The sequence below is a fragment of the Polymorphum gilvum SL003B-26A1 genome (assembly GCF_000192745.1).
Classification (GTDB): Bacteria; Pseudomonadota; Alphaproteobacteria; order Rhizobiales; family Stappiaceae; genus Polymorphum; species Polymorphum gilvum.
In genome coordinates this window covers 55,940-168,200 of the sequence record NC_015259.1, presented here as the reverse complement: position 1 = coordinate 168,200, position 112,261 = coordinate 55,940, and the positions used below count along the sequence as shown (strand labels likewise).

At 67.7% G+C, this 112,261-nt stretch carries 109 protein-coding genes and 1 pseudogene (2 of these 110 cut by a window edge); 53 read left to right on the top strand and 57 right to left on the bottom strand.

Features of this window, described 5'->3' with window-relative positions:
* From mtaB to SL003B_RS00800, 3 genes are all read right to left on the bottom strand, one after another.
* Positions 1-74 carry the 5' end (the start) of a tRNA (N(6)-L-threonylcarbamoyladenosine(37)-C(2))-methylthiotransferase MtaB gene (gene mtaB / locus SL003B_RS00810; RefSeq protein ID WP_013650922.1) on the bottom strand. 1,195 nt of this gene lie to the left of the window's left edge, so only the first 74 of its 1,269 coding nucleotides appear in the window; it begins with the start codon at positions 72-74; its stop codon lies off the left edge, out of view.
* Positions 71-985 carry a diaminopimelate epimerase gene (gene dapF, locus SL003B_RS00805; RefSeq protein ID WP_013650921.1) on the bottom strand — a complete coding sequence of 305 codons (915 nt, stop codon included), beginning with the start codon at positions 983-985 and terminating at the stop codon, positions 71-73. Before dapF ends, mtaB begins: the two co-directional genes overlap by 4 nt.
* 114 nt (positions 986-1,099) lie before the next feature.
* On the bottom strand, positions 1,100-1,651 hold the full coding sequence (locus SL003B_RS00800; protein ID WP_013650920.1) for a L,D-transpeptidase family protein: 552 nt from the start codon (positions 1,649-1,651) through the stop codon (positions 1,100-1,102).
* Between the two features lie 170 nt (positions 1,652-1,821).
* On the opposite strand from SL003B_RS00800, the gene SL003B_RS00795 reads away from it, so the two are divergent.
* Both SL003B_RS00795 and SL003B_RS00790 read left to right on the top strand, forming a co-directional pair.
* The gene (locus SL003B_RS00795) at positions 1,822-2,505 is read left to right on the top strand and encodes a response regulator transcription factor (RefSeq protein WP_013650919.1); all 684 of its coding nucleotides are present in this window, start codon (positions 1,822-1,824) and stop codon (positions 2,503-2,505) included.
* Between the two features lie 26 nt (positions 2,506-2,531).
* Positions 2,532-3,035, top strand: a complete 504-nt coding sequence (locus SL003B_RS00790; RefSeq protein ID WP_013650918.1) for a Crp/Fnr family transcriptional regulator — start codon at positions 2,532-2,534, stop codon at positions 3,033-3,035.
* Between the two features lie 29 nt (positions 3,036-3,064).
* Here the strand turns inward: SL003B_RS00790 and SL003B_RS00785 are convergent, their stop codons facing one another.
* The 4 genes from SL003B_RS00785 to SL003B_RS00770 form a co-directional block, all read right to left on the bottom strand.
* Entirely contained in the window at positions 3,065-3,931 is an 867-nt protein-coding gene (locus SL003B_RS00785; RefSeq protein WP_013650917.1) for a protein-methionine-sulfoxide reductase heme-binding subunit MsrQ, read from the bottom strand.
* Positions 3,932-4,136: 205 nt separating this feature from the next.
* A complete protein-coding gene (gene leuD, locus SL003B_RS00780) occupies positions 4,137-4,742 on the bottom strand; it encodes a 3-isopropylmalate dehydratase small subunit (protein WP_013650916.1) in 606 nt (201 codons plus the stop codon).
* A 43-nt stretch (positions 4,743-4,785) separates the two neighbouring features.
* Positions 4,786-5,736: an N-acetyl-gamma-glutamyl-phosphate reductase gene (gene argC, locus SL003B_RS00775; RefSeq protein ID WP_013650915.1), complete on the bottom strand. Its 951-nt coding sequence runs from the start codon at positions 5,734-5,736 to the stop codon at positions 4,786-4,788.
* A 101-nt stretch (positions 5,737-5,837) separates the two neighbouring features.
* Positions 5,838-6,404, bottom strand: coding sequence for a peroxidase-related enzyme (locus SL003B_RS00770; RefSeq protein ID WP_013650914.1), 567 nt, complete (start codon positions 6,402-6,404; stop codon positions 5,838-5,840).
* Positions 6,405-6,496: 92 nt separating this feature from the next.
* On the opposite strand from SL003B_RS00770, the gene SL003B_RS00765 reads away from it, so the two are divergent.
* Positions 6,497-11,302, top strand: a complete 4,806-nt coding sequence (locus SL003B_RS00765; RefSeq protein ID WP_013650913.1) for an NAD-glutamate dehydrogenase — start codon at positions 6,497-6,499, stop codon at positions 11,300-11,302.
* A complete protein-coding gene (locus tag SL003B_RS00760; RefSeq protein WP_339325437.1) occupies positions 11,299-12,693 on the top strand; it encodes an MFS transporter in 1,395 nt (464 codons plus the stop codon). The genes SL003B_RS00765 and SL003B_RS00760 overlap by 4 nt, the downstream gene beginning before the upstream one ends.
* Positions 12,694-12,721: 28 nt before the next feature.
* On the opposite strand, the gene purH is transcribed toward SL003B_RS00760, so the two are convergent.
* The 4 genes from purH to htpX form a co-directional block, all read right to left on the bottom strand.
* Positions 12,722-14,338, bottom strand: a complete 1,617-nt coding sequence (gene purH, locus SL003B_RS00755; RefSeq protein WP_013650911.1) for a bifunctional phosphoribosylaminoimidazolecarboxamide formyltransferase/IMP cyclohydrolase — start codon at positions 14,336-14,338, stop codon at positions 12,722-12,724.
* Between the two features lie 86 nt (positions 14,339-14,424).
* Positions 14,425-16,179, bottom strand: coding sequence for a heparinase II/III family protein (locus SL003B_RS00750; RefSeq protein WP_013650910.1), 1,755 nt, complete (start codon positions 16,177-16,179; stop codon positions 14,425-14,427).
* A gap of 130 nt (positions 16,180-16,309) precedes the next feature.
* Positions 16,310-17,629 (bottom strand): 16S rRNA (cytosine(967)-C(5))-methyltransferase RsmB, encoded by a 1,320-nt coding sequence (gene rsmB, locus SL003B_RS00745; protein ID WP_013650909.1) that lies wholly within the window; start codon positions 17,627-17,629, stop codon positions 16,310-16,312.
* Between the two features lie 184 nt (positions 17,630-17,813).
* Positions 17,814-18,740 (bottom strand): zinc metalloprotease HtpX, encoded by a 927-nt coding sequence (gene htpX / locus SL003B_RS00740; protein WP_013650908.1) that lies wholly within the window; start codon positions 18,738-18,740, stop codon positions 17,814-17,816.
* Positions 18,741-18,921: 181 nt separating this feature from the next.
* Between htpX and SL003B_RS00735 the strand changes: the two genes are divergently transcribed.
* From SL003B_RS00735 to SL003B_RS00715, 5 genes are all read left to right on the top strand, one after another.
* Complete coding sequence (locus SL003B_RS00735; RefSeq protein ID WP_013650907.1) at positions 18,922-19,170, top strand: DUF1674 domain-containing protein; 249 nt, start codon at positions 18,922-18,924, stop codon at positions 19,168-19,170.
* Between the two features lie 89 nt (positions 19,171-19,259).
* A complete protein-coding gene (locus SL003B_RS00730; protein WP_049792529.1) occupies positions 19,260-20,483 on the top strand; it encodes an aminotransferase class I/II-fold pyridoxal phosphate-dependent enzyme in 1,224 nt (407 codons plus the stop codon).
* A complete protein-coding gene (locus SL003B_RS00725) occupies positions 20,480-23,185 on the top strand; it encodes an FtsK/SpoIIIE family DNA translocase (protein ID WP_013650905.1) in 2,706 nt (901 codons plus the stop codon). Before SL003B_RS00730 ends, SL003B_RS00725 begins: the two co-directional genes overlap by 4 nt.
* Positions 23,186-23,290: 105 nt before the next feature.
* Positions 23,291-23,953 carry an outer membrane lipoprotein carrier protein LolA gene (locus tag SL003B_RS00720; RefSeq protein ID WP_013650904.1) on the top strand — a complete coding sequence of 221 codons (663 nt, stop codon included), beginning with the start codon at positions 23,291-23,293 and terminating at the stop codon, positions 23,951-23,953.
* Between the two features lie 19 nt (positions 23,954-23,972).
* A complete protein-coding gene (locus SL003B_RS00715) occupies positions 23,973-25,031 on the top strand; it encodes a RimK-like ATP-grasp domain superfamily (protein ID WP_013650903.1) in 1,059 nt (352 codons plus the stop codon).
* Between the two features lie 9 nt (positions 25,032-25,040).
* Here the strand turns inward: SL003B_RS00715 and SL003B_RS00710 are convergent, their stop codons facing one another.
* The 3 genes from SL003B_RS00710 to yddG form a co-directional block, all read right to left on the bottom strand.
* Positions 25,041-25,244, bottom strand: a complete 204-nt coding sequence (locus SL003B_RS00710) for a DUF1737 domain-containing protein (RefSeq protein WP_013650902.1) — start codon at positions 25,242-25,244, stop codon at positions 25,041-25,043.
* 35 nt (positions 25,245-25,279) lie between these two features.
* Positions 25,280-26,164: an HpcH/HpaI aldolase/citrate lyase family protein gene (locus tag SL003B_RS00705; protein WP_013650901.1), complete on the bottom strand. Its 885-nt coding sequence runs from the start codon at positions 26,162-26,164 to the stop codon at positions 25,280-25,282.
* Between the two features lie 87 nt (positions 26,165-26,251).
* Positions 26,252-27,163, bottom strand: coding sequence for an aromatic amino acid exporter YddG (gene yddG, locus SL003B_RS00700; RefSeq protein ID WP_013650900.1), 912 nt, complete (start codon positions 27,161-27,163; stop codon positions 26,252-26,254).
* A 205-nt stretch (positions 27,164-27,368) separates the two neighbouring features.
* Between yddG and SL003B_RS00695 the strand changes: the two genes are divergently transcribed.
* A complete protein-coding gene (locus SL003B_RS00695) occupies positions 27,369-27,827 on the top strand; it encodes a GNAT family N-acetyltransferase (RefSeq protein WP_013650899.1) in 459 nt (152 codons plus the stop codon).
* A gap of 8 nt (positions 27,828-27,835) precedes the next feature.
* Here SL003B_RS00695 and SL003B_RS22180 read toward each other — a convergent pair whose 3' ends face one another.
* The gene (locus tag SL003B_RS22180) at positions 27,836-28,861 is read right to left on the bottom strand and encodes a DUF2125 domain-containing protein (protein WP_013650898.1); all 1,026 of its coding nucleotides are present in this window, start codon (positions 28,859-28,861) and stop codon (positions 27,836-27,838) included.
* Between the two features lie 101 nt (positions 28,862-28,962).
* Here SL003B_RS22180 and SL003B_RS00685 point away from each other — a divergent pair, with 101 nt between their 5' ends.
* A complete protein-coding gene (locus SL003B_RS00685; protein ID WP_013650897.1) occupies positions 28,963-29,481 on the top strand; it encodes a gamma-glutamylcyclotransferase in 519 nt (172 codons plus the stop codon).
* On the opposite strand, the gene SL003B_RS00680 is transcribed toward SL003B_RS00685, so the two are convergent.
* The 4 genes from SL003B_RS00680 to ftsE form a co-directional block, all read right to left on the bottom strand.
* Positions 29,478-30,287: a lysophospholipid acyltransferase family protein gene (locus tag SL003B_RS00680; RefSeq protein WP_013650896.1), complete on the bottom strand. Its 810-nt coding sequence runs from the start codon at positions 30,285-30,287 to the stop codon at positions 29,478-29,480. The two genes, SL003B_RS00685 and SL003B_RS00680, sit on opposite strands and share 4 nt — an antisense overlap.
* 55 nt (positions 30,288-30,342) lie before the next feature.
* A complete protein-coding gene (locus SL003B_RS00675; RefSeq protein ID WP_013650895.1) occupies positions 30,343-30,933 on the bottom strand; it encodes a YdcF family protein in 591 nt (196 codons plus the stop codon).
* Between the two features lie 204 nt (positions 30,934-31,137).
* Complete coding sequence (locus tag SL003B_RS00670) at positions 31,138-32,160, bottom strand: cell division protein FtsX (RefSeq protein WP_013650894.1); 1,023 nt, start codon at positions 32,158-32,160, stop codon at positions 31,138-31,140.
* Positions 32,161-32,170: 10 nt separating this feature from the next.
* A complete protein-coding gene (gene ftsE / locus SL003B_RS00665) occupies positions 32,171-32,830 on the bottom strand; it encodes a cell division ATP-binding protein FtsE (RefSeq protein ID WP_013650893.1) in 660 nt (219 codons plus the stop codon).
* A gap of 190 nt (positions 32,831-33,020) precedes the next feature.
* Here ftsE and SL003B_RS00660 point away from each other — a divergent pair, with 190 nt between their 5' ends.
* The 3 genes from SL003B_RS00660 to SL003B_RS00650 are packed head-to-tail and all read left to right on the top strand — an operon-like array spanning position 33,021 to position 34,888.
* Positions 33,021-33,929, top strand: a complete 909-nt coding sequence (locus tag SL003B_RS00660) for a zinc-ribbon domain-containing protein (protein ID WP_013650892.1) — start codon at positions 33,021-33,023, stop codon at positions 33,927-33,929.
* Positions 33,926-34,489: a hypoxanthine phosphoribosyltransferase gene (hpt, locus tag SL003B_RS00655; protein WP_013650891.1), complete on the top strand. Its 564-nt coding sequence runs from the start codon at positions 33,926-33,928 to the stop codon at positions 34,487-34,489. The genes SL003B_RS00660 and hpt overlap by 4 nt, the downstream gene beginning before the upstream one ends.
* A gap of 3 nt (positions 34,490-34,492) precedes the next feature.
* Complete coding sequence (locus tag SL003B_RS00650) at positions 34,493-34,888, top strand: response regulator (protein WP_013650890.1); 396 nt, start codon at positions 34,493-34,495, stop codon at positions 34,886-34,888.
* A 97-nt stretch (positions 34,889-34,985) separates the two neighbouring features.
* Here the strand turns inward: SL003B_RS00650 and SL003B_RS00645 are convergent, their stop codons facing one another.
* The 4 genes from SL003B_RS00645 to argH all read right to left on the bottom strand — a co-directional run bounded on the left by SL003B_RS00645 (position 34,986) and on the right by argH (position 40,661).
* Positions 34,986-37,556, bottom strand: coding sequence for a TIGR02302 family protein (locus SL003B_RS00645; RefSeq protein WP_013650889.1), 2,571 nt, complete (start codon positions 37,554-37,556; stop codon positions 34,986-34,988).
* 99 nt (positions 37,557-37,655) lie between these two features.
* Complete coding sequence (gene lysA / locus SL003B_RS00640) at positions 37,656-38,930, bottom strand: diaminopimelate decarboxylase (RefSeq protein ID WP_013650888.1); 1,275 nt, start codon at positions 38,928-38,930, stop codon at positions 37,656-37,658.
* Between the two features lie 50 nt (positions 38,931-38,980).
* Entirely contained in the window at positions 38,981-39,169 is a 189-nt protein-coding gene (gene lptM, locus SL003B_RS24075; RefSeq protein ID WP_148259218.1) for an LPS translocon maturation chaperone LptM, read from the bottom strand.
* A gap of 106 nt (positions 39,170-39,275) precedes the next feature.
* On the bottom strand, positions 39,276-40,661 hold the full coding sequence (gene argH / locus SL003B_RS00635; RefSeq protein WP_041375302.1) for an argininosuccinate lyase: 1,386 nt from the start codon (positions 40,659-40,661) through the stop codon (positions 39,276-39,278).
* A 42-nt stretch (positions 40,662-40,703) separates the two neighbouring features.
* Between argH and tlpA the strand changes: the two genes are divergently transcribed.
* The gene (gene tlpA / locus SL003B_RS00630; RefSeq protein ID WP_013650886.1) at positions 40,704-41,369 is read left to right on the top strand and encodes a thiol:disulfide interchange protein TlpA; all 666 of its coding nucleotides are present in this window, start codon (positions 40,704-40,706) and stop codon (positions 41,367-41,369) included.
* Between the two features lie 15 nt (positions 41,370-41,384).
* On the opposite strand, the gene SL003B_RS00625 is transcribed toward tlpA, so the two are convergent.
* The 12 genes from SL003B_RS00625 to SL003B_RS00570 all read right to left on the bottom strand — a co-directional run bounded on the left by SL003B_RS00625 (position 41,385) and on the right by SL003B_RS00570 (position 50,684).
* On the bottom strand, positions 41,385-41,594 hold the full coding sequence (locus SL003B_RS00625; protein ID WP_148259217.1) for a hypothetical protein: 210 nt from the start codon (positions 41,592-41,594) through the stop codon (positions 41,385-41,387).
* 29 nt (positions 41,595-41,623) lie between these two features.
* Positions 41,624-41,884 carry a hypothetical protein gene (locus SL003B_RS00620; RefSeq protein WP_013650884.1) on the bottom strand — a complete coding sequence of 87 codons (261 nt, stop codon included), beginning with the start codon at positions 41,882-41,884 and terminating at the stop codon, positions 41,624-41,626.
* A gap of 296 nt (positions 41,885-42,180) precedes the next feature.
* Positions 42,181-42,393: a hypothetical protein gene (locus tag SL003B_RS00615; RefSeq protein ID WP_148259216.1), complete on the bottom strand. Its 213-nt coding sequence runs from the start codon at positions 42,391-42,393 to the stop codon at positions 42,181-42,183.
* 64 nt (positions 42,394-42,457) lie between these two features.
* On the bottom strand, positions 42,458-43,951 hold the full coding sequence (locus tag SL003B_RS00610) for a class I adenylate-forming enzyme family protein (protein ID WP_013650882.1): 1,494 nt from the start codon (positions 43,949-43,951) through the stop codon (positions 42,458-42,460).
* A gap of 16 nt (positions 43,952-43,967) precedes the next feature.
* On the bottom strand, positions 43,968-44,849 hold the full coding sequence (locus tag SL003B_RS00605) for a 3-hydroxybutyryl-CoA dehydrogenase (RefSeq protein ID WP_013650881.1): 882 nt from the start codon (positions 44,847-44,849) through the stop codon (positions 43,968-43,970).
* Between the two features lie 150 nt (positions 44,850-44,999).
* Positions 45,000-45,938, bottom strand: coding sequence for an electron transfer flavoprotein subunit alpha/FixB family protein (locus tag SL003B_RS00600; protein ID WP_013650880.1), 939 nt, complete (start codon positions 45,936-45,938; stop codon positions 45,000-45,002).
* Positions 45,939-45,966: 28 nt separating this feature from the next.
* Positions 45,967-46,716: an electron transfer flavoprotein subunit beta/FixA family protein gene (locus tag SL003B_RS00595; RefSeq protein WP_013650879.1), complete on the bottom strand. Its 750-nt coding sequence runs from the start codon at positions 46,714-46,716 to the stop codon at positions 45,967-45,969.
* Between the two features lie 213 nt (positions 46,717-46,929).
* A complete protein-coding gene (locus SL003B_RS00590) occupies positions 46,930-47,625 on the bottom strand; it encodes a rhomboid family intramembrane serine protease (RefSeq protein ID WP_013650878.1) in 696 nt (231 codons plus the stop codon).
* A 30-nt stretch (positions 47,626-47,655) separates the two neighbouring features.
* Positions 47,656-48,231: a cob(I)yrinic acid a,c-diamide adenosyltransferase gene (locus SL003B_RS00585; RefSeq protein WP_013650877.1), complete on the bottom strand. Its 576-nt coding sequence runs from the start codon at positions 48,229-48,231 to the stop codon at positions 47,656-47,658.
* A 16-nt stretch (positions 48,232-48,247) separates the two neighbouring features.
* Positions 48,248-48,445, bottom strand: a complete 198-nt coding sequence (locus SL003B_RS00580; RefSeq protein ID WP_013650876.1) for a twin transmembrane helix small protein — start codon at positions 48,443-48,445, stop codon at positions 48,248-48,250.
* Between the two features lie 105 nt (positions 48,446-48,550).
* On the bottom strand, positions 48,551-49,435 hold the full coding sequence (locus tag SL003B_RS00575; protein ID WP_013650875.1) for an SDR family oxidoreductase: 885 nt from the start codon (positions 49,433-49,435) through the stop codon (positions 48,551-48,553).
* A 10-nt stretch (positions 49,436-49,445) separates the two neighbouring features.
* On the bottom strand, positions 49,446-50,684 hold the full coding sequence (locus tag SL003B_RS00570; RefSeq protein WP_013650874.1) for a ubiquinone biosynthesis hydroxylase: 1,239 nt from the start codon (positions 50,682-50,684) through the stop codon (positions 49,446-49,448).
* Between the two features lie 123 nt (positions 50,685-50,807).
* Here SL003B_RS00570 and tesB point away from each other — a divergent pair, with 123 nt between their 5' ends.
* The gene (gene tesB / locus SL003B_RS00565) at positions 50,808-51,671 is read left to right on the top strand and encodes an acyl-CoA thioesterase II (protein ID WP_013650873.1); all 864 of its coding nucleotides are present in this window, start codon (positions 50,808-50,810) and stop codon (positions 51,669-51,671) included.
* A 3-nt stretch (positions 51,672-51,674) separates the two neighbouring features.
* On the opposite strand, the gene SL003B_RS00560 is transcribed toward tesB, so the two are convergent.
* Both SL003B_RS00560 and SL003B_RS00555 read right to left on the bottom strand, forming a co-directional pair.
* Complete coding sequence (locus SL003B_RS00560; protein WP_013650872.1) at positions 51,675-52,859, bottom strand: CobW family GTP-binding protein; 1,185 nt, start codon at positions 52,857-52,859, stop codon at positions 51,675-51,677.
* Between the two features lie 29 nt (positions 52,860-52,888).
* Positions 52,889-54,265: a D-alanyl-D-alanine carboxypeptidase family protein gene (locus SL003B_RS00555; protein ID WP_013650871.1), complete on the bottom strand. Its 1,377-nt coding sequence runs from the start codon at positions 54,263-54,265 to the stop codon at positions 52,889-52,891.
* Between the two features lie 293 nt (positions 54,266-54,558).
* Between SL003B_RS00555 and SL003B_RS00550 the strand changes: the two genes are divergently transcribed.
* From SL003B_RS00550 to ureG, 10 genes are all read left to right on the top strand, one after another.
* Complete coding sequence (locus SL003B_RS00550; protein WP_013650870.1) at positions 54,559-55,404, top strand: urease accessory protein UreD; 846 nt, start codon at positions 54,559-54,561, stop codon at positions 55,402-55,404.
* 46 nt (positions 55,405-55,450) lie between these two features.
* Entirely contained in the window at positions 55,451-55,753 is a 303-nt protein-coding gene (locus SL003B_RS00545) for an urease subunit gamma (RefSeq protein WP_013650869.1), read from the top strand.
* Positions 55,754-55,799: 46 nt separating this feature from the next.
* The gene (locus tag SL003B_RS00540; protein ID WP_013650868.1) at positions 55,800-56,105 is read left to right on the top strand and encodes an urease subunit beta; all 306 of its coding nucleotides are present in this window, start codon (positions 55,800-55,802) and stop codon (positions 56,103-56,105) included.
* Positions 56,106-56,128: 23 nt separating this feature from the next.
* Positions 56,129-56,548 (top strand): lysozyme inhibitor LprI family protein, encoded by a 420-nt coding sequence (locus SL003B_RS00535; RefSeq protein ID WP_013650867.1) that lies wholly within the window; start codon positions 56,129-56,131, stop codon positions 56,546-56,548.
* A 50-nt stretch (positions 56,549-56,598) separates the two neighbouring features.
* Positions 56,599-58,311: an urease subunit alpha gene (gene ureC, locus SL003B_RS00530; RefSeq protein WP_013650866.1), complete on the top strand. Its 1,713-nt coding sequence runs from the start codon at positions 56,599-56,601 to the stop codon at positions 58,309-58,311.
* Between the two features lie 37 nt (positions 58,312-58,348).
* Positions 58,349-58,837, top strand: a complete 489-nt coding sequence (locus SL003B_RS00525; RefSeq protein WP_013650865.1) for a hypothetical protein — start codon at positions 58,349-58,351, stop codon at positions 58,835-58,837.
* A gap of 16 nt (positions 58,838-58,853) precedes the next feature.
* Positions 58,854-59,459, top strand: a complete 606-nt coding sequence (locus SL003B_RS00520) for a glutathione S-transferase family protein (RefSeq protein WP_013650864.1) — start codon at positions 58,854-58,856, stop codon at positions 59,457-59,459.
* Positions 59,456-59,959, top strand: coding sequence for an urease accessory protein UreE (locus SL003B_RS00515; RefSeq protein WP_013650863.1), 504 nt, complete (start codon positions 59,456-59,458; stop codon positions 59,957-59,959). Before SL003B_RS00520 ends, SL003B_RS00515 begins: the two co-directional genes overlap by 4 nt.
* Positions 59,960-60,042: 83 nt before the next feature.
* On the top strand, positions 60,043-60,804 hold the full coding sequence (locus SL003B_RS00510; RefSeq protein ID WP_013650862.1) for an urease accessory protein UreF: 762 nt from the start codon (positions 60,043-60,045) through the stop codon (positions 60,802-60,804).
* Positions 60,801-61,424, top strand: coding sequence for an urease accessory protein UreG (gene ureG / locus SL003B_RS00505; protein WP_013650861.1), 624 nt, complete (start codon positions 60,801-60,803; stop codon positions 61,422-61,424). Before SL003B_RS00510 ends, ureG begins: the two co-directional genes overlap by 4 nt.
* Positions 61,425-61,428: 4 nt before the next feature.
* Here ureG and SL003B_RS00500 read toward each other — a convergent pair whose 3' ends face one another.
* Complete coding sequence (locus tag SL003B_RS00500; RefSeq protein ID WP_013650860.1) at positions 61,429-62,871, bottom strand: TrkH family potassium uptake protein; 1,443 nt, start codon at positions 62,869-62,871, stop codon at positions 61,429-61,431.
* Between the two features lie 420 nt (positions 62,872-63,291).
* Here SL003B_RS00500 and ffh point away from each other — a divergent pair, with 420 nt between their 5' ends.
* The 4 genes from ffh to rimM are packed head-to-tail and all read left to right on the top strand — an operon-like array spanning position 63,292 to position 66,187.
* A complete protein-coding gene (ffh, locus tag SL003B_RS00495; protein WP_013650859.1) occupies positions 63,292-64,854 on the top strand; it encodes a signal recognition particle protein in 1,563 nt (520 codons plus the stop codon).
* 56 nt (positions 64,855-64,910) lie between these two features.
* Positions 64,911-65,195 (top strand): chorismate mutase, encoded by a 285-nt coding sequence (locus SL003B_RS00490; protein ID WP_206771969.1) that lies wholly within the window; start codon positions 64,911-64,913, stop codon positions 65,193-65,195.
* A gap of 20 nt (positions 65,196-65,215) precedes the next feature.
* Positions 65,216-65,587, top strand: a complete 372-nt coding sequence (rpsP, locus tag SL003B_RS00485) for a 30S ribosomal protein S16 (protein ID WP_013650857.1) — start codon at positions 65,216-65,218, stop codon at positions 65,585-65,587.
* 48 nt (positions 65,588-65,635) lie between these two features.
* On the top strand, positions 65,636-66,187 hold the full coding sequence (rimM, locus tag SL003B_RS00480; RefSeq protein WP_013650856.1) for a ribosome maturation factor RimM: 552 nt from the start codon (positions 65,636-65,638) through the stop codon (positions 66,185-66,187).
* On the opposite strand, the gene SL003B_RS00475 is transcribed toward rimM, so the two are convergent.
* Positions 66,136-66,633 (bottom strand): VanZ family protein, encoded by a 498-nt coding sequence (locus SL003B_RS00475; protein ID WP_041375301.1) that lies wholly within the window; start codon positions 66,631-66,633, stop codon positions 66,136-66,138. The genes rimM and SL003B_RS00475 overlap by 52 nt on opposite strands.
* A 171-nt stretch (positions 66,634-66,804) precedes the next feature.
* Between SL003B_RS00475 and trmD the strand changes: the two genes are divergently transcribed.
* The 5 genes and pseudogenes from trmD to SL003B_RS00450 all read left to right on the top strand — a co-directional run bounded on the left by trmD (position 66,805) and on the right by SL003B_RS00450 (position 72,330).
* Positions 66,805-67,563, top strand: a complete 759-nt coding sequence (trmD, locus tag SL003B_RS00470) for a tRNA (guanosine(37)-N1)-methyltransferase TrmD (protein ID WP_013650855.1) — start codon at positions 66,805-66,807, stop codon at positions 67,561-67,563.
* Between the two features lie 232 nt (positions 67,564-67,795).
* A pseudogene (gene rplS, locus SL003B_RS00465) lies at positions 67,796-68,164 on the top strand (50S ribosomal protein L19); the annotation flags it as partial.
* Positions 68,165-68,546: 382 nt separating this feature from the next.
* Positions 68,547-69,974 carry a 3-isopropylmalate dehydratase large subunit gene (gene leuC / locus SL003B_RS00460; protein WP_013650853.1) on the top strand — a complete coding sequence of 476 codons (1,428 nt, stop codon included), beginning with the start codon at positions 68,547-68,549 and terminating at the stop codon, positions 69,972-69,974.
* Positions 69,975-70,264: 290 nt separating this feature from the next.
* Positions 70,265-70,822, top strand: coding sequence for an HNH endonuclease (locus SL003B_RS00455; RefSeq protein ID WP_013650852.1), 558 nt, complete (start codon positions 70,265-70,267; stop codon positions 70,820-70,822).
* A 143-nt stretch (positions 70,823-70,965) separates the two neighbouring features.
* Complete coding sequence (locus tag SL003B_RS00450; protein WP_013650851.1) at positions 70,966-72,330, top strand: pilus assembly protein TadG-related protein; 1,365 nt, start codon at positions 70,966-70,968, stop codon at positions 72,328-72,330.
* Between the two features lie 286 nt (positions 72,331-72,616).
* Here the strand turns inward: SL003B_RS00450 and acs are convergent, their stop codons facing one another.
* Positions 72,617-74,554: an acetate--CoA ligase gene (acs, locus tag SL003B_RS00445; RefSeq protein WP_013650850.1), complete on the bottom strand. Its 1,938-nt coding sequence runs from the start codon at positions 74,552-74,554 to the stop codon at positions 72,617-72,619.
* Positions 74,555-74,803: 249 nt separating this feature from the next.
* On the opposite strand from acs, the gene SL003B_RS00440 reads away from it, so the two are divergent.
* Entirely contained in the window at positions 74,804-75,358 is a 555-nt protein-coding gene (locus tag SL003B_RS00440; protein WP_041375702.1) for a GNAT family N-acetyltransferase, read from the top strand.
* A gap of 45 nt (positions 75,359-75,403) precedes the next feature.
* Here the strand turns inward: SL003B_RS00440 and SL003B_RS00435 are convergent, their stop codons facing one another.
* Together SL003B_RS00435 and SL003B_RS00430 are read right to left on the bottom strand one after the other, a co-directional pair.
* Positions 75,404-75,733, bottom strand: a complete 330-nt coding sequence (locus SL003B_RS00435) for a hypothetical protein (protein WP_013650848.1) — start codon at positions 75,731-75,733, stop codon at positions 75,404-75,406.
* A 140-nt stretch (positions 75,734-75,873) separates the two neighbouring features.
* Positions 75,874-76,548 carry a YggS family pyridoxal phosphate-dependent enzyme gene (locus SL003B_RS00430; RefSeq protein ID WP_041375300.1) on the bottom strand — a complete coding sequence of 225 codons (675 nt, stop codon included), beginning with the start codon at positions 76,546-76,548 and terminating at the stop codon, positions 75,874-75,876.
* 215 nt (positions 76,549-76,763) lie between these two features.
* Between SL003B_RS00430 and leuS the strand changes: the two genes are divergently transcribed.
* The 3 genes from leuS to holA are packed head-to-tail and all read left to right on the top strand — an operon-like array spanning position 76,764 to position 80,978.
* Positions 76,764-79,376 (top strand): leucine--tRNA ligase, encoded by a 2,613-nt coding sequence (gene leuS / locus SL003B_RS00425; RefSeq protein ID WP_013650846.1) that lies wholly within the window; start codon positions 76,764-76,766, stop codon positions 79,374-79,376.
* Positions 79,363-79,923: an LPS assembly lipoprotein LptE gene (gene lptE, locus SL003B_RS00420; RefSeq protein ID WP_013650845.1), complete on the top strand. Its 561-nt coding sequence runs from the start codon at positions 79,363-79,365 to the stop codon at positions 79,921-79,923. Before leuS ends, lptE begins: the two co-directional genes overlap by 14 nt.
* 11 nt (positions 79,924-79,934) lie before the next feature.
* Complete coding sequence (holA, locus tag SL003B_RS00415) at positions 79,935-80,978, top strand: DNA polymerase III subunit delta (RefSeq protein WP_013650844.1); 1,044 nt, start codon at positions 79,935-79,937, stop codon at positions 80,976-80,978.
* Positions 80,979-80,991: 13 nt separating this feature from the next.
* Here the strand turns inward: holA and SL003B_RS00410 are convergent, their stop codons facing one another.
* From SL003B_RS00410 to mnmE, 5 genes are all read right to left on the bottom strand, one after another.
* Positions 80,992-81,909, bottom strand: a complete 918-nt coding sequence (locus SL003B_RS00410; RefSeq protein ID WP_013650843.1) for a ParB/RepB/Spo0J family partition protein — start codon at positions 81,907-81,909, stop codon at positions 80,992-80,994.
* 121 nt (positions 81,910-82,030) lie between these two features.
* The gene (locus SL003B_RS00405) at positions 82,031-82,855 is read right to left on the bottom strand and encodes a ParA family protein (protein WP_041375299.1); all 825 of its coding nucleotides are present in this window, start codon (positions 82,853-82,855) and stop codon (positions 82,031-82,033) included.
* Positions 82,852-83,562, bottom strand: a complete 711-nt coding sequence (rsmG, locus tag SL003B_RS00400) for a 16S rRNA (guanine(527)-N(7))-methyltransferase RsmG (RefSeq protein ID WP_013650841.1) — start codon at positions 83,560-83,562, stop codon at positions 82,852-82,854. Before rsmG ends, SL003B_RS00405 begins: the two co-directional genes overlap by 4 nt.
* Positions 83,563-83,575: 13 nt before the next feature.
* Complete coding sequence (mnmG, locus tag SL003B_RS00395; RefSeq protein WP_013650840.1) at positions 83,576-85,447, bottom strand: tRNA uridine-5-carboxymethylaminomethyl(34) synthesis enzyme MnmG; 1,872 nt, start codon at positions 85,445-85,447, stop codon at positions 83,576-83,578.
* A 439-nt stretch (positions 85,448-85,886) separates the two neighbouring features.
* On the bottom strand, positions 85,887-87,239 hold the full coding sequence (mnmE, locus tag SL003B_RS00390) for a tRNA uridine-5-carboxymethylaminomethyl(34) synthesis GTPase MnmE (protein ID WP_013650839.1): 1,353 nt from the start codon (positions 87,237-87,239) through the stop codon (positions 85,887-85,889).
* A gap of 128 nt (positions 87,240-87,367) precedes the next feature.
* On the opposite strand from mnmE, the gene SL003B_RS00385 reads away from it, so the two are divergent.
* Positions 87,368-89,380 (top strand): thioredoxin domain-containing protein, encoded by a 2,013-nt coding sequence (locus tag SL003B_RS00385; protein ID WP_013650838.1) that lies wholly within the window; start codon positions 87,368-87,370, stop codon positions 89,378-89,380.
* Between the two features lie 166 nt (positions 89,381-89,546).
* Here SL003B_RS00385 and rho read toward each other — a convergent pair whose 3' ends face one another.
* The 3 genes from rho to hemE form a co-directional block, all read right to left on the bottom strand.
* Positions 89,547-90,812 (bottom strand): transcription termination factor Rho, encoded by a 1,266-nt coding sequence (gene rho, locus SL003B_RS00380; RefSeq protein ID WP_013650837.1) that lies wholly within the window; start codon positions 90,810-90,812, stop codon positions 89,547-89,549.
* A gap of 264 nt (positions 90,813-91,076) precedes the next feature.
* Positions 91,077-91,505: a protoporphyrinogen oxidase HemJ gene (gene hemJ, locus SL003B_RS00375; RefSeq protein WP_013650836.1), complete on the bottom strand. Its 429-nt coding sequence runs from the start codon at positions 91,503-91,505 to the stop codon at positions 91,077-91,079.
* A gap of 12 nt (positions 91,506-91,517) precedes the next feature.
* Positions 91,518-92,546, bottom strand: a complete 1,029-nt coding sequence (hemE, locus tag SL003B_RS00370; protein WP_041375298.1) for a uroporphyrinogen decarboxylase — start codon at positions 92,544-92,546, stop codon at positions 91,518-91,520.
* 431 nt (positions 92,547-92,977) lie between these two features.
* On the opposite strand from hemE, the gene SL003B_RS00365 reads away from it, so the two are divergent.
* The 5 genes from SL003B_RS00365 (at position 92,978) to dnaQ (ending at position 96,684) form a co-directional block, all read left to right on the top strand.
* A complete protein-coding gene (locus SL003B_RS00365) occupies positions 92,978-93,826 on the top strand; it encodes a pyruvate, water dikinase regulatory protein (RefSeq protein ID WP_083812010.1) in 849 nt (282 codons plus the stop codon).
* A 17-nt stretch (positions 93,827-93,843) separates the two neighbouring features.
* Positions 93,844-94,437, top strand: a complete 594-nt coding sequence (locus SL003B_RS00360; protein WP_013650833.1) for a Maf-like protein — start codon at positions 93,844-93,846, stop codon at positions 94,435-94,437.
* On the top strand, positions 94,434-95,279 hold the full coding sequence (locus SL003B_RS00355; RefSeq protein WP_013650832.1) for a shikimate dehydrogenase: 846 nt from the start codon (positions 94,434-94,436) through the stop codon (positions 95,277-95,279). The genes SL003B_RS00360 and SL003B_RS00355 overlap by 4 nt, the downstream gene beginning before the upstream one ends.
* A complete protein-coding gene (gene coaE, locus SL003B_RS00350) occupies positions 95,276-95,863 on the top strand; it encodes a dephospho-CoA kinase (protein WP_013650831.1) in 588 nt (195 codons plus the stop codon). Before SL003B_RS00355 ends, coaE begins: the two co-directional genes overlap by 4 nt.
* Positions 95,864-95,961: 98 nt before the next feature.
* Positions 95,962-96,684 carry a DNA polymerase III subunit epsilon gene (gene dnaQ / locus SL003B_RS00345; RefSeq protein ID WP_013650830.1) on the top strand — a complete coding sequence of 241 codons (723 nt, stop codon included), beginning with the start codon at positions 95,962-95,964 and terminating at the stop codon, positions 96,682-96,684.
* 41 nt (positions 96,685-96,725) lie between these two features.
* On the opposite strand, the gene SL003B_RS00340 is transcribed toward dnaQ, so the two are convergent.
* Positions 96,726-97,712: a 2-hydroxyacid dehydrogenase gene (locus SL003B_RS00340; RefSeq protein ID WP_013650829.1), complete on the bottom strand. Its 987-nt coding sequence runs from the start codon at positions 97,710-97,712 to the stop codon at positions 96,726-96,728.
* Between the two features lie 279 nt (positions 97,713-97,991).
* On the opposite strand from SL003B_RS00340, the gene SL003B_RS00335 reads away from it, so the two are divergent.
* Complete coding sequence (locus SL003B_RS00335) at positions 97,992-98,507, top strand: SH3 domain-containing protein (protein WP_013650828.1); 516 nt, start codon at positions 97,992-97,994, stop codon at positions 98,505-98,507.
* A 57-nt stretch (positions 98,508-98,564) separates the two neighbouring features.
* On the opposite strand, the gene fabI is transcribed toward SL003B_RS00335, so the two are convergent.
* From fabI to fabA, 3 genes are all read right to left on the bottom strand, one after another.
* Entirely contained in the window at positions 98,565-99,377 is an 813-nt protein-coding gene (gene fabI, locus SL003B_RS00330) for an enoyl-ACP reductase FabI (protein WP_013650827.1), read from the bottom strand.
* Positions 99,378-99,435: 58 nt separating this feature from the next.
* Positions 99,436-100,653, bottom strand: coding sequence for a beta-ketoacyl-ACP synthase I (fabB, locus tag SL003B_RS00325; RefSeq protein ID WP_013650826.1), 1,218 nt, complete (start codon positions 100,651-100,653; stop codon positions 99,436-99,438).
* A gap of 116 nt (positions 100,654-100,769) precedes the next feature.
* Positions 100,770-101,276, bottom strand: coding sequence for a 3-hydroxyacyl-[acyl-carrier-protein] dehydratase FabA (gene fabA, locus SL003B_RS00320; protein WP_013650825.1), 507 nt, complete (start codon positions 101,274-101,276; stop codon positions 100,770-100,772).
* 348 nt (positions 101,277-101,624) lie between these two features.
* On the opposite strand from fabA, the gene irrA reads away from it, so the two are divergent.
* Positions 101,625-102,059, top strand: coding sequence for an iron response transcriptional regulator IrrA (gene irrA, locus SL003B_RS00315; protein WP_041375297.1), 435 nt, complete (start codon positions 101,625-101,627; stop codon positions 102,057-102,059).
* Between the two features lie 23 nt (positions 102,060-102,082).
* On the opposite strand, the gene nth is transcribed toward irrA, so the two are convergent.
* Positions 102,083-102,913, bottom strand: a complete 831-nt coding sequence (gene nth, locus SL003B_RS00310) for an endonuclease III (protein WP_049792527.1) — start codon at positions 102,911-102,913, stop codon at positions 102,083-102,085.
* A 22-nt stretch (positions 102,914-102,935) separates the two neighbouring features.
* Between nth and SL003B_RS00305 the strand changes: the two genes are divergently transcribed.
* The 3 genes from SL003B_RS00305 to SL003B_RS00295 all read left to right on the top strand — a co-directional run bounded on the left by SL003B_RS00305 (position 102,936) and on the right by SL003B_RS00295 (position 104,736).
* Entirely contained in the window at positions 102,936-103,469 is a 534-nt protein-coding gene (locus SL003B_RS00305; protein WP_013650822.1) for a DUF2244 domain-containing protein, read from the top strand.
* Between the two features lie 147 nt (positions 103,470-103,616).
* Positions 103,617-104,264 carry a DUF2799 domain-containing protein gene (locus tag SL003B_RS00300; RefSeq protein ID WP_148259214.1) on the top strand — a complete coding sequence of 216 codons (648 nt, stop codon included), beginning with the start codon at positions 103,617-103,619 and terminating at the stop codon, positions 104,262-104,264.
* A 118-nt stretch (positions 104,265-104,382) separates the two neighbouring features.
* Positions 104,383-104,736 (top strand): hypothetical protein, encoded by a 354-nt coding sequence (locus SL003B_RS00295; RefSeq protein WP_013650820.1) that lies wholly within the window; start codon positions 104,383-104,385, stop codon positions 104,734-104,736.
* On the opposite strand, the gene SL003B_RS00290 is transcribed toward SL003B_RS00295, so the two are convergent.
* The gene (locus SL003B_RS00290) at positions 104,733-105,152 is read right to left on the bottom strand and encodes a hypothetical protein (protein ID WP_013650819.1); all 420 of its coding nucleotides are present in this window, start codon (positions 105,150-105,152) and stop codon (positions 104,733-104,735) included. The genes SL003B_RS00295 and SL003B_RS00290 overlap by 4 nt on opposite strands.
* A 99-nt stretch (positions 105,153-105,251) precedes the next feature.
* Complete coding sequence (mutS, locus tag SL003B_RS00285; RefSeq protein ID WP_013650818.1) at positions 105,252-107,969, bottom strand: DNA mismatch repair protein MutS; 2,718 nt, start codon at positions 107,967-107,969, stop codon at positions 105,252-105,254.
* A 144-nt stretch (positions 107,970-108,113) separates the two neighbouring features.
* On the opposite strand from mutS, the gene SL003B_RS00280 reads away from it, so the two are divergent.
* The 3 genes from SL003B_RS00280 to trpB all read left to right on the top strand — a co-directional run.
* Positions 108,114-110,396 carry an NADP-dependent malic enzyme gene (locus tag SL003B_RS00280; protein WP_013650817.1) on the top strand — a complete coding sequence of 761 codons (2,283 nt, stop codon included), beginning with the start codon at positions 108,114-108,116 and terminating at the stop codon, positions 110,394-110,396.
* A 71-nt stretch (positions 110,397-110,467) separates the two neighbouring features.
* Entirely contained in the window at positions 110,468-111,148 is a 681-nt protein-coding gene (locus SL003B_RS00275) for a phosphoribosylanthranilate isomerase (protein WP_013650816.1), read from the top strand.
* Positions 111,145-112,261, top strand: partial view of a tryptophan synthase subunit beta gene (gene trpB, locus SL003B_RS00270; protein ID WP_013650815.1) — the 5' portion only. The gene runs 128 nt beyond the window's last position; only the first 1,117 of its 1,245 coding nucleotides appear in the window; it begins with the start codon at positions 111,145-111,147; the stop codon falls past the right edge of the window. The genes SL003B_RS00275 and trpB overlap by 4 nt, the downstream gene beginning before the upstream one ends.

Here is a 112,261-nt window from a genome sequence, read left to right as displayed (position 1 = left end):
TCGGCCTCGCGCTTCATGACTTCCGATTCGTAGGAGTTCAGCCGGCAGCCGAAGGTGACGACGTCGATGCTCACGAAGCGGCCTCCGCCGCGGCCGCATCCGCGTCGCCCGGCCCGGTGCGCTCCCAGGCCAGCGTGTCTAGGTCGATCTCGCCCTCGAATTCCACTTCCGTCGCCCCGGTCATCAGCACGTGGCCGTCGCCCTCGCGCCACTCGATGGTCAGCGGCCCTCCCGGCAGGTGCACGGTCGAGCGCCGCCCGGCCCGGCCGTCGCGCGCGGCGGCGACGGCGACCGCGCAGGCGGCGGTGCCGCAGGCGCGCGTCAGTCCGGCGCCGCGCTCCCACACCTTCACTCGGATCTGGTCCGGCGCGAAGACATGGGCGAGCGAGATGTTGGCGCCCTCGGGAAAGATCGGATGACGTTCCAGCAGCGGACCGATGCGGCCGAGGTCGTAGGCCTCGACGTCGCCGACCCAGAAGATCGCGTGCGGATTGCCCATATTGACGACCGCCGGCGTGTGCAAGATCGGCGCGTCGATCGGACCGATCTGCAGCTCGATCGCGCGCGTGTCGGCAAATTCCTCGGCGAGCGGGATCTCGTCCCACCTGAGCCGCGGCACGCCCATGTCGACGGTGACGACGCGCGGATCCCCGGTCGCGCGCGCGACCAGCAGGCCGGCACGGGTCTCGATGTTGGCATCCGGCCGGCCGCTTTCCTCCATCAGCAGACGGCCGACGCAGCGCGTGGCGTTGCCGCAGGCGGAGACCTGGCTGCCGTCGCAGTTGTGAATGCGCATGAAGGCGTCGGCGCCGGCCGGCGAGCACTCCACCGTGATCATCTGGTCGAAGCCGATGCCGGTCGAGCGGTTTCCGAGCGCGGCGATGGTCTCGGGCGACAGCGACAGGGCCTCGGCACGCGCATCCCAGACGACGAAATCGTTGCCGAGGCCGTTCATCTTGAGAAAGGGTCTGCGCGCTGACGCCATGCCGGATCGCTTCGAGCCTGAGGTGAAACCATCGGCCCGCACGGGCCGTTACCCGCCTATATGGCGGAAAAGGCGCCGGATTACCAGTATCGCCGCGCCACCGGGCCGGCCGGCCTAGCCGACGATCTCCATCACCGCGCCCGGCCGCACGCGGGCGAGGATCAACCGCATGTCGCGCGGCGTGACGGCGACGCAACCCTCCGTCGGCGTGTAACCAGGCCGGGCGATGTGGAAGAAGAGGGCGCTGCCGCGCCCGCGCACGGCCGGGAACAGGTTGTAGTCGAGCACCACGACGATGTCGTAGAGCGGGTCGTCGCGCCACATTCGCTCGTGGCTCGCCGCGAAGGGCAGTTCGACCGGACGGTTATAGCGCGGGTGGGCGGGATCGTCGCACCAGCCGTCCGCCGGAGCGATCGGCTCGACCGGCAGGCCAGTGACCGGGCGCCGGCCGCGGTCGGCCCGATAGTAGACGCTGACGAGTTCGAAACGGCCGGCGGGCGTCGCCCCATCGCCCTCGCGCTTGCGGCGGGCGATGCCGGAGCGGCCGAGCGCGCAGGCGACCGCGAGCGGTCCGAACCAAAGCGTACCGCGGCTCCTGGCACCCGGCGAAGCGCGCACCACGAGCCGCTGGCCCTGCGCTGCCGCCACGCCGTCCCGATCTGCCATGCGCTTCTCCCTGCTGGTCGCAACACCTTGATAAACCGCCGGTAAAGCGCCCGTGAAGAAGAATTGACGAACCGCGCCCGTTTTCGCGATGATTTTCCTCGCACCCGCGCACGGGAACTCCCATGTTGCGGGAACGATTTGTGGGACACTTTCTGGCGAGGACACCGACGATGACCGCCCGCACGATACTGATCGTCGACGACGATACCGACCTGCGCGAGGCGCTGGTCGAGCAGCTGTCGCTCTACGACGAGTTCGCGACCCTCGAGGCGGACACGGCCAGCACCGGCATCGCCGTCGCCAGGAAGGAGCACGTCGACCTGATGCTGATGGACGTCGGACTGCCCGACATCGACGGCCGCGAGGCCGTCAAGCTGTTGCGCAAGAACGGCTTCAAGGCACCGGTGCTGATGCTGACCGGCCACGACACCGACAGCGACACCATCCTCGGCCTGGAGGCGGGCGCCAACGACTACATCGCCAAGCCGTTCAAGTTCGCCGTGCTGCTCGCCCGCATCCGCGCGCACCTGCGCCAGCACGAGCAGAGCGAGGACGCCACGTTCACCATCGGGCGCTACTCGTTCCGCCCGGCGGCCAAGCTGATGCTCGACGAACGCGGCGGCAAGGTCCGGCTGACCGAGAAGGAAACCTCGATCCTCAAGTTCCTCTACCGCGCCGGCGAGAAGCCGGTGACCCGCGACATCCTGCTGCACGAGGTCTGGGGCTACAATTCCGGCGTCACCACGCACACGCTGGAGACCCACATCTACCGCTTGCGCCAGAAAATCGAGCGCGACCCGTCCAACGCGGAGCTTCTGGTTACCGAAGCCGGCGGATATAAGCTTGTGCCCTGAGCGGTTTGGGGCTTAACACTTGAGGCATGAGCCTCGTTCAGGACATCGCGATTCTGCGCCGGATCCCCATGCTGTCGGATTTTTCCGATGACCAGTTGCGCCTGCTCGCGTTCAGCGCGGAAAGCCTGGACTATCGCGACGGAACGGTGCTGTTCGACGCGGGCGAGCGGGCCGACGGCGGCATCGTGGTCGCCGAAGGTCTGGTCAGCCTGCAGAAGGCCGGACCGGCCGGCTTCGTCGAGATCGACCAGGCCGGGCCGGGCGCGCTGCTCGGCGAGACCGCCATGCTGGTCGAGACGCGACGGCCGGCGCGTGCCGTCTGCGTCGGCCGGGTGCGGGCGATCCGCATCCGCCGCGCCCTGTTCAAGCGCATGATCCAGGAATTCCCAGAACTGGCCCAGCGCCTGTTCGAGGCCCATGCCGCGCGCTACCAGGCGACCGCGCAGGCGCTCAAGCCGATCGGCGAGCGGCTCGGCGACCTGGACAGGTTCGCCGTCATGGCCGGCCTGAGGGGACGCAGCGACGGCTGAACGCAGGAGACGCGGGCTCAAGCCGGGCATCATCCGGCGGGGACGAACCGGCGCACGGCGCCGCGCGCCACGGGAAGCGCGGCGAGCGCTAGCCCGGCAAGCAGCACCAGCGCCGCCGGCCGCGGCACGGCAGCCGGATCGGCATTGGCCAGCAGCACCCGCTCGGCCGGAATGCCGGTCGCAAGCGCATACCAGGCATATTCGAGGCCGGCCGTCGCGACGGCCGCGACCGCGGCCAGTCCGACGAGCTGCGGCGGGCGGCTCAGGCCGAGGCCGAGGGCTCGTCCGGCGCGCCAAAGCAGCAGCAGCAAAAACAGCCCGGCCATGACCGTCGGCTCGAACACGTCCGCCTTGGCCTGCAGGAAGAAATGCAGGCTGGCCAGCACGGCGATCAGATAGGCCAGCCGATGCAGGCGATGCCAGGCCGGGCCGAGCCGGCGGACGGCGCCGTCGGTCGAGGTCGCGCCGAGCACGGCAAGCACGGCAAGTGCGGCAAATCCGATGGCCAGATAGGGGCGCTGGACGATCTCCGCGGCGACCTTGGCCAGCGCCCAGCGCTCGCTCGCGACATAGAGCAGCACATGGGCGGACGCATAGGCGAGCGCGACAAGGCCGAGCATGCGGCGCACCGCGACCAGTCTCGGCAGCGCCGCGATGCGCATCAGCGGCGTCACCGCGAGCGTGGCGAACAGGAAGCGGACGGCCCAGTCACCGCAGCCGTGCAGCGCCGCCTTGAGCGGCTCGGGCCCGAGGCCGCCGGTGCCGAAGCGCCCCGCGAGCCAGAGGCCGGGCGCCAGCGCGGCGACGAACACCGCAAGCCGCAGCGGCGACAGCCGTCCGGACCGGTCGGTCCAGGGCAGACAGGGGCGGAGGGAGCGGACGGGAACGGCGGTCATCGGCAAGACGGAAGGCCCTGTGCAGCGAGGGTCGTGTCCTTGCAGATACAGCCTCGGCGGCGGATCCGGATCAAACGCCTGTTCAAGCCTGCGTGAAGGGCGGACGACGCCAGAGCAGGCCGCTCAGGAAAAAGGTCGGCGCGGGGCCGACCTTGCTCGCGGTGTTGCCCTGCCCGGCCGGTCAGGTCCAGGATCGGGTCCCAAGTCAGGCCCAGGGATGGACTTCGGCGTTCCTGGTCTCGAAGGCGTCGATCCGCGGTGCCTTCTCCATGGTCAGACCGATGTCGTCGAGGCCGTTGAGCAGGCAGTGCTTGCGGAACGGGTCGATCTCGAAGCCGATCACGCCGCCGTCCGGGCCGCGGATCTCCTGGGCGACCAGGTCGACGGTAAGCGTCGAGTTGGCGCCGCGCGAGGCGTCGTCCATCAGCTTGTCGAGTTCGTCCTTGGCGACAACGATCGGCAGGATGCCGTTCTTGAAGCAGTTGTTGTAGAAGATGTCGGCAAAGGACGTGGAGATCACGCAGCGGATGCCGAAGTCGAGCAGCGCCCAGGGCGCGTGCTCGCGCGACGAGCCGCAGCCGAAGTTGTCGCCGGCGACCAGGATCTTGGCGCCGCGGTAGGCCGGCTTATTGAGCACGAAGTCCGGGTTTTCCGAGCCGTCCTCGTTGTAGCGCATCTCGCTGAACAGGCCGGTGCCCAGCCCGGTGCGCTTAATCGTCTTCAGGTACTGCTTGGGGATGATCATGTCGGTGTCGATGTTGATGATCGGCAGCGGCGCCGCGACACCGGTCAGCGTGGTGAACTTGTCCAAGGCGTTGTCTCCGAGGGTCTCTGGTTCGGGTCTTGTCGTTGGCTCACGCGGCCAGGCTGGTCGCCTGGTCGACGCCGAGCATCAGATTGAGGTTCTGCACGGCTGCGCCCGAGGCGCCCTTGCCGAGATTGTCGTAGACGGCGATGACCACCGCCTGGGCACGCGCGTCGTTGGCGAAGACATAAAGCTTGAGCGCATTGGTGTCGTTGAGCGCCTGCGGGTCGAGCTCGGCCGCGCGTTCGAGCGCGCCGAGCGGCGCGACCTCGACGAAGCCGCCGGGTACGGCGGCGAAATGGTCGGCGATCGCCGCATGCAGTTCGGCACCGCTCGGCACCTTCGGCAGCGTCGAAAGCTGCAGCGGCACCAGCGTCATCATGCCCTTGTAGTAGCTGCCGACCGAAGGCACGAACAGCGGGTCGCGGGCGAGCCCGCCGTAGCGCTTCATCTCCGGCAGATGCTTGTGGGCGAAGGTCAGCCCGTAGGGCTGGAACACGTTGGCCGCGCTCCCCTTCGCCTCGTAGTCCTCGATCATCGACTTGCCGCCGCCCGAATAGCCGGAGATGCCGGTCACGGTCACCGCATGGTCGGCGGGCAGCAGGCCGGCCTCGACCAGCGGCCGCACGGCGGCGATCAGGCCCTGCGGCCAGCAGCCCGGATTGGCGACCCGCTTCGCCGCGGCGATCGCCGCGCCCTGGCCGCGGTCCATCTCGGCGAAGCCGTAGGCCCAGCCCTCGGCGACCCGATGCGCGGTCGAGGCGTCGATGACGCGGGTCGTGTCGCTGGCGATCAGCGCCACGCTTTCCCTGGCCGCGTCGTCCGGCAGGCACAGGATGGCGACGTCGGCGGCGTTGAGCAGCTCGGCGCGGGCGGACAGGTCCTTGCGCCGCTCCGGGGCGATGGACAGGAGCTCGATGTCGCGGCGCGCGGCCAAGCGCTCGCGGATCTGCAGACCCGTCGTGCCGGCTTCGCCATCGATGAACACGCGCGCGACCATCGTCCCGTCTCCCTTGCCGCTGACTTCGGGGAAGTCCCCGGAACCGTCGGGGTTCTACACCCAATCGGCAAGGCTGTCACCGCCCCCGCCGCGCCGAGATCTCAACGCGCCATTGAGTGATACTCATGATTCGGGCGCATGTCGGTGGCCGCGGCAACCCGGTTGGACATGTTGTAGAAGCCGGTCACCGAGGCGATATCCCAGATGTCGCGGTCGGAAAAGCCGGCCCGGCGCAGCGCCTCGCGGTCGGCCTCCAGGATCTCGTGCGGGCGCTCGGTCAGCTTGACGGCGAAGTCGAGCATGGCGCGCTGGCGCTCCGACAGGTCGGCGACCCGATAGTTCATCACCATCAGCTCGCCGAGCACCGGATCGCCGGACAGCTGGCGCACCGCCGCGCCATGGGCGGTCAGGCAATAGAAGCAGCGGTTCACCGCCGACACGGCGACGGCGATCATCTCGCGCTCCAGCTTCGACAGGCCGGAGTCGCCGAGCATCAGGTCGTTGTACATGTCGGTGAAGGCGCGCAGCTTCTTGTCGTCGAAGGCATAGGCCCTGAGCACGTTCGGCACCAGGCCGAGCTTCTCCTCGCACTTGGCGAAATAGCCCTGGGTCTGCTCGCTCGGTGCGCCGTCCCCCAGATCCAGCGCCATTACGTCTTTGTTGGTCATTTTCCTCCACCCTCCCGAATCGTCGCTTTTTATTTTGGCTGCAGACCTTAGCATGCTCGCGATCCGCCACGGAACGCAGCGGGAGAAAGACGATGCCGCAGGCCAGGGAAATCCGAAAAACCGCGCTGATCGAGGAAACGTTGTCGAGGCTGCGGGCCACGGACGAGGCGCTCGCCGGATTCGCCGCCGACCTGTACGGACAGGGCGCGGCGGAGGATCTGGTGCTCTACACGCCCGAGGACCTGATCGCCTTCGCCGCCCTCGCCTGGGAGGATTTCGCCAGCCATACGCACGGCACGCATCGCATCAGCGTGTTCAATCCCGCCTTCCGCAGCGCCGGAACCCGCGCCGCCGAGGTTTCGGTGGTCGAGATCGTCAACGACAACATGCCGTTCCTGGTCGATTCGGTGCTCGATGAGTTGCAGGACAGCGGCCTCGACGTGCACCTGGTGCTGCACCCGATCTACGAGGTCGAGCGCGACGGCGACGGCCGGCTGCGCTCCAGCCGCACGGCGCGCGGCACGGCCGCTGCCGGCGCCCGGCGCGAGAGCCTGATCCACATCCATGTCGCGCGCATCGACACCGAGGAGGCGATGGACGCGCTGCGCGGGCGCCTCGACCAGGTGCTCAAGGACGTGCGCGCCGCCGTTTCCGACTGGCACCCGATGCGCGCGCGCTTCGAGGCCGCGATCCAGACCTACCGCAATTCGCCGCCGCCGCTGGCAGTCGACGAACTCGGAGAGGCGATCCAGTTCCTCGACTGGATGGCCGACAACAACTTCATCTTCCTCGGCATGCGCGAATACACCTTCGACGGCGGCGTCGAGGAAGGTGACCTGTCGCATCTGCAGGGCACCGGTCTCGGGCTACTGGCGGATCCCTCGGTACGCGTGCTGCGGCGCGGTTCGGAATTCGTGCTGGTGACGCCGGAGATCCGCGACTTCCTGAAGAAGCCGGAACCGCTGATCATCGCCAAGGCCAACGTCAAGAGCCGGGTGCACCGGCGTGTCCACATGGACTATGTCGGCGTCAAGCTGTTCGACGAGGAAGGCACGCTGACCGGCGAGCTGCGGATCGTCGGTCTGTTCACCGCCGTCGCCTACACCGAGACGACCGGCTCCATCCCCTACCTGCGCCGCAAGGTCGCCACCGTGCTCGCCAAGGCAGGCTACGATCCCGACAGCCATTCGGGCCGCGCGCTGATGAACGTGATGGAGAGCTATCCGCGCGACGAGCTGTTCCAGGTCGACGTCGACACGCTGTATCATTTCGCCCTCGCCATCCTGCAGCTCGACGAGCGGCCACGCATCCGCGTGCTGGCGCGGCGCGACAAGTTCGACCGTTACGTCTCGATCCTGTGCTTCGTGCCGCGCGACCGCTACACCACCGACGTGCGGCTGAGGATCGGCGCCCATTTCGCCGAGGCGTTCGACGGGCGCGTGTCGGCCTGGTACGTCAGCTATCCCGAAGGACCGCTGGCGCGCGTGCATTTCATCATCGGCCGCGACAGGGGCGAGACGCCGGACCCGGCCCAGGAAGACCTGGAGAAGGCCGTCGCCGACGTCGTGCGCACCTGGGGCGACGGCCTGCGCGAGGCCCTGCGCGCCACCTACGATCCGGCAACGGCGCGCCACCTGTCGGACCGCTACGCCGGAGCCTTCCACGGCGGCTACAAGGACGTCTATTCCGCCGACGCGGCGTTGTCCGACATCCGCACCATCGAGACGCTGTCCGACACCCGCCAGACCGCGATCCGCTTCTACCGGCGCGACGAGGTGTCCGACCGGCGGCTGTCGCTGAAGGCATTCCACCGCGAGGCGCCGCTGCCGCTTACGGCGCGCGTGCCGCTGCTGGAGAACATGGGCTTCCGGGTCATCAACGAGCGCACCTACCGCATCACGCCCACCAGCCTGCCGCTCGCCTATCTGCACGAGATGACGCTGGAGACCAGCCGCGACGGCGACGTCGCCTTCGACGACGCGGTCAAGGAACGGCTCGAGGCGCTCTATATGGCGGTCTGGCTCGGCCAGGCGGAAAGCGACGGCTACAACGCCCTGGTGCTGACCGCCGGCCTGCCCTGGCGCGACATCGCCATGCTGCGCGCACTGTCCCGCTACCTGCGTCAGGCCGGTATCCGCTATTCCGAAGACTACATGTGGACGACGCTGAACAATTATCCGCCGATCGCGCAGAGGCTGGTCGAGCTGTTCCACATCCGCTTCAACCCGGCGATGAGCGAGAACGACCGCACGCTCGGCGCCGCGCGGCTGGAGAACGAGCTTGCCGCGGCCTTCGACGAGGTCGTCAGCCTGGACGACGACCGCATCCTGCGCCGGTTCCAGAACGTCATCGACTCGGTCCTGCGCACCAACTTCTTCCAGCTCGACAGCCACGGCCAGCCGAAGCCGACCTTCGCCTTCAAGATCGATTCGCGCCGCATCGACGAGTTGCCGCAGCCGCGCCCGTTCCGCGAGATCTTCGTCTACAGCCCGCGCGTGGAGGGCGTGCACCTGCGCTTCGGCAAGGTGGCGCGCGGCGGTTTGCGCTGGTCCGACCGGCCGCAGGACTTCCGCACCGAGGTGCTCGGCCTCGTCAAGGCGCAGCAGGTCAAGAACGCGGTCATCGTGCCGGTCGGCGCCAAGGGCGGCTTCGTGCCCAAGCGCCTGCCCGCCGGGGGAGACCGCGAGGCGGTGTTCCGCGAGGGCACAGAAGCCTACAAGATCTTCGTTAGCTCGCTGCTCGACGTCACCGACAACCTGAAGGACGACCGCATCGTGCCGCCCGCCGACGTGGTGCGCCACGACGGCGACGACCCCTATCTGGTGGTCGCCGCCGACAAGGGCACCGCGACCTTCTCCGACACCGCCAACGGCCTCTCCGAGAGCCGCGACTTCTGGCTCGGCGACGCTTTCGCTTCCGGCGGATCGGCCGGCTACGACCACAAGAAGATGGGCATCACCGCCCGCGGCGCCTGGGAGGCGGTCAAGCGCCACTTCCGCGAGATGAACCGCGACATCCAGAAGGAGCCGTTCACCGTCGCCGGCGTCGGAGACATGTCCGGCGACGTGTTCGGCAACGGCATGCTGCTGTCGCGCGCGATCCGGCTGGTCGCCGCCTTCGACCACCGCGACATCTTCCTCGATCCGGATCCCGACGCCGCGCGGTCCTTCGCCGAGCGCAAGCGGCTGTTCGAACTCGGCCGCTCGTCCTGGCAGGACTACGATGCCGCGCTCATTTCCGAGGGCGGCGGCGTGTTCTCGCGCCAGCTCAAGTCGATCCCGCTATCGCCGCAGATGCAGGCGCTGCTGCGCATCGACCGCAACAAGGCGACGCCGCAGGAGGTCATGGCCGCGATCCTCAAGATGCCCGTCGACCTGCTGTGGTTCGGCGGCATCGGCACCTATGTCCGCGCCCGCTCGGAAACGGACGCCGACGTCGGCGACCGCGCCAACGACGCCATCCGCGTCACCGCCGCGCAGCTGCGCGCCAAGGTGGTCGGCGAGGGCGCCAACCTGGGCATGACCCAGTTGGCGCGCATCGAATACGGCCGGGCGGGAGGGCGCTGCAACTCCGACGCGATCGACAACTCCGCCGGCGTCAACTCCTCCGACATGGAGGTAAACATCAAGATCGCCCTCGGCGCCGCGGTCCAGTCCGGCCGCCTCGACGTCGCCAGCCGCAACCGGTTGCTGGCGGACATGACCGACGAAGTGGCGGACCTGGTGCTGCGCAACAACTACCTGCAGACGCTGGCGATCTCGATGACCGAACGCCGCGGCGCAGAGGATTTCGGCTACCAGGTGCGCATGATGCGCCAGCTCGAGCAGGCCGGCCACCTCGACCGTCAGGTCGAACACCTGCCCGACGACGCCGCCCTGGCCGAGCTGGAGAAGGCCGGCCAGACGCTGATCCGGGCCGAGCTCGGCGTGCTGCTGGCCTATGCCAAGATCACCCTGTTCGACGCCCTGCTCGACAGTCCCGTGCCGGACGACGCCTATCTCGGCCGCGAACTGTTCCGCTATTTCCCCGACCGCATGGCCGAGGACTACCAAAACGAGATCTCCGGCCATCGGCTGCGGCGCGAGATCATCTCGACCATGCTGGCCAACTCGATGATCAATCGCGGCGGGCCGTCCTTCCTGACCCGGATCATGGACCAGACCGGCGCGACCGCGGCGGAGATCGCCCAGGGCTTCGTCGCCGTGCGCAACAGCTTCGCCCTGACCGAACTCAACAACGACATCGACGCGCTGGACACCCGTGTCGACGGCGCGCTGCAGCTCGAACTCTACGGCGCCGTCCAGGAGTTGTTCCTCGACCAGATCGTCTGGTTCAAGCGCCACGTGTCGTTCCAGGACGGCATCGCCGCGGTGGTCGAGCGGTTCCGCACCGGCATCGAGGCGCTGGCACCGAAGCTGGAAGCGGCGGTGACGCCGGCCGAGGCCGGGGCGCTGAATGCGGTCGCAGCACGCCACGAGGCCGAAGGCGTGCCCAAGGCGCTCGCCCGCCGCCTCGCCTGGCTGCCGGTCGAGGCGACCGTGCCCGACATCGTGCTGGTCGCCGAGGATACCGGGGCGGAGCTGGAGACCGCCGCGCGCAGCTTCTTCGAGGTCGCGGCGCACTTCCGCATCGGCGCCATGGATGCGCTGGCGCGCGACCTGGTCATCGCCGACTACTACGACGGACTGGCGCTCGACCGCGCCCGCGCGATGCTGGCCGCCGCGCATCGCCAGCTCACCGGCCAGGCGATCCGCGCCGGCGGTTTCGCCCGCTGGCTGGCCAGCCGCGAGGGCGAGGTCGCCCGCACCACCCGCACCGTCGGCGAGATCCTGGAAGGCGCGCTCAGCGTGTCCAAGTTCGCCGTCGCCGCGGGCCTGCTTGCGGAGGTCGCCCGATAGGCACGTCCGTTCCCCGCCCCGACCCGTCCATCGGCCCCCTGAGGGAGGGCGCCGGGCGCCTCGCCGTGTGGTCGTGGCTGTTCTTCGACTGGGCGGCGCAGCCCTTCTTCACGCTGGTGACGACCTTCGTCTTCGCGCCCTATTTTGCCTCGGCGCTGGCGGCGACGCCGGCGCAGGGCCAGGCGCTGTGGGGCTATGCAAGCGCGGCCGCAGGCCTCGCCATCGCCGTGCTGGCACCGGTGCTCGGCGCCATTGCCGACGCGACCGGCCGGCGCAAGCCCTGGATCCTGGCGTTCTCCGTGCCCTTCGTTCTGGCCTGCGCCGCGCTCTGGTTCGCCGCGCCGGGGAGCGACGGCGCCATTGTCCTGGCGCTCGCCGCCTTCGCCGTGGCGACGCTGTCGGTCGAGTTCGCCACCGTGTTCACCAACGCCATGATGCCGGACCTGGTGCCGCGCAACCGGCTCGGCCGGCTGTCGGGCAGCGGCTGGGCGCTCGGCTATCTCGGCGGCCTGGTCAGCCTCGTCGCCGTGCTCGGCTTCCTGGCCGCCAACCCGGCGACCGGCAGGACGCTGATCGGCCTCGCCCCGGCCTTCGGCCTCGATGCGGCGCTGCGCGAGGGCGACCGGGCGTCCGGGCCGCTGTCGGCGGTTTGGTACGTCGTCTTCGTGCTGCCGCTGTTCCTATTCGTGCCCGACGTGCCGCGCCGCTCCGCCCTGCTGCCGGCCGTTCGCGCCGGCCTGACGCGCCTCGCGCGCACCGCCGCCGAGGCGCGCCGGCACCGCCCTGTTCTGCTCTTCCTGCTCGCCAACATGATCTACAAGGACGGCCTCGTGGCGCTGTTCGCCTTCGGCGGCATCTACGCCGCCGGACAGCTCGGCTGGGGCACGATCGAGATCGGCAGCTTCGGCGTGCTGCTGACCATCACCGGCACTGCCGGCGCCTTCCTCGGCGGCCGGCTGGACGACGCGCTCGGACCACGGCCGGTGGTGATCGGCGCGCTGGCGCTGCTGATCCTGTGCGGCCTGGGCCTCGTCTCGATCGATCGCGACACGGTCCTGTTCGTCGTCGACGTGGCGCCATCGGCGGCGCCGGGGCTCACCGGCTCGACGGCCGAGATCCTGTTCCTACTACTCGGCGGCCTGATCGGCGCGGTCGCCGGGCCGCTGCAGTCGGCGTCGCGCACGCTGCTGATCCATCTGGCCCCGGAGGGCCAGACCACGCAGTTCTTCGGCCTGTTCGCGCTGTCGGGCAAGCTGACCAGCTTCCTCGCGCCGCTCACCGTCGGCCTGGTCACGGCGGCGACGGCAAGCCAGGCCGCCGGCATGTCGGTGATCCTGGCCTTCTTCCTCGCCGGCGGCGCGTTGCTGCTGCGCGTGCCGCGCCAGGCCTGAGTCCGCCCCGATCCGCTCCCGATCCGCCTCAGTGGCGGAAGTGGCGCATGCCGGTCAGCACCATGGCGAGGCCGGCCTCGTCGGCGGCCTTGATCACCTCGTCGTCGCGCATCGAGCCGCCCGGCTGGATCACCGCCGTCGCGCCGGCTTCCGCCGCCGACAGCAGCCCGTCGGCGAACGGGAAGAAGGCATCGGAAGCGACCACGCAGCCCTTCGTCAGCGGTTCGCCGAGGCCGGCCGCCTCGGTGGCGTCGAGCGCCTTGCGCGCGGCGATGCGCGCCGAATCGACGCGGCTCATCTGGCCCGCGCCGATGCCGACCGTGGCGCCGTCGCGGGCGTAGACGATGGCGTTGGACTTGACGTGCTTGGCGACGCGGAAGGCGAAGGTCAGGTCGGCCAGTTCCTGCGCGGTGGGCGCGCGCTTCGTCACGACCTTGAGGTCGAGGTCGTCGACGACGCCGTTGTCGCGCGACTGCACCAGCAGGCCGCCGGCGACCGACTTGACGAACAGCCCCGGCGCGCGCGGATCGGCGAGGCCGCCGGTGACGAGCAGGCGCAGGTTCTTCTTGCGTGCCACGATCTCGACCGCCTCGTCGTCGGCCTCCGGGGTGATGATCACCTCGGTGAAGATCTTGACGATCTCCTCGGCGGCCGCCGCGTCGAGGCGGCAGTTGAGCGCGACGATGCCGCCGAAGGCGGACACCGGGTCGCAGCGCAGGGCGCGTTCGTAGGCCTGCTTCAGCGTCGCCCCTTCCGCCACGCCGCAGGGGTTGGCGTGCTTGATGATGGCAACCGCACGGGTGCGCGCCGGGTCGAACTCGCTGACCAGTTCGAAGGCCGCGTCGGTGTCGTTGATGTTGTTGTAGGACAGCGTCTTGCCCTGCAGCTGGCGTGCCGTGGCGACCCCCGGCCGGCGCTCGCCGGTGCGGTAGAAGCCGGCGCTCTGATGCGGGTTCTCGCCGTAGCGCATCACCTCGGCGAGCCGGCCGCCGACGGCGCGGTAGTCCGGCGTCGGCTCGCCGACCTGGTCGGCCAGCCAGTTGGACACGGCCGCGTCATAGGCGGCGGTGCGCGCGAAGGCCTTCTGGGCGAGACGCTTGCGCAGGGCGATCGACGACTTGCCGTCGTTGGCGGCCAGATCGTCGAGCACGGCCCCGTAATCGGCCGGATCGACCACGACGGTGACATAGGCGTGGTTCTTGGCCGCCGCGCGGGTCATCGCCGGCCCGCCGATGTCGATGTTCTCCACGCCGGTGGCGTAGTCCGCGCCCGACGCGACGGTCTCCTCGAACGGATAGAGGTTCACGCACAGCAGGTCGATGCCGATGATGCCGTGGTCGGTCATGGCGATGGCGTGGTCGGCGTCGTCGCGGATCGCCAGCAGGCCGCCATGGACCCTGGGATGCAGCGTCTTGACCCGGCCGTCCATGATCTCCGGGAAGCCGGTCACCTCGGCGATATCCTTCACCGCAAGGCCCGCGTCCTCCAACGCCTTGCGCGTGCCGCCGGTCGAGACCAGGTCGATGCCGCGGGCGGCCAGCGCCTGCGCGAACTCGACCAGTCCCGACTTGTCGGACACCGACAGAAGCGCACGCTTGACGGAAACGAGTGGGGGTACCGGCACCCCCTTGGACACCACGGCCATGCTGATTGCCTCGCGATCTGGTGAGGATTTCGATCTGCGCGAGCCCCTAGCATGAAAGGGGGAGGAACGGAAGGCGAGCGTTCGGCTCAGCCGTCGAACGGCAGTTCCTCGCCGTCGAAGCCGGACGGAGCGCGCCGGCTGAGCCTGGCGGTGGCCGTGCGGCGGAACTGCCAGGGCACCTGGCTGGCCAGGCTGATGCGGCCGTAGAGCACGATCTGGGTCGTCCGGCGATGGCCGAAGACGTCGGACAGGTAGATCGATTCCTCCAGCGCCAGTTCGCTGCCCGGCGCGTCGAATTCCCACGCTTCGCCGTCGGGGCAGACCAGCAGCACCGCCGTGCCGGCGCGCAGCAGGCTGGAACGGATCGCCGGATGCAGGTGGAAGCGAATGGTGTAGCGGTCGCGCGGCCCGAGCGGGCCGAGCGTGTTGAAGCTGTCGAGCCCGTCGAGCACGGTGCCGTCGCGCGCCAGGCGCATGTCGCGTTCATGCACGACATGGAAGCGCGCCGCATAGCCGTTGTGGGAGGCGGTGACGCGCGTCCCGGTGTCATCCTCCTGGCGATCGACCGGCACGACGCTCGGCCCGGCGATCACCGGCGCGCCGAGCCAGCGTCCGAACGGTCTTTCGGCAAGGAAGCGGCAGGACGAGGTATCCTCGATGCCGGCGGTGCAATGGGCGGCGGTCGAGCGGGCGACCGCCCGCCAGCCCTCGCTAGCGCGTCCGGAGATACCGCAGTTGACGACGATGCGCTGGCGCCCCGACGACATCTCGAACGACAGACAGCCGGCATGGGCCGTTTCGCTCAGGGCCGCAGCAGGCGGCGTGCCGGTGTCCATCAGCACCACCGTGTCGCCGCCGGTCAGCCGCTGGTAGCCCACATGCGGCGCATTGCCCGGCGGCGCGCCACGGGCGTCGTCATAGGCCAGGATGGTGGCAACAAGGTCGTTGGGGGTCGAGCCCATGCCGTTGAAATGGGCGAAGGCACCGTCGCCGTGGCGGAAGAAACGCACCATCGGCATCATGCGGTCGACCGCCTGCATCATCGCCGGCGGCGTTTCGAGCCCCTGCGTGACGAAGGCCTGCCGGATCGGCAGCAGGTCGGTCAGGATGTCGAGGATCGCGCGCGGGTTGCGCGAGATGTGGCCGCCGTCCGGCAGGATCTGGCGCTGCAATTCTTGGTCGAGCCGGCGCAGGCTCTGGCGCACGAAACGGCCCTGACCGGCCATGGAAACGCTGGCCGCGGCCATCGCCAGCGCCGCCTGCAGACGCGGCACTCCGTCGGACGTCTCGTTGATGGTCCGACGCAGGAAGCGGACCTGGCGGGCGAGCGAACGCAGGAAGCGGCGGTAGAAGTCGGCGTCGCCCTCCTCCAGCACCAGCGGTGACTGCGCCAGCCAGGACAGGACCCGGCGGGCAACGACGGGCTGTTCCCAGCCGATCGGGTGCCAGCGGCCGCAATGCTTGATCCAGTCGTCGACCAGCGCACGCGCGTTCTGCCGCGCGACGCGGCTGTCGGCGGCCCTGAGGTCGCGCAGCCAGCCGAAGCTGTGCAACTCTCGCTGCCAGGCCGGGTCCTCGCCTTCGAGCTCAAACGGCGAGCGACCGCGCGCCTCCACAACATGGCCGCTGAACAGGAACCGGCCGCCGTAGATGTCGATGGCATTGGTCTGGTCGGCGGTGCGCAGGTCCTGCGGCGCGATCAGGAGGCGCGCCGGCGTACCGGAAAACGGCTGCAGCCGGAACAGCGGTCCACCATGCAGCCAACGCAAGGCGGCCTGCCACGCATGATGGGCCAGCAGGCGCCAGATGCGCCCCTGTTCCGACACCGCCCCGAGGCTCATGACCGGGGCCCGCCGTCTATGGTCCGCCGCGGACGCCTAATCGGTAAATCCTTTCGTGCACAGGTCCCGTAACGATCCGTTAGGGTTATCGTCTTGTTTTCCATTGCGGGGCAGAACGGTTACGGGGCCGTTAAAGTCGCGTCAGACGGGCGGCAAAAAAGCCGTCGAGGCCACCGTCAGCCGCCTCTGCGCCGCCGAGATGGCACGGCAGCGTGCGCAGGCAGCCCTCGTCCGTCACGCATTCGGCAAGGCCGCCGATCTCGCCAGGCGCGACCGGCACCAGCGCGAAACCCGGCACCTCGGCCAGGAACGCGGCGATCTGCGCCTCGCCCTCCTCCAGCTCCAGCGAACAGGTGCAATAGACCAGCGTGCCGCCGGGCACGAGCCAGCCGGCCGCCCGGCGCAGCAGCAGCGCCTGGACCCCGGCGAGCGTGGCGATGTCCTGCGACCGCTTCGTCCAGGCGACATCGGGATGGCGCCGGATCGTGCCGGTGGCGCTGCAGGGTGCGTCGAGCAGGATGGCGTCGAAGCGCTCGGCCGGCTGCCAGTCCTTCAGGTCGGCGGCAACGATGTCGGCTTCGAAGCCAAGGCGGGCGAGGTTCTCGGCGACCCGCTTGAGCCGTTTGCCGGAGATGTCGACGGCCGTCACCCGTCCGCCAGCGGCAGCCAACTGGGCGGTCTTGCCGCCGGGTGCCGCGCACAGGTCGGCGACGCGCTTGCCGGCAAGCGGACCGAGCAGGCGTGCGGGCAGCGCGGCCGCCGCGTCCTGCACCCACCAGGCGCCTTCGCCGTAGCCCTCGAAGGTCTCGACAGCACCCTTGCGCGACAGCCGCACGGACCCGGTCGCGACCACTCGGCCGCCGAGCCGCTGCGCCCACAGTTCCGGGTCGGATTTCACGGTCAGGTCGAGCTCCGGCTCGTTTGCCAGCGCATGCGCAATCGCCACTGCCGTCGCCTCGCCCCAAGCCGCCGTCCAGCGGTCGAACAACCAGTCGGGCGGGGTTCCGCGCACGTCGGAAAAATCCGCCAGCAAGGCGTCCTTTTCCCGCGACAGGCGCCTGAGCACGCCGTTGACCAGGCCCTTGTAGGGCCGTGCCCGGCGGTCGGCGGCGGCAAGGTCGACCGCCACCGACACGGCGGCGCGGTCGGGCACGTCGAGGAACAGCACCTGCGCGGCAGCGACATGCAGGATGTCGAGCACGCGACCGGTCTTTTCCGGGATCGGCCGGTCGAGCAGGGCGTCGACGATTGCAGCGATCCGTCCGCGCCGGCGCAGGCAGGCGCCGAGGATTGCACGGACCAATGCCCGGTCCTTGGAATCGAGGGCCCTGAAGCCGGAATGGCCGGAGACGGGATCGAGCTCGCCGTCGAGCGGTCGCCTGGCGTGCACCACGGCGCCCAGAATGTCCGCGGCGGCCTTGCGCACGGCGAAGCCAGGCGTCTGCTGCATGTCGCCTGCCGACGATACGGGGCGGGGCCGGGAGGCGGCGGGGCGGTCTGCGGTCAAGCGACAAGTCCGATCGGTAATGCAAAGACAGACCCGCCGCGGACCTCGTCGGTCCGCGGCGGGGGGTTCAGTCTAAAGTGCAATGCGCCGGCGGGAAAGAGCGTTGACGAAAGCGAGCCGGTCCGCCTCAACCCCAGGGACCGCGCCGCGACGTCGAACCGGAGCCCCACGGACCGGGGCCGGACGCGCCGCCGCGCGGCGCCGGGCCGCCCATCTCGCGAGCCAGGTTCTGCAGGGCGGCGATTCGGTTCTGGGTGTTCGGGTGTGTCGAGAACAAGTTGTCCATTCGTTCGCCCGACAGCGGGTTGATGATGAACATGTGCGCCGTCGCCGGATTGCGCTCGGCGTCCTCGTTGTGGATGCGTGCGACGCCCCCTGAGATCTTGGCCAGCGCCGAGGCGAGCCACATCGGCTGGCCGCAGATCTGGGCGCCCAAGCGGTCGGCGGCATATTCGCGAGTGCGCGAGATCGCCATCTGCACCAGCATGGCGGCCAGCGGAGCGACGATCATGGCGACCAGCACGCCGACGAAGCCGAGCGGATTGTTGTTCTCGCGGTTGCCGCCGAAAAAGAACGCGAAGTTGCCAAGCATCGAGATTGCGCCAGCGATGGTCGCCGTGATGGTCATGATCAGCGTGTCGTGATTCTTGATATGCGCCAGCTCGTGCGCCATCACGCCCGCCACTTCCTCCATGGTCAGCGTGTCGAGCAGGCCGGTGGTCGCTGCGACCGCGGCGTTCTGCGGGTTGCGACCGGTGGCGAAGGCGTTCGGCTGCGGGTTGTTGATGATGTAGACCTTCGGCATCGGCAGGCCGCCATTGGCCGACAACTGACGGATCATGCCGAACAGTTCCGGCGCCGAGCGTTCGTCGACCTCCCGCGCGTGGTGCATGGACAACACCATCTTGTCAGCGTTCCAGTAGCTGAACAGGTTCATGCCCGCGGCGATGACGAAAGCGATCATCATGCCGCTCTCGCCGCCGATCAGGAAGCCGACGCCCATGAAGAGCGCGGTCAGGGCGGCGAGCAGAAGCGCCGTGCGGAAATAGTTCATGGCCTCGTCCTGGACCCCGGTTCGAAAACGCACGGCAACGCAGCGTTCCCTCCGGCGGCACGACACCTCGCGCCGGGTGGTTTTTCTGCGCTGCCAACTCCTCTATATGATGGGGAGCCGGACGCCGCCCCGCAAGGCGGATGGGCGCCGGCGCGACGCCGGACAGAGCAAGGAGAACGAGGTGCACGACGAACCCGATCCCACGACCGCACCGCAGGCTCCGTCCGATGCCGAGGCGGCGCCAGCCCCGCGCCGGCGCTTCGAGGATCTGCCGCCGGCGGCCCAGCGCGCGCTGAAGGAAGCCGAAGCCCGTCGCAAGGAAATCGACGAACGCCAGAAGGTCCTGCCGCGCGAGATCGACGGCCGCGGCGGCCTCGAGCCGACCCGCTACGAGGACTGGGAGATCAAGGGCCTGACGGCGGATTTCTAGACCGCCGACACCGCCCTTGGTTAATGAGCGCTTTACCAAAGGCAGGCTAGGGTGCGGGCAATCGTGAGTATCGAGTGTCCGGACCGCCGATGACGTCGTTTCGAAAGCCCCCGGGCCGGGGCTCCGCCCTGCCCGAGTCCAATCCGTTCCAGCGCCTCGCCGCCCTGCTCGGCGACCGGGCGCCGGGCGCCGATCCCATCGTGCTGACAATCGGCGAGCCGCAGCATGCCATGCCGCCGTTCACCGCCGAGGTCCTGGCGGAAAACATGGCCGATTTCCGTCGCTATCCGCCGATCGAGGGCACGCCGGCCTTTCGAACCGCCGTTGCCGGCTGGCTCGACCGCCGCTACGGCCTCGGCGGCAGCATTGACCGGGAGCGGGGCGTGCTGCCGCTCAACGGCTCGCGCGAGGGCCTGTCTTTCGGCGCCATCGCCGCCCGCGACCAGCTCGCCAAGGACATCGAACGGCCAGCGGTCCTGCTGCCCAATCCGTTCTACCAGACCTATGCCGCCGCGGCCCACATCGCCGGCGCCGAGGCCGTGCTGCTCGACACCGGCGCCGAGACCGGCTTCCTGCCCGATCTCGACGCCCTGCCGCCCGACCTGCTCGACCGCACCGTCGCCGTCTACCTCGCCTCCCCGGCCAATCCGCAAGGCGCGCACGCCAGCCTCGCCTACTGGCAGGCCCTGATCGGGTTGGCCCGCCGCCACGCCTTCTACATCTTCGCCGACGAGTGCTATTCGGAGATCTACCGCACGTCGCCGCCGCCCGGCGTGCTCGAGGCGGCCCATGCGCTCGGCGCCGGCTACGAGCGCGTGATCGCGCTCAATTCGCTGTCCAAGCGCTCCAACCTCGCGGGGCTGCGTTGCGGCTTCGCCGCCGGCGATCCAGCGTTCCTCGCCCGATGGGTCAAGTTCCGCGGCCTTGCCGCCCCGCAGGTGCCCCTGCCGGCCCAGGCGCTCGCCGTGCGCGCCTATTCCGACGAGGCGCACGTGATCGAGAACCGCCGGCTCTACAACGAGAAATACGCCATTGCCGAACGGCTGCTGGCGCCGATCCTGGGACCGGTGACGCCGGAAGGCGGCTTCTTCCTGTGGCTCGACGTCGCCCGCTGGGGCGGCAGTATCGCCGTCACCGAGCGGCTGTGGACCGAGGTCGGCGTCAAGGTGCTGCCGGGCGCCTATCTCGCTTCCGACCGGCCCGACGGCAGCAATCCGGGCGAGGCCTACATCCGCGTCAGCCTGTGCGCACCGGCCGCCATCACGCAGCAGGCCCTGGAACGACTCGCCGACTGGCTGGGAGGGACAGCATGAGACGGGCAACGGCGATGCGCGGCAGCCGAGCCGCGGCGATCGATCTTCTCGACACCCAGAGCCCGCTGAAGCGGTTCATCCGGCGCAACCTGGTCGGCGCGGTCGGCCTCGCCGTCATCGCCCTCGCCGCCGCGCTGGCGGCGAGTCTGGCGACCTGGTCCGTCGGCGACCCGAGCCTGAACCACGCCACCGGCGAACCGGTGCGCAACGCGCTCGGCACCCCGGGCGCGATCGTCGCCGACATCCTGATGCAGACCATCGGCCTCGCCACCGCCGTGTTCCTGGTGCCGGTCGTGCTGTGGGGCTGGCGCCTGCTCGCCGGCCGCGCGCTGCGGATCGGTCGCCGCCGGCTCGGCCTGTGGATCGCCGGCACGCTGCTCGCCGCCGGTGCGCTGGCCGCCTTGCCCGTGCCTGACAGCTGGCCACTGCCAACGGGCCTCGGCGGCTTCCTCGGCGACGCCGTCCACCACGTCCCGTCGCTGCTGACCCGCAACCTGACCGCCGGAGCCGGCATGATCGTCGGCACGCTCGGCCTCGGCCTGCCCGCCGTACTGCTGCTGATCGGTTCCGCCGGCTGGTTCGCCCGCACGGAGGCCCCCTCCGGCGGCGCCACGGCCGCCAAGGGCAGAACGCGCCCGATCGACGATCTGCTCGATGTCGACGAAGAGGAAGACGACGACCGCGGCTCGCGCCTGTCGGCGCTGATCGGCGCCGCGGCGCACTGGGGGCTGCTCGCCCAGGCGACGCTGCGCCGCATGACCGGACGCCGCCGCACCGAACCGGCACACGACGAAGACGACGACTGGATCGACGAAGACGAGGACGCGCAGCCGCGCAGCCGTATCGGCGCGCTGCGCCGCGCCTTGGCCGAGAAGCTGATGCCCGGCGACGACGACGGTCTCGACGCGCTCTACCCCGACCAGCGCCGCGTCCGGGCGCCCGAGCCCCGCGCACCGCAGGTCGGCTTGGGTTCGCACGACGACGATTTCGACGCCGGCGATGACGATGACGCTTTCGACACGCCCGACGACCGCCTGCCGCTCGACCGCGCGCCGCTGGCGCGCCCGGTCGGTATCGCCGGCCCCGGCGACGGACCGGCACCCGGCCGCGTGGTCCCGCCCGCGCCGCGTCCGCGGCCGGGCAAGCGGGTTGCAGCGGAGGCCCAGCCGTCGCTGCTCGGCGCGCCCGAAACCTACGAGCTGCCGCCGCTGCGCCTGCTCGCCGAACCGAAGAGCAGCGGCAAGATCCCCGGCCTGTCCGCCGATGCGCTTGAGCAGAACGCCCGCATCCTGGAAGGTGTCTTGGAGGACTTCGGCGTGCGCGGCGAGATCATCGAGGTGCGCCCCGGCCCGGTCGTCACTCTCTACGAACTGGAGCCGGCGCCCGGCATCAAGTCGTCACGCGTCATCGGCCTGGCCGACGACATCGCCCGCTCGATGAGCGCGATCTCCGCCCGCGTCGCGGTCATTCCGGGCAAGAACGCCATCGGCATCGAGTTGCCGAACCAGCGCCGCGAGACGGTCTACCTGCGCGAACTGCTGGCGGCGGAGGATTTCGAGAAGTCCAAGGCCAAGCTAGCGATGGCGCTCGGCAAGACCATCAACGGCGAATCGGTGGTCGCAGACCTCGCCCGCATGCCGCACCTGCTGGTCGCCGGCACCACCGGTTCGGGCAAGTCGGTGTCGATCAACACCATGATCCTGTCGCTGCTGTACCGGCTGACTCCGGACCAGTGCAAGCTGATCATGATCGACCCGAAGATGCTGGAACTCTCCATCTACGACGGCATCCCGCATCTGCTGACGCCGGTCGTCACCGACCCGAAGAAGGCCGTCGTGGCGCTGAAATGGACCGTGCGCGAGATGGAGGAGCGCTACAAGAAGATGTCGAAGATGGGCGTGCGCAACATCGACGGCTACAACATGCGCATCAAGCAGGCGCTGGAGAAGGGTGAGAGCTTCACCCGCACCGTGCAGACCGGCTTCGACCGCGACACCGGCCAGCCGATCTACGAGGAAGAGGACCTGCCGCTCGAGCCGATGCCCTTCATCGTCGTCGTCGTCGACGAGATGGCCGATCTGATGATGGTCGCCGGCAAGGACATCGAGGGCGCCATCCAGCGCCTCGCCCAGATGGCCCGTGCCGCCGGCATCCACATCATCATGGCGACGCAGCGGCCCTCGGTCGACGTCATCACCGGTACGATCAAGGCCAATTTCCCGACCCGGATCTCGTTCCAGGTCACCTCCAAGATCGACAGCCGCACCATCCTCGGCGAGCAGGGCGCCGAGCAGTTGCTCGGCATGGGCGACATGCTCTACATGGCCGGCGGCGGGCGCATCCAGCGCGTCCACGGCCCCTTCGTCTCCGACGACGAAGTCGAGCAGATCGTCGCCCACCTGAAACTGCAGGGCTCGCCGCAGTACCTGGAAGCGGTGACCGAGGACGACGAGACCGCCGACAGTCCCTACGACGCCCTTGCGGGCGGCGATGAGAGCAACGATCTCTATGACAAGGCCGTGGCGGTGGTGCTGCGCGACAAGAAGGCGTCGACCTCCTACGTCCAGCGCCGCCTAGCGATTGGCTACAACCGCGCCGCCTCGCTGATCGAACGCATGGAGCGCGAGGGCCTGATCGGCCCGGCCAACCACGCCGGCAAGCGCGAGATCCTCGTGACCAACGGCGTCGAAGACGACTACTGACGCAGCCGTCCGCCGCAACCTCGCCACAAGACGGCGTTACAGGCAGACGGAACAGCAGGGGCCGGATCCGGCGATCCGCCCGAAAGATGGAGCCCGAGCGAGACGATGACGCCCGATCGAACCCCCCTCTCCTTCGCCCGTCTCCTGGCCGTGGCGACCGCCCTCGTTCTGGGTGGCCTAACCGGTGCCCCGAGTGTCGCCGGCGCGGCGACGCTGAGCGGCGAGCAGCAGAAGACGCTGGCCGACGTCAACGCCTATTTCAATTCGGTCAAGACCATGCACGGCGACTTCGTGCAGTTCGGCCCTGAGGGCGATCAGGTCGAGGGCAAGTTCTACCTCGCCCGGCCGGGCAAGATCCGCTTTTACTACAGCCCGCCGGCCCAACTCGACATCATCGCCGATGGCAAGTCGGTGTCGGTCAAGGACCGCAAGATGGCGACCCAGGACATCTGGCCGCTGAGCGAGACGCCGCTGCGCTTCCTGCTCGCCGACAACATCGACCTGACCAAGGACACCAAGGTGGTCGGCGTCATGGCCGAGCCGGACCTCGTCACGGTGGTGATCGAGGACAAGACCACGTTCAATTCCGGCAAGCTGACCCTGATCTTCGACGCGCGGACCTACGAGCTGAAGCAGTGGACCGTCACCGACGCCCAGGGCTACGACACCTCGGTCGCGGTCTACAACGTCGTCGCCAACGGCCCGACCAATCCGAAGCTGTTCGTCATCGACTATCTCGCCAATGCCCGCCAGGGAGAGGGTCGCTGAGCCTGCACGGCCTGCCGCGATGTCCGACGAGCGTCCCTCATCCGCGCGGCGCGCGCCGGTCGCGCTGACGTTGCTCAAGGCCTTCGGCGCCCGCCGCAGCCTGAAGGTAGTCGCCGAACCCGAATTCGGCTACGCCGGCTATATCGAGGATGCCCGCGGCCGGCGCTCCTTCTTCAAGGGAGCCGCCTTCGACCTCAATCCCTTCGGCGCCGCCTCGATCGCCCGCGACAAGGCCTACGCGGCGCATTTCCTCAAGGCCGCTGGCTTCCGCGTGCCGGAGGCCCTGCTGATCAGCGCGCCGGCCTTCATCGACGAGATCCGAACCAAGAATCCGGCTGTCGCAGAGCGGCTGAACGACGCGGCCGCGGCCCTGGCCTTTGCCGGGCGCGTCGGCTGGCCAGTCTATGTCAAGCCCAACGACGAATCGGAGGGCCGCGGCGTGCTGCGCGCCAGCGACGCTGCCGCGCTGACCCGTGCGCTGGCGACCCTGTCGCGCGATCACGACCGCCTTCTGGTCCAGCAGGCGGCGGCCGGGCGCGACTATCGTATCCTGGTGCTCGACGACGCGGTCCTCGCCGCGTTCGAGCGCCGGCCGTTCGCGGTCACCGGCGACGGCGTGTCGACGCTCTCCGCCCTCATCGAGGCCCGCACCGAAGGCTTCGCCGCCGACGGCAACGGCCGCAAGATCCGCTCGGACGATCCGCGCATCCTCGATCACCTGACGGCCTCGGGCCTGACGCCCGGCCATGTCCCTCGGGCGGGCGAGACGGTCGACCTGCTGCCCAACGCCAACCTGTCCTCCGGCGGCAGCGCCGAGGAAGTCACGGCGGCGATGAGTCCGCATTTCGGCCGAATTGCCGTCGCCGCCGGGCGCGCTCTCGGCCTGCGCTTCTACGGACTCGACCTGCTGTGTGCCGACATAACCGCGGAGGCGGGCGACTACGCCATCCTGGAACTCAACGCCGCCCCCGGCCTCAGCCATTTCCACAGGATGGGCCCGGCCGAGGCGGCCTGTGTCGAGGCGATCTACGAGACTCTGTTCGAGCGCCTCGTCGACACGCTGCAGGCCGCGCCCTGACGGCCGGCGTCAGTAGTCTCCGAGCTTGAGGTCCGGCGAATATTCGCCCGGCACTTCCTTGACGACCGCCTGACCGCAGATGGTCAGCCCGCGCGTCGCGTCATAGGCGAGCGACGGCGGCCCGGACAACTCCCAGCCCTTGTTCAGCGCCTGGGTCACCCGGTGGCAGAAGCTGCTGTCGTCCGGTCCGGTGATGAAGCGATAGAGTTTCATGGCGCTTTCTCGTGCCTGTGGCGTTAGCCGTGTCGTCAGCCGCGCGCGACGATCGCGTCGGCGATGGCGATCACTCGCCGGCCCATTTCCGCATGCAGGCGCTCGACCATCCGCCCGTCGACCTGGATCGCGCCCTTGTCGGCGTTTTCGGGTGCCTGGAAGGCTTCGTTGATCTTCCGCGCCCAGGCGATCTCGGCCTCCGACGGCGAAAAGGCGGCGTTGCAGGGTTCGATCTGCTTCGGATGGACCAGGGTCTTGCCGTCCATGCCCATGTCCATGCCCTGAGCACATTCGGCGGCGAAGCCGTCGAGGTCGTTGAAGTCGTTGTAGACCCCGTCGAGGATGTCGATGCCGCCGGCGCGCGCGGCGGCGACGCAGGTCATCAGCCAGGGCACCATAGCGGCGCGGCCTGGCGTCAGGCGCGCGCGCGTTTCCTTGGCAAGGTCGTTTGTGCCCATGACGAAACAAGCGAGGCGCACTTCCGGGTCGCGCCCGGCCGCGCCGATGGCGGCGGCGTTGAGCATCGCCTGCGGCGTCTCCATCATCGCCCACAGGCGCAGGGCGGCCGGCGCGTTGCCGACCGCCAGGCGGTGCGCGACGCGCTGGAGGTCCGCCGGGCTGGATACCTTCGGCACCAGGATCGCGTCCGGCCGCGCGGCGATGGCGGCCTCCAGATCCTCCGCGCCCCAAGCCGTGTCGAGCCCGTTGATGCGGATGACCAGTTCGCGGTGGCCGTAGCCGCCAGCCCTGACCGCCTCGCAGACCTGATCGCGGGCGAGCGCCTTGGCGTCCGGCGCGACGGCATCCTCCAGGTCGAGGATCAGACAGTCGACGTCGAGCGTCTTCGCCTTGTCCAGGGCACGGGCGTTGGAGCCGGGCATGTAGAGGGCCGACCGGCGGGGTTTCAGGGCAGTCGTCATCGCAGGATCTATCCTCGGCAGTCTCGCGTCTTGTGCTGTGCAGCGAAGCTAGCGGCGCGCGGCACGCATTTCCACTGGTCTTTCGGCTCAGGTTCCGGCCGGCGCCGGACGGCGCAGGATCATATCCTTCGCCGCCACCACCGCGCCGGCCGTGATCAACAGGCAGGCGAGCGCGACCGCCGCGGTGAAGGCGCCGAAGCCGAAGGCGATCAGCAACAGCGTCGACAGCAGCGGCGCGGAATAGGCCGCAGCCCCCAGCACCTGGATGTCGCCGCGCTTGACGCCGATGTCCCAGGTGAAGAAGGCGAGCCCGACCGGAAAAAGGCCCAGCGCGGCGACGCAGCCCCATTCCGTCGCACCTGACGGCCAGACGGTGTCCTCAAGGGCAAGGTGGCACAGCACGGACAGCGCCGCTGTGCCGAGACAGAAGCCGGCCACGGCCTCGGTCGCGACAGATCCGAGGCGCCGAGACAGCACCGAATAGGACGACCAGAACAGCGACGAGGCGACCGCCGCGCCGTAGCCGAGCGCATAGGCCGGGTCGAACGCCAGGCCTTGGCCGCGCGTCACCAGAAGCGCCGCACCGGCAAGACCGAGCAGCGTGCCGACGACGTGATGGAGGCGCAGCCGCTCGCCCGGCAGCAGCGCGGAGAACACCACGATCAGAAGCGGCCAGGTGTAGTTGATCAGGTTGGCGTCGACGGGCGGCGCGTTGCGGATCGCCGTGAAGTAGAAGAAATGGAAGCCGAACAGGCCGGCGGTTCCGAACAGCCAGACTGCAGGCGGCTGGCGTAGCGCCGACAGCCGGCCACGCGCGGCGAGCCAGAGGACGGCCAGCGTTCCCGACAACCCGAAACACAGAGCGTTGAGCAGGAACGGCGGCACCGCGCCGGAGCCGGCGCCGAACACACCGAGGGTCGCCCACATGCCGATCGCGCTGAGGCCGATCAGCGTGGCCCGGAGGCGGACGGCCGGGGGTGACATGGCCTGCAGCGACATCGGCGCACCTGCGAACAGGGGTGGAAGACGGCGGGAAGGCGGGGCATCTGCCCCACCCTGCTGAGTTCTGGCCCAGTTCCGCGTCCGATGCAATCGCCCGCAGCCGGTCGGGTCGCCGGGCCGGCACACGGGCCTTGATCGGCAAGGGCATTTCGGGACATGGTGCGCAGCACGCAATTGGACCGCCTGCTTCCCGGAGACGACATTGAGCAAGCTCGACATCAAGGCGCTTGGCCCCGACGATGCGCTTCACCTCGCCCCGCTGATCGCCGAAAACGCCCAGGCGCTGAAGCGCGGCGCGCCGCGCCGGCCCGATCAGTTCTATGCGGAGAAGATCCTCGGCGACCGCACCGCCGAGGTGATCGGCGCCTTCGCCGACGGCAGGCTGGTCGGCTTCGCGGTGTTCTTCGACCTGCCGGAACTGATCACCGGCTTGCGCGTCGGCCAGATCGACGACATCTACGTCCGCCCCGAAGCGCGCGAGCAGGGCATCGCACGCAGGATGATCGAGACACTGGTCACAGAAGGCCAGAGCCGCGGCTGGCTGCAACTGCGCTGGCTGGTGCCGGAAAAGAACGAGGCCGCGCTCGCCCTCTATGACCAGATCGCCGAGCCGGACAACCTGAAGAGCTACGTCATCCGCATCGACCGGCTGGCCGGCTGACCGGTCGTTCAGTACAACGGCTGAAGCGCCGCGATCGGCAGCACGCCGACGCGGGCCATTCCCTCCTTCAGCACCAGACGGGCGCTGACCGCCGGCCGGCCGCCAACGGTTTCCGGCCGGCCAAAGCTCACCACCGCGCCCTGCAGGGCGCCGGCAAAGGGCATATCTGTGCCGAACAGCGGCGCCAGAAGGGTCTGAAGCCGCTCCGGCTCAACCGCCATGAGCGGCAGCTCGCCATTGAGGTGGCCGTCCCGGTCGAGGGTCAGCCGGCCCGCCAGTTCGACCGAGGCCTCCTGCGATTCCAGCCGCAGCCGGTCGATATCGATGGTCGGCTGGCCGGCCGTATCCGAGAACAAATCGAGCGGCACCACACCACCAAGCACCGGCGCAGCGCCTGGCACGGAGAGGACGACCGTGCCGTCGGTGCCGGCCGCCTCGCCGTCGGCGGACCCAAGCCCCCTGAAGCTGACCGCCATCTGCAGGTTCGCGGGTGCAGCCGGATCGGCGCGCAGATGCAGCGCGCCGGAGGTCAGCGCGACCGTCGAGCGGCCGTCCGCAGCCGAGACATCGACCTCGGGCGCCTCGACCACCGCGTCGAAGCGACTAAGCGCGAGGTCCTCGATGCGCAGGCTCGCGCGCAGGCTGTCCCAGCGCGCCTCCACCGTCGGCCCGTCGCCCGGCGAGAAGGCCGACGCCGGGCCGTCGACCTCCAGGATCAGATGACGCGGATTGTAGACCAGCGCCACGGCGCGCAGGGTCCGAAAGCTGAGGAAGTTGCCGAAGGCATCCCGGTAGGACAGGGTCGTGCAGGTCAACTCGAAGCGGAATGGCCAGCCCGCCAGGCTGCGCTCCTCGCAGCCGATGTCGAAGCCGTAGGCCCGCGCCTGCGCCAGCGCGGCGTCGAGTTCCCGCTCGGCGAAGCCGCGCGCGACTGCCCATGCCGCCGACCAGCCGGCAATCACCACCACGACGGCGGTGGACAGCAGGATGTAGCGCAGCTTCAGGTTCTTCTTTTCCGGCAGTGCGGCAGACATGGAATTTCCCTGCTTTCGACGGACCGGGCCCTGCCCGGACGTTGCATCTTGGCGGCGGCATTGATATGGCGGCGGCGCCCGTCTGACGGATCAGGACCGATATGCGCGATTTCTGGGTCTTTGGCTACGGCTCCCTGATGTGGAAGCCCGGTTTCGAGTTCGAAGAGAGGCGCCCCGCCCTTCTGCGCGGCGCGCACCGCTCGCTGTGCGTCTATTCCTGGGTCCACCGGGGCACGCAGGAGCGGCCCGGCCTCGTTTTCGGCCTCGACCGCGGCGGCGCCTGCCGGGGCATGGCGTTCCGTGTGCGCGCCGACCGGCGCGAGGACACGATCGCCTATCTGCGCGAACGCGAGCAGGCGACCATGGTCTACGTCGAACATTGGCGACCGGTCATGCTCAGTGCCGACACGTCGGTCGAGGCGCTGACCTACGTCGTCGACCGCCGCCATCCCCAATATGCCGGGCCGTTGCCTCTCGAGCGCCAGCTCGAGATCGTCGCCGGAGCGGTCGGCCGGTCAGGCGCCAATCCCGAATATGTCGTGAACACCGCGACACATCTGCAGGACCTGGGCATTCGCGACCACCGGATCGCGTGGCTGGCGCAACGCCTGGCAGGCTAGGCCCGGGCGGACCGGCCGGATTGGCCGGATCGGACAGCTCGGGCGCGTTCCGCGTCGATCTCCGCCAGCACAGGGGATAGCGGCGGGGCCTGGCGCGCCTCCTCGATCAGCCGGTCGGACGCGGTCTCGATCGTGTCGACCAGACGGTCGAAGAACGCGTCCATCGGCAGGCCAGGATCGATCGGCGGCAGGAACTCCAAGATCACCGTGCCGGGATGGCAGACGAAGCTTCGGCGCGGCCAGTAGACCCCGGCATTCAGCGCCACGGGCAGCACAGGGCAATCGAGATCGCGGTAGAGGTGGGCAACGCCGTATTTGTAGGACGGCGGCGCACCGGCCGGACGCCGGGTTCCTTCCGGGAAGATGAGGATCTGGCGACCCTCATCGATCGCTTCCTTCGCCGCCACCATCATGGCCGCCAGGGCGGCGGACTTCTTGCCCCGATTGATCGGGATCTGCTTCATCTTGGCCGTGTACCAGCCGAACAGCGGGATCCAGCGCAGCTCGCGCTTGAGGATGTAGGTCGGGTCTCGGAAATGCGGGATGAGCGCGAAGGTCTCCCAGGCCGACTGATGCTTGGCGGCGACGATGAAGCCGCCTTCGGGAATGTTCTCGCGCCCGCGCACCTCGACCTTCAGCCCGACGATCCAGCGCAGCAGGAACAGGTTCACGTTCGCCCACAGCGGCACGTAGGGCCAGCCCCAGCGGCGCGGCAGCAGGAAAACGACCGGCGCGCCGACGATCATCATCACCAGGGTGACGCCGTAGAACAGCACGTTGAACAGGAGGGAGCGCAGAAACAGCATGGATCTCGCGAGGCATCTTGCGGGCCGTCGTCCGGGTCCGCCGGCGCGACCCGCTTCACTCCGCAGCGGGCAGCCCGATCGTGCCGATCCGGAGTCGTGCGAGGGTATACTTCACAAACTCCCGCAAGAGAAGGCGTATCGTCTGCGGCCGCCGGTACCAGGACGACAGCATCAGGTCCTCGGCGAACACGGGATAGGGCACCAGCTCCAGCTCCGGCATCACCGCCTTCAGCTCGAGCGCCGCGCGCGGCAGGTGATAGGCGCTGGTCACCAGCAGCAGCGACGAGAAGCCGTGGGTGCGCGCCCACGCCGCCGTCTCGACGGCGTTGCCGACGGTGTTCAGCGCCTTGCGGTCGAGATCGACGCAGCAGCGGAACAGCGGCAGGTCGCCCGACGTGCGCTCGACGATCTGGCGGTCGGTGGTAGCGGGATAGACGCCAGAGATGAGCAGCCGGCGCGCGCGTTCCTCCTGCAGCAGGCCGACGGCGCGCTCGATGCGATCCTGGCCCCCGGTCAGCACCACGATTCCGTCCGCACTGGCCTCTTCTGGCGCCCGGATCGAGACGACCGACTGGGCAAACAGCAGGAACGAGATCCCCAGGCCGGCGACGAGGCCGACCGTCACGGCCAGGCCTGCGAGCAGCACAGGACGCCGGAACCGCGACCGAGCCGGCCGGGTCGGACCGGGCACCGGGCCGGTCCGATCTTCCGCCGCGACCGGCGGAGCGTCGGAGTCAGGGCCGTTGGAGTCAGGGCCGTTCCGATCCCGCATATCGGTGAGTGCCGTGTTCATCGCATAAGAATAATAGCCGATTCGGTTGATTTCTTGGCATGCAGGGTGTGGCCTGCGTCAATCGATTCGCGCCAGGTGCGACTTGACCGCCAAGCCGGAGGTCAATGCGGTCAGCACGGCGACGAGAAAGACGATGCCGACGATGCCGAGATAGCCCGGCGTGCCGACCGAAACGGGGCCGAACAGGGCCGACATCTGGTCCGCGCCGGCGAGCCCCGTGGTCTGCCGCGTCAGCATCTCGAGCAGCACGAAACAGGCCGAGGCGGCGACGCCGCCGGCGATGCCGCCCTTGAGGCCAAGCACCAGGAAATGGCGCTGGAACTCGCGGGCGATGAAACTGTCCTCGGCGCCGACGAAATGCAGCACCGAGACCACGTCGCGGTTGCCCGCCATCGCCGCGCGGGTGGCGAACACGACGCTGAGCACCATCGAGGCCAGCACCAGCGCCAGGATCGCGAAGCCGCCGACGACGACCGCGCCCGCCATGGCCGCAAGCCGCGACGTCCAGATCGAGTGGTCGTCCAGGCTGGCGCCGGCGACCTCGGCCTCGATCGCCCCGCGCAAGGCGGCGAGGTCGAGCGCGGCGGGATCGTCGACCGAGACCTGGATCAGCCTCGGCACCGGCAGCGTCTCCAGGTCGAGCCCGGAGCCGAGCCACGGCTGCAGCAGCGTCCTGGTCTCCTGGTCGGACAGCGCCCGCACGTTGGCGATGCCAGAAAATTCCTGGGTCAGGGCGACCGCCTTGTCGATCTCGCGCAGCATGTCGACGCCCTCGGCGGGTCGGATCTGGATTGTCACCTCGCGCACCAGATCGTTGCGCCAGTCCTGCGCCGCGTCCCAGACCACCGACACCGCCCCGACGGTCAGGCAGGCGAGGAAACTCATGATCGCAACGACGAGGGTCAGCGCGCGGCCGGCGACCGACTGCTGAGGCACGATCGGCGCCGCCGGGCGGAGCCTTGCCGTCGCCGAACCGCCAACCGGCTTGCGCCCTTCCGACCTCGCCCGCGGCAGGCGCGGCTTGGCCGGACCCTTGCGGGCGGCGGGCTTGTGGGTCTTGTCTTTGCCGTCCAAGGCCATTCGCTCTGCTCTAGTCGAAGATGGACAGGCGCCCGTCGGCCAGCACCATGCGGCGGGCGTCGACCTGTTCCAGGAGCGTGATGTCATGGGTAGCGATCACCACGGACGTCCCGAGCCTGTTGAGTTCAATGAACAGCCGCAGCAGCCGCCGGGCAAGGGGAGGATCGACGTTTCCGGTCGGCTCGTCGGCAAGCAGCACGTCTGGACGGGTGATCAGCGCGCGGGCGATCGCAGCGCGCTGCTTCTCGCCGCCCGACAGCACCGGAGGCAGCACGTGCATGCGCTCGCCGAGGCCGACCCATTTGAGCAGGTCGATCACGTCGGAGCGATAGTCTGCCTCATCCTTGCCGATCACCCGCAGCGGCAGGGCGACATTCTCGTAGGTGGTCAGGTGATCGAGCAGGCGGAAATCCTGGAACACCACGCCGATCTTGCGCCGCAGTTCCGGCAGCTCCTGCTTGCGGATCGTTGCCAGGTCGCGGTTGAACACGCGGATCAATCCGCGGGTCGGACGCAGCGACATGAACAGGAGCCGGATCAGGCTGGTCTTGCCCGCGCCTGACGGCCCGGTCAGGAACTGGAACGACTGCGGCTCGATGCTGAAGGTCAGATCGCGCAGGATTTCCGGCCCCATGCCGTATCGCAGTCCGACGTTCTCGAATCGGATCACTCACAAACCTCCGTGGATGGCGCGCACCCTAGCTCGCCCCCGTTAACACTTCATTAAACATATGGTTGTCCTTTGGAACAGATACGGGGGGAAACTATGGCCGCCCGCCGCCCTCCGGATACAATACCGTCGAGAATCGGTCGCGTTCGCGTCTTGCGCCCTGACCCCAAGGAGGCGAGGGTCTTCTGCCATGAAGATCACCTGTCCGGACTGCGACACGTCCTACGACATCAAGGCCGAACTGGTCGGCGCGGAAGGGCGCAGCGTCAAGTGCGCGCGCTGCGGCAACCGCTGGTTCATCAGCCCGCGAAAGGAATCGCTCGCCGAGGCGGGGCCGCTTGTCGACGAACCGGACGCTGAGGAGGACGTGTCCGCGTCGGAGGACTGGGCCGAGATCGACGCCGAGACGGACGGACCCGACGACCGCGTCACTGAAGAAGAGAAGGAAGCATTCGCCGCCCCGCCCAGACCCGCGCCCGCGCCGGCAAGGGTTGAACCGGCAGCCACGGCGGATCAGGATGATGCCAGCCGCAAGACTGTCGACATCGAATCGCTCGCCAACCGGCGCAAGATCCAGGTCAATCCGAACAAGATGCGACGTCAGCGCGACTGGTCGACGCTGACGCGCCATCTGACCCGTCAGAACCTGCGGCGCGTCGGCGGCGCCCTGATCCTGTTTCTCGCACTCGGCACCGGCGGCACCGTCTTCCTCGTCCGCGACGCCGTCGTCAAGGAAGCGCCCGACCTGGCCAGCCTGTTCAAGTTCCTTGGCTTCCAGGTCAACCTGCGCGGCCTCGAGTTCCGCGACCTGAGGACCTTCCGCGAGGTCGAGAACGGCGCCATCGTGCTTGTCGTCGAAGGAACCATTCAGAACATCGGCAAGGAACCAGTGCCGGTGCCAGCCGTTCGCCTATCGCTGCGCAGCGAGGAACAGCAGGAAATCTACGCCTGGACGCTGGAGCCGCGCGCGCTCAGCCTCGCCGGCGAGGAGAACACGCGCTTCCGGACCCGCCTGGCCGATCCGCCGGACAGCGCGGCGGACATCCAGGTCCGCTTCATCGACAGGCACAAGCAGCAGGCCAACCTGCAGGGACAATGACCGCCACCATCCATACCCTTTTCGACGAGCAGGCGATCGCCACCCGCATCGAGACCCTGGCGCGGGACATCGCCGCAGCCCGCCTGCACGATCTCTTGGCGGTCGCTGTCCTGAAGGGCAGCTTCATCTTCGCGGCCGATCTGGTGCGTGCCCTGCACCGCGCCGGAATGACCCTTGAAATGGAGTTCATGCACCTGTCGAGCTACGGCGCCGGCACCGTCGGCTCCGACACCATCCGCATTTTGCGCGATGTGGAAAGCGAAGTTAACGATCGCGATATCATCTTGGTGGATGATATTCTGGAATCCGGTCGGACGCTGGCGTTCGCACGCGACAAGTTGCTGGCACGAGGTGCACGCTCGGTCCGGGTGGCCGTGCTGCTCGACAAGCCAAACCGCCGCAAGGCGTCGATCGTCGCGGACTATGTCGGCTTCGAGTGCCCGGACAAGTTCGTCGTCGGCTATGGCATGGACATGGGTCACGCCTGGCGCCAATTGCCCTATATAGGCTATGTCGTCCCGGAAGAGGGTCCGGACGACGCCATGCAGACGGGAGTGTGAACGATGGCCCGCATCCTTCTGACGGAAGACGACGACGCCGTCCGCAGCTTCGTGAAGCGGGCGCTTGAACTCGACGGCCATTCCGTGCGGGCGGTCGAGGATGGCGGCGCGGCCCTGGAAGCTCTGGTGCGGGAAAAGGGCCAGTTCGATCTGCTGGTCTCCGACATCAAGATGCCCGTTATGGATGGCATCGCGCTCGCCCTCCAGGTGGCGCGCGACTGGCCAGCCATGCCGATCCTGCTGATGACCGGCTTCGCCGACCAGCGCGAACGGGCCAACGGCCTCGACGCGCTCGTGCACGACGTCATCACCAAGCCCTTCTCGCTAGCGGACATCCGTCAGGCCGTCCGCGACGCCCTTGGCGGCGTCGTCCGCCAGGATCGCCGCCTGTCGGCCTGAAAAGAACAGCCGGCGGCGGACGGCTTCGCAACCAAACGACGACAAGGCCCGGCGGATCCCGCCGGGCCTTGTCCTATTGTCCAGGGATCTGCCCGGATCAGTAGCGCTTGAGCAAGCGTTCCAGGTAGTCGAGTTCCAGGCGCGGACGCGACGGATCGGAGAAGCGGCGACGCAATTCCTCGAGGATTCGGCGGGCGCGCTGGACGTCGATCTCGTCCGGTACCTTGACCTGATTACCGAAGTCCGGGCCCTGGGCCCGCCGCGGCCGGCCGAGCGGATCCTCGTCGCGCGGCGCGCGACCCTGCGCCATGCCCGGCCCCTCGCCCTCGCCCATCATCTGCTCGGCCATGCCCTGCGCGCCGCGCCGCAACGCGTCCAGCGCGCTGCCCTGCTGGCCGACCGCCTGATCGCCCTGGCCCTGGCCAAGCGACTGCTCCGCCTCGCCCATGGCCTCGCCGGCGCGGCCCAGGTCCTCGTTCTGGCCCATGCCGTTCTGGCCGAGTTGGTCCATCAACTGCTGCAGCTGCTGGGCGAGGTCGCCCTGACCTTCCTGCAGCCGGCGGAGCATCTCGGCCAGCTGCTCGGCACTCATCTGCCCCTGTTGTCCCTGCTGGCCTTGTTCGCCCTGCTGGCCCGGCTGCTGCTGCTGATTGCGGTTGAACTGGTGCGTCTGGTCCATCAGCTCCTGCTGCCGCTGGATCATCTGGCCGAGCTGGTTGAGCATCTCCATCATTTCGTTGGTCAGGCCGTCGGGGGCCATCTGCGGCCGGCCCGCCTGCAGGTTTTCCAGCATGCGCTGCATCTGGGCGAGCAACTCGCGCGCGGCGTCTCGCGATCCCGTGCGCGCCAGTTCCTCGATCCGTCGCAGCATTTCGTTCAGGTCCTGCTGGCTGAGCATCTGCTGACCAGGGTTGAACGGCTGCATTGCCTGCGGGTTCTGGCGCATCTGTTCGGCCAACGCCTGCATGTACTCCTGCAGCGCCTGGCGCAGGTTTTCCGTCAGCCGCGCGATTTCCTCGTCGGACGCGCCTTCCTCCAGCGCCTTGCGCAGGGCTTCCTGCGCCTCGCGCAAGGCCCGCTCGGCCAGCGACAGGTCGCCGTCCTCGATCGTCAGCGCCAGGTCCCACAAGAGCGGCAGCAGTGCCCGCAGATCGTCGTCGGAGCGGGCCGCAATCAGGTTCCGATAGGCGAAATCGAGGCCTAGATAGCTTCTGGTGTCGACGCCAAAGACCTCCGGCGCCAGCAGCAGGGCGTCGAAGGCGTCCAGCACCCGCAGGTGGGTGTTGGCGTCGAGGGCGAGGTCGCGCCGCTGTTCGACCACGGCCCGCGCCAGCGGCTTGGAGAAACGCCGCTGCGGCAGCGTGAACCGGTGGGGCTGGGAACTGCCCGTCTGCTCCGCCTCGTCGCGCGCGGTCAACACCAGCAGGACTTCGGAGCCCGCCCAGGGATGAGAGGTCAGGTCGCGGATCGTTTCACCGGTTTCGGTGCCCGCCGTGCGCGAGGGCAAGGACAGCGGAAATTGCGGCGCCTCGGCGAGCGGACGCGGAGCCTTGTCCCCAGCCTGCGGCCGCACAGCCGGCTCGATCGTCGCCTCCGCCGACACGACCCGGTAGTCGTCCTTGACCAGGTAGGAGAACTTCAGTGCGCCGCTGAGCTGCGCCTCGGGATCGTCGAGCAGGCGGATCGTCGGCGGCGCATCGGGTTCGACCGCGAAGGTCCAGCCGGCAACCGCCGTCCTGGCGTCGCGGATTTCCACGCGCACGGTCTCGGCCAGCACGGCGCGCTGCTCGACCGGACCGACCCCGCCGCGCGGCACGACCTCGGTTCCGGGCTCCAGCGGACCGACGAGCGGCTCGGCGCCTCCCTCGGTCACGCGCATGACCGCGAGCTCCGGATCCCCCTGGATACGCACGATCAGTTCGCTGCCGGCCGGCACCCGGATGGGCGCCTCGGGATCGCGCAACGCCGCCGTCTCGCCGGTCAGATACACGGGCGGGCGGGCGGTATAGACCGGCGGCGTCACCCAGGCATCGATACGCGAGCCGGCCAATTGCGCCGCCTCGGGCGTGCTGAAGGCCGAAGCGAGCCGGGCCGTGCGGTCGCCGCCAGCGACGGCGAAGCCGACGACGATCAACAGCATCGCCGCCACGCGTAGAGCATAAGGATCGGTGCGATAGGCATGCGGATGCGCGGCGCCTGCGCGTAGCGACTGCAGCGCCCGCGCCATGCGGCGCTTGTGCATGTCCCACAGCGCCAGCGCGGCCGGATCCGACGACCCAGCGGAAATGTCGTCCTCGATGGCAGTCAGGGGCCGATGGTCGTAGCCGCTGGCGCGTTCGACCCGGTGCAGCGCCTCTTCGCGGCGCGGCCAGCGCACGGCGGCAAGACCACGCGCGCTCCACAAGAATGCGGCGGCAAAGGCGGCGACCAGCGGCCAGCGCGCCCAGCCGGGCAGCGCCAGCCAGAGTCCGATCCAGGACAGGCCGACGAACAGTCCGAGGACGATCAACGGTGGATAGAGGGCCGGCCACAGACGCTCCCAGAACAGCGCCAGACGGCTGCGCAGGACGACCGACCGAAGCCGCCTCTCCGCCTCCGCTCGCGTGATCAACGGCCCGGTGCCGTGTCCGGCCGGTTCGGGGCGTCGTGCCGCGTGTCGATCCGCCAAGCCTGTGTCTCCGCTTCTGGCCAGCCCAACCTTTTCTAGGGTGGGGCAAAGAGCCCGGGTCGGCAAGCTGTCGGAACAACTAAATCGGCGCGGATCCGTTCACGCTTCGGCGAGCCAGGACGGCAGGCGGTCGAGGCCGATCAGGTCGTCGTAGCTCGGCCGCGGCCGCACCACGGCGAATTCGCCTTCGTTGACCAGCACTTCGGGGATCAGCAGGCGGGAATTGTAGGTTCCGGCCTGGACCGCGCCATAGGCGCCGGCGGAAAACACGGCGAGCATGTCTCCCTGGCCGACCTCCGGAATGTCGCGGTCGTGGGCGAGGAAGTCGCCGGTCTCGCACACGGGGCCGACCACGTCGGCCCTGATTCGGCGTGCATCGGCGGGTGCCGCCCGCACCGGCCGCACCTCGTGGTAGGCGTCGTAGAGGGTCGGTCGGATCAGGTCGTTCATCGCCGCGTCGACGATCACGAAGGTCTTGTCGTGACCTTCCTTCACGTAGATCACCCTGGTGACCAGGATGCCCGCATTGCCGGCGATCAGCCGGCCCGGCTCGAAGATGATCCGGCAACCCAGCTTGTCGACGTGCTTCTTGACGACGGCGGCATATTCGACCGGATGCGGCGGCGGTGCGTTGTCGGTGACATAGGGAATACCGAGACCGCCGCCGAGATCGATGTGCTCTATGTGGTGACCGTCGCCGCGCAGATCGCGGACCAGGTCGCCGAGCCGCGCGAAGGCGGCATCGAAGGGCTCGAGTTCGGTGATCTGCGAGCCGATGTGCATGTCGAGGCCGGTGACCTCGATGCCCGGCAGTTCTCCTGCCTCCGCATAGAGCGCGCGCGCGCGCTGCCAGGGAATGCCGAACTTGTTCTCCGCCTTGCCCGTCGAGATCTTCTTGTGAGTCCTGGCATCGACGTCGGGGTTGATGCGCAGCGACACCCGCGCCGTTCTCCCCTTTTCCGTGGCGACCCGCGACAGCTGGACGAGTTCGGGTTCGGACTCCACGTTGAAGCACAGGATGTCCTCGTCGATCGCCAGCGCCTGCTCGGCCTCGGTCTTGCCCACGCCGGAGAACATGATCCGGTCGGCCGGCACGCCGGCGGCGCGAGCCCGGCGCAACTCGCCTTCCGAGACGACGTCCATGCCGGCGCCGAGTCGGGCCAGCGTCGCCAGCACGGCCTGGTTCGAGTTCGCCTTCATGGCATAGCAGACCAATGACGGAATGCCCTCGAAGGCGGAGGAAAACACCTCGTAGTGACGCGTCAGCGTCGCGGTCGAATAGCAGTAGAACGGCGTCCCGACGGCTTCCGCGATGGCGGCGACCGGCACATCTTCGGCGAAGAGGGCGCCGTCCCTGTAGTCGAAGTGATGCACGGGAGAACCTTGGCAGGAGCGCCGGCCGGACCGGCGCGGATCAGATCAAATCAGATCAGGGCATCAAGCACGAAACTGTCGCCGGACCCGGGCGTGGCTCCCGGTACCGCCTCGGCTGGATCGGTCGCCATGGAAGCGCTTGGCGCATCGAGCGGACCACGTCGGCCGCATCCGGCAACCGCGAGGGCGAGGCAGACGACACAGGCCGCGGCGGCCCAGGTTCGACGTCGTGACGACATTCCGGCAGTCCCTTGTTGGGCGGCATTCTGATGCGTCCAGTCCTCGCACGACCCGCGTCCGGCGGCAAGCCCGCCCGCGCGCCGATACTGCGGCCGGACCGCGCATTCAGTTCCTGGCCAGCGCCTTCAGCCACCGCCGCGCTTGCTTGCGCACGTTGGCCGGCGCGGTACCGCCGTAGCTGGTGCGGCTGCGGACCGACTTGTCGACCGACAGCACCGAGAAGACCTCTGCGGTGATGCGCGGCTCGACCCCCTGCATGTCGGAAAGCGGCACCTTGTGCAGCTCGATGCCCCGCTCGACGGCCAGGGCGACGATCCGACCCGTGACATGATGGGCGTCGCGGAACGGCAGGCCGAGAACGCGCACCAGCCAGTCGGCAAGGTCGGTCGCGGTCGAATAGCCCGAGCCGGCGGCCTTCTTCATGCGCCTGGTGTCGGGGGTCAGGTCGCGCACCATGCCGGTCATCGCGGCCAGCGCCAGCGACAGGCTCGGCAAGCCGTCGAAGGCCTGTTCCTTGTCTTCCTGCATGTCCTTGGAATAGGCTAGCGGCAGCCCCTTCATCGTCACCAGCAGCGCGTGCAGCGCGCCGTAGATGCGTCCGGTCTTGGCGCGCACCAGTTCGGCCGCATCCGGGTTCTTCTTCTGCGGCATGATCGACGAGCCGGTCGAGAACTTGTCCGACAGCCGGATGAAGCCGAACTGGGCAGAGCACCACAGCACGATCTCCTCGGCCAGGCGCGACAGATGCATGGCGCAGAGCGACGCCGCCGACAGCGCCTCGATGACGAAGTCGCGATCCGAGACCGCATCGAGCGAGTTGGCCGTCGGCCGGTCGAAGCCGAGTGCCGCCGCCGTAGCGTGGCGATCGATCGGGAACGAAGTTCCGGCAAGCGCTGCCGAGCCGAGCGGGCTCTCGTTCATGCGCTTACGCGCGTCGCGCACCCGGCCGCGGTCTCGGGAAAACATCTCGACATAGGCCATCAGGTGATGGCCGAAAGTGACCGGCTGGGCCGACTGCAGGTGGGTGAAGCCAGGCATGACGTCTCCGGCGTGCTGTTCCGCCTTTTCGGCCAGCGCCCGCATCAACTCGCCCAGCTGGGCATCGAGCGTGTCCAGCGTGTCGCGCACCCACAGGCGGAAATCGGTCGCCACCTGATCGTTGCGCGAACGGGCCGTGTGCAGGCGCCCGGCCGGCGCGCCGATCAGCTCGGCCAGCCGTGCCTCGATATTCATGTGGATGTCTTCGAGCGCGCGGGAGAATGCGAAGGTGCCCGCCTCGATCTCTGACAGGATCGTGTCGAGACCGTGAACGATCTTTTCGGCATCCTCGCCGGCGACGATCTGCTGTGCCGCCAGCATGCGAACGTGAGCCTTTGAACCGTCAATGTCCTGCCTGTATAGCTTGCGGTCGAAGTCGATGGACGCGTTGATCTCTTCCATGATCGCGTCCGGGCCTTCGGCGAACCGGCCGCCCCACATGCGGTTGCTCATAGACTGCCCCTTGAGAGGTGCCCCTTGCGAGGTGATGACGACATGACGACCCCGACCAACGGTTCCGCGCGTTCGAGGCGTCCGCTGCTGGCGGTCGGCCTCGTCGCCGTGGTCGCGGCTGTTGCGGGGGTATACGTGATCGGCGGGCGCGATGGCAACACAGGTGGCGGCAAATCCTGCGCCGCAGCCCTCGCCGCAGCCGCGGCGGTGAAGCCCTTCGCGACCGGCGAGGTCGCAGCCTTCCTGCCGGCGCAAAAACCGCTGGCGCTGGCGGACCTCGCCTTCACCGACGACGCCGGTAAGCCGATGACGATCGCCGATTTTTCCGGTCGCATGGTGCTTTTGAACCTGTGGGCGACCTGGTGCGCGCCCTGCCGCAAGGAAATGCCGGCACTCGATCGGCTGCAGCAGCAACTCGGCGGCGAGAACTTCGAGGTTGTCACAGTCAATCTGGACCGAGGCGGGGCGGACAAGCCGAAGGCATTCCTGGCCGAGATCGGCGTGTCGAACCTCGCCTACTACGCCGACCCGACCAACGGGCTGTTCAACGACCTGCGCGCCAAGGCGCGCGCAACCGGCCTGCCGACCACCATTCTGGTCGATCCGGCTGGCTGCGAGATCGGCACCATGTACGGCCCCGCCGAATGGGATTCGGATGAGGCCAAGGCGCTGATCGGCGCCGCGACCGCCGCGGCGCCGGCAGGCTGAGGGATCACGCCGCCGTCACGCGGAGATGTCGACGGCGTTGCCGAGGCCGGGTATCTTGCGGCTCTCCCGACGGGCCGCGTCTTCCGCAGGCTGCTTGGCCCCTTCGAGGAACTTGACCACTTGACGGTCGGCCGTCGCCGCGTCGCGCACGAAGCGGCTGGCGAGTTCGGCCCGCACGCCGGCCGAGGAGAATTCGGCGGACGACCCGCCGGAAATGCTGCTCATCTGATCTGCCCTTTCTGTCGTTGCCGCCATCAGACGGAAATGTCGACGCGCCGCCCGAGGCCGTCGGGCGCGGTACGGAGTTCGCGGGCGCTTTCCGCTCGCTCGGCATCCTTCTCTTGCGCTTGCGCGCGGCGCGCCTTGACGTCGTTCTGGCGATCGACCGTTTCGGTTCTCGTTTCCGAGCGCTGCCGCGAAGTCTCCTCGGCCCGTTCGGCCGAACGGGCCGAGGGGGACTGCACGGCGCTGCGGGTCGCATAGGCGCCCGCGCTGAGACCTGTCACTTCGGCCATGCCTGCCTCCATTGCTGTTGCAAAGATTCCGTCGCCGTCATGATAGCCGATAGGCAGGATAAACAAGTAAACAGCCGCGACTCTATTGAGATCTGAACAACAAAACCAAAACATGACTTGGAAAAATTTCGTAAAAATTTACAGATACGACGGAAAGGATTTGTATTTCATCGACATATGCGCTGCCTAGGTAGCGGCCTCGAATGGCAAAGATGCGGGAGCACGCACGGGCGATGCGCCGGGGACAGAGAAACGGCAACGGAGGAAACGAAGGACTGTCTGCGACCTGGCTGGCGTTAGACCATCATGTCGAGGGTGACGCCGAGCCCTTCGGGCGGTGCTGCGATCGCCGCGGCGGCCTGTTCCAGCGCCTCGCCGGACTGCTGCAGCATCTCGACGATCGACCGATCGGCCTCCGCCGTCATGCCGAGCAGCTTCGCCTGCAGGGCCATGCTGGTCTGGGCCTGCGTGCTGGCGACGTAGAAACTGGCGATGGCGGTGCTGTCCATGCGGATCGGCGGCCTTTTGCGTCGAATGACCTGCGAATCCTCGACGCGCAAGATTAAGATTTCGTTAATCGGCGAGACGGAGCCCCTTGCGCCGGATCTTGCCCGACGGCGTCCGCGGCAGACTGTCGACGAACCGGTACGCTTTCGGCCGCTTGTATTCCGCCAGCCGTTCATTGGCCCATGCGGCCAGCGCGGCCTCGTCCAGGCTGGCGCCGCTCCGCCTCACCACGAAGCCGGCGATCAGGGTGATTCCGCCACGCACCTCGACCGCCGTCACCGCCGCCTCGGCGACGTCCGGGTGGGCGGCCAGCACGCGCTCGACCTCTTCCGGCGCGACCCGGTAGCCGAAGGCGTTCATGACGTCGTCGGCGCGGCCCTCGTACCAGATGTAGCCGTCCGCATCCCGATGCGCCCGGTCGCCGGTCAGGAACCAGTCGCCGTGCAGCACCGCACGGGTGTCGTCCGGCCGCTGCCAGTAGCCGAGCATGAAGCCCGGATCCGAGCGATGCACGGCGAGAAGCCCGGTCTCCCCGTCCGGGAGCGGCCGGCACTCCGCGCGCTCCTCGGCAAGGATCGCAACCCGCCGTCCCGCCTGCGGCTTGCCCGGGCTGCCCGGCCGGGTCGGCACGTCCGGCCCGCTGGAGATGTAGGTCGAGATCTCGCTCATGCCGAGCGCCTCGTAGAGCGGCCGGCCCGTGCGCTGCGTCCACTCGCGGTGCAGGTCGGCGGCGAGCGCCTCACCGGCCGTCAGGCCGTGGCGCAGCGTCGGGAAGCTGGCCCGATCAAGGGCGGCATATTTCAGGATGCGGCGATAAAGGCTCGGCACGGCGGCAAACAGCGTCGCTCCCGCCGTTTCGATCAGGCCGGGCCAGACGTCGGGATCGCGCGGGCCGTCGTAGACCACGCTGGTCGCCCCGTTGGCCCAGGGATCCATCAGGCCGACACCAAGCGTGTAGGTCCAGTTGAAGGCGCCGGCATGCAGCAGCCGGTCCGCCGGCGAGATGCCGTACCAGCCCGCATACATCGGCGCGCGACCGCGGGCAGCCCGCTGGGCGTGCAGCACGCCCTTCGGCCTGCCGCTGGTGCCGGAAGTGTAGACCATGAACGCCGGGTCGTCGGCTGCGGTATCGGCATAGGTTCCGCGCGGCGCGCGCTTCAGCGCGACGATGCCGTCGGGTCCGATCAGCCGAGCGGCGCCGGTCTCGTGCGGCAGCGCCGTGTGCCCGTCATGCACGATCGCCGCAGCCCCGCTGTCGGCCAGCAGCCCGTCGCATTCGGTCGCCGTCAGCATGGCCGAGGTCGGTACCGGCACCAGGCCGGCGGCGATGGCACCGAAGAAGACGAGCGGAAAGTCGCTGGAATGGCCGATGCGCAGCAGCACTCGATCGCCAGCGTCGAGACCTTCTGCGTGGAGACCGGCAGCGATGCGCAGGACGGTGTCCTCGAGCCGGCCGTAGCTCCACGATTCCAATACCGCGCCGCCCGGACCGACCACCTCCAGGGCGACCGCCCCGGCAGGTGGCGCCGCATTGGTCAGGCAGTAGCGGGCGAGGTTCATGTCCGCCGGACAGCCCTCACCGGGTCGGGACGGGCGTGTCGCCCCGGTAGTCGTAGAAACCACGCTGGGTCTTGCGGCCGAGCCAGCCGGCTTCGACGTACTTCACCAGCAGGGGGCACGGCCGATATTTGGTGTCGGCCAACCCCTCGTAGAGCACCTGCATGATCGACAGGCAGGTGTCGAGGCCGATGAAGTCGGCGAGTTGCAGCGGTCCCATCGGATGGTTGGCGCCAAGCTTCATCGCCGTGTCGATCGCCTCGACCGAGCCGACGCCCTCGTAGAGCGTGTAGATCGCCTCGTTGATCATCGGCAGCAGGATGCGGTTGACCATGAAGGCGGGGAAGTCCTCGGCCACGGCGACGGTCTTGCCGAGCCGGTCGACGAAGGCCTTGGCCGCATCGAAGGTCTCGTCCTCGGTGGCGATGCCGCGCACCAGTTCGACCAGTTCCATGACCGGCACCGGATTCATGAAATGGATGCCGATGAAACGCTCCGGCCGGTCGGTCGATGCCGCCAGGCGGGTGATCGAGATTGACGACGTATTGGTCGCCAGCATGGCCTCCGGCTTCAGGATCGGACACAGCTGCGAGAAGATCTTGCGCTTGACCTGCTCGTTCTCGACGGCGGACTCGATGACCAGGTCGACCTCGGCGAGCATGTCGAGGTTTTCGGCGGCCGAGATCCGGTCCAGGGCGGCGGAGCGCACCTCCTCGCTGATCTGGCCCTTGGAGACCTGCCTTGCCATGTTGCCGTTGATCGATGCCAGGCCGGATTCGATCCGATCCTTGGAGATGTCGTTCAGGGCGACATGATATCCGGCCAGGGCGCAGACATGGGCGATCCCGCTGCCCATCTGGCCAGATCCGATCACGCCGACTTTCTTGATTTCGACCACCATCGTTCAATCCGATTCTGTTGCAAGCCACGGACATCGAGCGCCAGCTCGGAACGGGCTATTCTTGGCAAGTCTCTTGCGCGGCGGCAAGGGACCCGGGGCGGATTCTGGCGCCCGCCCCGGCCTTTTCCGTTCGGTCCGGCCAGACTGCCGTCAGGCCTTTTCCAGTTCCGCCTTGAATTGCGGCAGGATCTCGAACAGGTCGCCGACGAGGCCGTAGTCGGCGACCTGGAAGATCGGCGCTTCCTCGTCCTTATTGATGGCGACGATGACCTTGCTGTCCTTCATGCCGGCCAGATGCTGGATCGCGCCGGAAATGCCGCAGGCGACATAGAGGTCCGGTGCCACGACCTTGCCGGTCTGGCCGACCTGCCAGTCGTTCGGCGCATAGCCGGCGTCGACCGCCGCGCGTGAGGCGCCGACCGCGGCCCCGAGAGCGTCGGCGATCGGCATGATCACCTCTTGGAACTTTTCGGCCGAGCCGAGCGCGCGACCGCCCGAGACGATGATCTTGGCCGAGGCGAGTTCGGGACGGTCGGACTTGGATAGCTCCTCGCCGACGAAGGACGACAGATCGCTGCCGGCCGAGGCCGCAACGTCCTCGATCGGAGCCGACCCGCCGCTGCCTGCCGCCTGGAAGGAGGCGGTGCGCACGGTGATCACCTTCTTGGCGTCCGACGACTTGACCGTCTGGATGGCGTTGCCGGCGTAGATCGGCCGCTCGAACGTGTCCGGCGCCGACACGGCGGTAATGTCGGAGATCTGCATCACGTCGAGCAGCGCGGCGACGCGCGGCAGGGTGTTCTTGCCGTTGGCGGTCGACGGCGCGACGATGGCGTCGTAGCCGGCCGAAAGCTGCACGATCAGCGCGGCCATCGGCTCGGCCAGCTGGTGCGCCAGCGCATCGCTGTCGGCAACCAGGACCTTGGCGACGCCGGCAAGCCCGGCCGCCTGCTCGGCGGCGGCACGGCAGTCCTTGCCGGCGACCAGCACATGAACGTCTCCGCCCAGCCCGGCGGCGGCGGTGAGGGCCTTGGCCGTCGCGTCGTTGAGCGCGCCGGCGGCGTGTTCGGCCACGAGAAGTGTCGTCATGGTCTTAATTCCTTCTGCGACGCGTCCTTCAGAGGACGCCGGCCTCGTTCTTCAGCTTGTCGACGAGTTCGGCCACCGAGCCGACCTTGACGCCGGCCTGGCGGGCCGCCGGTTCCGCCGTCTTGACCACGCTCAGGCGCGGCGACACGTCGACGCCGTAGTCTTCCGGCGTCTTCTCGTCGATCGGCTTTTTCTTGGCCTTCATGATGTTCGGCAGCGACGCGTAGCGCGGCTCGTTCAGGCGCAGGTCGGTGGTGACGATCGCCGGCAGCTTGAGCTTGACCGTCTGCAGGCCGCCGTCGACCTCGCGGGTGACGTCGACCGTACCGTCGCCGAGATCGACCTTGGAGGCGAAGGTACCCTGGCCCCAGCCGAGCAGCGCGGCCAGCATCTGGCCGGTCTGGTTGCAATCGTCGTCGATCGCCTGCTTTCCGAGGATCACCAGGCCCGGCTGTTCCTCGTCGACGATCTTCTTCAGGATCTTGGCGACCGCCAGCGGCTCGGTGGTGGCGTCGGTCTTGACCAGGATGCCCCGGTCCGCGCCCATGGCCAGGCCGGTACGCAGCGTCTCGGTCGCCTGTGCCGGACCGATCGACACGACGACGACCTCGCTCGCCTTGCCGGCCTCCTTGAGCCGCAGGGCTTCCTCGACCGAGATTTCGTCGAACGGATTCATCGACATCTTGACGTTCGCAAGATCAACGCCGCTACCGTCCGCCTTGACGCGGACCTTCACGTTGTAGTCGATCACCCGTTTCACGGGCACCAGGATCTTCATAGGTTTTCACCCTCCCGCTGGGCCGGCTTGGCTGCCGCACCGCATCAATCGTTGGAGCCGGCTCGTGAACCGGCGGGGAAATGGCGGTTTTCGGCCAAAATCCGCGCATGGCGGGCGACGGTAATGACCTCCGGGGCAGGTGTCAACGATGGCCTAAGGGAAGCTCGGGTTGGGTCGTGCTGCACTGCAGGATCCATCGCCTCCCTGCCCCGTCTAAACCTGCAATCCCCGGTCGAACAGCGGCACGCCGCGCCGCCGCAGGAATACCACCAGTACAGCGCCGGCAGCGATTCCGCCGACATGCGCCGACCAGGCCACCTGGCTATCCTGCACGAACAGCACGTTGAAGACCTGAAAGGCAATCCAGGCGCCGAGCGCCCACAACGCCGGAATCGGCAGCGGGACGCGGCCGAGGACCAGGACCCACACCCGCACGCGCGGATGCAGTATCAGGTAAGCGGCGACGATGCCCGCGCCCGCTGCAGAGGCGCCGATCAGCGGAACGTCCGAATTCGGGTCGAGCGCCGCATAGGCGAAGCCGCCGGCGACCGCACAGGCAAGATAGAACAGCAGGTAGCGCAGATGGCCGAGCGCATCCTCGACATTGTCGCCGAACACCCACAGGAACAGCATGTTTCCGGCCAGATGCCAGACGTCGGCATGCAGGAAGGCATAGGTCACCAGCGTCGCGTTGCCCGGCACCACTGCCAGATCCGGAGCGAGGTCCTTTATGTCGAACAGAACGGACGGGATCAGACCGTAGGAATAGGCCGACGCCTGGGCCGTTTCGCCGAGGCCCGCACCCTGCAGCAGCAGGAAGGCCGCGCAATTGGCCAGGATCAGGCTCCAGGTCACATAGGGCCGCGTGACATGCAGCAGAGGGTTGTGGTCGTGCAGGGGAAGGAACATGAGCCGGGACTCCTGCGACCATCGGCCGCATCAGCGGTTCTTGCCGGGCACCCAGAGCACGTCGCCCGCGCCCCGGTCGTTGAGATAGCGCGAAGCGACGAAGAAGAAGTCCGACAGCCGGTTCATGTAGCGGATGGCGGCCGGGTTGACCGCCTCGGCACTGGCAAGGTTCACCATCAATCGCTCCGCCCGCCGCGCTACCGTGCGCGCAAGATGCAGATAGGCAGCCGCCGGACTGCCGCCCGGCAGCACGAAGGACCGCAGCGGGGCGAGATTGGCGTTGAGCGCGTCGATCGCCTCCTCCAGCGCCTTGACTTGCGCATCCGTGATGCGCAGCGGCTCGTAGCCCAGGTCCTTGCCGGTCTCCGGCGTCGCTAGATCGGCGCCAAGGTCGAACAGGTCATTCTGGATCCGCGCGAGCAGCTCGTCGACGCGCGGATCGCTGTCGGAAAGGTTCAGCCGCACCAGGCCGACCGTCGCGTTGGTCTCGTCGACCGTGCCGTAAGCCTCGATGCGGACGTCGTGCTTGGGACGCCGCTCGCCGGAGCCCAGCGCCGTGGTACCGTCATCACCGGTCCGGGTGTAGATCTTGTTCAGGACGACCATCCGCCACGCTCCCCGTTCACGGCCTGGAGCCAAGGAAATAAAGGGCGGCCATGATGATGACCACCGCTACGAACTGGAGGCCGACGCGCCAGCGCATCAGCGCCTGCGAGCGGCTGGCGGGTCCACCGCGGAACATGTTCCACAGGCCCAGAAACAGAACGATCGCCACCGCTGCGAGCGCGACCGGCACGAGATTGTAAAGGATGCTTCCCATGGCCCTTTCCGAAAGATGTCTGTCCGCCGCGGCGGCCGCCCGTGCCTGGCGGCCGGGCCTTGATCGGCTTGTACATTGCAGCTCCGGCCACCGACGCCGGCCCGCCTACTCCTCCTTGTCGGCCGCCCGCGTGAGCACGCTGTCCAGCGCCCGGGTCGACAGCAGGCGCCGGGCCACCGCCATCGCCTTGGTCGGCACAGTGACCCGGTAGCGCGCCCTCGGCCGCGGCGCCTCGACCGCATGGATGAGATCCTTCACCACCGCCTCCGGCGGCAACTTGAAAGGTCCCGGTTCGCCGGCCTCCATCCGCTTGAGCCGGCAGTCATAGCTCGCCCGGTGCGGCGAGGCCATCAACCCCTCCTTGCCGATCCAGCGATGGAAGTTGGCCAGCGCGTTGGCCGTGAAGCGCGTGTCGATCGGCCCCGGTTCGATCAAGCTGACATGGATACCGGTGCCGCGCAATTCCTGCCTCAGCGTGTCGGAATAGGCCTCGAGCGCGAACTTCGACGCCGTGTAGGCACCGCGGTATTTCATCGCGATGAAACCGAGGATCGACGAGCACTGTACGATCCGCCCGGACCCGTTGGCGCGCATCGACGGCAGCACCTGCCGCGTCAGTTCGTGCCAGCCGAAGAAATTCGCCTCGAACAGCGCCCGCAGTGCCTCGGTCGGCAGATCCTCGACCGCACAGGGCACCGCATAGGCACCATTGTTGAACAGGGCGTCGAGTCGGCCGTCACAGCGCTCCAGCACCGTCGCAGCCGCCTGACGGATGCTGTCGGCATCCTCGTAGTCCAGCCGGTAGGCCTCGAAGCCGGCCGCCTGCAGCGCCGCCACGTCCTTGTCCTTGCGCGCGCTGGCGAACACCCGCCAGTTGCGCCCGCGCAGCAGCCGCGCCGCGCTGGCGCCGATGCCGGAGGAACAGCCCGTGATCAGGATGGTCCGTGCCCTTCCGCCCGGGAGCGCGCGCGCCGAAAGCTCGTTTGCCATGAACGGTCCGTCAGATCGCCTCGCCTGCGAGCAGGCGCGGCGCCGGCCCGGCGAAGCCGGAGGCCTCGCGGATGAACAGTGTCTTCAGCCGCGGCATCCGGTCGACCAGGCCAAGACCGAAGTCGCGCACCCCGCGCACCAGGTCGACGTCGTTGGAAAACAGCCGGTTCAGCACGTCCGTTACCACGCCCATCTGGAAGGTATCGAACCGGCGCCAGCGCTGATAGCGCTCGAGCACGTCCATCGCGCCGAGATCCTGGCCAAGACGGCGCGCCTCGACGAGCACCTCGGCCAGCGCCGCCACGTCCTTGAAACCCATGTTCAGGCCCTGGCCGGCGATCGGGTGGATGCCGTGGGCGGCATCGCCGGCAAGCGCGAAGCGCGGCCGAACGAAATCGCGCGCCAAGGTCAGGCCGAGCGGGTAGGCGTGGCGCGGACCGGTCAGATGCAGCTTGCCGAGATGATGACCGAAGCGGCGCTCCAGCTCCAGCTCGAAGGTGAAGTCGTCGCTGCGGACAAGCCGCTCGGCATCCGCCGTCCGCTCCGTCCACACCAGCGACGAGCGGTTGCCCTTGAGCGGCAGGATCGCGAACGGCCCGGCGGGCAGAAAATGTTCCTCGGCTCGGCCGTTGTGCGGCCGCTCGTGGGCGACGGTGGTAACGATCCCCGACTGGCCGTAGGCCCAGTGCACGGTGCGGATGCCCGCCAGGTCGCGCAGCCGCGACCGGACGCCGTCAGCCGCCACCAGCAGGCGCGCCCGACGCTCGGTGCCCCGGTCGGTGTGCAGCACCACGCAGTCGGGCTGCACCTGGAAGCTGTGCAGTCCGTCGGGCTGCAGGTATTCGGTCCCCAGCGCCGCCGCCGCCTCGTGCAGCGCCGGCAGCATGCGGGCGTTCGGCACCATATGGGCGAAGGGCTCGCCGCTTTCGCGGTCGCCGCCGAAGGTCAGGAACACCGGCCGCACGGCATCGCGCAGCCGGCTGTCGGTGACGATCATCTCGTTGATCGGCTGGGCCTCGGCGGCGATGTCCTGCCAGACGCCGAGCCGGTCGAGCATCCGGCACGCCGCCGCCGCGATCGCCGAGGCGCGCGGATCCTTCGCCAAGGCATCGCCCGGCTTGGGATCGATCACCGCCACCTTCAGATCCGGATCCGCCTGCTTGAGCGCCAGCGCCAGCGACAACCCGACATACCCGCCGCCGGCGATGGCGACGTCGAGCATGTCCTGCGCTGCCGATTTCGTCTTCATTCGCAACTCCCGGATGACAGACCGCTTCCATTCCGTCGGCTTGACACGTCGGCCGGGCCGCGTCCAAGTCTGCCGGAAACGTCGAACCGCGACCGTTCCTATCATGTAGCAAGGAAAGCGCCGATGAACACGGCCATTGATTCACTTTTATCGATTCTCGACCTGGAACAGCTCGAACACAATCTGTTTCGCGGGCGCAGCCCCCAGGTCGGCTGGCAGCGGGTCTACGGCGGGCAGGTCATCGGCCAGGCGCTGGTCGCCGCCTCGCGCACGGTTATCGAGGACCGCCACATCCATTCGCTGCACGGCTATTTCCTGCGCCCCGGAGATCCCTCGGTTCCCATCGTCTACGACGTCGACCGCATCCGCGACGGCGGCAGCTTCACCACCCGCCGGGTCGTCGCGATCCAGCACGGCCAGGCGATCTTTTCGATGTCCGCCTCGTTCCAGACCGGCGAGGACGGCCTTGAGCACCAGGCCGAGATGCCGTCGGTGCCGATGCCGGAAGACCTGCCGAGCGAGCAGGATCTGAAGGAGAAATTCCTGAAAGTGGCACCCGAGAACGTGCGCGCCTACTGGGAGCGCGAACGCCCGATCGAGCTGCGCCCGGTCGACCTGACCCACTATTTCAGCACCAAGACGCTGGAGCCCTCCCAGCACGTCTGGGTGCGCGCCACCTCCGCCCTTCCGGACGACAAGCGCATCCATCGCTGCGTGCTCGCCTATGCCTCCGACATGACGCTGCTCGATACCTCGCTGTTCCCGCACGGCAAGTCGGTGTTCAGTCCGGACATCCAGGCCGCCAGTCTCGACCATGCCATGTGGTTCCACCGGCCGTTTCGCGCTGACGACTGGCTACTCTACACCACCGACAGTCCGTCGTCCTCGGGCGGGCGCGGCATCAACCGCGGCATGCTGTTCTCGCGCGACGGCCGGCTGATCGCCACCACCGCCCAGGAGGGCCTGATCCGCGTGCGGCGCGACTGACGGTCAGCGGCGACCCGAGAAGCCGGAGATCGCCAGCGGATTGTCGGTCATCGCGCTGGCGTCCGGCGTGTCCGGCAGGAGCGCGCCGGTGAAGGCCTCGAACAGGCGCCTCACAAAACCCTCCGGCAGGTCGCAGGTGATGAACACCAGCCGCGTCCTGCGGTCGGCGTCCGGCCACGCCGGCAGTGTCGCCGGTGGATGGAAAACATGCTGTACGCCGTGCAGCACCACCGGCCGGTCGGGATCCTCGGCGATCTGGACGATGCCCTTCATGCGCAGCAGCTTCGGCCCGTGCGCCGAGCGCAGCAGATCGAGGAACATCTCCAGTGCCGAAGCCGGGATCGGCCGGCTCGTCGACAGCGTGAAGGCCCGGATCCGGTCGTCATGACGGTTCACGTCGTGGGCGTGATGGTCGTGACCATGATCATGATGGTGGTGGCCGTGGGAATGACCGTGGCCGTGCGCCTCGTAGGTCTCGGCCTTGAGCCACTTGGCGACGTCCGGGATCTTGGTCGCCGGATCGTAGAGCCCGGCGTCGAACAGCCGCGCCGGCACCGCCTCGCCGGCCTGGGCGTCGAGCATGACCGCGCCGGGATTGAGCGCGGCAAGCCTGTCCCTGAGCGCGTCCAGGTCGACACGCTTGGAGTCGGTATCGACCAGGTCCGTCTTGGTCAGAACGATCCGGTCCGCGACCGCCGCCTGACGCACCGCTTCCTCGTGGGCGTCGAGCGTCGCCGCGCCGTTGACCGCGTCGACCAGCGTCACCACGCTCTCCAGCCGATAGCGCAGCACCAGATAGGGATGCAGCATCACCGTGTGCAGGATCGGTGCCGGGTCGGCGAGTCCGGTGGTTTCGATGACGACTCGAGCCAGGCGTTCCATGCGGCCGTTGTCGAGCCGCCTGAGCAGATCCTCCAGGGTGTTGATCAGGTCGCCACGGATCGTGCAGCATAGGCAGCCTGATGACAGCTCAAGGATGCCCTCGCTCGACTTGTCCACCAGCAGGTGGTCGATGCCGACCTCGCCGAACTCGTTGATGATCACCGCCGTGTCGGCCATCGCCGGATCCTTGAGGATCCGGTTCAGCAGGGTCGTCTTCCCGGCGCCGAGGAACCCGGTGAGGATGGACAGGGGGATCGGCGGCTTGGGGCCGCGCGGCGCCGCCTCGATCGGATGGGGTTCGCTCATGTCGGACCTCGTGTCGGGCGGGCGCGGGCTCAGCGGTTCGGGCTCGGGCGCGGCACCGGCGCGCCGGAATCCGTCGCCGCCCGGAAGATCGAGCCGGGCGCCGCGGGAACGAAGCCCGCGTTGCCGGTCTCAGACGGGGCGACCATGGCCGCCGGTCTCAGGTCGAGCGGCTTGGACGGCGGCAGCGGCACGACCACGCCGGGCGCCAGGGTGATGGCCTTTGCCGGCGCGCCCGCCCCCTTGGGCAGGCCGACATGGACCGGAACCGGCGCATAGGCGACCTGCTGCACGCCGACGGTGCGATCGAGCACCTTGCCCCAGTCGACCTTGCCGGACCCGGTCTTGATGTCGTCGTCGGCATCCTCGGACGGATCGTTCACCGCCGGCGCCGCGGCTCCCGGGATCAGCGGCCGACCCTCGCCGGGAGCGAAGAACGACAGTGTCGACGCGCGCATGCCGCCGCCGGCCTCGATGTCGTAGCGCGCCAGGATCTCCTCCGGTCCCGGCTTCGGATTGCGCTTGCAATAGGCGTCTTCCGGTGGCTGGCCGGCGCTGCGAGGCATGTTGTCGACCGTGCGGCCGCTGCCGCGCGCCCGGAACCCCTTGTCGATCGCCTCGCGTGCAAAGGCGGTGCGTTCCAGCCCCGAGGAAGCGCCGAGCACGACCGCGATCACCGTCCGCCCGCGCCGCGTCGCCGAGGCCGCGACATTGTAGCCGGAATTGCAGATGTAGCCGGTCTTCATGCCGTCGGCGCCGGGCACCCGGAGCAGAAATTCGCGATTGGCCGAACGCAGGGTCTGCTTGCCGAAGGTCAGGCCGGCATGGCCGTAGTAGCCGCGCGCCTCGGGGAAGTCGCGCCTGAGCGCCCTGGCCAGGATCGCCATGTCCAGCGCCGAGGACACCTGGCGGTTGTCGGGCAGGCCATGCGGATTGGCGAAATGCGTGTCGCGCATGCCGAGGCGCGCCGCCTCGGCATTCATCAGGGCAACGAAATTCGCCTCCGTGCCACCGATCGCCTCGCCCAGCGCCACGGCTATGTCGTTCGCCGACTTGACCATGACGATCTTGAGCGCAGTGTCGACGGTCATCTGCGTGCCGACCTTGAAGCCCATCTTGCTGGGCGGCTGGGCGAGCGAGTTCTGCGACTGGGTCACCGCCGAGTCCAGGCTGGAGCGCCCCTCGCGAATCGCCTTCAGCGTCACGTAGGCGGTCATCATCTTGGTCAGCGAGGCCGGATACCAACGGCGCGTCCCCTGGAACTCGTCGAGCACCTGGCCGCTGTCGGCGTCGATCACGATCCAGGAGCCGATGTCTGCCCGCGCGGGCGGTGCCTGAACCGCTGCGAGAAACGCCGCAATGAGGACGCCGAAGGAGAGCGCCCGCCTGTCGAATAGTCCGCCGAACACGATACCCTCGTCGTTCGTTGCCCGCTGCCCCAGCCATGCCTTTCATCCATAAACGATCCGCCCCTGCGTTTGCAAAGGGTTCTCCGGAAAAGGCGGTCCGCCGATATGCCTACTTGTTAGGCGCATGCATCTTCTGGAGGCAACTTTCGACCTGCTGTGGACAATCCTCTGCCGGCTTGGTTTGCTGGATCGGTCTGGCCCTCCGCTTGCATAGGGCTGACGCAAACGACGCGACGGTATGGATCGCCAGGAACAGGGAGACGGCCATGCCGGGGGCCATGCCAGGATCCGCAATGAAGGCCGACGGCGCAGCGGCGGAGACCAGGAACCTCGACGCCGCGCTGCAGCGGATGCGGGGCGACGCCCGTGTTGCCTTTACCTTGCGCAGCGGCATCACCGTCCTCGCCGATCTCTACCAGAGCGGATCCGCCAAGATCCGCCTGCCGAAGGTCTATGCCGGCCCGCCCGTCGCAGTCCTGATCAACACCGCCGGCGGCATCACCGGCGGCGACCGGCTGACCTGCGAGGCCCGTGTCGGCGCCGGCGCGCACGCGATCGTCACCGCCCAGGCGGCCGAACGCGCCTATCGCAGCGCCGGCGGCACCGGCATGGTGACCACCAACCTCCATGCGCAGGACGGCGCCACGCTCGAATGGCTGCCGCAGGAAACCATCCTGTTCGATGCCTCGGCCCTCAGCCGCCGCCTGGACGCCGATCTTTCCGGCTCGGCGCGCCTGCTGGCGGTCGAATCGGTCATCCTCGGCCGCACTGCCATGGGCGAGACGCTGTCGCGGCTCGCCTTCCGCGACCGCTGGCGGATCCGCCGGGATGGCCGCCTGGTATTCGCCGACGATATTCGTCTCGACGGCGACCCGACCACACTCCTGTCCGGTCCGGCGACCGCCGCCGGCGCGCGCGCCTTCGCCACCGTCCTCGACTGCGCCCCCGACGCGCCCGAACGCCTCGCCCTCGCCCGCGACGCCCTGCCGCGCTTTTCCGGTCGCGCCGCGGCCAGCGCCTGGAACGGCGTCCTGCTCGCCCGCTTCGTCGGGCCCGACGCGCGCGACCTGCGCAGCGCGCTTGCCGCCTTTCTCGAAACCTACCGCGCCGCGGCGCTGCCACGGGTATGGTCCTGCTGATGCGACCCGACGACGTCCGCGACCACACCAGCCAACGGAGGCTTCCTTGAATCTCACCCCGCGCGAAAAGGACAAGCTGCTGATTTCCATGGCCGCCATGGTCGCGCGACGGCGCCTGGAGCGCGGCGTCAGGCTGAACCATCCGGAGGCCATCGCGCTGATCACCGATTTCGTCGTCGAGGGCGCCCGCGACGGACGCTCGGTCGCCGACCTGATGCAGGCCGGCGCGACGGTTCTGACCCGCGACCAGGTCATGGACGGCGTCGCCGAGATGATCCACGACGTCCAGGTCGAGGCCACCTTTCCCGACGGCACCAAGCTGGTGACCGTCCATGACCCGATCCGGTGAAGTTCCGCTCGCCGCGTCCATGCCCGGCCCAAACGAGGACAAACCCATGATTCCCGGAGAACTCTTCCCCGCCGAGGGCGAGATCGAACTCAACGCTGGCGCCCCGGTGCTCAGCCTCGACGTCGCCAACACCGGCGACCGGCCGGTCCAGGTTGGCAGCCACTACCACTTCGCCGAGACCAATCCGGCGCTCGCCTTCGACCGCGAGGCGGCGCGCGGCATGCGCCTCGACATTCCCGCCGGCACCGCGGTGCGCTTCGAGCCCGGCCAGACCCGAACGGTGGCGCTGATCCCCTATCGAGGCGCCCGCACCGTCTACGGCTTCAACCAGAAGGTCATGGGTCCGCTGTGAGGCCATCGCTCGAGGATTCCGCCATGCCGCTCGCCCGCCTCGTCCTTGCCATCGCCCTTCTGTTACCGGCCGGCGCCGCACGGGCGCAGGAGACGATCGACTGCGGCTATCCGCTCAGCCAGATGGAACTGACCTATTGCGCCGAAAAGGCCTGGGAAGCCGCCGACGCGGACCTCAACGCCGCCTACCGGGAAGCCATGGCACGCATGCGCGAGATGGACGCGAACCTTGCCGATATGCCGGACCTGCAGGGTGCCGCCGAGGCCCTGAAGGAGGCTCAGCGCGCCTGGATCCCCTATCGAGACAAAGCCTGCGCGGCCTACGGCTTCCTCGCCCGCGGCGGCACCATGGAGCCGCAGCTGATCTACGGCTGCCTGGCGACGCTCACCGTCCGGCGCGCCGAGGAACTGAAGGACCTCGCCGCCGGAATCGAAGGCCGATGACCGGCCCTTCCAACCCCGTTTCGACCCCGTCAAGCCGTTGAGGTAAGGCCATGCCCTACAAGATGTCCCGTGCCGCCTATGCCGACATGTTCGGCCCGACCGTTGGCGACCGCCTGCGCCTGGCCGACACGGATCTGATCATCGAGGTCGAGAAGGACTTCACCGTCTACGGCGAGGAGGTGAAGTTCGGCGGCGGCAAGGTCATCCGCGACGGCATGGGCCAATCCCAGGCACCGCGCTCCGCCGGCGCCGTCGACACCGTGATCACCAACGTGCTGATCGTCGACCACTGGGGCATCGTCAAGGCCGACGTCGGCATCAGGGACGGCCGCATCGCCGCCATCGGCAAGGCCGGCAACCCGGACGTCCAGCCGAACGTCGACATCGTCGTCGGCCCGGGCACGGAGGCGATCGCCGGCGAAGGCAAGATCCTGACCGCCGGCGCGCTCGACGTGCACATCCATTTCATCTGCCCGCAGCAGATCGACGACGCGCTGATGTCGGGCGTCACCACCATGCTCGGCGGCGGCACCGGGCCGGCGACCGGCACCAACGCCACCACCTGTACCCCCGGCCCCTGGCACATCGCCCGCATGCTGCAGGCGGCCGACAGCTTTCCGATGAACCTCGCCTTCGCCGGCAAGGGCAACGCCTCGCTGCCGGCCGCGCTGGAAGAACAGATCATGGCCGGCGCCTGCTGCCTCAAGCTGCACGAGGACTGGGGCACGACGCCGGCGGCCATCGACACCTGCCTGTCGGTCGCCGACGAATACGACGTCCAGGTGATGATCCACACCGACACACTGAACGAATCGGGCTTCGTCGAGAACACCACCGCCGCCTTCCGGAACCGCACCATCCACGCCTTCCACACAGAGGGCGCCGGCGGCGGCCATGCGCCGGATATCATCAAGGTGTGCGGCGAGACGAACGTCATCCCGTCGTCGACCAATCCGACGCGACCCTATACGAAGAACACCATCGACGAGCATCTCGACATGCTCATGGTCTGCCATCATCTGGACGGCTCCATTCCGGAGGACGTCGCCTTCGCCGAGAGCCGCATCCGCAAGGAGACCATCGCCGCCGAGGACATCCTGCACGACATTGGCGCCTTCTCGATCATCGCGTCGGACAGCCAAGCGATGGGCCGCGTCGGCGAGGTGATCATCCGCACCTTCCAGACCGCCCACAAGATGAAACTCCAGCGCGGCCGGCTGGCCGGCGAGACCGGCCAGAACGACAACCTGCGCGTCCGCCGCTACATCGCCAAGGTGACCATCAACCCGGCCATCGCCCACGGTCTCGACGAGCACATCGGCTCGGTCGAGGTCGGCAAGCTCGCCGACCTCGTGCTCTGGGATCCGAAGTTCTTCGGCGTCAAACCGGACCTGGTGCTGAAACTCGGCACCATCGCCGCCGCGCCGATGGGCGACCCCAACGCCTCCATCCCGACGCCCCAACCGGTGCACTACCGGCCGATGTTCGGCGCCTTCGGCAAGACCATGACGGCGAGCCGGATTACCTTCGTGTCCAGGGCGGCCTATGACAGCGGCGTCAGGGACCGGCTCGGCCTCGACAGCCTCGTCCTGCCGGTGAGGAACACCCGCAGCGGCATCTCCAAGAAGTCGATGATCCTCAACGACGCCACGCCGAAGATCGATGTCGATCCGGAAACCTACGAGGTGCGCGCCGACGGTGAACTGCTGACCTGTGAACCTGCCGATGTTCTTCCCATGGCCCAGCGCTATTTCCTGTTCTAGAGTTCGCAGGGCGGAGCGGAGCACGGCGACAGGCGGCATGACACCGGAATACCACATCGAGATCGGCGCCGAGCCGACCGGCGGCTGTCCCTGCTGCGATCCCGACGCCGCCGCGCCGCAGGGCTTCCTCCTGCACGCCGGCGCGGCGCATGCCATCTATTACGCCGACTGGCTGGACAACGGACCGGTCACCGGGGTCGATCTGGTCGTCGCGACCGGCCGCTGGGATGCCGACAGCGGCCCTCAGCACCGCCAGGCCGCCGCCTTCCGGCTCAACCGCACCGGCACCGGGGCGGACATCGTCGCATGCGATGCAGGCGCTTCGCGCTGGCGCGACCTCGCCCTGCTCGGCCGTCTGCTCGCCGCCGGCGAAGTGCCGGCGGAGATGGCCGAGATCGCCCGCTTCGTCGCCGACGCCGATCCACGCATCCGCGCGGCCCTGCGTCGCACGGTCGGCTCCGACTACCGACTCAGTCTCGGCCGCGGCCGCGGCCGGGCAAAGGCCGGCGCAAACCGGCGAATCTAGGGAGACAGCGAAATCCATGTACACCGTCATCGGCACCCCGCGCAGCCGCGCCAACCGGGTCATCTGGATACTCGAGGAACTCGGCGAGCCCTATGACCTCGTCCCCGCCCTGCCCCAGAGCGAGGAGATCCGTGCGCTCAATCCGGCCGGCAAGGTGCCGGCCCTCTTGGTCGACGGCGCGGTGCTCACCGACAGCGTCGCCATCGTCCAGTTCCTCGCCGACCGGCACGGTCGCTTCACCTTCCCGGCCGGCACGATCGAGCGCGCTCGCCAGGACAGCTTCACCCAGTTCTGCGTCGACGAGATCGAGGGTGCGCTGTGGACCGCGGCCAAGAACAGCCTGTTCCATCCCGAGGAGATCCGTGTCCCCGCGATCAAGGACGTCTGCCGGATGGAGTTCGACACCGCCCTCAAGACGCTCGAGGCACGCCTCGGCGAAGGCCCCTATGTGATGGGCGCCGAATTCACCGTGCCGGACCTGTTGTTCGGCCAATGCGCCGGCTGGGCCGCCGCCGCGAAGTTCGACCTGCCCAAAGAAGGCGCGCTGCATGCCTATTTCAAGCGCCTGCGCGAGCGTCCCGCCTACCGGGCACTGATGCAGAAGGTCGCCGAGGCCGCATGATCCGCGCCACCGAAGTCCTGCCTGCCGGCTCCTGGACCGGCGCCCCCGCCGACGTGGTCACCCTCGACCGCGAGGATCGCCACCGCCGCCGCGCATCGCTGACCGGCGAGAATGGCCTCGCGTTCCTGCTCGATCTGGCCCAGGCCGTTCACCTGCGCCATGGCGATGGCCTCAAGCTGGACGACGGCCGCATCGTCGAGGTGCGCGCCGAGGCCGAGGATCTGGTCGAGATCACCGCCGACGACATGGACCACCTCGTCCGCATCGCCTGGCATCTCGGCAACCGCCACCTGCCGACCCAGCTCATGGGCGCCACGCTGCGCATCCGCCGCGATCACGTCATCGAGGACATGGTGCAGCGCCTCGGCGGCCGGCTGACGCCGCTCGCCGCACCCTTCGACCCCGAGGGCGGCGCCTACGGCCACGGCCAGACCCATGGTCACGATCATGGCCACTCGCACGGACACCACGCCCACGACCATGGTCATTCCCATGGCTGACCCGGACACGGCGATGGACCGCAGCATGGCGCCGGATCCCGATCCTCCTTGTGGGGGGGAATCAGGGACGGAGAGCGGCCGGAATGGCGCTCCGGTTCTCGAATGCGGCGCGCCTCGCCATGTCTGAGACCCTCTCCGCGGCCGCGCTCTACCGTCTGCTCGCCTTTCTGTCGCCGGGCTTTCCCGTCGGCGCCTTCACCTACAGCCACGGCCTGGAACAGGTGATCGACGACGGCGGCGTGCATGATGCGGCGACGCTGCAGGCCTGGCTCGCGGACATCCTCTGCCTCGGCGCCGGCCGCACCGACGCCATCCTGCTCAAGGAGGCCCATGCCGCCGCCCGTCGGGGCGACGCATCCACCCTGGTCGATCTCGTCGACCTCGGTCTCGCCCTGCAGCCGTCGAAGGAACGACATCTGGAATCGAGCGCCCAGGGCACCGCATTCGTCGACGCCATCGGCAAGGCGTGGCGGCCGGGAACGGATACGCCGGTCGGGGCCCTGTTCGCCCGCCTCGCCGGTCCGGCAGCGCCCGACGCGCCGCGCCTGTGGCCCTATCCGGTCGCCGTCGGCCTGGTCGCCGCCGCCTGCGCCATCCCTCTGGCGGCGGCTCTGACCGGCTTCCTGCACGCCTTCTCTGCCAATGCCGTCTCCGCCGCCGTGCGCGCGGTGCCGCTCGGCCAGAGCGACGGCCAGCGCGTGCTCGCCGGGCTCGAACCGGTCGTTGCCGATGTCGCCGCGCAGGCCCTCGCCGCCGGCCTGGACGATCTCGGCAGCTGCGTGTTCCTTGCCGACATCGCCTCCATGGCCCACGAAACCCAGTACACGAGGTTGTTCCGCTCATGACGCCCCCCGGCAGCTCCCCTCACGGTCCTCTGCGCGTCGGCATCGGCGGCCCCGTCGGCTCCGGCAAGACGACGCTGACCGACCGGCTGTGCAAGGCCATGCGCGATCGCTATTCGCTCGCCGTCATCACCAACGACATCTACACGAGCGAGGACGCCGAAGCGCTGATGCGCTCCCAGGCACTGCCGAGCGAGCGGATCCGCGGCGTCGAGACCGGCGGCTGTCCGCACACCGCGATCCGCGAGGATGCTTCGATCAACCTCGCCGCCGTCGCCGACCTGACCCGCAGCTTTCCTGACCTCGACCTGATTCTGATCGAATCGGGCGGCGACAACCTGGCCGCCACCTTCTCGCCAGAGCTGGCCGATTTGACCGTCTACGTCATCGACGTCGCCGCCGGCGAGGAGATCCCGCGCAAGGGCGGGCCCGGCATCACCCGCTCCGACCTTCTGGTCATCAACAAGACCGATCTCGCGCCCCATGTCGGCGTGGACCTGTCGGTCATGGAGCGCGACGCCACGCACATGCGCAAGGGCCGGCCGTTCCTGTTCGCCAACACCAAGGCCGGCGACGGCGTCCAGGCCGTGGTCGATTTCATCGTCTCCCGGGGCGGCCTCTGACCGCTCAGGTCTCGGTCCAGAAGTCCGGCGTCAGGACCAGGATGCCGCCGATGAGTTCGAGCCGGCCGAGGATCATCTGGACCGCAAGCAGCCACTTCACCGGATCGGACAGGGACTGGAACGTGCCCGCCGGCCCGATGATCGGTCCGACGCCGGGGCCAACGTTGGCCAGCGCCGTCGCCGATGCGCTGAGCGCGGTCGCGAGGTCGAGGCCGAGCGCCGCGTAGACGGCCGCGAAGACCGCGAAGGTGCCCGCATAGAGCACGGAGAAGATCAGCACGCCTTCCATGACGCCGGGCGTCACCTTGGCGCCGCCGAAGCGCGGCTCGATGATCCGGTGGGGATGCACGATGCGTTTCAGGATCGCCCGGATTGAGGACAGCAGGATCGCCACGCGGAATATCTTGAAGCCGCCCGAGGTCGAGCCGCTGCAGCCGCCGAAGAAGGTCAGCACGAAGAACAGGGCGATGGCGAAATTGCCCCATTGCAGATAGTCCGTCGTCGCGTAGCCGGTCGTCGTTACCACCGAAACGATGTTGAAAACCGAATGGGTGAACTGCCGGAACGGCGTGTCCTCGGTCGTCGCGTGCATGGACAGGAACGCGAGGAAACTCGCACCGGCGACGAACAGAAGATAGACGCGAACCTGTTCGGGATGCGGCACTTCGCGCCGCTCGGCCAGCTTGATCAGGAACAGGAACGGCATGCCTGACGCCAGCATATACACGATCGCGATCCACAGGATGGCGAGGCTGGAGAACTGCCCCATGGAGCTGTCGGAGGTGGAGAAGCCGCCGGTCGAGATCGTCGTCATGGCGTGGTTGATCGCCTGGAACGCGGTCATACCGGCGAGGTAATAGAGCAGCCCGCAGCTCAGGGTCAGGACCAGGTACAGGCCGAGCAGCCGGAACAGGAAGGGCTCGATCCGGCCGTAGGGCTTGGCGGTCTTCTCGGAGGACTCGATGGCAAACAGCTGCGATCCGCCGACCCGCAGGCCCGGCAGCAGCCAGATGCCGATGACCACGATGCCGATGCCGCCGATCCATTGCAGCAGCGAGCGCCACAGCAGGATGCCTGGCGGCAGGCCGTCCAGCCCCGTCAGGATCGTCGAACCGGTCGTGGTCAGACCCGAGGCCGCCTCGAAGAAGGCATCCGCGAAACTGATGTCCAGGCCGCTGGCGTAGAGGGGAATCGCGCCCGCAAAACTGAAGGTGAACCAGGCGGCGTTGACGAACAGGAAGGTCTCGCGTGGCCGGAAAGGGAACGCGCGCCGGGCGAGCGCAGCCGACAGCAGCGCGCCGATGCAGCCGCTGACCAGCGCCGAGGTGGCGAACACCACCCAGTCTGGATTGCGGGCAACCAGGTCGGCTCCCGCCGGGATCATCATGAAGGCGGCGACTACGATCAGCAGACGTCCGATCGGCAGCGCGACGGCGCGAAAGTCCATCTTGGCAGCATCCGCCCCGCGGGCAAAGCCCGGTCGGGGAGTGTATCCGCGCGCCAGAGTGCAGCGCAGCAGCGTGCATATTCGCCTTTCCGGCGGGAATTGCAAGCGGGCGGGACGAGCCTCCCGACCGGAACGGGGCCGACCGGATCCAATCGAAGCGGCGCTTTTCCTTGACTCTCCGCGTCCTTTTCGACTATGTCCGGCCCACTCCGTGAGAGTGACGACATTTCGAGCCGCCGACCGGGACCCGCAAAGGTGTAAAGAGATCCCGGAGGTTCACACCCGACAGCGCGTGGCGCCCTCGGGTGCGTTTCCGCTTTGCGTACGGCGTTGGGAAACCGGATGTCCGACCCCACATGGAGCGGGACGAGGGGCGCTGCGCCCGTTTTCCCGACCTGGAACCCGGAAGGACCTTGAGGCATGTTCGAAAGTCTGTCCGATCGCTTGAGCGGTATTCTCGACAAGCTCACCGGCCGCGGTGCGCTGTCGGAATCCGATGTCAACGAGGCGCTGCGCGAAGTCCGTCGCGCGCTGATCGAGGCGGATGTCGCCCTTCCCGTCGTGCGCTCCTTCACCGACAAGGTGCGCGTGCGCGCCGTCGGCGCGGAAGTGGTCAAGTCGGTCACGCCCGGCCAGATGGTGGTCAAGATCGTCCACGACCAGCTCGTGGAGATGCTCGGCGCTGACGCCGAGCCGATCGACCTCAACGCCCCCGCTCCGGTCGCGATCATGATGGTCGGCCTGCAGGGCTCGGGCAAGACGACCACCACCGCCAAGATCGCCCGCCGTCTCGCCACCCGCGATAAGCGCAGGGTGCTGATGGCCTCGCTCGACACCCGCCGCCCGGCGGCCCAGGAGCAGCTCAAGGTGCTCGGCGAGCAGAACGGCATCGACACGCTGCCGATCGTGGCCGGCCAGGGCCCGGTCGACATCGCCCGGCGCGCGATCCAGGCGGCCCGCCTCGGCGGCTACGACGTGGTCATGCTCGACACCGCCGGCCGCATCCACATCGACGAGGCGCTCATGCACGAGATGGCGGAGATCAAGGCCGCCACCAACCCGCACGAGATCCTGCTTGTCGCCGATGCGCTGACCGGTCAGGATGCCGTCAACCTCGCCACCAGCTTCGACGAGCGCGTCGGCATCACCGGCATCGCGCTGACCCGCATGGATGGCGACGGCCGCGGCGGCGCGGCCCTGTCGATGCGCGCGGTCACCGGCAAGCCGGTCAAGATCATCGGCACCGGCGAAAAGGCCGAGGCGCTTGAGGACTTCCATCCCCGCCGCATCGCCGACCGCATCCTCGGCATGGGCGACATTGTCTCCCTGGTCGAGAAGGCTGCCGAAGCGATCGACGCCGAGAAGGCCGCCAAGATGGCGGCGAAGATGCAGAAGGGTCATTTCGACCTGGAGGATCTCGCCGAGCAGCTGAGGCAGATGGAGAAGCTCGGCGGCATGTCGGGCGTGATGGGCATGCTGCCCGGCATCGGCAAGATGAAGAAGCAGCTCGACGCCGCCAATCTCGACGACAAGATGTTCAAGCGCCAGATCGCGATCATCCAGTCGATGACGCCGGAAGAACGCCGCAAGCCCGACATCCTCAAGGCGAGCCGCAAGAAGCGCATCGCCGCCGGCGCCGGCCTCGACGTCGCCGAGGTCAACAAGCTGCTGAAGATGCACCGCCAGATGGCGGACATGATGAAGCTGATGGGCAAGAAGAAGGGTCTGTTCGGCAAGATGATGAGCGGCCTTGGCGGCGGCCTCGGAGACGCGCTGGGCGGCGGTATGCCGGACATCGATCCCAAGCAGCTCGAGCAGATGGCCAGGTCCGGCCAGATGCCGGGCGGCATGGAACTGCCCAAGGGCCTGCCCAAGAGCCTGCCCGGCAGTGCCGGCCTGCCCGGGTTCGGCGGTGCCCGGCTGCCGGGTCTCGGCGGCATGCCCGGTTTCGGCCCGGGCCTCGGCAAGGGCAAGAAGAAATGACGGCCGCCTCCGATCGCCGCACCGGCGCCGACACGCGGCTGGGCGATAGCGCGCCGATGGCGGAGTTGCGCGCCCTGCGCGCCTCGATCGACAACATCGACGCCGCGCTGGTGCACATGCTGGCCGAACGCTTCAAGTGCACCCAGAAGGTCGGCCATCTGAAGGCCGCCCATGACCTGCCGCCGGCCGACCCGGCGCGCGAACAGATTCAGATCGAGCGTCTGCGCCGCCTGGCGGCGGAGGCCAACCTCGATCCTGACTTTGCCGAAAAGTTCCTTGCCTTCATCGTCAGGGAAGTCATTCGGCACCACGAAGCCATTGCCGCCAACGCCGGCAACTGAACAACTGGAGAGTAAAGACCATGGCTACCAAGATCCGTCTCGCCCGTGGCGGCGCCAAGAAGCGTCCCTACTACCGCATCGTCGTCGCCGACGTCCGCGCCCCGCGCGACGGCCGCTTCATCGAGAAGGTCGGCTCCTACGATCCGATGCTGCCGAAGGACTCCGAGAACCGCGTCCAGCTCAACGTCGAGCGCATCCAGCACTGGCTGGCCAACGGCGCCCAGCCGACCGACCGCGTGCATCGCTTCCTCGACGACGCCGGCCTGCTGAAGCGCGCGCCGCGCAACAACCCGAAGAAGGCCGAGATGGGTCAGAAGGCCAAGGAAAAGCTCGCTGCCAAGAAGCAGGCCGAGGAAGAGGCCGCCGCCGCGGCCGCCGAAGCGTCCGAGTAACATGGCAAGCCGACGCGTGCCGGAGCGGGACCAGTCGGGGGACGGGCGATGAGTTCCGCCTCCGACCGCATCCTGATGGCGCGCATCGGCGCCGCCCACGGCGTCCGCGGCGAGGTGCGGGTCAAGCCCTTCGGCGACGACCCGCTCTCCTTCGCGGACTACGGCCCGCTGGAGACCGCCGACGGCAGCCGCCGCTTCGAGGTGGTCGGGGCCCGCGTGCAGAAGACCGTCGTCATCACCAGGTTCAAGGGCATCGACGACCGCACCGCCGCCGAGGCGCTCAACGGCCTCGATCTCTACGTGCCGCGCGAGCGCCTGCCCGAACCGGGCGACGACGAGTTCTATCACGCCGACCTGATCGGCCTGGAGGCCGTCGATGCGGCCGCGAGCCGGTTCGGAACCGTGGTGGCGGTGCAAGATTTCGGCGCCGGCGACCTGCTGGAGATCCGCCCCGACCGGGGCCGGAGCTTCTACGTCCCGTTCACGCAGGCCTTCGTGCCGACGGTCGATCTCGCCGCCGGACGCGTCGTGCTCGACCTGCCCGACGACTACCTGTCGGAAGGTACGGACGAGGACCGCAGCCGCACCGGGGCGGGCTGAAGCGTCTCAGCACCGAGCAGGTCGTCTAGATTCGCTGCGGCTGATGCAAGCGCCTGGCGCCGTTCCGAGCGCCACAGGGCGATCAGCCCGACCACCAGCGCGACGCCGACGCCGTTGGCCACCGCGTCGAGGACCGAGGCATGGTGATGCGGCGTGAGGGCCTGGACCAGTTCGCCGAATGCGCCCAGCGCGAAGGCGACCACGGCCGAGATGCGCAGCCGGCAGCAGAACAGCGTGTGCACCGACAGCGTCAGCAGGGCGAAGAAGACGACATGCAGCAGCTTGTCGTAAGGGTGGTCGAGCCCGCTGGTGAACACCAGGCCGACCAGGATGCCGAAGGTCATCAGCGCACCGAGCGGCAGCACGCGGCTCAGCGAAATGTCGATATAGTGCCGCTCGACGGAGCTTCGCAGCAGGCTCGGCAACGGAACACGCAGGGTCGGCACGGCGGGACCTCCTTGATTAAGTATCCACCCTCGCCCCCGGCCGGTTAACGCGGTCTTGCGGGCCGCCGAACCGCCCCGCGCCGGCGGGCCGAATGCGTCGGCAGGGTTAACAGACGCTTGACACGGGCCGGAGAGCAGGCCGTCCGACGGATCACTGGAGGAAACGCCCTGATGACTTTCGCCGCCACCGTACTCAGCCTCTATCCCGAGATGTTCCCCGGCCCGCTCGGCGCGAGCCTCGCAGGGCGGGCGCTCGACAAAAGCCTGTGGGCCCTCGACGCGCGCCAGATCCGCGACCATGCCCACGACCGCCACCGCTCGGTCGACGACACGCCGGCCGGCGGTGGCGCCGGCATGGTGCTGCGCGCCGACATCCTCGCCGCCGCCATCGACGCCGCCGCGCCGGCGGACGATCCGCGTCCGAGGCTCCTGATGAGCCCGCGCGGCCGTCCGTTCACCCAACGGATGGCGCACGACCTCGCCGACGGCCCGGGCGCAATCATCGTCTGCGGCCGCTTCGAAGGCGTCGACCAGCGCGTCATCGAGGCGCGAAACCTGCAGGAAGTTTCGATCGGCGACTACATCCTGTCCGGCGGCGAGCTGGCCGCCATGGTCGTGCTCGACGCGGTGGTCCGCCTGATCCCCGGCGTCATGGGCAATATCGAGAGCGGCAAGACCGAAAGCTTCGAGACCGGCCTGCTCGAGCATCCCCACTACACCCGGCCGCAGATGTTCGAGGACCGCGCTATCCCCGACGTGCTCACCTCCGGCGACCACGCCAGGATCGCCGCCTGGCGCCTTGAGCAGGCAAAACGGCTGACGCAGGACCGTCGGCCCGACCTGTGGGAACGATACGAGGGGAAGGAGGCGGCTCGTAAGCCTGCCCGAAACCCGCCGCCGTCCGATGGTCAGAACGGAAAAACCGCATGACAAATGCGACCGCTTGCGCTATCACCCCGCCATTCTTCGGATCCGGCCGGTCCGCGGGTTGGTTGCGCGTGGAAATCTCCTGGCCGGAGAACAGGCTGTCAGGACGCAGATCCGGCAGGAACATCAGGTCCGATAGCTATCGGCCATGGCCAGCAGACGGTGAATCCGTCCCCGCGAGGAAGCTCGCGACGGGACGCTCTGGCCGTCTCGGAATTGAAAAGGGAAAGATGCCATGAACATTCTCGAGCAGATCAACGCCGAAGAGCAGGCGAAGATCGAAGCCGTCCGCAAGCTGCCGGAATTCTCTCCGGGTGACACCGTCAAGGTCAACGTCAGGGTGACCGAAGGCAGTCGCACCCGAACCCAGGCCTACGAGGGCGTCTGCATCGCCCGCTCCGGCGGCGGCTTCACCGAGAGCTTCACCGTCCGCAAGATCTCCTACGGCGAGGGCGTCGAGCGCGTGTTCCCGGTCTGCTCGCCGATGATCGAGAGCGTCGAGGTCGTCCGCCGCGGCAAGGTGCGCCGCGCCAAGCTCTATTACCTGCGCGACCGTCGCGGCAAGTCCGCCCGCATCGTCGAGGCGACCAATGCCCGCGCCAAGCGCCTCAACGAAGAGGTGCGTGCAGAAGTCGCCGCCGCCAAGGCCGCTGCCGCCGCCGAGAAGGAAGCTGCCAAGGAAGCGGCTGCCGAGGCTTCGGCCGAATAAGATTCGGCACCAGCGGAAGATTTGGAGAGGCGGCCTGTCCGGGCCGCCTTTTTCGTTGCCTGCGGACCGGCGGCACGCGCTGCCGCCGTCAAGCGCAGTTGAACAAAGCTCAACGGTTCGCGTCCTTGAACGCGCTTGACCGTAAGGTCATCTTCGAGTCATTGAAGGCTGGACATGCGAGACCGCGCCCCGGGCACCGGTTTCGGCAACGGGAAACAGGCACCGGCCCGATCCGGCACGAGACACCAAGGCCTGTCCCGGTTTCAGGAGACACCCGATGACGCAGCCCTCGAAGACGGCACCGAAGACCCTCTACGACAAGATCTGGGACGATCATGTCGTCGACACCCAGGACGACGGCACCTGCCTGCTCTACATCGACCGCCATCTCGTTCATGAGGTGACCAGCCCGCAGGCCTTCGAAGGCCTGCGCATGAGTGGGCGCAAGGTGCGCCAGCCGGGCAAGACGCTCGCCGTCGTCGACCACAACGTGCCGACGACCGACCGCAGCCACGGCATCGACGATCCGGAATCGGCATTGCAGGTGCAGACGCTGGCCGACAATGCCCGCGACTTTGGCGTCGAATACTACAGCGAGCTCGACCATCGTCAGGGCATCGTTCACATCGTCGGTCCCGAGCAGGGCTTCACCCTGCCAGGCATGACCATCGTCTGTGGCGACAGCCACACCTCGACCCACGGCGCCTTCGGCGCGCTCGCCCACGGCATCGGCACCTCGGAAGTGGAGCACGTCCTGGCCACCCAGACGCTGATCCAGAAGAAGGCAAAGAACATGCTGATCCAGGTGGACGGCACCCTGCCCGAAGGGGTCACCGCCAAGGACATCATTCTGGCCATCATCGGCGAGATCGGCACCGCCGGCGGCACCGGCTACGTCATGGAATACGCCGGCGAGGCGATCCGGTCGCTGTCGATGGAAGGCCGCATGACCGTCTGCAACATGTCGATCGAAGGCGGCGCCCGCGCCGGCCTGATCGCGCCGGACGAGAAAACCTTCGCCTACATCAAGGGCCGTCCGAAGGCGCCGACCGGCGAGGCCTGGGACCGCGCCGTCGCCTACTGGAAAACCCTGCACTCCGATCCGGGCGCTCACTTCGACAAGATCGTCGAACTCGACGCAGCCAACCTGCCGCCGATCGTCACCTGGGGCTCGTCGCCCGAGGACGTGGTCTCGGTCCAGGGCGTGGTGCCGAACCCGGACGACATCGAGGACGAGAACCGCCGCGCCTCCAAGTGGCGTGCGCTGGAATACATGGGCCTGACACCGGGCACGAAGATCACCGACATCCCGCTCGACGTGGTGTTCATCGGGTCGTGCACCAACGGCCGCATCGAGGATCTGCGCGCCGCCGCCGCCGTGGTCGGCGACCGCAAGGTCAAGGACGGCATCCGCGCCATGGTCGTGCCGGGCTCCGGCCTGGTCAAGGAACAGGCGGAGACCGAGGGCCTGGACAAGGTCTTCAAGGCTGCCGGCTTCGAATGGCGCGAGCCGGGCTGCTCCATGTGCCTGGCAATGAATGCCGACAAGCTGAAGCCGGGCGAGCGCTGCGCCTCGACCTCGAACCGCAACTTCGAGGGCCGCCAGGGCTTCAAGGGCCGCACCCATCTGGTGTCGCCGGCCATGGCCGCGGCCGCCGCCATCGCCGGCCGTTTCGTCGACATCCGCGAGTGGCCGAAGGCCTGATTCGCCCAGTTCTCGCCGCACTGCACGGGCGCCCTTGCGGCGCCCGTTTCCGTTTGCCGGCACAAGGCCTCGCGCGGATCTGCCGACAGCCCCGATTTTCCCTTTGCCGCCAGTGACCTGCCGGAGCCCGCCGGGCCCTCGCGGCATGCTGCCGCGCCGCTCGCTCCTGTTCGTTTTGCGGGCTTCACAAGAGTGTCACCTCGGCTCTACTATATCTCCAGCAGAGGAAGGCTGATCCCGGTATCGGATCACCGATGCCGGTCCCTTCGTTCGGGCATGAGGAGCCGAAGGTGACGATAGCCGTTTCGCCGGGCGCCCATCCGGCGTTGGTGCTGAATGCGGATTACCGGCCGCTGAGCTATTATCCGCTGTCCCTGTGGTCCTGGCAGGACGCCGTCAAGGCCGTCTTCCTGGACCGGGTCAACATCGTGTCCGAATACGACACCCTGGTCCGAAGTCCGAGCTTCGAGTTCCGCCTGCCCAGCGTTGTTTCCCTCAAGACCTTCGTCAAGCCCTCCCGCCACCCGGCCTTCACGCGCTTCAACGTCTTCCTCCGCGACAAGTTCCAGTGTCAGTACTGCGGCTCGAAGGAAGACCTGACCTTTGATCACCTGATTCCCCGCTCCCGGGGCGGCCAGACCACCTGGCAGAACGTGATCACCGCCTGCTCCCCGTGCAACCTGCGCAAGGCCAACAAGTCGTGCGAGCAGCTCGACATGTGGCCGATGCACATGCCGTTCCAGCCCACCATCCAGGACCTGCACAACAACGGCCGCGCCTTCCCGCCCAACTACCTGCACGACAGCTGGCTCGACTTTCTCTACTGGGACACCGAACTGGAACCGTGACGGCAAAGCCCCCGGGTTTCTGCGACCGGCTTAAGGCTGCATAAACCACGCCGTCAGAACCCTTCCGTATTTGGCTCGAATTTTAGGGATTTCGAAGACTGTTCCGCCATGATCGCGGCCGATCAGTCACTCGGAGTCCTCGCATGCTGCCTCTCGTCCTCCGCCGCCTCCCTGCGCGGCTCGCCGCCTTCGGCCGGGACGCGCGCGCCTCGATCCTGCCGATGGTGGGCGTTCTCGTTGCCCTGATGGTGGTGATCGGCGGCGCCGGCCTCGACTACGGGCGCGCCATCATGCTGCGCGCGTCGATTTCCCATGCCCTCGACGCAGCCGTGCTCGCGGTCGCGCGCCAGCTGTCCGTCAGCATTATGACCGACAGCGAACTCGACAAGGCGATCAAGGACGCCTTCGCCGCCAACATGGCGAGCGCCGGCCTGAGCGGCGCCACGCTGGGCGATCTCACCTATGTCCTCGACCCCGACGCCGGCACCATCTCGGCGACCGCCACCGCGCTGGTGCCGACCTATTTCATCCATGTCGGCGGCCTCGGCCCCGAGAATGTCGCCATCGCCGCCTCCGCCGACGCCACCTACTCGCGCTTTGACGTCGAACTGGCGATGGTCGTCGACGTGACCGGATCGATGAGGAACAGCATGGCCTCCCTGCGCACGGCGGCGCAGTCCGTGGTCGACATCCTGATACCGGACGGCACCAAGAAGAGCGCCAGCAAGGTCCGCATCGCGCTCGTTCCCTACAGCCAGGGCGTCAACCTCGGCGAATACGCCCCCAAGGTCAGCAACGGCGACGCCGGCACGCAGAACTGCGTCACCGAACGCATGGGCAACGAGAAATACACCGACGCGACCTACAACTATAACGGCACGAGTTCGGAATTCTTCGGCGGTGGCTCCAACAGCTGCGCCTCGACGCCGCAGATGGAACCGCTGACCTCCAAGCGCAACACGCTGACCTCGGCGATCAGCAAGCTGAAGGACAACGGCCGTACGGCCGGCCAGACCGGCATCGCCTGGGGCTGGTACGCCCTGTCGCCCAAATGGTCCAACCTGTGGCCGAACGACAGCGTGCCCGGTTCCTATACGGACAGTGACATCCTCAAGTTCGCCCTCATCATGACCGACGGCGATTTCAACGAGTATTACGACAAGGCGACGGCGCAATCGAACTGCAAGTGGCAATTCAACTGGTCCACCTTCAAGTGGGAGCAGGTGTGCGACAGCTCCTACGTCTGGACCGCCTACAGCGAGGCCGCGGGCTACAGCAACGTCTCATCGACCCGCGCCAAGACCCTGTGCGCCGCGATCAAGCAGACCGGCATCCAGGTCTATTCGATCTACTTCGGCAGCAACGCCAATTCGGCCGGCGCCAAGGTCATGAAGGACTGCGCCAGCAGCACCAAGGAAACCTTCTTCATGGCGACCAGCGACAGCGAGCTGATCGCCGCCTTCGCCAAGATCGCCAACAAGATCCAGAACATCTACCTGTCGAAGTAGACTCCCCCGCAAACGAAGAAGGCCCGCCAGGTGGCGGGCCTGCTGACCGCTGACACCCCTCCACGCACGTCATCCCGCACGCAGCGAAGCGCAGATGCGGGATCGGTGAGCCGGGGACCTCCCGGTCTCCTTCAGTGACATCATCGCCACCGTGGTTCTCCGGTTGTGGCTCGCAGCTCATGCTTGGCCGCAATGACAGCGGAGAGGCTGCAAGTCTGCCGACAAGCTGGAGGCCCGCCGGGTGGCGGGCCTATGCTCTTGTGTCCAACCAGATGGCTGCGGTTCGTCAGCCGCGGTTCTGGCGATTGGTGATCAGGTCGTCGACCACCGTCGGATCGGCCAGCGTGGACGTGTCACCAAGGTTCTCGAAGCTGTCCTCGGCGATCTTGCGCAGGATGCGGCGCATGATCTTGCCCGAGCGGGTCTTCGGCAGGCCGGGAGCGAACTGGATCAGATCCGGCGACGCGATCGGGCCGATTTCCTTGCGCACATGGGCGACCAGCTCCTTCTTCAGCGCGTCGGTCGGCTCCTCGCCTTCCATCAGCGTGACATAAGCATAGATGCCTTGCCCCTTGATGTCGTGCGGATAGCCGACCACGGCCGCTTCCGACACCTTCGGATGGGCGACCAGCGCCGATTCCACCTCGGCCGTGCCCATGCGGTGGCCGGAGACGTTGATGACGTCGTCGACGCGGCCGGTGATCCAGTAGTAGCCGTCGGCGTCGCGCCGGCAGCCGTCGCCAGTGAAATACATGCCCTTGTAGGTGGCGAAATAGGTCTGCACGAAGCGCTCGTGGTCGCCGTAGACCGTGCGCATCTGCCCGGGCCAGCTGTCAGTGATGACCAGGTTACCCTCGGTCGCGCCTTCGAGGAAGTTGCCCTCCGCGTCGACCACGGCCGGTTGCACGCCGAAGAACGGCCGTGTCGCGGAGCCCGGCTTGAGCGCCGTCGCGCCCGGCAGCGGCGTGATCAGGATGCCGCCGGTCTCGGTCTGCCACCAGGTGTCGACGATCGGGCAGCGCTCCTCGCCGACCACCTTGTGGTACCACATCCAGGCTTCCGGATTGATCGGCTCGCCGACCGAGCCGAGCAGGCGCAGGCTCTTGCGCGAGGTGCGCGTGACGTGCTCGTCGCCCGCCCCCATCAGCGAACGGATTGCCGTCGGTGCGGTGTAGAAGATGGTGACCTTGTGCTTGTCGACCACGTCCCAGAACCGGCCGGCGCTCGGATAGGTCGGCACGCCCTCGAACATCAGCGTGGTGGCACCGTTGGCGAGCGGACCGTAGACGATGTAGCTGTGGCCGGTGACCCAGCCGACGTCGGCCGTGCACCAGTAGATGTCGCCGTCATGGTAGTCGAACACGTACTGGTGCGTCATCGAGGCATAGACCAGATAGCCGCCGGTCGTGTGCAGCACGCCCTTCGGGCTTCCCGTCGAGCCGGACGTGTAGAGGATGAACAGTGGATCCTCGGCGTTCATCTCCACCGGCGCGCAATGGTCGGACACCCGGTCGGCCTCCTCGTGGTACCAGACGTCGCGGCCCTCGACCATGGTGACGGCGCCGCCGGTGCGCCTGACCACGATCATGCAGTCGACCGGCGCCTTTTCGGCGGCCCGGTCGGCGTTCGCCTTCAGCGGCACCGAGCGCCCGCCGCGAAGGCCCTCGTCGGCGGTAATGATCACCTTCGATTCGCAGTCCTGGATGCGCTGCGCCAGGCTGTCCGGCGAGAAGCCGCCGAACACGATCGAATGGATCGCGCCGATGCGCGCGCAGGCGAGCATGGCATAGGCGGCTTCCGGGATCATCGGCAGGTAGATGGTCACCCGGTCGCCCTTCTTGACGCCCTTGAAATGCAGCAGGTTAGCGAACTTGCAGACCTCGTGGTGCAGCTCGCGGTAGGTGATCACCTTGTGCTCGGACGGGTCGTCGCCCTCCCAGATGATCGCCGGCTGGTCGCCGCGCTTCTCGAGGTGCCGGTCGATGCAGTTGGTCGAGACGTTCAGCGTGCCGTCCTCGAACCATTTGATCGAGACGTTGTGGTAGTCGTAGGATGTGTGCTTGACCTTGGTGTAGGGCTTGATCCAGTCGACCCGCTTGCCGTGCTCACGCCAGAACCCGTCCGGATCCTCGACGGATCGCCGGTACATCTCCTGGTATTTGGCGTCATCCACATAGGCGCGCGCGGCCACTTCGGCCGGCACCGGGAACACGTTGTCCGACATCCCATTCCTCCCACACATCCGGGTCGCGTGCCGTCGCCCCTTCGGCGAGGTCACCCGTTTCGCGGGCATTATGCGGATCCAATTTCGCAGCGTCCATAAGGGATCGCTCGAACTTTCGTAGGCGTAAACCTTTGTCGAAGCCGGACAATGCGACACCGGCGACAGGTCGTCGGGATCGACCGCGGCGATTGGGTTCGGCGCCGGTTTGCCCTATTCTCGCGCCGCACAAACAAGGACACCGACCCGGACATGACCGCCGACCGTTTTGACATCCGCCCCAGCAGGCCAGCCGACCGCGCGGCGATCGAGACCCTCTATCCGCAGGCGTTCCCCGACGAGGACCTGTTGCCCGTCGTGCGTGACCTGCTGGACCATGGGGAAGGCGTTCTGTCGCTGGTCGCGGCGGCGGCCTCCGCGGAGCCTGCCCCCGACCTGGTCGGTCATGTTGCCTTCACGCCCTGCAGTCTCGCGGGAACGGCCGAACGGCTGTCGATGCTCGCCCCGCTCGCCGTAGCGCCCGCCTGGCAGAGGCAGGGCCTCGGCCGCGCCCTGGTCCGCGAAGGGGTGAGGCGACTTGCCGAAGCCGGCGTCACCCGGGTCTTCGTGCTCGGCGATCCGGCCTACTACGGCCGCTTCGGCTTCGAGCCGGAGCGCGGTGTCCAGCCGCCCTATCCGCTGCCCGAGGAATGGCACGACGCTTGGCAGTCGCTCGGCCTCGGCGACACCGGGCGGCCGGGATCGCCTCTGCGCGGCACCCTGGCCGTGCCCGAACCCTGGCGACAGCCGGCCCTGTGGGCACCGTGACCGCGTCTGTCGCCTAGCCTGTCGCTTTGCCGGTCGTCAGCCTGGTCAGCTGACCACGTCGATGGTGTCGATCAGGGCAATACGGGTCCCGTCCTGGAAGATTTCCACCGACGTGGGACGGGTGCTTTCCGGGGTGAGGACCCGGTCGAACCGTGCCTGCACGCAGGTCATCACCTGCAGCCACATGCCCGGCTGCTGGACGAGATGAAGGTCAAGCAGCAGCACGGCCGGGTTGCTGCCCTGTGGCTCTCGCATGGTCAGATGCGCTGAAATTCCAGGATTTCCGACGATGACGTCGCCCACGACATGTAGTTCGTCCGGCGGCGGCGGCATGGTGTTCAGCCACGCTTGCCAGTTTCGGCATTGGTTTGACATTTCGAGTTCTCCCTGGACTGATACGATATTTTTACGATGTAAAAATTACGCTACGGCAGGAAGAATATCAATCGAGATACAGCTTATGCGCGCATCAAGAGGCTTACGGCCGGTTCGCGCCGGTGGCGATGCCGAACCGTTCAGCCATAGTCGCGGCTGCCGAAGATCGCCGAACCGACCCTGACGTGGGTCGCGCCGAAGCCGACGGCGATCGGAAAGTCCGACGACATGCCCATCGACAACTGCGCGAGGCCGTTGCGCGCCGCGATCTTCTGCAGCAGGGCGAAATGCGGCCCAGGCGCCTCCTCGACCGGCGGGATGCACATCAGCCCGGCCACGTCGAGCCCGACCTCGTCGCGGCAGAAGGCGACGAAGGCATCGGTCTGCGCCGGCGCGATGCCGGCCTTCTGCGCCTCCTCGCCGGTGTTGACCTGGACGAAGCACGGCAGATGTCGGCCCTGGCGATCCATCTCCGACTTCAGCGCCCGCGCGATCTTTTCCCGGTCGACCGTGTGGATGACATCGAAGATGGCGACCGCCTCCTTCGCCTTGTTCGACTGCAGCGGTCCGATCAGGTGCAATTCGATGCCGGGAAAATCGGCGCGCAGCCCGGGCCACTTGGCCATCGCCTCCTGCACGCGGTTCTCGCCGAACACCCGCTGGCCGGCCGCGAGCACGGGCCGGATCTCCTCGCCGGAAAAGGTCTTGGACACGGCGATCACCGTCACCGACCCGGCCGCTCGGCCGTATTCGGCCTCCGCGGCTCGGATCTCGGCCGTCACGCAGGTCAGTCTGTCGGTTGCCGTTTCTGCCATCGCCGTCTCCCGTCTTCGCCGCGCGCCGCCGGCGCCGTCCACGACGTCTGATAGGACCGGCTGGGGCCGGATGGCAAGAGCGCGCCGGCGCAGGGCCGAAATGCCGCGCTTTTCCCCGCCATTCATGTTGACCCTGAAGGGAAATTCTGGTGACAGTCCGCCAGGCATTTGTTTGGAAGGCGCCCCGCGGGGCGCACGATGGAACGGCGAGTTTGATGGCAACGGAACGCTACAACGCACGCGAAGTGGAAGCGCGCTGGCAGAAGGTCTGGGAAGACGGCGACGTGTTCAGGACGTCCAACGACGACCCGCGCGACAAGTACTATGTCCTCGAGATGTTTCCCTATCCGTCCGGCCGCATCCACATGGGCCACGTGCGCAACTACGCCATGGGCGACGTGGTCGCCCGCTATAAGCGCGCCAGGGGCTTCAACGTGCTGCACCCGATGGGTTGGGACGCCTTCGGCATGCCGGCCGAGAACGCGGCCATGCAGAACAAGGTCCATCCCAAGGACTGGACCTACGAGAACATCGCCGCCATGCGCGGCCAGCTCAAGATCATGGGCCTGTCGCTCGACTGGAGCCGAGAGTTCGCCACCTGCGACGTCGACTACTACACCCAGCAACAACGCCTGTTCCTGCGATTTCTCGAGGCTGGCCTGGTCTACCGCAAGAAGTCCAAGGTCAACTGGGACCCGGTCGACATGACCGTGCTCGCCAACGAGCAGGTCATCGACGGCCGCGGTTGGCGCTCCGGTGCCCTGGTCGAGCAGCGCGAGCTGACCCAGTGGTTCTTCAGGATCTCCGACTATTCGGAGGACCTGCTGGACGCGCTCGACACGCTCGACCGCTGGCCGGACAAGGTCCGGCTGATGCAGAAGAACTGGATCGGCCGCTCGGAAGGCCTGCGCGTGCGCTTCGAGTTCGCCACGCCGGCGCCGACCGGCGACACGGTGCTGGAGATCTTCACCACCCGTCCGGATACGCTGTTCGGCGCCTCCTTCATGGGCCTGTCGCCGGACCATCCGGTGTCACTGAAGCTCGCCGAGAGCGATCCGCGTATACGCGACTTCATCGAGGACTGCCGGCGCATCGGCACCTCGGCCGAGGCCATCGAGACCGCCGAGAAGAAGGGCCTAGACACCGGCCTGCGCGTACGCCATCCGCTCGATACCGACATCGAGCTGCCGGTGTACATCGCCAACTTCATCCTGATGGACTACGGCACCGGCGCCATCTTCGCCTGCCCCGCCCACGACCAGCGCGACCTCGACTTCGCCCGCAAGTACGGGCTGCCGGTCAAGCCCGTGGTGCTGCCGAAGGACGCCGACCCGGCCAGCTTCGAGATCGGCGACGAGGCCTATACCGACGACGGCACCATCTTCAACTCCGCCTTCATGGACGGCATGTCGATCGCCGACGCAAAGGAAGCGGTGGCGAAGAAGCTTGAGACCGTTACCGTCGACGGCGCGCCGCAGGCGACCCGCCAGGTCAACTACCGCCTGCGCGACTGGGGCATCTCGCGCCAGCGCTACTGGGGCTGCCCGATCCCGGTCATCCACTGCGACGCTTGCGGCGTGGTCCCGGAAAAGGACGAGAACCTGCCGGTACAGCTGCCGGACGACATCAATTTCGACAAGCCGGGTAATCCGCTCGATCGCCATCCGACCTGGCGCGACTGCTCCTGCCCGAAATGCGGTGGCGCGGCGAAGCGCGAAACCGACACGATGGACACCTTCGTCGACAGTTCCTGGTATTTCGCCCGCTTCACCGCGCCGGACTGCGACAGGCCGACCGATCCGGCGGCCGCCAACGCCTGGCTGCCGGTCGACCAGTACATCGGCGGCATTGAGCACGCGATCCTGCACCTGCTCTATTCGCGCTTCTTCACCCGCGCCATGCAGAAGGTCGGCGCGCTTGACCTCAAGGAGCCGTTCAAGGGCCTGTTTACGCAGGGAATGGTCACCCACGAGACCTACCGGAGCGCCGACGGCCAGTGGCTGAGCCCGGTCGAGGTGCGTTTCGAAGATGTCGACGGCACGCGCACGGCCGTGGAGATCGCCACCGGCAAGCCGGCCGCCATCGGCTCGATCGAGAAGATGTCCAAGTCGAAGAAGAACACCGTCGACCCGACCGACATCATCGAGACCTACGGCGCCGACACCGCGCGCTGGTTCATGCTGTCGGATTCGCCGCCCGAGCGCGACGTGATCTGGACCGAGGAAGGCGTTCAGGGCTCCTGGCGCTTCGTCCAGCGCGCCTGGCGCCTGGTCGCCGAGGTCGCCGAGAAGACCGACCCGCGCGCCGCTGCCGTGCCCGATATGGGCGCCGCCGCGCTCGAGTTGCGCCGCGCCACCCACAAGACCATCGCGGCGGTGTCCAGGGACATCGAAGGCCTCGGCTTCAACCGCGCCGTCGCCCGCATCTACGAGCTCGTCAACCAGATCGGCAAGGTCGTCCATGCCGGCCTCGACGACGCCGACGCCGCCTATGCCGCGCGCGAGGCCTGCGAATGCCTGGTCCTGCTGATCGCGCCGATGATGCCGCATCTGGCCGAGGAATGCTGGACCGCACTCGGCGGCGACGGCCTCGTCGCAAGGGCTGCCTGGCCGGTCGCCGACGAGACCCTGCTGGTCGAGGACACCATCGTCCTGCCGATCCAGGTCAACGGCAAGAAGAAGGGCGAGATCGCCGTCGCACGCGACGCTTCCAACGAGGCGGTCGAAGCGGCTACTCTGGCGCAGGACTTCGTCCAGAAGGCCCTGGAGGGGCGCCCGCCCCGCAAGATCATCGTGGTGCCGCAAAGGATCGTGAATGTCGTCGCCTGACACCCTTCGCCCCGCCCGGCGCGCCGTCCTCGTCCTGACGCTCGTCCTTGTCGGCGGGCTGGCGCTCGCTGGCTGCCAGGTGCGCCCGCTCTACGGATCGCTCGGGGCGCCTGACATGGTGCCGGTCCAGGACGAGCTGGCCGCGATCGAGATCGAGCCGATCGACACCGCCACCTCGGCCGGCGACGCCCGCCGCGCGCTGCTCAACGAACTGATCTTCGGCTTCGAACGCGGCGCCCCACGCGCCGACAGGAAATACCGTCTGAAGATCGTCATGGACGTGCGCGTCGCCGAAGTGGCCCTGGAGGAATTGGCCGACGTGCCCGCCGCCTACACCACGACCATGAACGCCTCGTTCGTGCTCAGCGACATGGCCGACGACCGCACGCTGATGACCGGCAAGTCCTTCGCCACCGCCTCCTACGACTTCTCCAGCCAGCGGTTCTCCAACCTGCGTGCCCGCCGCGACGCCGAGCAGCGCGTCGCCAAGGCGGTCGCCCAGGACATCCAGGCGCGCATCGCGGGCTATTTCGCCGGCCGCAAGTAGGGAGAGCCGCCTTGGTCGCGCTGAAGGCCACGGAGATCGAGCGCTTCGTCGCCAGGCCGCCGGCGGCCGCGGCGATCATCCTCGTCTACGGGCCCGACACCGGCCTCGTCTCCGAGCGCGCCCAGGCTCTGGTCGAGTCCGCCTCGGACGGCAGCGACGATCCCTTCAGCCTCGCCCGCCTCGACGCCGCCGACCTCGCGTCCGATCCGGACCGCCTCATCGACGAGGCGCTCACCGTGCCGCTGTTCGGCGGCCGGCGCGTCATCTGGGTCAGGGACGCCGGCGGTCGCAATCTGGTCCCCGCGGTCGCGCCGCTGCTCAAGCTGGCCGACTGTCCGGCCTTCGTCGTCATCGAGGCCGGCGACCTGAAGAAGGGCACCGGGCTGCGCAAGCTGTTCGAGGCCGACCGGCGCGCCGTCGCCCTGCCCTGCTATGCCGACACCGGCCGCGACATCGACTACCTGATCGACGAGGAGACACGGCTCGCCGGGCTGACCATCAGCCGCGAGGCGCGCGCTGCCCTGCACGGCCTGCTCGGCGCCGACCGCATGGCCAGCCGCGGCGAGCTGCGCAAGCTGTGCCTCTATGCCCACGGCCGGCAGCGCATCGACACCGACGACATCGCCGCGATCATCGGCGACGCCTCGGCCTTCGAGATGTCGGAACTGATCGACGCGGCCGCCGGCGGCGATCTCGCCGCCCTCGATCACGGCCTGGAGCGGCTGGAGGCGGAAGGCGGCAATGCCTCGGTCATCGCGGGTCAGGCGCTGGTCCATTTCCAGGGCCTGCACCGCATGCGCGCCGAATTCGACGCCGGCACGCCCGCCGCCCAGATCGTCGACGCCGCCCGCCCGCCGGTGTTCTTCAAGCGCAAGGCGGCGCTCGCGCGCCAGATCCAGCTGTGGTCCGCCGCCGACCTCGACAAGGCGATGGAGCGGCTCGCCGAGGCCATGCGCACCGCGCGCCTCAACGACCGCATCGGCATGCCGGTGCTGTCGGAAGCCCTGCTCACCCTCGCCCGCGTCGCCCGCGCACGCGGCTCGGCCCGGCGCTAGCCGCACGGCAGCCCTAGCGCGGCTCGACGCCGAGTCTGCGGCACAGATCGTCGAGCTGCTCCAGCGAGCCGTAGCGGATCTTCAGCTCGCCGGACTCCTTGCCAGCCTTGTGGCCGACCGCCACCTTGAGTCCGAGCGTGTCGGCCAGACGCTTTTCCAGCGCCCGCGTGTCGGCATCCTTCTCCAGCGCCGCGGCGGTCTTCTTCGGCGACGACAGCTTGGACAGGATCTCCGGATCCTGCGCCAGCTTTTCCGCCTCGCGCACCGACAGCCCCTTCTCGACGATCAGCTCGGCCAGCGCCGAGGGATCCTCCAGCGTGATCAAGGCGCGCGCGTGGCCGGCGGTGATCAGGCCCTCGGCCAGATAATCCTTGACCGCGTTGGGCAGTTTCAGCAGTCGCAGCGTGTTGGCGACGTGGCTGCGGCTCTTGCCGATCACCTTGGCCAGCTCGCCCTGGCTGTAGTTGAACTCGGCGGTCAGCTGCTCATAGCCGAGCGCCTCCTCGATCGGGTTGAGGTCGGCGCGCTGGACGTTCTCGATGATCGCCAGTTCAAGCGCTTCCTGATCGGTGATGTCGCGCACGATCACCGGCGCCTCGTGCAGGCCCGCCTTTTGCGCCGCCCGCCAGCGCCGCTCGCCGGCGATGATCTCGAACCGGCCCGCCTTGCCGGCCGCTGGCCGCACCAGGATCGGCTGGATGATACCTTTCTCGCGGATCGACTCGGTCAGGTCGCCGAGGTCCTTCTCGTTGAAGCTCTTGCGCGGATTGCGCGGGTTCGGCTCGAGGAATTCGATCGGCACCTTGCGGCTGTCGCGCGGCGGCGTGCGCTCGCCCGACGCCGGTTCCGCGCTGGTGCCGATGCCGGCGTCGCCGATCAGCGCCGCCAGTCCGCGTCCCAGCCTCTTGTTGCGTCCGCCGTCTTCCGCCATGTCCTGCTCTCCGCTTTCACGCTTTGTTCTTTTATCTTGTTATCAATAGGTTAGGGTAAAAATGAACGCCTTCGGACGTCGGCCCGACAACCGGTTCGGCTGCGAATCGATCGCCGCCGCGTCAGGCTGCGATCCTGCGCAACTCGCGCTCGCGCTGGATGATTTCCGAGGCCAGCCGCAGATAGGCCTGGCTGCCGGCGCACTTGAGGTCATAGAGCAGCGCCGGCTTACCGTAGGACGGCGCCTCGGAGATGCGCACGTTCCGCGGGATGATGGTTTCGTAGACCGCATCACCCATGGTCTCCCGCACGTCGGCGACCACCTGGCTGGAAAGGTTGTTGCGGCTGTCGTACATGGTCAGCACGATGCCGTGGATGGTCAGTTCCGGGTTGAGCGCGGTACGCACCTGTTCGACGGTCGACAGCAGCTGGCTGAGACCTTCCAGCGCGAAGAACTCGCACTGCAACGGCACCAGGATCGAATGCGACGCCGACAGGGCGTTGATGGTCAGCAGGTTGAGCGACGGCGGGCAGTCGACCAGCACGTAGGTGAAGCCGACCTCCTCCTGCAGCCGCGAATGGACAAAGCGTTCGATCGCCTTGCGCAATCGGAATGCCCGGTCGCTGCTGGCAGCGATCTCCAGCTCCAGGCCGAGCAGGTCCATGGTCGACGGCGCCACCCAGAGCCGAGGCACGGCCGTGCTCTTGATCGCCTCGTCCAGGCTGCAATCGCCGCACAGCACGTCATAGGTCGACAGCCCGCGGTCGCGCCGCTCGATGCCGAGGCCGGTCGAGGCGTTGCCCTGCGGATCGAGGTCGATCACCAGCACGCGCTCGCCGATCGCCGCAAGCGCGGTGCCGAGGTTGATGGCCGTGGTGGTCTTGCCGACACCGCCCTTCTGGTTGGCCAGGGCGAGCACACGCGGCGACTCGGGAAGCATGCTCATTCGGGGAACCCTTCCTCGGTGGACCGGACCGCAAGATTCGAGAGGATCAACATGCGGCTATCGGGATCGATGAGACTGACCTTTTCTACCAGATCGAAGCTCCAGGTGTGAGACGCTTCATCGATCTCGCGCCGAAATTCTCGGCCTTTGTGGAAAACGGCAACAGCCCCCTGAGCCAGGAAAGCCCGGCTGTAGCGACACAGGTCAACGAGCGGGGCAAGAGCGCGCGCCGACACCGCATCGACCGGTCCGTGCGACCAGCGTTCCGCAACCGATTCGATCCGCTGCGCCAGCACCGTCCCCGGCGCACCGGTCTCGCGCAGCGCCGTGCGCAGGAACGCCGCCTTGCGCTGGTTGCTTTCCACCAGATAGACATGCGCCCCCGGCTTGTCGGCGAGCAGGATCGCCGTGACGACGCCGGGAAAGCCGGCACCGCTGCCCAGGTCCACCCAGCGCCTCGCCTCGGGCAGGCACAGGTGCGGCTGCAGGCTGTCGGCGACGTGGCGGCGCCAGATCTCCGGAATAGTCGATGGCGCGATCAGGTTCTGCGCCGGCTGCCAGCGCAGCAGCAGATCGACATAGATCCTCAGCCGCTCCGCAGTTTCACGTGAAACAGACGCGACGCCGGCAAGCGCTTCGGGTCCGTCAACGGGGCCTCGCCCCCCGCCCCGCGGCCTGCCATGCTGGGTCACGTCTTGCCGGGTCATGCCGTTCCCCCACTCACGCCGCGCCGCGCCGGTCCTGCCGCTTCACGTGCGACAAAAGCAGCGTCAGCGCCGCCGGGGTCATGCCGTCCATGCGCGACGCCTGGCCCAGCGTCGCCGGCCGCACGGTCTCCAGCTTCTGACGGATCTCGTTGGACAGGCCGGCCAGCGCCGCGAAGTCGAAATCCTCGGGGATCGCCAGCGCCTCGTCGCGGCGCAGCGCGGCGATGTCCGCCGCCTGCCGGTCGAGATAGACCGAATAGAGCGCGTCGGTGGCGACCTGCTCCGCAATGCTGGCCTCGATGCCCGCCAGATCCGGCCACACGTCCTTCAGCCGTTCGAAACTCATGTCCGGATAGGACAGCAGGTCGAAGGCCGAACGGCGGATGCCATCCTGGTTGACCGGCAACCCCTGCCGGCGCGCCTGCGCCGGGGTCACCGTCAGCGCCTCCAGCAGCCGGCGCGTTTCCTCAAGCTTTTCGAGCTTCGTTTCGAAGGCGATGCGCCGCGTTGCCGACACGCAGCCAAGCGCAATGCCGAGCGGCGTCAGCCTCTGGTCAGCATTGTCGGCGCGCAGCGAAAGCCGGTATTCGGCGCGCGAGGTGAACATGCGGTACGGCTCGGTGATGCCACGCGTTACCAGGTCGTCGATCATTACGCCGATATAGCCCTGCGCCCGATCGACGGTGAAGCAGCCGCCGCCACCCGCGGCAAGCGCCGCATTCAGGCCCGCCAGCAACCCCTGCGCCCCAGCTTCCTCGTAGCCGGTGGTACCATTGATCTGCCCAGCCAGGAACAGACCCCTGCAGCGCCTGGCCTCGAGCGTTGCCTTCAGCTCGCGCGGATCGACATGATCGTACTCGATCGCATAGCCCGGCTGCAGCACAGTGACCTTTTCCAGCCCCGGGATGGTACGCAGGAAGGCGTGCTGGGCGTCTTCCGGCAGCGAGGTCGAGATACCGTTCGGATAGACGGTATGGTCGTCCAGTCCCTCCGGCTCCAGAAAGATCTGGTGCCCGTCCCGGTCGCCGAAGCGGACGATCTTGTCCTCGATCGACGGACAGTAGCGCGGCCCCCGCCCCTTGATCTCCCCCGAATACATGGCCGAGCGCGACAGGTTCTCCCGGATGATCCGATGCGTCGCCTCCGTCGTGCGGGTGATGTGGCACGGCACCTGCGGCGTGGTGATCGCCACCGTCAGGGTCGAAAACGGCACCGGGTCGTCGTCGCCCGGCTGTTCCTCCAGCCGCGCCCAGTCGATGCTCCGGCCGTCGAGCCGCGCCGGCGTGCCGGTCTTCAGCCGGCCGAGCGCGAAGCCGATCTCTTCCAGAGAGACGGACAAGCCCATGGCCGGCCCCTCACCGACCCGGCCAGCCGGGATCTTGCGGTCGCCGATGTGGATCAGCCCGCGCAGGAACGTGCCCGTGGTCAGCACCACCGCGCCGCAGGCGATGCGCCGGCCGTCGGTCAGCGTCACGCCAGCGACCCTTCCGTCGTGGATCTCCAGCCGCTCGGCCTCGCCCCCGACCACCGTCAGGTTGGCGGTCTCCGCGATCTCGGCCTGCATCGCCTCGCGATAGAGCCTGCGGTCGGCCTGGGCGCGCGGGCCTCGCACCGCCGGCCCCTTGCGTCGGTTCAGCAGTCGGAACTGGATGCCGGCCCGGTCCGCGACCCGGCCCATCAGCCCGTCCAGCGCATCGATCTCGCGCACCAGGTGACCCTTGCCCAGCCCACCGATCGCCGGATTGCAGGACATCACCCCGATCGTGTCGAACCGGTGCGTGATCAGCACCGTGCGCGCGCCCATACGCGCCGCCGCCGCCGCGGCCTCGCAGCCGGCATGCCCGCCGCCGATTACGGCGACGTCGATCCTGTCGATCCGATCCATTCTCGTCCGGTCCTGTCGATCTTCTCTGTCGCGGGCACCCTCCGCCCGCCGAGGCGCATCGGCCGAAAACCCGCCGCCCGATATCCCGCCGCCTTATAGGGAAAACCGTCCGCCGGGGTCAAAGCTATTTCACGTGAATCACCCCACCCCATCCCACATGATTCACGTGAAACACCCCCACTCCGGGCACCGCTGATTCACGTGAAACAATCCGCATCCGAATCGAGTCCGACCACACCTCTCCCCATCGCCCCCATGGTGACGAGACGCGCAGCGTCGTCTCGGACCATGCGGGGCAGGTTCCGGTCAAGGCACCCGCGCTTCAACACCCCCACTCACAGGGCACTCAGGGGAAGGTGAAAGAAAACCCGGACCTCTTCGCGCTGCTCGGCACGCCGGGCCAATCCTTCCGGCGCCGAATCGGATTCACGTGAAACACCTACTTTCCGATGCAGAACTCGCGGAAGATGACGTCGAGCAGATCCTCGACGTCGATGCGGCCGGTGATCCGGCCGAGCGCGTCGGCCGCCCGGCGCAGGTCCTCGGCTCTCAACTCCGCCGGCAGGCCCCGACTCGCCACCGCCGCCGCAAGCGCATCCCGACAGGCAGCCAGGTGAAAGCGGTGCCGCTGTCGCGTCGCCAGGGGCGCCTCCCCGAGTGAAAGCGTTTCAGTCGCGAAACAGGAAAGCCGGTCTAGAAGGCTCTTAATGCCCATCCCCGTTTGGGTCGAAACAGGAATTACAAGGCTCATTTCGGAAGAGTCTCGTTCCGGAGGAGTCACGAGATCGGTCTTGGTCCGCAACATCCATACGGGAACCCCTGCCGCGCGCACGGCCTCCGGGAGCCCCTCCAGCGGATCTTCGGGCAATGGTCCGCCCGGCTCTGCGGCCCACAGGATCAGGTCGGCGCCCCGGCCCCGCTCCGTCGCCCGCCGAATACCCTCCCGCTCGACACGGCCCGCCTCCGCGCGCAGGCCCGCCGTGTCGGCGAGCGTCACCGGATAGCCGTCGAGGTCGAGATGCACCTCGATCACGTCCCGCGTCGTGCCCGCCTCCTCGGTGACGATGGCGACATCCCGTCCGGCGAGCGCGTTGAGCAGGCTGGACTTGCCGGCGTTAGGCGCACCCATCAGGACCACCTGCAGGCCCTGACGCAACCGTTCGCCGCGCCCCGACTGCTCCAGATGGGCGTCGATGTCCCGAAGCAGCCCCGCCGCCGCGTCCCACACGCCATCCGCAACAGAACCCGGCACGTCCTCCTCGTCGGCGAAATCGAAATCCGCCTCGATCATCGCCCGCATCTGGACGAGGCGCCCCCGCCAGCCGTCGTAGAGCCGGCCAAGCCAACCCTCCATCTGCCGGAAGGCCTGGCGCCGCTGTGCCTCAGTCTCCGCCGCGATCAGGTCGGCGAGGCCCTCGACCTCTGTCAGGTCCATCCGGCCGTTGTCGAAGGCCCGCCGGGTGAACTCGCCCGCCTCCGCCGGTCGCGTGCCGGGAAAGGCTGCAAGGCACTCCAGCACCGCCGCCACCACCGCCCTGCCGCCGTGGCACTGGAACTCGGCGACGTCCTCGCCGGTGAAGCTGGACGGTCCCTTGAAGAACAGCACGACCGCCTGGTCGATCGCCTCGCCGGTATCCGGTCGCCGCAGCAGGCCAAGCGCGATCCGCCGGGGTGTAGGAGCCTTTCCGGACAGTTTCCGGACAATCTCAACAGTCAAAGGACCGGAGACCCGGATGACCGCGACGCCGGCCGGGACCGGGCCACTCGACAAAGCATAAATCGTGTCCGTCATCGTCCATCCGTCGTTGGCCTTCAGCCTTTATCCACCACGCCCACCTTGTGTGGCGCGTCCGATGGCCTACCCTATCCGCAAGCAGTGTAGAAGTCCCGATAGCCAGATCCGGAGCCCGTGTCGCCGTCATGAGCGCCAACCGTCTCGCCGATGCCACCAGTCCCTACCTTCTCCAGCACAAGGACAACCCGGTCCACTGGCATCCCTGGGGCGAGAAAGCCCTGGCCGAGGCCCGGAGCCTGGACAAGCCGATCCTGCTCTCGGTCGGCTATGCGGCCTGCCACTGGTGCCATGTGATGGCCCACGAGAGCTTCGAGGACCCGGCCACAGCCGAGGTGATGAACCGCCTGTTCGTCAACATCAAGGTCGACCGCGAGGAACGCCCGGACATCGACCAGATCTACATGAACGCCCTGCATGCCCTCGGAGAACAGGGCGGCTGGCCGCTGACCATGTTCCTCACCCCCGACGGAGAACCCTTCTGGGGCGGCACCTACTTCCCGAAGGAGGCCCGATGGGGACGGCCGGCCTTCGTCGACATCCTGGAGGCGGTCGCCGCCACCTACCGCTCGGAACGCAGCCGAATCGATCGCAACCGCACCGGACTGATGCAGGTCCTCAAGCAGCGCGCCCAGCCCGCCGCGCCGCTCGACAGCGCGATTCTGGTGCTTGCCGGCGACCGCTTGCTATCCCTGTTCGACCCCGAGCACGGCGGCATCCGCGGCGCGCCGAAGTTTCCGCAGGCCTCGATCCTGGACCTCGTCTGGCGCGCCGGACTGAGAACCGGCAATCCCGCGGCCCGCGAGACCTTTCTGCACACCCTGAGGCAGATTTCCAACGGCGGCATCTACGACCATCTGAAGGGCGGTATCGCGCGCTATTCCGTCGACGAGCGCTGGCTGGTGCCCCATTTCGAGAAGATGCTCTACGACAACGCCCAGTACCTGCAGCATCTGCTGACCGCCTGGCTCGCCACCGGCGAGGATCTGTTCCGCTGCCGAATCGACGAGACGGTCGGCTGGCTGCTCGACGAGATGCGCCTGCCGGAAGGCGGCTTCGCCTCCAGCCTCGACGCCGATTCGGAAGGCGAGGAAGGTCGGTTCTACGTCTGGACCGCCGCCGAAGTTGCCGAAGTGCTCGGTGCCGACGCCGCCTTCTTCGCCCGCTTCTACGACATATCCGCCGCCGGCAACTGGGAGGGCGTCACGATCCTGAACCGCCTGACGGGGACAGCCGCAAGCCCGGAAGAGGAAAACCGTCTTGCCGCCTTGCGGGCCAAGCTGCTTTCCCGCCGGGCGTCCCGTGTCCGTCCGGCACTCGACGACAAGGTGCTCGCCGACTGGAATGGCCTCCTCATCGCCGCCCTCGCCCGCGCCGGGCGTATTGTTTCACGTGAATCATGGATCGCGGCAGCCGAGCAGGCGTTTCGTTTCATTGCCGAATCGATGACCGGGGGCGGACGCCTCGGTCACGCCTGGCGCGCCGGGCGTCTGGTATTCCCGGGCTTCGCCTCCGACCACGCCGCAATGATGCAGGCCGCCATCGCCCTTGCCGAGGCGCGTCCCTGGGATGCCCAGCACTACCTCCGCATCGCTGAAGGCTTCGCCGACGCCCTTGTCCGCCATTACGCCGCGCCCGGCGGCGGCTTTTACATGACTGCGGATGATGCCACTGATCTCATCCTGCGCCCGCTGTCGAGCGCCGACGAGGCGGTCCCAAACGCCAATTCCGTCGCCGCCGATGCCTTCGCCCGGCTCTATCTGCTTACCGGAGACCGGCGCCACCGCGACGTTGCCGACGCAGTGTTTCATGCCTTTGCAGGCGACGTACCGAAGAACCTGTTCGCCACTGCTTCGCTTCTGTGCGCCTTCGACACCCGCATCAACGGCCGCCTTGCCGTCGTCGTCGCCCCGAACGGAAGCGATCCCTCCAACCTTGTCGACAGCCTCGACCGTGCCGTCGATCCGGCACTGACCCGTCTAGTCACCGAATCGACCGATGGCTTGCCGAAGGACCATCCGGCGCACGGGAAGCCAGCACTGGACGGCAGGCCAGCTGCCTATGTCTGCCGCGAGGGCGCCTGCTCGCTGCCCGCCGCCACGACCACGGAGCTTCAGCGTACGCTCGGCTTCGCCGTATAGCCATATCGCCGATGCGCCCAGGCGGCCGCTCCGGCGGCCCGCTGGACAGTTAAGGTTCTCTTAACGGTTGGCACGGATCCGAATCGATGGTCGGGACGCAAACGAAAAGGCGCGCCTCGGAAGCCTCCGGACGCGCCTTGTGAACGGATCGAACCCGAATCAGTTGCTACGCATTCATGCTGTCGAAGAAATCGTCGTTCGACTTGGTCTGGCGCAGCTTGTCGAGCAGGAACTCGATCGCGTCAACCGTACCCATCGGGTTGAGGATTCGGCGCAGCACGAAGGTCTTCTTGAGCTTGTCCGGCGCCACCAGCAGTTCTTCCTTACGCGTGCCGGAACGCTGGATGTCGATCGCCGGGAACACGCGCTTGTCGGAGATCTTGCGGTCGAGGATGATTTCCGAGTTGCCTGTGCCCTTGAACTCTTCGAAGATCACCTCGTCCATGCGGCTGCCGGTATCGATCAGTGCGGTCGCGATGATGGTCAAAGAGCCGCCCTCCTCGATGTTGCGCGCCGCGCCGAAGAAGCGTTTGGGCCGCTGCAGGGCATTGGCGTCGACGCCGCCCGTCAGAACCTTGCCCGACGAAGGCACCACAGTGTTGTAGGCGCGGCCGAGACGGGTGATCGAATCGAGCAGGATGACCACGTCACGACCGTGCTCGACCAGGCGCTTGGCCTTCTCGATGACCATCTCAGCGACCTGCACATGTCGGGCCGCCGGTTCGTCGAAGGTCGACGACACGACCTCGCCCTTGACCGTGCGTTGCATGTCGGTCACCTCTTCCGGGCGCTCGTCGATCAGCAGAACGATCAGATAGCATTCCGGATGGTTGGTCGTGATCGACTTGGCGATGTTTTGCAGGAACACCGTCTTGCCGGTACGCGGCGGCGCCGTGATCAGCGCGCGCTGGCCCTTGCCGAGCGGCGCAACGAGGTCGATGATCCGTGACGACAGGTCCTTGGAGGTCGGATCCTCGATCTCCATCTTGAACCGCTCATCCGGATAGAGCGGCGTCAGGTTATCGAAATGGACCTTGTGCCGGGTCTTTTCCGGATCCTCGAAATTGATCGTATTGACCTTGAGCAGCGCGAAATAGCGTTCGCCTTCCTTCGGGCTGCGGATCTGCCCTTCCACCGTATCGCCGGTGCGCAGCGAGAAGCGCCGGATCTGGGATGGCGACACATAGATGTCGTCCGGTCCCGGCAGATAGTTTGCGTCAGGTGAACGCAGGAAGCCGAAGCCGTCCTGGAGGACTTCGACGACGCCTTCGCCGATGATGTCGACGTCCTGCGCGGCCAGCCGCTTCAGGATCGCGAACATCAGCTCCTGCTTACGCATCGTGCTGGCGTTTTCCACCTCGAGCTCTTCGGCAAAAGCCAGCAGTTCGGTGGGCGTCTTTTCTTTCAGGTCTTTGAGTTTCATTTCCCGCATCAACTGGGATCGTTCTCTGTTGGGGGTGGGGTAAGCGGAAGGGCGCTTCTGGAACCGTGAAACGCAGGAGGTAACAGAAGTCAGACTGGAAGCGGAGGAGATGCCGGCCGCAGAGAAACCGCTTGCTTCGGCAGCGGGCCTGGATCGGGAGGATGGTCCCCCCGCGCACCTTACGTGAAGTTGGCAGGGACAATAACCGCTTCGCGAAGCCGCTGCAAGAACATTGTCACCTGTCCGGATACCTCGGACAGCTCGCCTCGAGTATCAGAACGGCTTGCCGATCACCAAGATGACGATACCGATCATCAGCACGGTCGGTACCTCGTTGAGCATCCGGTAGAAGCGGGCCGGTCGCGTGTTGGCGTCGCGCGCGAAGGTTTTCACGCAGCGGGCGAGATAGCCGTGCGCGGCCGACAACAGCAGTGCCAGCGTCAGCTTGGCGTGGAACCAGCCATGACTGAACGCGCCGATCTCATAAGCTGCCCACAGGCCGAAGATCCAGGCTGCGATCATCGACGGATTGATGATCGCCTTCAGCAGGCGCCGCTCCATCACCTTGAAGGTCTCGGACTGCTTCGACCCCGGTTCGGCGTCGACGTGATAGACGAACAGCCGCGGCAGGTAGAGCATGCCCGCCATCCAGGCAATGATCGAAATGACGTGGATCGACTTGATCCAAGAATAGAGATCCATGTCCGTTTCTCCTCAGCCGCGCCGCACCCGCTCGACCATGCGCGCGACGTTGTCCGGATCGGTTTCGGGCGTCACGCCGTGCCCGAGGTTGAAGATCAACGGACCCTCGCCCAGAGCGGACAGCACACGGTCGATGCCGTCGTCCAGTGCCTTCCCGCCTGCCACGAGCCGCATCGGATCGAGGTTGCCCTGCACCGGCACGCGCCTCTGCACCGTCCTTGCCAACGTGTCCGGCACGGTCCAGTCAAGTCCGACCGCATCGATCCCCGTGCCATCGATGTAGCTTTCGAGTCGGGCCGCCGAAGCTTTCGGGAAACCGATGACCTTGGCTTCTGGCCGCTGCGCCTTGACGCCGGCGACGATCGCCCGTGTCGGCTCGATGCACCAGCGCCGGAAACCGTCTTCGTCGAGCACCCCCGCCCATGTATCGAAGATTTGCACGGCGTCTGCACCCGCCTCGAGCTGGCGAACCAGATACTGGATCGAAGCGGTCACCAGCTGATCGATGAACCGACCGAGCAACGCGGGATCCCGATAGGAGCCGATCCGCGCCGCCGTCTGATCCTGTGTGGTGTGGCCGGCGACCGAATAGCAGGCGACGGTCCAGGGCGCACCGCAGAAGCCGAGCAACGTCGTTTCCCCGGGCAGCTGCGCCCGCAATCGTCGAACCGTCTCGATGACCGGTTCCAGGTGCGCCTCGGCACGCCCCTGCTCCAATCCGTCGACCAGCTTTGCGGACAGCGGCTCCAGCACGGGACCGCGTCCTTCTTCAAAGCGAACGGGATATCCGATGGCATCTGGAACGACGAAGATGTCCGAAAACAGGATCGAGGCGTCGAAGCCGTACCGACGGATCGGCTGCAGGGTTACTTCCGTAGCCAGATCGGGATTGTAGCAGAAGTCGAGGAAGTTCGGAGCCTTCGCCCGCGCTTCCCGATATTCCGGCAGATAGCGTCCGGCCTGGCGCATCATCCAGATCGGGGGTGGCCAGAGGCGTTCTCCCGAGAGCACTCGCATGACTGCCCGGTCCCTGGATTCCATCGATTCTGTTCCTTTTCCCGTGCTCACCTAAAAAAGGGATTCTTGTTGATTTGGATTTGATTTTTATTCTGGTGAGTGGATTACCGGGATCATTCGTTGTCCACAATCGGTCCTTGCGATTTTCCGTCCGGGATGAATCGTCGCGCTGAGGGGACAGGACTCTGGGACGGATTTGGCGTGGAGTGAAAAAGTATTTATTATCAATGATTTGATGTGATATTAAGGATCGGTTAACAATTTGGGCGCAAGTGGATAACCTGTTGCTGCTTTGCTGCCTGGTGTGGATCCACAAGCCGCCGCTTCCGTTTCGGGGCCATTAGTTCGAACTTTACCATCTGTTAATGAAATCCGGCGAGCGGGCATAACCGGAAGGTCGAAATGGCCGGACTGCCAGGTTGTGCCAGCCTGTCAACAGCCCTGGGGATGACATCGTGGGTAAATCGAGACACTACTTTCATCTCCATCTGGTGTCCGATTCGACCGGAGAAACGCTGATGACCGTCGCCCGCGCGGCGACCGTTCAGTACGAGACGGTCCAGTCGATCGAGCACGTCTATCCGCTAGTGCGCACCCACAAGCAGCTTGACAGGGTCATCGGTCAGATCGAGGCGGCACCGGGCATCGTGCTCTACACGCTGGTCGACAAGGAAATCGCCGAGCGTCTCGAACGCATCTGCCGCGAGATCGGTATTCCCTTCGTCAATATCCTCGATCCGGTCTTCGCCGTGTTCCAGTCCTACCTGAACGTGCCACTGACCCGCCGCATCGGCGGCCAGCACGCACTCGACGCGGAATATTTCAAGCGCATCGATGCACTCAACTATACGATGATGCATGACGATGGGCAGATCTCCGAAGATCTGGAACACGCCGACATCGTCCTCGTCGGCATCAGCCGGACATCCAAGACGCCGACCTGCATCTATCTCGCTAACCGGGGCATCAAGTCGGCCAATGTGCCGATCGTTCCCGACATCCCTCTGCCGCCCCAGCTCCTTCGCCTGAAGAAGCCGCTGGTGGTCGGCCTGATCGCCTCGGCTGAACGGATCCAGCAGATCCGCCAGAACCGGGTTCTGTCCTTGAACGCCAGCGGCTACGGTGACACCTATGTCGACCGGAAGGAAATCGCCCGCGAGATTGCCGCGACCCGCCGGCTGTGCGTCGAGCAGGGCTGGCCGCTGATCGACGTTACCCGCCGTTCCATCGAGGAGACTGCGGCCGAAATCATGGAACTGTTCCGCGAACACAGGCTCGGCGGCACGGCCGTGACCGGTCGCTGACGAGAAAGAGGACTGGAATGGCCCTGATACTGGCGAGCGGCAGCCGCATCCGCGCTGAGCTTCTGGAAAACGCTGGCCTGACGGTGGCGGTCGATCCTGCCCGGATCGACGAACGCGCCGTCGAGGCCCCTCTGCTGGCGGCCGGCGTCGCGCCGGAGGATATCGCGCGCGTGCTGGCCGAGGCCAAGGCGCAGGAGGTCTCCGCCCGCCGGCCGGACGATCTGGTCATCGGGGCCGATCAGGTCCTCGGGCTCGGCGATGAGCGGTTCACCAAGCCTGCCGACATGGCAGCGGCCCGCCGCCAGCTGCTCACCCTGTCCGGGCGGACCCACGAGCTGCATTCGGCCGTGGCGGTTGCGCGCGGCGGCGAGACGGTCTGGAGTCATGTCTCCACCGCGCGCCTGACCATGCGCGACCTGTCGCCGGCCTATGTCGGCCGCTATCTGGCCGCCGCCGGCGATGCCGCCCTGTCGAGCGTCGGCTGCTACCAGCTCGAGGGCCTCGGCGTGCAGCTTTTCGAGACGGTCGACGGCGATTATTTCACCATCCTCGGCCTGCCGATGTTGCCGTTGCTGGCTTTCCTGCGCGACAGCGGAGAAATCGACGCATGATCCGCCGTCCTCGCGCCGCGATCACCGGCTGGCCGGTCGCCCATTCCCGCTCGCCTCTGGTCCATGGTCACTGGCTGAAGAAATACGGCCTTGCCGGCGATTACATCCGCCTGCCGGTCGCGCCGGAGGATGCGGAGCGGTTCTACCGCCATTTCGGCGAGTCGGGTCTCGTCGGCTGCAACGTCACGGTCCCGCACAAGGAGACGGCCGCCGCCGCCTGCGACGAACTCGACGAGGCCGCGCGCGCGATGGGCGCGGTCAATACGCTCTGGTTGGATGGCGACGGCCGCCTGTGCGGCGCCAATACGGACGGCATCGGCTTCCTCGGCAATCTCGACCAGAGGGCGCCGGGCTGGGATGCCCGCCCCGGGCCGGCGGTCGTGCTCGGCGCCGGCGGCGCGGCTCGCGCCGTCGTGTGGGCGCTGCGCGCACGCGGCTTCGCGCCTGTGAAGATTTTCAACCGGACTACCGAAAAGGCCAGCCAATTGGCCGATCATTTCGGTTTCGGCGTCGAGGCCTATCCTTGGGACAAGCTGTGCGAACATCTCGGACAGGCGGCACTGCTGGTCAACACGACGGCCGCCGGCATGACCGGCAAGCCGCCGCTCCAGATCGACCTCGACGGCCTGCCGAAGGACGCCCTGGTCACCGACATCATCTACACGCCGCTGGAAACCGACCTGCTCCGGCAGGCAGCTGCGCGCGGCAACCGCACCGTCGACGGCCTCGGCATGCTGCTGCATCAGGCAGCGCCGGGCTTCGAGCGCTGGTTTGGCGTGCGGCCGGAAGTCGACGACGAGCTGCGCCGGATCGTCCTTGCCGACCTCGGGGCGACCACGTGATCCGGCTCGGCCTTACCGGTTCGATCGCCATGGGCAAGTCGACGACGGCGAAGATGTTCGCCGCTGCCGGCGTGCCTGTCCACGACGCGGATGCCGCGGTCCATGCGCTCTACACAGGTCGCGCCGCGCCGCTGATCGAGGCGGCCTTCCCCGGCACCGTCGTCGACGGCCGGGTCGACCGCACGCGTCTCGGCGAAGCCGTCCTCGGCAAGCCCGACGAAATCCGCCGCCTCGAGGCCATCGTCCATCCGCTGGTGCGCGCGGAGGAACAGGCCTTCCTCGACCGGGCGCTTCAGGAGCGCCGGCGCGTCGTGGTGCTCGACATTCCGCTGCTGTTCGAGACCGGCGGCGAGCGCCGGGTCGCCGCCAGCGTCGTGGTTACCGCGGACCCGGGCGTGCAGAAGGCCCGAGCGCTCGCCCGGCCGGGCATGACCGAGGAGCGGCTGGCCGCGATCCTCGCGCGCCAGATGCCGGATGCGGACAAGCGCCGCCGCGCCCATTTCCTCATCGACACCGGCCTCGGGCTTGCCGCCGCCGAGCGCTCGGTCGCCGCCATCCTGCGCGCGGTCGCCGCCATGGCCTGACGGCCTCTTGCGCGGGGGATAAGCCGCCGCTGCCGGTTGCCCCGGCGCCGGGCACGGGCAAACTGGGCAGGCAACGCGCAAAGGGAGTGGTACCGAACATGCGGGAAATCGCCTTCGACACGGAAACCACCGGCCTCGATCCGCGCAACGGCGATCGGCTGGTCGAGATCGGCGGCGTCGAGCTGTTCAATCACGTGCCGACCGGCAACACCTATCACGTCTACATAAATCCCGAGAGGGACATGCCCGAGGCGGCGTTCAACGTCCACGGCCTGTCGGCCGAGTTCCTGGCCGACAAGCCGGTGTTCGCCGAGATCGTCGACGAGTTCCTCGCCTTCGTCGGCGACGCGCGCCTGGTCATCCACAACGCGGCCTTCGACATGGGCTTCATCAACATGGAGCTGTCGCGCGCCGGCCGCTTGCCGATCCCGCGCACCCAGGTGCTCGACACGCTGGAACTCGCCCGCCGCAAGCATCCGATGGGGCCGAATTCCCTCGATGCGCTGTGCGGTCGCTACGGCATCGACAATTCCCGCCGTACGCGTCACGGCGCTCTGCTTGACTCCGAGCTTCTGGCCGAGGTCTATCTCGAACTGATCGGCGGCCGGCAGACGGCGCTGGGCCTGGTGCTTCAGGAGGAAGTATCGGGCCGGTCGTACGGAGGCCAGAGCGAGGGATCCGGTCCCGCACAAGTGCGGTCTGCGCCGCCGCGGCCGGTTCCGCTCGCTTCCTGGCTTACTGAGGAGGAAAAGGCTGCTCACGCAACCTTCGTCGCCGGCATGGGCGAGACGGCGATCTGGTCGAAATATTCCGGCAACTGAAACGAGCGACCGTCTCGACCGGTTCCTCGGCCCGCCGCCGCTTACAGCATCGATGGCAGGACGCGGTCGGGCGGACGGTGGCCGTCCATGAAGGTCTTGATGTTAATGATGACCTTCTCGCCCATCTCAATGCGGCCCTCGATGGTCGCCGAGCCCATGTGCGGCAGCAGCAGCACCTGGCTCATCTGCGCAAGCTTCGGATTGACCGCCGGTTCGTGTTCGAACACGTCGAGCCCGGCTCCGGCCAGCTCTCCGGCCTCGAGCTGGCGGATCAGAGCGGTCTCGTCGATCACCTCGCCACGGGCGGTGTTGACCAGATAGGCGTCCTTCTTCATCAGCTTCAGCCGGCGCGCCGACAGCAGGTGGAAGGTTGCCGGCGTGTGCGGGCAGTGCAGTGATACCACGTCCATGCGCGCCAGCATCTGGTCGAGGCTGTCCCAATAGGTCGCCTCCAACGCATCCTCGATGTCGGTCGGCAGGCGCCGGCGGTTGTGGTAGTGGATCGACATGCCGAAGGCCTTGGCCCGGCGTGCCACGGCCTGGCCGATCCGGCCCATGCCGATGATGCCGAGCCGTTTGCCCCAGATCCTCCGGCCGAGCATCCAGGTCGGAGACCAGCCGCTCCACTCGCCGCCTTCCATCACCTTGATGCCTTCGGCGATCCGGCGCGGCACCGCCAGGATCATCGCCATGGTCATGTCGGCAGTATCCTCGGTCAGCACGCCCGGCGTGTTGGTGACGTTAATGCCGCGGTTGTTGGCGGTGATGACGTCGATGTTGTCGACACCGTTGCCGAAGTTGGCGATCAGCCTGAGGTTCGGGCTTGCCTGCGACAGCACGGCGGCGTCGATGCGGTCGGTCACCGTCGGCACCAGGACGTCGGCCGTCTTGACGGCCTCGACCAGTTCGGCCTGGCTGAAAGGGCGGTCGCTCTCGTTCAGGCGCGTTTCGAACAGCTCGCGCATCCGCGTCTCGACAACGTCCGGAAGCTTGCGCGTGACGACAACCACAGGCTTCTTTTTCGCCATGCCTCTTGCCTTCTGCGTAGCGTTGAGGGCCCCTTAACCCTAACGGTCCCATTATAGCAGCCGGCGGAGCGCGCGACTGCAGCTTGTCCCCGTTCTCCTTACCAGATGGTCTGGCAGAAACAAGGGGATGGGCGTACGAGCAGGACCAATGGCCGCGCTCTTGCGCCGAGCCTCTGGCCAGTCTGGAGCGACTTCGCTACAGCTTCTGGACAGCCACCATCCATCGACTCACAGCGTGAACCGACACGACCCATGGCGCGATCCCGATCGACTCCCCAGATGCTCCTTCGCTTCCTGACCGTGGCCCTCGCGGTCCTGACCCTTGCCCAGCCGGCGCTGGCGCAGGCGACGAGGACGGGCACGGCCAGCGGCTTGCCCGTGCCTCGCTTCGTGAGCCTGAAATCTGACCGCGTCAACGTGCGCATGGGTCCCTCGCGCGACCACGAGGTCGCCTGGACCTATGTCCAGGCCGGCCTGCCGGTGGAGATCGTGCAGGAATTCGAGAATTGGCGCCGCGTCCGTGACTGGGAGGGCAAGGAGGGCTGGTTGTTCCATTCCCTGTTGTCCGGACGAAGGACCGGGCTGGTGACGCCGTGGGAATCGGCCGATACCGCCACGCCGCTGCGCGCCAGCGCCCGCTCCGATGCGCCGATTGTCGCCTATCTGCAGTCGAAGGTGCTGGCGGAGGTAAGGCAATGCCGCGGCGGCTGGTGCCGTGTCGAGGGGGCCGGCTACCGGGGCTGGATCGACCAGACCCGGCTGTTTGGCGTCTACCCCGACGAGACCATCGACTGATCCCGCGGCCGGAGTAGCTGGAAATAAGGGCCGCCACATCGGCCCCGGCGGCGACGGTCAGTCGTCGTTGCCTTCCTGCTTCTTCAGTTCGTCGAGGCGCGGCATCGACATGATGTTGTAGCCGGAATCGACGAAATGGATCTCGCCGGTGACGCCGCCCGACAGGTCGGACAGCAGGTAGACGCCGGTTCCGCCGATCTCCTCCAGCGTCACGGTCCGCCGCAGCGGCGAGTGGCGCTTCTGGAAGTTGAACATCAGCCGCGCGTCCGAGACGCCGGAACCGGCGAGCGTGCGCACGGGGCCTGCGGAAATCGCGTTGATGCGGATATTCTGCGCCCCGTAGTCGACGGCCAGATAGCGCACCGACGATTCCAGCGCCGCCTTGGCGACGCCCATCACGTTGTAATTGGGCATCACCCGTGTCGAACCGCCGTAGGTCAGCGTCACGATCGAGCCGCCGTCGGGCATAAGCTCTGCGGCTCGCTTGACGATCTCCGTGAACGAGAAGCACGAGATCAGCATGGTGCGGGTGAAGTTATCGCGGGTCGTATCCGCATAGCGCCCGCGCAGCTCGGACTTGTCGGAGAAGGCGATCGCATGAACCAGGAAGTCGATGCTGCCCCATTCGCGTTTCAGGGCGTCGAACACGGCATCGACCGATGCGATGTCCTCGACGTCGCAGGGCAGCAGGATAGTCGAGCCGACCGAGTCGGCCAGCGGCTTGGTCCGCTTGCCGAAGGCCTCGCCCTGGTAGGTGAACGCCAGTTCGGCGCCCTGCTCGGCCAGCGCCTTGGCGATGCCCCATGCGATCGAGTGATCGTTCGCAACGCCCATGACAAGCCCGCGCTTGCCCTTCATCAGCCCGTCCATACGGAACTCCTGTCAGAGTGTCGGGGACCCCACGGCCAGCAAGGCCGCCGGCAATCCGCTATGCGTCGAATTTCTTGAACACGACCGTGGCGTTGGTGCCGCCGAAACCGAAGCCGTTGGACAGCACGCAGTTGAGCTCGACGTTGTCGACGCGCTCGCGCACGATCGGCACGTCGGCGAACTCGGGGTCCAGCGTCTCGATATGGGCCGAAGGGGCAATGAAGCGGTTCTGCATCATCAGGATCGAATAGATCGCCTCCTGCACGCCGGCCGCGCCGAGCGAGTGCCCGGTCAGCGCCTTGGTCGCCGAGATCGGCGGGATCTTGTCGCCGAACACGGCGCGGATCGCTTCGATCTCCTTGGCATCGCCGACCGGTGTCGACGTTGCGTGCGGGTTGATGTAGTCGACGGGGCAATCCACCGTCGACAGCGCGAGCTTCATGCAGCGCTGGGCGCCTTCGCCCGACGGCGCGACCATGTCGTAGCCGTCCGAGGTCGCGCCATAGCCGACGATCTCGGCGTAGATTCTGGCGCCGCGCGCCTTGGCGTGCTCCAGTTCCTCGAGGACCAGAACGCCCGCGCCGCCGGCGATGACGAAGCCGTCGCGGTTGGCGTCATAGGGTCGAGACGCGGTCGCCGGCGTGTCATTGTATTTTGACGACATGGCGCCCATGGCGTCGAACAGCACCGAAAGGGTCCAGTCCAATTCCTCGCCGCCGCCCGCGAAGACGATGTCCTGCTTGCCCCACTGGATCAGCTCGGCAGCGTTGCCGATGCAGATGTTGGTGGTCGCACAGGCCGCCGAAATCGAATAGTTGACGCCGTGGATCTTGAACGGCGTCGCCAGGGTTGCGGAATTGGTCGATGACATGGCCTTCGGCACCGCGGTTGGGCCGATGCGCTTCGGCCCCTTCTCGCGGGCGATGTCGGCCGCCTGCACGATCGCACGCGTCGACGGTCCGCCCGAGCCCATGATGATTCCGGTGCGCTCGTTGGTCACGTCGCCGTCTTCCAGGCCCGAGTCCTGGATCGCCTGCTGCATGGCGATGTAGTTCCAGGCTGCGCCGTCGCCCATGAAGCGCGTGGTCCGCCGGTCGAGCACCTCGCTCGGGTCGAGCTTCGGCGCGCCGTGAACCTGGCACCTGAAGCCGATGTCGGCATATTCCTGCGCTCGCACGATGCCGGAGCGGCCCTCGCGCAGGCTCGCCAGGACCTCCTGGGTCGTGTCTCCGATCGAAGACACAATTCCCATGCCGGTAACCACTACCCGCCTCATCGCGGTCTCCTGTCTGTCTGCACCGCTGCGGTGTGCACCCCCCCGCGCGGCCTTTCTGGATTGATCTCGAGATGCTGCAGGGGCATTGCGCACGGCGATCCGCGCGCGCCCTTCCGTCAGCCCTGTGCCAGCCCGACTTTGAGGTCGGTCGCCTTGTAGATGGGTTCGCCGTCGGCCTTCAGCCAGCCGTCGGCGATGCCGAGCACCAGGCGTCCGCGCATCACGCGCTTGAAGTCGACGCCGTATTCGACCAGCTTCACCTTCGGCGTGACCATGCCCTTGAACTTCACCTCGCCGGTCGACAGCGCCATGCCCCGGCCCGGCAGGCCGAGCCAGCCAAGGAAGAAGCCGGTCAGCTGCCACAGGGCGTCGAGGCCGAGACAGCCCGGCATCACCGGATTGCCCTGGAAGTGGCAGGGGAAGAACCACAGGTCCGGCTTGATGTCGAATTCGGCCCGCACGAAGCCCTTGTCAAACTCGCCGCCGGTCTCCGAGATCTCGGTGATCCGGTCGAACATCAGCATCGGCGGCAGCGGCAGCTGCGCGTTCCCCTGGCCAAACAGCTCGCCGCGTCCGCAGGCGAGCAGGTCTTCATAGTCGTAGCTTGAGCGCCGCTCGGTCATTCCGTTCCCGCATGGTCTGTTCCGAAAGGCGCTCCGTCGAATGGGTCGGAACCGCGCATTCGGAAAGTCTTTTCTCAAATGGTTCGGCGCCTTCCTAACACAGGCCCATCCGCTTCGGAAGATCGCTGTCCGCAAAGCGGCGGCCGGGCGGGCGGCGCGGCTGCGCGCGGCTTTGCCGCAGTCTGACAATCATTGTAGGATTTGTCGGAATCAGTCGCGAGATGGACTTTCGTCAGCAAAAAACTTGCATCCATGGCCCAAGAAATGGCAAACAGGGTAACTGGAACCGGCGCGTCCGCTCGGACAGGCGTGCCCGAAACGCATCGCGACAGAGAACCGCAGCCGACCATGAGCGAAGTCGATCACGTCGAGCACACCCATTCCTGCAACGTCACGGAAATGCTCCGCGACGCCGGATTGAGGCCGACCCGCCAGCGCGTCGCCCTCGCCGAGTTGCTGTATTCGAAGGGCAACCGGCACATCTCGGCTGAGCATCTGCACGAGGAGGCGGTGAAGGCGGAAGTTCCCGTGTCGCTCGCCACGGTCTACAACACGCTGCACCAGTTCACCGAGGCCGGCCTGCTGCGTGAGGTCGCCATCGACGGCACCAAGACCTATTTCGACACCAACGTCCACGATCACCATCACTTCTTCATCGAGGGCGAAAACCGGGTGATCGACATTCCGCACGACGGCGTCGGCCTCGGCCGCGTCCCGAAAGCGCCGGAAGGCATGGAGATCGTGCGCGTCGATGTGGTCGTCCGCGTCCGCCCGAAGAGCTGATTTAGAGCTGATTTTCTCGATCCTTACCCGGCCGGTTCCCTGATCGCTTCAGGGTTGCTGGTCTTTGCCGCTTCGATCAGGCGTGCTGTGCGCAGCGCGATGTCGGGCACCGCGTCGAGCGGTACCTTCTCGGTGCTCTTGCACAGGTCGTAGATGACGCAGCGCGCGCACTCCGGCTTGCGCGCCTTGCAGATGTAGCGCCCGTGCAGGATCAGCCAGTGGTGCGCATGCCGGCGGAAGACGTCCGGCACGATCTTCTCCAGCGCCAGTTCGACCTCCAGCGGAGTCCTGCCTGGCGCGATGCCGATCCGGTTGCCGAGCCGGAACAGGTGGGTGTCGACGGCGATGGTCGGATGGCCGAAGGCGATGTTGAGCACCACGTTGGCGGTCTTGCGGCCGACGCCCGGCAGCGTCTCCAGCGCCTCGCGGTTTTCGGGCACCCGACCGCCGTGGTCGCGGATCAGCTGCTGCGACAGCAGGATGACGTTCTTCGCCTTGGTCTTGTAGAGGCCGATGGTACGGATTTCCTCGCGCACCCGGTCCTCGCCGAGGGCGACCATCTTTTCCGGCGTGTCCGCGATCCGGAACAGGGTGCGCGTCGCCCGGTTGACGCCGACGTCCGTCGCCTGCGCCGACAGCACGACCGCGACCAGCAGGGTGAAGGCATTGACGTGGTCGAGTTCGCCCTTCGGTTCGGGGTTGTCGGCATGGAAGCGCTCGAACAGCGCATACGCCTCCTGGCGCGTGTAGCGGGGCCGCGACGGACGTCTTTTTGCCGGTCTCGCCCCGTCTTCGGCCATCTTTTTCGCGCCGGTTGCGGATCGGCGCGACTTCGTGATCTTCTTTTCGCTCATGTCTCCTCTATAAAGGCAGTCCATGAACCCCGACAATCCGAAACCCGGCGGACGGGCCGGGCAGCAGCCCCCTTCGGGCGACGAGCCCTTCTTCAGCGCTATCCTGACGCCGCACCGCTCGCTCGGGCCGAACGGCTTCCTGGTGCTCATGTTGTGCACCGGGGCCATCTGCTTCGCCGCCGGCACCCTGTTCCTGTCGATCGGCGCCTGGCCGGTGTTTGGCTTCTTCGGGCTCGACGTGCTTCTCGTCTGGGTCGCCTTCCGCATGAACTACGCCTCGGCCAATGCCTATGAGGAGGTCTGCGTCTCGGCGCACGAGATCGTCATCCGCAAGGTCGGCCCCGGCAAGCGGCGCCAGGAATTCCGTTTCAACCCGTTCTGGGTACGCCTGTCGGTCGCCCGGCTGGAGGACGAGGGCGTGACCAGGATCGCGCTGTCGATCCGCGACCAGAGCGTCGACATCGGCGCCTTCCTCAATCCGGACGATCGCACCAGCTTCGCCGGTGCGCTCGCCGCGGCCGTCGCCACGGCCAAGGCCGGCACCGTGCCGCGCTGACAGCCTGGGCGTCCGACCATCTCTGTTAATCTTGTCCTCCGAAAAATCGCCACTGGCGCCGTGACCGGCCTCTGGCCTCTGGCATGGTGCGTCCTGCATGGCTATTCAGCGCGTATTTGCTGGTGGCCTGTTGGGGTGATTGCACACATGAAGCTTTGGATGGGGATTGCGGCCGGCATGGGCCTGGCATTGACGCTCGGCGGCTGCGAGAGCGTTTCGAAGGACCAGTGTCTTGCCGGCGACTGGGTGTCTCTCGGCCGCGCCGACGGGGCAGTCGGTCGATCGTCGAACCGGATCGAGGACATCGTCAAGGATTGTGGCCGCCACGGCGTGACGCCCGATCCGCAGGCCTATCTCGCCGGCTGGAACGAGGGCGTCCAGATCTACTGCACGCCGGCGAACGGCTTCAACGTCGGCCGCCAGGGCTCGAGCCATTCCGGCATCTGCCCGCCGGCCCTCGCCGGGAGCTTCGAACAGAGCTATCGCCTCGGCTATCGGCTGTGGTCCGCGCGCAGCGCCGTCGAGCAGGTCGAAACCCGAATCCGCTCGCTGGAGTCGCGGATTGCCTCCGACGAGGCAAAGCTGCGCCAGGTCGACTGCGCCCGGGCCAAGCCCGAGGCCCAGCAGGACTGCCGCAACAAGGCGCAGGACCTGCGCAACGCCATCCAGGATTCCCGCTTCCAGCTGCAGGACGCCCGCTGGTCCCTGCTGCAGAAACAGGCCGAATACCAGGCGACGGAAGCCGCCGTGCATGCCGAGGCGTCGGTCCTGATACCCGGCTACGGCGGGCAATAGGCAGCACCGCCGGCGCCGCGGTCGGCCGGGTGAAGCCGGCCGTCGCTGCACGCGGGGCTTGCGTCCTGCCGCAGCGTCGGCGTTCAATCGGCGTCTCCCCGTGTTTCAGGAGGTGCCCATGCCGTCCTTCAAGCTGCCGCTGTCCGGCGACGTCACCCAGGCGATCAATCCCTGGACCGCCGTGTTCCGCTCCTTTGGCGGACAGTTCGGCTTCGTCAACATCAACCTCGGCCGCTCCAGCGCGCCGGAAGTGGAACAGGACATCCTCGCCGAGGTCGGCAGCTACGGCCGCCAGCTCGGCCGCATCGGTGACGCCATGGCCGTGCTGCTGGCGCATTTCCGCCCCGAGCGACCGCTGAGCGACGACGAGCGCCGGGCCATCGAGGCCTTGAAGGCGATGCTGGCGGAGATCGACGAGATCAAGGCCTATCACCGCGCGGCGGCCCAGGTCTCTGCCGCAGGAAAGGCCTAGAACAGCCGCGGGCGGGGTGTTGGCCAAACCCGCCACAAAAGGAGCGCAACGGCCGACAGGGATGCGGTCAACCCCAACCAGATCCCAGGCTGCGCCCGCCAGTTCGCTGCCGGCAGGCCAAAGACGCCGGCCAGCGACAGGACCAGCGCGGCTGCCGCTCCGGCCGTTGCCGCCGGCAGCACAATGAACAGACTGCCGGTGCCGAGCGTGCCGGGCGTGTCGTACCAGTGGCGGGTTGCCGCTTCCGCGATCAGGACGCATAGCAGAGGCACCGCGGCGAAGCCGAACAGGGCGGCAGCGAGCGGCGGGCGGGCGCCGAAGGGCCACAGCACGAGCAGCACCGTCACGGCGCCCAAGGCATAGGCCGTGCCGGTCAGCACGTGATGGAAGATCCATTCGGCATCCGCCAGGGACATCGCCCGCTCCTGTTTCCGATCCGCTTCGCACGATGGCAGCGTAGCCTGAGCCTGGCGCTGCCGTTGTCGGCGGCATCACGATCTGGCGTGCGGCAGGTCTCAGCTGCGCAATTTTTTCAGCGCATAGAGGGCGTTGAGCGCCGCGCGCGGCGTCATGTCGTCCGGGTCGAGCGCATCCAGCGCCTCGGCCAGCGGATCGGCTGCCCCCGTCGCCGGCGCGTCCGTGGGGTGTCGCGCCGGCTGCGGGGCGGCGGCGAACAGCGGCAGGTCGTCGATCAGCGTCTCTGCCGGTGCCCGTCGGTCCTTCTCCTCCAGTTGCGACAGCACAGCCCTGGCCCGTTCGACGACGACCGCCGGCAGGCCGGCGAGCTTGGCCACCTGGATGCCGTAGGAGCGGTCCGCCGCGCCCGGCACGATCTCGTGCAGGAAGACCACCTCGCCGTTCCATTCCTTCACCGACACCGTGGCGTTGGACAGCCGTTCGAGCCGCTGCGCCAGCGCGGTCAGCTCGTGATAGTGGGTGGCGAACAGGGCGCGCGACCGGTTGACCTCGTGCAGGTGTTCGATCGCCGCCCAGGCGATCGACAGGCCGTCGAAGGTCGCTGTGCCGCGACCGATCTCATCGAGGATGACGAGCGAGCGGTCGCCCGCCTGGTTGAGGATCGCCGCTGTCTCGACCATCTCGACCATGAAGGTCGAGCGCCCGCGGGCGAGGTCGTCGGCTGCGCCCACGCGCGAGAACAGCCGGTCGACGACGCCGATGTGGGCGTGCGCCGCCGGCACGTAGGATCCCGTCTGCGCCAGCACGGCGATCAGCGCGTTCTGGCGCAGGAATGTCGACTTGCCGGCCATGTTCGGGCCGGTGATCAGCCAGATCCGGCCGGTATCGGAACCGCCCTGCGGGCCGAGGTCGGCATCGTTGGCGACGAAGCTTTCGCCCCCGGCACGCCGCAGCGCCTGCTCCACCACCGGATGCCGGCCAGCCTCGATGCGGAAGGCGCGGCTGTCGTCGACATGCGGCCGCGTGTAGCCGTCGTCCTGGGCAAGCCGGGCGAGCGCGGCCGACACGTCGAGCACCGCCAACCCCCTGGCCGCCGCCTTGATCGCCTCGCCCGCCTCGACCACGGCGCGCGCCAGCGTCTCGAAGATCTCCAGTTCGATCGCCAGTGCCCGCTCGCCGGCGCTGGCGATCTTCGATTCCAGGTCCGCCAGGGCCGTGGTGGTGAAGCGCATCGCGCCGGCCATGGTCTGGCGGTGAATGAAGCGCGCCGGATCGGCGGTCAGCTTCTCGGCCTGCGCGCCGGGCGCCTCGATGAACCAGCCGAGCACATTGTTGTGCTTGATCTTCAGCGACCTCAGGCCGAGTTCCTCGGCGTAGTCGGCCTGCAGCCGGGCGATCACCCGGCGCGATTCGTCGCGCAGCAGGCGCAGTTCGTCGAGGTCGGCGTTGTAGCCGCCGGCGACGAAGCCGCCGTCGCGCTTCAGCAGCGGCGGCTCGGCGGCCAGCGCCTGCGCGAGCTCCGTCCCGAGCTCGTGCGGTGCGGCGGCGAGGCTTGCCCGCGCGGCGGCGATCTCCGCCGGGATGTCGCGTCCCGTCTCGGTCAGGTCGAGGATGCGCCGGGCGGCCTGCAGGCCTTGGGCCACCGCGAGCAGGTCGCGCGGCCCGCCGCGCTGCAGGGCGATGCGCGCCAGCGCGCGGGCAATGTCCGGCGCCGCCTTGAGCTCGCCGCGCAGACGTTCGCGCATCATCTCCTCGTCGAGGAAGAAGCCGACGGCATCGTGCCGGCGGGCGATCGCCTGCGGATCGGTCAGCGGCCCGGCCAGCCGACTGGCCAGCAGCCGGGCGCCGGCGCCGGTCACCGTGCGGTCGATCGCGGCGAGCAGGCTGCCCTGGCGCTCGCCCGACAGCGTGCGCGTCAGCTCCAGGTTGGCCCGCGTCGCCGGGTCGATCAGCATCGTCCCGCGCGCCGCTTCCCGGCTCGGCGGGTCGAGCGGCGGGCGTTCGCCGAGCTGGGTCTTCTCGATATAGGCGAGGATGCCGGCCGCGGCGGCAAGCTCTGCGCGCGAGAAGCTGCCGAAGCCGTCGAGGGTGGAGACGCCGAAATAGGAGGCCAGCCGGTCGGCGGCGGTCGAGCCGTCGAAAAAGGCGCGCGGCACCGGCGACAGCGCCGTGCTGAAGCTGTCGAACAGCTGCCGAATCGCGCTCTCCTGCAGCAGAGAATCCGGCAGGATCGTCTCGCGCGGGTCGATCTGGGCGAGGTCCGCGGCGAGCCGGCCGGCATCGGTCTCGGCGACGTGGAACGCGCCGGTCGACATGTCGATCCAGGCCAGGCCGAACACGCCGTCGCCGAGGCTCGATCCGCCGCGCAGCCGCGTCACGGCCGCCAGGAAATTGTTGCTGCCGGCCTGCAGCAGCCGCTCCTCGGTCAGCGTGCCGGGCGTTACTAGGCGGATGACATCGCGCCGCACCACCGACTTGGAGCCGCGCTTTCGCGCCTCGGCCGGGTCCTCGGTCTGCTCGCACACGGCGACCCTATGGCCGAGCGCGATCAGTTTCTGCAGGTAGTCGTCGGCGGCATGCACCGGCACGCCGCACATGGGGATGTCCTCCCCCAGGTGCTTGCCGCGCTTGGTCAGGGTGATGCCGAGCGCGCGCGAGGCAACCTCCGCGTCTTCGAAGAACAGTTCGTAGAAATCGCCCATGCGGTAGAACAGCAGGCTATCCGGATTGGCAGCCTTGATTTCGATGTACTGCGCCATCATCGGCGTCACGCGGGCATCGGGCGCAGCGGCATCTGGTCTCGGATCGGGCGACATGGGCGGACCCTAGCAAACTCGTTCCGCGCTTTCACAGACGCTTTGTTCCATGGTGCCTTGAGCCGGTAATTTTCAGGGGATAATGTCCATGTCCCTTCGCCGCCGCGCACGGCCCACAAATCGCCTCGAGGAAACGCACCGATCATGCCCGTCACCGACAAATCGACCAAGACCGGGGTCAGCTTCACCGAACAGGAAGCCCTGCAGTTCCACCAGGAGGGACGGCCCGGCAAACTGGAGATCACGCCGACCAAGCCGATGGCCACCCAGCGCGACCTGTCGCTGGCCTATTCGCCCGGCGTGGCCGTGCCGGTGCGCGCCATCGCGGAGGACCCGAGCCGCGCCTTCGACTACACCACGCGCGGCAACCTGGTGGCGGTGATCTCCAACGGCACGGCGATCCTCGGCCTCGGCAACCTCGGCGCTCTCGCCTCCAAACCGGTGATGGAGGGCAAGGCGGTGCTGTTCAAGCGTTTCGCCGACGTCGATTCCATCGACCTCGAGGTCGATACGGAGAATGTGGACGAATTCATCAACGCGGTGCGCTACCTCGGGCCGTCCTTCGGCGGCATCAACCTGGAGGACATCAAGGCGCCCGACTGCTTCATCATCGAGCAGCGCCTGCGCGAACTGATGGACATCCCGGTTTTCCACGACGACCAGCACGGTACCGCGATCATCGCCGCCGCCGGCCTGATCAACGCCCTGCACCTGACCGGCCGCGACATGAAGACGACCAGAATCGTCTGCAATGGCGCCGGCTCGGCCGGCATCGCCTGCATCGAGCTGGTCAAGGCGATGGGCATCCCGCATGACAACGTCATCCTGTGCGACACCAAGGGCGTCATCTACCAGGGCCGCGAGGAGGGCATGAACCAGTGGAAGTCGGCCCATGCGGTGAAGACCGACGCCCGCTCGCTCTATGACGCGCTCAAGGGCGCTGACGTCTTCTTCGGCGTTTCGGTCAAGGGCGCGCTGACCCCGGACATGGTCCGCGTCATGGCGCCCAATCCGATCATCTTCGCCATGGCCAACCCGGATCCGGAGATCACCCCGGAGGAGGTCGCCGCCATCCGCGACGACGCCATCATGGCCACCGGCCGTTCCGACTACCCCAACCAGGTCAACAACGTCCTCGGCTTCCCCTACATCTTCCGCGGCGCGCTCGACGTCCAGGCGACGACCATCAACGACGCCATGAAGGTCGCCTGTGCCCATGCGCTGGCCGATCTCGCCCGCGAGGAGGTGCCCGACGAGGTCGCTGCCGCCTATCGCGGCAACCGGCCGAAGTTCGGCCCCGAATACATCATCCCGGTGCCCTTCGATCCGCGCCTGATCTCCGCGATCCCGCCGGCGGTGGCCCAGGCGGCGATGGATTCGGGCGTCGCCCGCCGGCCGATCGTCGACATGGACCACTACCGCCAGCAGCTGTCCGCCCGCCGCGACCCGGTCGCCGGCACGCTGCAGCGCATCTTCAGCAGGGTGCGCCAGATGCCCAAGCGCGTCGTCTTCGCCGAGGGCGAGGAGGAGCCGGTCATCCGCGCCGCGGTCAGCTTCGCCAACCAGGGCCTCGGCGAGGCGATCCTGATCGGCCGCGAGGACGAGGTACGCGCCAGCGCCCAGGCCGCCGGCGTCGATCTCGACCGCCCCGGCATCCGCATCCAGAACGCCCGCCTGTCGACCCGCAACGCCGACTATGCCCAGTATCTCTACGGCCGGCTGCAGCGGAAGGGCTACCTGCTGCGCGACTGCCAGCGCATGGTCAACAACGACCGCAACTACTGGGGCGCCATCATGGTCGCCCGCGGCGACGCCGACGCCATGGTCACCGGCATCACCCGCAACTACTCCGTCGCCCTCGACACCATGCGCCAGTGCATCGACACCAAGCCCGGCCACCGGGTCATCGGTGTGTCGGTGGTGCTGGCGCGCGGGCGCACGGTGCTGATCGCCGATACCACCGTCCACGACATGCCCAATTCCGAGGAACTGGCCGACATCGCCGAGGAGGCCGCCCATGTCGCCCGCCGGCTCGGCTACGAGCCGCGCGTTGCCATGTTGGCCTATTCGACCTTCGGCCATCCCAAGGGCGAGCGCGCCGAGCGGGTGCAGGAGGCGGTCAAGATCCTCGACCGTCGCCGCGTCGACTTCGAATACGACGGCGAGATGGCCGCCGACGTCGCGCTCAACATGGACAAGATGGCCGCCTATCCGTTCTGCCGCCTGACCGGCCCGGCCAACGTGCTGATCATGCCGGCGTTCCACTCCGCCTCGATCTCGACCAAGATGCTGCAGGAACTCGGCGGCTCGACCGTCATCGGCCCGCTGCTGGTCGGCTTCGACAAGCCGGTGCAGATCGTGCCCATGGGCGCCAAGGACAGCGACATCGTCAACATGGCCGCGATCGCGGCTTACAACGTGACGTGACCGTCGGCCGCTGCGTTCGGTCCCCCTCGCGCTTCCCGGCAAGGGGGACGGGAGCTGAATAGGAAGCCCTTATGTCCCGCATCCTCGTCAAGATCTGCGGTCTCAGCACCGACGAGACCATGCAGGCGGCCGTCGACGCCGGCGCCGACATGGTCGGCCTGGTGTTCTTCCCCAAAAGCCCGCGCCACGTGTCGCTGACCGACGCCTGCCGGCTGGCCGACATCGCCCGCGGCCAGGCCGAGATCGTCGCCCTGACCGTCGACATGGACCTCGCCGGCCTGCAGCGCATCGCCGAGCTGGTAAGGCCGGACATGGTCCAGTTCCACGGCTCCGAACCCCCGGAGGCCTGCGCCGCCGCCAAGGTCATGCTGCGCACCCGCGTCATGAAGGCGATCGGCGTCAGCGAGCGGGCTGACCTGGCGAAGGCGTTGCCCTATCTTCAGGTCGCCGACCGCATCCTGTTCGACGCCAAGCCGCCGCAGGGCTCCGACGTACCGGGCGGTCACGGCGTGCCGTTCGACTGGACGATCCTCAAGGACCTTGACCTGCCGAGGCCCTTCATGCTTTCCGGTGGACTGGATGCGGGCAACGTCCGCGAGGCGATCGAGAAGAGCGGCGCGACGGCGGTCGACGTCTCCTCGGGAGTCGAGCGCGAGAAGGGCGTCAAGGACAGCGGGCTGATCCGCGCCTTCGTTGCCGCGGTCCGCGGTGCCGGGAAACGAGCCGAAGCGGTAAAGGAGCAATCGAGTTGACGACCATCGCGAACACCCTGCGGTCGGGTCCCGACGCACGCGGCCATTTCGGCATCTATGGCGGCCGCTACGTGGCCGAGACCCTGATGCCGCTGATCCTCGACCTCGAGCAGGCCTATGCCGACGCCAAGGCCGATCCGGCGTTCCGCGCCGAGCTGGACGACCTCAACACCCATTACACCGGCCGGCCCTCGCCGCTCTATTTCGCCGAGCGGCTGACGGAGCATCTTCGTGAGGTTTCTGAGGCCTCCGGCCTCGGGGGCGGCGCGAAGATCTACTTCAAGCGCGACGAACTCAACCACACCGGCAGCCACAAGATCAACAACTGCCTCGGCCAGATCCTCCTGGCCAAGCGCATGGGCAAGACGCGCATCATCGCCGAGACCGGCGCCGGACAGCACGGCGTCGCCACCGCCACCGTCTGCGCCCGCTTCGGCCTGCCCTGCGTGGTCTACATGGGCGCCACCGACGTCGAGCGGCAAAAGCCCAACGTGTTCCGCATGAAACTGCTCGGCGCCGAGATCGTGCCGGTCACCGCCGGCGCCGGCACGCTCAAGGATGCCATGAACGAGGCCCTGCGCGACTGGGTCACCAACGTCGACAGCACCTATTATCTCATCGGCACCGCCGCCGGCCCGCACCCCTATCCGGAACTGGTGCGCGACTTCCAGTCGGTCATCGGCCAGGAGGTGCGCGAGCAGATGCTGGCGGCCGAGGGCCGCCTGCCGGATGCGCTGGTCGCCGCCGTCGGCGGCGGCTCCAACGCCATCGGCCTGTTCCATCCCTTCCTCGACGACGCCTCGGTGGCGATCTACGGCGTCGAGGCCGGCGGCAAGGGTCTCGACGGCCACGAGCACTGCGCCTCGCTCAACGCCGGCCGGCCCGGCGTGCTGCACGGCAACCGCACCTACCTGCTGCAGGACGGCGACGGCCAGATCCTCGAGGGCCACTCGATCTCAGCCGGCCTCGACTATCCCGGCATCGGCCCGGAGCATGCCTGGCTGAAGGACACCGGCCGCGTCACCTACGTGCCGGCGACCGACGACGAGGCGCTCGCCGCCTTCCAGATGCTGACCCGCGTCGAGGGCATCATCCCGGCGCTGGAGCCGGCCC

Excerpts from the sequence above, each read along its gene's own strand:
- SL003B_RS00680 (WP_013650896.1), bottom strand. The coding sequence starts at position 30,287 with ATGCTGTTTCTGCGCTCCCTCCTGTTCAACGTGCTGTTCTACGGCGTC.
- SL003B_RS00525 (WP_013650865.1), top strand. The coding sequence starts at position 58,349 with ATGACACCGGAATACCACATCGAGATCGGCGCCGAGCCGACCGGCGGC.
- SL003B_RS00575 (WP_013650875.1), bottom strand. The coding sequence starts at position 49,435 with ATGGCAAACGAGCTTTCGGCGCGCGCGCTCCCGGGCGGAAGGGCACGG.
- trmD (WP_013650855.1), top strand. The coding sequence starts at position 66,805 with ATGACTTTCGCCGCCACCGTACTCAGCCTCTATCCCGAGATGTTCCCC.
- SL003B_RS00610 (WP_013650882.1), bottom strand. The coding sequence starts at position 43,951 with ATGAACCTCGCCCGCTACTGCCTGACCAATGCGGCGCCACCTGCCGGG.
- fabA (WP_013650825.1), bottom strand. The coding sequence starts at position 101,276 with ATGACCGAGCGGCGCTCAAGCTACGACTATGAAGACCTGCTCGCCTGC.
- hemJ (WP_013650836.1), bottom strand. The coding sequence starts at position 91,505 with ATGGATCTCTATTCTTGGATCAAGTCGATCCACGTCATTTCGATCATT.
- SL003B_RS00730 (WP_049792529.1), top strand. The coding sequence starts at position 19,260 with ATGACGTCGTTTCGAAAGCCCCCGGGCCGGGGCTCCGCCCTGCCCGAG.
- SL003B_RS00670 (WP_013650894.1), bottom strand. The coding sequence starts at position 32,160 with ATGGCCTTGGACGGCAAAGACAAGACCCACAAGCCCGCCGCCCGCAAG.
- SL003B_RS00300 (WP_148259214.1), top strand. The coding sequence starts at position 103,617 with ATGAAGCTTTGGATGGGGATTGCGGCCGGCATGGGCCTGGCATTGACG.
- mnmG (WP_013650840.1), bottom strand. The coding sequence starts at position 85,447 with ATGGATCGGATCGACAGGATCGACGTCGCCGTAATCGGCGGCGGGCAT.
- yddG (WP_013650900.1), bottom strand. The coding sequence starts at position 27,163 with ATGTCGCTGCAGGCCATGTCACCCCCGGCCGTCCGCCTCCGGGCCACG.
- SL003B_RS00385 (WP_013650838.1), top strand. The coding sequence starts at position 87,368 with ATGAGCGCCAACCGTCTCGCCGATGCCACCAGTCCCTACCTTCTCCAG.
- dapF (WP_013650921.1), bottom strand. The coding sequence starts at position 985 with ATGGCGTCAGCGCGCAGACCCTTTCTCAAGATGAACGGCCTCGGCAAC.
- SL003B_RS00685 (WP_013650897.1), top strand. The coding sequence starts at position 28,963 with ATGCGCGATTTCTGGGTCTTTGGCTACGGCTCCCTGATGTGGAAGCCC.
- argH (WP_041375302.1), bottom strand. The coding sequence starts at position 40,661 with ATGAGCAACCGCATGTGGGGCGGCCGGTTCGCCGAAGGCCCGGACGCG.
- SL003B_RS00405 (WP_041375299.1), bottom strand. The coding sequence starts at position 82,855 with ATGAGCATGCTTCCCGAGTCGCCGCGTGTGCTCGCCCTGGCCAACCAG.
- rsmG (WP_013650841.1), bottom strand. The coding sequence starts at position 83,562 with ATGACCCGGCAAGACGTGACCCAGCATGGCAGGCCGCGGGGCGGGGGG.
- leuC (WP_013650853.1), top strand. The coding sequence starts at position 68,547 with ATGACGCAGCCCTCGAAGACGGCACCGAAGACCCTCTACGACAAGATC.
- SL003B_RS00725 (WP_013650905.1), top strand. The coding sequence starts at position 20,480 with ATGAGACGGGCAACGGCGATGCGCGGCAGCCGAGCCGCGGCGATCGAT.
- SL003B_RS00660 (WP_013650892.1), top strand. The coding sequence starts at position 33,021 with ATGAAGATCACCTGTCCGGACTGCGACACGTCCTACGACATCAAGGCC.
- SL003B_RS22180 (WP_013650898.1), bottom strand. The coding sequence starts at position 28,861 with ATGTCTGCCGCACTGCCGGAAAAGAAGAACCTGAAGCTGCGCTACATC.
- hemE (WP_041375298.1), bottom strand. The coding sequence starts at position 92,546 with ATGGAATCCAGGGACCGGGCAGTCATGCGAGTGCTCTCGGGAGAACGC.
- SL003B_RS00795 (WP_013650919.1), top strand. The coding sequence starts at position 1,822 with ATGACCGCCCGCACGATACTGATCGTCGACGACGATACCGACCTGCGC.
- SL003B_RS00510 (WP_013650862.1), top strand. The coding sequence starts at position 60,043 with ATGGCGCTCCGGTTCTCGAATGCGGCGCGCCTCGCCATGTCTGAGACC.
- mnmE (WP_013650839.1), bottom strand. The coding sequence starts at position 87,239 with ATGACGGACACGATTTATGCTTTGTCGAGTGGCCCGGTCCCGGCCGGC.
- SL003B_RS00605 (WP_013650881.1), bottom strand. The coding sequence starts at position 44,849 with ATGGTGGTCGAAATCAAGAAAGTCGGCGTGATCGGATCTGGCCAGATG.
- dnaQ (WP_013650830.1), top strand. The coding sequence starts at position 95,962 with ATGCGGGAAATCGCCTTCGACACGGAAACCACCGGCCTCGATCCGCGC.
- nth (WP_049792527.1), bottom strand. The coding sequence starts at position 102,913 with ATGAGCGAAAAGAAGATCACGAAGTCGCGCCGATCCGCAACCGGCGCG.
- argC (WP_013650915.1), bottom strand. The coding sequence starts at position 5,736 with ATGGTCGCGCGCGTGTTCATCGATGGCGAAGCCGGCACGACGGGTCTG.
- SL003B_RS00540 (WP_013650868.1), top strand. The coding sequence starts at position 55,800 with ATGATTCCCGGAGAACTCTTCCCCGCCGAGGGCGAGATCGAACTCAAC.
- SL003B_RS00800 (WP_013650920.1), bottom strand. The coding sequence starts at position 1,651 with ATGGCAGATCGGGACGGCGTGGCGGCAGCGCAGGGCCAGCGGCTCGTG.
- leuS (WP_013650846.1), top strand. The coding sequence starts at position 76,764 with ATGGCAACGGAACGCTACAACGCACGCGAAGTGGAAGCGCGCTGGCAG.
- SL003B_RS00650 (WP_013650890.1), top strand. The coding sequence starts at position 34,493 with ATGGCCCGCATCCTTCTGACGGAAGACGACGACGCCGTCCGCAGCTTC.
- SL003B_RS00435 (WP_013650848.1), bottom strand. The coding sequence starts at position 75,733 with ATGTCAAACCAATGCCGAAACTGGCAAGCGTGGCTGAACACCATGCCG.
- SL003B_RS00275 (WP_013650816.1), top strand. The coding sequence starts at position 110,468 with ATGTCCCGCATCCTCGTCAAGATCTGCGGTCTCAGCACCGACGAGACC.
- rho (WP_013650837.1), bottom strand. The coding sequence starts at position 90,812 with ATGCGGGAAATGAAACTCAAAGACCTGAAAGAAAAGACGCCCACCGAA.
- SL003B_RS00580 (WP_013650876.1), bottom strand. The coding sequence starts at position 48,445 with ATGGGAAGCATCCTTTACAATCTCGTGCCGGTCGCGCTCGCAGCGGTG.
- ffh (WP_013650859.1), top strand. The coding sequence starts at position 63,292 with ATGTTCGAAAGTCTGTCCGATCGCTTGAGCGGTATTCTCGACAAGCTC.
- SL003B_RS00720 (WP_013650904.1), top strand. The coding sequence starts at position 23,291 with ATGACGCCCGATCGAACCCCCCTCTCCTTCGCCCGTCTCCTGGCCGTG.
- SL003B_RS00520 (WP_013650864.1), top strand. The coding sequence starts at position 58,854 with ATGTACACCGTCATCGGCACCCCGCGCAGCCGCGCCAACCGGGTCATC.
- rimM (WP_013650856.1), top strand. The coding sequence starts at position 65,636 with ATGAGTTCCGCCTCCGACCGCATCCTGATGGCGCGCATCGGCGCCGCC.
- SL003B_RS00595 (WP_013650879.1), bottom strand. The coding sequence starts at position 46,716 with ATGAAGATCCTGGTGCCCGTGAAACGGGTGATCGACTACAACGTGAAG.
- SL003B_RS00515 (WP_013650863.1), top strand. The coding sequence starts at position 59,456 with ATGATCCGCGCCACCGAAGTCCTGCCTGCCGGCTCCTGGACCGGCGCC.
- SL003B_RS00535 (WP_013650867.1), top strand. The coding sequence starts at position 56,129 with ATGCCGCTCGCCCGCCTCGTCCTTGCCATCGCCCTTCTGTTACCGGCC.
- tesB (WP_013650873.1), top strand. The coding sequence starts at position 50,808 with ATGAACACGGCCATTGATTCACTTTTATCGATTCTCGACCTGGAACAG.
- irrA (WP_041375297.1), top strand. The coding sequence starts at position 101,625 with ATGAGCGAAGTCGATCACGTCGAGCACACCCATTCCTGCAACGTCACG.
- rsmB (WP_013650909.1), bottom strand. The coding sequence starts at position 17,629 with ATGCAGCAGACGCCTGGCTTCGCCGTGCGCAAGGCCGCCGCGGACATT.
- lptM (WP_148259218.1), bottom strand. The coding sequence starts at position 39,169 with ATGTCGTCACGACGTCGAACCTGGGCCGCCGCGGCCTGTGTCGTCTGC.
- hpt (WP_013650891.1), top strand. The coding sequence starts at position 33,926 with ATGACCGCCACCATCCATACCCTTTTCGACGAGCAGGCGATCGCCACC.
- fabB (WP_013650826.1), bottom strand. The coding sequence starts at position 100,653 with ATGAGGCGGGTAGTGGTTACCGGCATGGGAATTGTGTCTTCGATCGGA.
- SL003B_RS00450 (WP_013650851.1), top strand. The coding sequence starts at position 70,966 with ATGCTGCCTCTCGTCCTCCGCCGCCTCCCTGCGCGGCTCGCCGCCTTC.
- SL003B_RS00600 (WP_013650880.1), bottom strand. The coding sequence starts at position 45,938 with ATGACGACACTTCTCGTGGCCGAACACGCCGCCGGCGCGCTCAACGAC.
- SL003B_RS00570 (WP_013650874.1), bottom strand. The coding sequence starts at position 50,684 with ATGAAGACGAAATCGGCAGCGCAGGACATGCTCGACGTCGCCATCGCC.
- SL003B_RS00620 (WP_013650884.1), bottom strand. The coding sequence starts at position 41,884 with ATGGCCGAAGTGACAGGTCTCAGCGCGGGCGCCTATGCGACCCGCAGC.
- SL003B_RS00765 (WP_013650913.1), top strand. The coding sequence starts at position 6,497 with ATGCCGCAGGCCAGGGAAATCCGAAAAACCGCGCTGATCGAGGAAACG.
- acs (WP_013650850.1), bottom strand. The coding sequence starts at position 74,554 with ATGTCGGACAACGTGTTCCCGGTGCCGGCCGAAGTGGCCGCGCGCGCC.
- SL003B_RS00790 (WP_013650918.1), top strand. The coding sequence starts at position 2,532 with ATGAGCCTCGTTCAGGACATCGCGATTCTGCGCCGGATCCCCATGCTG.
- fabI (WP_013650827.1), bottom strand. The coding sequence starts at position 99,377 with ATGGACGGGCTGATGAAGGGCAAGCGCGGGCTTGTCATGGGCGTTGCG.
- SL003B_RS00785 (WP_013650917.1), bottom strand. The coding sequence starts at position 3,931 with ATGACCGCCGTTCCCGTCCGCTCCCTCCGCCCCTGTCTGCCCTGGACC.
- SL003B_RS00360 (WP_013650833.1), top strand. The coding sequence starts at position 93,844 with ATGGCCCTGATACTGGCGAGCGGCAGCCGCATCCGCGCTGAGCTTCTG.
- mutS (WP_013650818.1), bottom strand. The coding sequence starts at position 107,969 with ATGTCGCCCGATCCGAGACCAGATGCCGCTGCGCCCGATGCCCGCGTG.
- SL003B_RS00280 (WP_013650817.1), top strand. The coding sequence starts at position 108,114 with ATGCCCGTCACCGACAAATCGACCAAGACCGGGGTCAGCTTCACCGAA.
- SL003B_RS00770 (WP_013650914.1), bottom strand. The coding sequence starts at position 6,404 with ATGACCAACAAAGACGTAATGGCGCTGGATCTGGGGGACGGCGCACCG.
- SL003B_RS00500 (WP_013650860.1), bottom strand. The coding sequence starts at position 62,871 with ATGGACTTTCGCGCCGTCGCGCTGCCGATCGGACGTCTGCTGATCGTA.
- rpsP (WP_013650857.1), top strand. The coding sequence starts at position 65,216 with ATGGCTACCAAGATCCGTCTCGCCCGTGGCGGCGCCAAGAAGCGTCCC.
- SL003B_RS00710 (WP_013650902.1), bottom strand. The coding sequence starts at position 25,244 with ATGAAACTCTATCGCTTCATCACCGGACCGGACGACAGCAGCTTCTGC.
- SL003B_RS00615 (WP_148259216.1), bottom strand. The coding sequence starts at position 42,393 with ATGGACAGCACCGCCATCGCCAGTTTCTACGTCGCCAGCACGCAGGCC.
- SL003B_RS00715 (WP_013650903.1), top strand. The coding sequence starts at position 23,973 with ATGTCCGACGAGCGTCCCTCATCCGCGCGGCGCGCGCCGGTCGCGCTG.
- SL003B_RS00290 (WP_013650819.1), bottom strand. The coding sequence starts at position 105,152 with ATGTCCCTGGCGGATGCCGAATGGATCTTCCATCACGTGCTGACCGGC.
- SL003B_RS00550 (WP_013650870.1), top strand. The coding sequence starts at position 54,559 with ATGAAGGCCGACGGCGCAGCGGCGGAGACCAGGAACCTCGACGCCGCG.
- SL003B_RS00430 (WP_041375300.1), bottom strand. The coding sequence starts at position 76,548 with ATGGCAGAAACGGCAACCGACAGACTGACCTGCGTGACGGCCGAGATC.
- purH (WP_013650911.1), bottom strand. The coding sequence starts at position 14,338 with ATGGCCGTGGTGTCCAAGGGGGTGCCGGTACCCCCACTCGTTTCCGTC.
- SL003B_RS00625 (WP_148259217.1), bottom strand. The coding sequence starts at position 41,594 with ATGAGCAGCATTTCCGGCGGGTCGTCCGCCGAATTCTCCTCGGCCGGC.
- SL003B_RS00750 (WP_013650910.1), bottom strand. The coding sequence starts at position 16,179 with ATGAGCCTCGGGGCGGTGTCGGAACAGGGGCGCATCTGGCGCCTGCTG.
- SL003B_RS00410 (WP_013650843.1), bottom strand. The coding sequence starts at position 81,909 with ATGGCGGAAGACGGCGGACGCAACAAGAGGCTGGGACGCGGACTGGCG.
- lptE (WP_013650845.1), top strand. The coding sequence starts at position 79,363 with ATGTCGTCGCCTGACACCCTTCGCCCCGCCCGGCGCGCCGTCCTCGTC.
- SL003B_RS00340 (WP_013650829.1), bottom strand. The coding sequence starts at position 97,712 with ATGGCGAAAAAGAAGCCTGTGGTTGTCGTCACGCGCAAGCTTCCGGAC.
- SL003B_RS00295 (WP_013650820.1), top strand. The coding sequence starts at position 104,383 with ATGCCGTCCTTCAAGCTGCCGCTGTCCGGCGACGTCACCCAGGCGATC.
- SL003B_RS00440 (WP_041375702.1), top strand. The coding sequence starts at position 74,804 with ATGACCGCCGACCGTTTTGACATCCGCCCCAGCAGGCCAGCCGACCGC.
- ureC (WP_013650866.1), top strand. The coding sequence starts at position 56,599 with ATGCCCTACAAGATGTCCCGTGCCGCCTATGCCGACATGTTCGGCCCG.
- SL003B_RS00335 (WP_013650828.1), top strand. The coding sequence starts at position 97,992 with ATGCTCCTTCGCTTCCTGACCGTGGCCCTCGCGGTCCTGACCCTTGCC.
- SL003B_RS00355 (WP_013650832.1), top strand. The coding sequence starts at position 94,434 with ATGATCCGCCGTCCTCGCGCCGCGATCACCGGCTGGCCGGTCGCCCAT.
- SL003B_RS00705 (WP_013650901.1), bottom strand. The coding sequence starts at position 26,164 with ATGACGACTGCCCTGAAACCCCGCCGGTCGGCCCTCTACATGCCCGGC.
- SL003B_RS00305 (WP_013650822.1), top strand. The coding sequence starts at position 102,936 with ATGAACCCCGACAATCCGAAACCCGGCGGACGGGCCGGGCAGCAGCCC.
- htpX (WP_013650908.1), bottom strand. The coding sequence starts at position 18,740 with ATGAACTATTTCCGCACGGCGCTTCTGCTCGCCGCCCTGACCGCGCTC.
- SL003B_RS00590 (WP_013650878.1), bottom strand. The coding sequence starts at position 47,625 with ATGTTCCTTCCCCTGCACGACCACAACCCTCTGCTGCATGTCACGCGG.
- tlpA (WP_013650886.1), top strand. The coding sequence starts at position 40,704 with ATGACGACCCCGACCAACGGTTCCGCGCGTTCGAGGCGTCCGCTGCTG.
- SL003B_RS00490 (WP_206771969.1), top strand. The coding sequence starts at position 64,911 with ATGGCGGAGTTGCGCGCCCTGCGCGCCTCGATCGACAACATCGACGCC.
- SL003B_RS00560 (WP_013650872.1), bottom strand. The coding sequence starts at position 52,859 with ATGAGCGAACCCCATCCGATCGAGGCGGCGCCGCGCGGCCCCAAGCCG.
- SL003B_RS00585 (WP_013650877.1), bottom strand. The coding sequence starts at position 48,231 with ATGGTCGTCCTGAACAAGATCTACACCCGGACCGGTGATGACGGTACC.
- ureG (WP_013650861.1), top strand. The coding sequence starts at position 60,801 with ATGACGCCCCCCGGCAGCTCCCCTCACGGTCCTCTGCGCGTCGGCATC.